Source organism: Halorientalis sp. LT38 (assembly GCF_037031225.1).
Lineage (GTDB): Archaea > Halobacteriota > Halobacteria > Halobacteriales > Haloarculaceae > Halorientalis > Halorientalis halophila.
In genome coordinates this window covers 2273770-2384527 of sequence record NZ_JAYEZN010000001.1, presented here as the reverse complement: position 1 = coordinate 2384527, position 110758 = coordinate 2273770, and the positions used below count along the sequence as shown (strand labels likewise).

Sequence of the window (110758 nt, the reverse complement as noted above, 5' to 3'; positions counted from 1 at the left end):
CCTTCCAGAACGCCGCGACCGAGGAGGACATCCGCGAGAGCGTCGAGGGAGCGATTCCCGACGGCGAGCCGATCACCGTCCTCGACGTCCAGGTGGAGTTCACCGACAGCGTGTTGCTCGGCCAGCCCGACCGGGTGATCGTCACCGTCGGCGTGCCCCGGGGCAACGGCGGCGTGGACGGGCTCACCGAGCGCATCGACGACGCCATCGATCGGGTCGCCGGCCAGGACATCGACACGCAGGTCCGCTACGTCACCATCGAGCGTGCCGGCTGACTACCGGTCGTCGTAGGGGAGATCCGGCTCGTAGCCGACCGCCTCGACCGCCGCGTCGAGGACCGCGTCGACGTTCTCGCCCTCGGTGACGCTCATGTAGTGGTCGGCTTCCACGTCCGTCGAGCGGTCGCTCTTGTTGCAGACGGTGAGTACCGGCACGTCCGCGAAGCGCGCGGCGAGCGCGTCGCGCAGTTCGAGCTGGACCTCGATGGGGTAGCCACAGTCCCCGCTCGCGTCGACCATCACGAGGACGGCGTCGGCCAGGTGTTCGAGCGCGCTGACGGCCTGGGACTCGATCTCGTTGCGATCCTCCGGTGGCCGGTCGAGCAGCCCGGGCGTGTCCACCAGCTGGTAGCGGATGTGGTCGCGCTCGATGTGGCCGACTCGGATCTCCGTCGTCGTGAACGGGTAGGAGGCGATCTCGTTGCGGGCGTTGGTCACCCGATTGACGAACGAGGACTTCCCGACGTTGGGGTAGCCGGCGACGACGATGGTCGGTTCGTCCGGGCGGATGTCCGGGAGTTTCCGGAGGATGTTACGCGCCTCGTTGACCGCCAACAGGTCGTCCTCGACTTCCTCGACCACGTCTGCGATGCGGGCGAAGGCCTGCTTGCGGAGCTTCTTGGCCCCGTCGGCGTCGACGTTGCGGAAGCGCTTCTGGTACTCGTCGCGGATCTCGGTCGTCTTCCGGCCGGCCCAGCCGATCTCCGAGAGGTGCTGGCGCAGATCGTCGACGCCGACGAGGGCGTCGATCAGCTCGCGATAAAATGGGTCGAGTTCGTCGATGTCCGGCCACGAGGTGACGACGTTCTCGAGGTTGTCCGAGACGACGTTCGAGGCGGTCTGGAGCATCGACTGCTGGGCCTCGAACCCCGATTTGGCCCGGCCCGCGCGCGCCGCCCGTGAGAACGCCTGGTCGATGAGCTCCTCCGACGTGGGCGTCGTCGGGAGGTCCTCGAGAATCATGTTGGCGTCCGTAGACGGTTCGGCCTTAAAAACGCGTCCTTTGGGGCCTGCGCGGGGTGGAGCAACGGGCACCCAGTCCGCAATCGATCGACGGCGACCGCGACAGTTCCGTTTTTGCCGTCGGCGACCGTTTCGAGAGCTATGACAGACTGGCGCGCCGTCGGTATCGGCTTCCTCGTCAGCGTCGTCGCCGGCGTGTTCGCGTTCGCCATCCCGGTGATCGGGCACATCGGCGCGGGCCTGCTGGGCGGATTCGTGGCCGGCTACCTCGCGGGCGGCGGCGTCGGGAGCGGCCTCTGGCACGGCCTGCTGGCCGGTGCGGTCGGCGGCCTCGCCGTAGCCGTGCTGTTCGGCCTCGGCGCGGGCCTGGTCGGGAGCGTCGCCGCCGGCCCGCTCGGCGGGTTCGTCGGTGCCAGCGTGTTCGTCGTCGGCGCCGTCGTCGCGCTCGTCCTGGCCATCGACAGCGCCATCGGCGGGGCCGTCGGCGGCCTGATTGGCCCGCGCGGATGACCCTCTAGCGACCTACCGCCGATCCCGCAACTCCGCCCGCAGGTCCGCCACGTCCATATCTTTCATCGAGAGCAGGACGAGCAGGTGGTAGACCAGGTCGGCAGCCTCGTGGGCCAGTTCCTCGCGGTCGTCGTCCTTGGCGGCGAGCAGCACCTCCGTCGACTCCTCGCCGAGCTTTTCGAGCACCGCGTTCTCGCCTTTCTCGTGGGTGAACAGCGACGCGGTGTAGGAGTCCTCGGGCAGCGTCTCCTTGCGGTCTTCGATCACCGCGAACAGTTCGTCGAGCACGGCGTCGGTGTCGTCCATGCCCGCCATCCGTCGCGGGAGGACTAAACTCCCGGCCTTCCCGCTCGCGGCCGGCGCGCCCCTCAGTCGAAGAAGGCCAGGTCGTGGATCCGCGCGTCGTCGGTCAGTTCGGGATGGAAGGAGGTGCCCACGACCGGCCCGTCCCGCACCGCGACCGGCCGGCCGTCCCACTCGGCCAGCACCTCGGCGTCCCCGACGGCCTCGATCAGCGGCGCGCGGATGAACACCGCGTGGAACGGCTCGTCGAGCCCAGTGACGGAAAGCGGCGCCTCGAAACTGTCCTTCTGGCGCCCGAAGGCGTTGCGCTCGACGGTCACGTCCACGAGGTTCAGCGTCTCGACGCGGTCGTCGTGGGCGTCGGTCGACGCGACGATCAGCCCGGCACAGGTCGCGAGCACCGGCTTGCCGGCCGCAACGTGCTCGCCGATCTCCGGGGCGATCCCCTCCCGGTGGAGCAACCGCGAGATGGTCGTCGATTCCCCGCCCGGCATGCAGAGCAGATCGCACTCGGGAACGATCCCCGACTCGCGAATCTCCCGGATCTCGGCGTCCTCGCCGTGGGAGCGGGCGGCGCGTTCGATGGCGGCGGCGTGCTCGCTGACGTCGCCCTGGACGGCGACGACGCCTGCGGTGACGGTCATTACCGGTCGTTAGGACGGCAGCGAAAAAACGGCTCCGTTCGCCGATCGGTCGCGCGTGCGACGGAAAATCAGCCCACGCGGCTCGCGGGTCGTTCCTCCCCCGCTCGCCAATCCGAGACTCTCCCTCCGTCGCCGGCGCAAAGTCGTTCGAAAGGCGCTTCGCGCCTTTCGTGATGACGAGAGAGCGAAGCTCTCTCGGACCACGCCGGCTGCCTGAGGGATCTCCGATCCCCCTCTGGTCGAGTCTCGCTTCAGTCGTCCGCAGCCGCCGGCTCGCCGCTCTCGGCCGCCGCGGTCGCCTCGGCGGCCTCCTCCTCGTCGTCCTCGGCGGCCGGGGGTGTCGTGTACATGATCCCGCGGCTCGCGCTGTAGCGTGTCATTACCTCCCCTGATCGAGACGCACGTAAAACGATACTCCTTAAACGTGGTTATGGTGTTTAATCATCCCGACCCATAGGTAATTACTCGGGCGCATCCAGCGCCGAAGCCCCGGGCCGGGTCGCGGCCGAGGTGCGGGCCTTCCTGGCGGCGCGCGGAATCCCGGACGGGACCGCCTGAGAGTCACCCGTTCGGAGCCAAAGCGTTAGGTGTGAGCCTCCCGACGACCAGCCCATGGACGAGCGACGGGATCCGGTGGAGGCGATGGACGACGGGTCGATGGACCTCTACGAGATCTCCGACTGGGAGGTCAGGTCGGGGCTGGACCGGTTCGCTCAACGGCTCTACAACGCAGGCGTCGTCGGGTTTCGGCTGACGGTCGTCGCCGTGGCGGTCCTCATCTTGCTCGCGCAGTTCGCGCTCGGTGGGTTCGGACTCCTCCAGGACCCGCAGGTCGGCGTGTTCGTCGCCCTCTCGGTCGTGCCGGCGTTCATCCTCGCGCTGTACCTCTGGCGGGCCGACGTGACCGCCTCGGAACCGCTCGAGACACTGGTGGTCACCTTCCTGCTCGGGCTGTTGTTCGCCAACTTCGCCGGGATCATCAACGACGCCCTCGGGGGGTACGTCACCGGCATCGGCTCCGGGTTCGGGATGGTCCCCGTCCTCGGACTCTTTGCCTTCTACTTCCTGGTCGTCGGCCCGGGCGAGGAGGCCGTGAAACTGCTCGCGGTCCGGATGCACGCCTACCGCTCCGAGCGGTTCGACGCGGTCATCGACGGCGCGGTCTACGGCGCCGTCGCCGGCCTCGGCTTCGCCACCATCGAGAACGCGCTCTACATCACCCAGTCGCTGGATTCGGTCGCCCAGGCCACGAACCTGATCCAGGCCGGCTCCGACATCGCGACCATCCGGGCGCTGGCCGGCCCCGGCCACGTCATCTACTCGGCCTTCGCCGGCTACTACCTCGGGCTGGCGAAGTTCAACCCCGACGACGCCGGCCCCATCGTCGTCAAGGGCCTGATCATCGCCGCCGTCATCCACGCGACCTACAACGTCAGCGCGGCGATCCTCGTCCCCACGGTGGCCCAGATCGTCGCCGTCGACCAGTTCCTCGTCTTCCTCGGCTTCGTGATCGCCTACGACGGCCTGTTCATCTACATCCTGCTCCGGAAGCTCTCGAAGTACAACAGCGCCTACCGGCAGGCGAGCGAGTCGAATCGGGCCGCCGCCGTGAGCTTCGACCGATCCGACCTGGAGTGAGTCACTCGAATCGCTCGGCGTAGGGCGTCTGGCTCGCCGTCAGGTCGGCGTCGGCCGTCAGGAGCCGTTCGACGTACTTCGCGATCACGTCGACCTCCAGGTGGACCGGATCGCCCACCGACTTCTCCGACAGCGTCGTGAGGTCGTACGTCGCCGGGATGATCGCGACGCCGAAGTCCTCCTCGGTGCGGTCGGCCAGCGTCAGACTGATTCCGTCCGCGGTGATCGATCCCTTCTCCACCAGATAGCGTTCCAGATCGCCCGGGATCGAGAACCGAAACTCCCAGTCACCGTCGTACTCGTCCTCACCGTCCTCGTACGACGAGGTCCCACTCGCTCCGCTCGCGGGACCGTCTCCCACCCTCTCGATCGCCGTCACCTCGGCCGTGCCGTCGACGTGGCCCTGGACGACGTGCCCGTCGAACCGGCCGTCGGCGGGCAGTGCGCGCTCGACGTTCACGCGGTCGCCCACCGTCAGTTCGCCGAGATAGGTTCTCTCCAGCGTCTCCTGTGAGAGAAAGAGCGTGAACCAGTCCGCGCCGAACTCCTCGACGGTCAGGCACGCGCCGCTGATGGCGATGCTCTGGCCGTGATGCAGGTCGTCGAGGTCGGCCGCGACGCGCAGGCGGCGCCCGCCCTCGTCGTCGGTGACCTCGGTGATCTCGCCCGTCCGCTCGACGATGCCGGTGAACATACCCCTCGTTCGACCGGCGGGCCGAAACCCGTTTTCATTCACCGTCGGCGTCCGCGAACAGCGACGATTCGCGGTAGCCCTCGACGGCCTCCCAGACCAGAAGGGCAGCCAGGAGCCCGCCGCCGACGACGCTGAAGATGGCCCGATCGGCTGGGTCGGTGATCGGGGCCGTCAGCAGCGTCAGCGCGCCGGACAGTCCGAGGCCGACCCGGAGGTGACGCCGGCGCATGGCGGGGTCGTCCGTCGTCCGCGCGAGGTACAGTTGCGGCGCGAGCAGGCTGAGGCCGGGGAACACGATCAGTGCCGTCACCACCTCGCCGTACGGGAGGGACTCGTAGAGGCCGGAGAGCCCCATCGCGATACCGACGAGGACTGCGAGGCCGACGCCGACGGCTGCGACGCGCGTGGAGCGGGAGACCATAGTCGTCATCGAACCAGCACGAGCAAAAATCCCGCGACGTCGAAGCCCGACCGCTTTTGTCCGGTGGCTCCCAAGTCCGCGCCGAGATGGGCCTGGGCATCCTCGACACGATCGGGCTGATGGGAACGGTGATCCTGGCCGTCCCGGTCGCCCTGTTCGGTCTGGACATGTTCCTCGGCGGCAACAGAGCGGTCGGCGGCGCCTTCCTCGCTATCGCCGCGCTGATGATCGTCGCCGAGGAGTACGTCACGAAACCGACGGACGTCGCGGCCGACGCTGCGAAGGACGTGGCGGGCGCGGTGGTCGAAACCGAAGACGACGAGGAGTGAGTTACTGGACGGCGACGGCGTTTTTCGCCTCGTCCAGCAGTTGCTCGACGCTCTTCTCGGAGGGTTCGTTCTCCAGCAGCACGTCGATGGGCAGCGTCGGCGCGCCGTCGACGAGGTTCTCCATGAGCACGAGGCGCTCGCGCGCACGGGACATCCCGACGTAGAAGACACGGCGCTCGTTGTCGGTCAGCGTCGGCACCGGATCGGTGTGTTTGGTGAACTCCTCGACGCCCTTCACGTCGCGACCCTCCTGTTCGACGGTCGCGGCCATCTGCTCGACGACCTTCTCGGTGAGGTCGGTGGCGACGAAGACGTGGTCGGCCTCGCGACCCTTCGCGGAGTGGATGGTGCCGAGGCGGACGGCGTCGGTGGCCATCCCCTGGTAGTCGCCGGCGAAGTAGGCGTCCACGGAGCGCTCCTGGAAGTTGGTCACCTTCCGGAGCATGTCGGCGGCCGACCGGGGGTCGGGCATGAACGGCGCGTACTCGCGGACGAAGTCCGGCTCGACCATGATCTCGGCGAGGTCGTCGGTGTCGGCGTCCTCCTGGCGCTCGTCGATGGCGTCGAACAGCTCGTCGCGCTCGCCGGTGCCGAACGCGGAATCGGCGAGCATGTCGGCCAGTCGCCGGGCCTGCAGCGCGGTGACGGGGTCGTCCTCGGCCAGCGCCTCGACGGCGCGGACGTACTGGGTCAGCCGGTCGGTCCACATCCGCTGGTCGGTGAGACACTGGAAGGGGATCCCTTCGCCGATGAACTCGTCCATGAACTGGAACATCTGGTAGCGCGCCCGGAACAGCAGCATGACGGTCTCGTCCCCTTCGGCCTCGACGGTGGCGTTGACGTTACGGACCAGGTCCAGCATCGACGGGCTGGAGACGGCCTCGACGCGACCCCCTTCCTTCCGGGGTTCGAGGTCTTTCTCCTGGCGCTTCTCGATGTGGCTGATCTCCCGGTTGACGACGTTGAGGATCTGGGAGGGCAGGCGGTAGGAGTTGGGGAGGACGTTGTCCTCGGTCACGACCTCGTCGAGCAGCAGGTCGGGGTCGGCGCCCTGCCAGGCGTAGACGACCTGGTCGTCGTCGCCCGCGATCAGGACCCGCTTCATGTGGGGTTTCCACTCCTCGTAGACGTCGTACTGCAGCGTCGTGATGTCCTGAAACTCGTCGATCACCAGGTAGTCGACGCTGGGCAACAGCGAGCGCTGCTTGACGCGTTCGAGCATGTCGGCGAAGCCGACGAGGCCGTGTTCGCCCTTGTAGCCGCGCCAGGCGCGGATGGCCTCGGGCACGTCGATCCGGTCGTCGTCGGAGGGCCAGGTCGGCGTGTACTTGTTGCCGGTCTGGCTGTTGGGGTCCTCCTCGGGCGGCAGGCGCACCTTCTCGACGTTCCACTTGAAGGGGACGTCGTACCAGTCCGAGACGTCCCGGCGGGTCCGCTGGAGCCACTGGCTGGTCGCGATGACCTTGTTGCCGATGGTCGTCGAGCGGGCGCTCCGGCGACGGGCACCCTTGTTCTCGTCCTCGTACTCGATGCCGTACTCCTCGCAGAACTCCTCCTTGTCGGACTCGCCGACCACGTCCCCACGGGAGAGGTTCAGCAGTTCGTACGCTTTCGCGTGCATCGTGCTGACGTTCCCGCGGAGCGCTCGCGGGGTCATGTCGAGGCGTTCGGCCAGCCGCTCGCGGATCTCCGCCGCCGCAGCGCGCGTGTAGGAGACGACCAGAATGTCCCTGACGTCCGCCCCCTCGTCCTGTAACTGTTCGACCCGGTCCAGCAGGGCCGTCGTCTTGCCGCTGCCCGGACCGCCGAACAGGCGGACCACTTCGGGCGTCGTGTCGGTCATTGGACCACTAATGGAGCTACTCACCCATAAGCAACGTGGCTTCGATCCGAACAGGTCCGCGGCGAATTTTCCGCCAGTGAGCCCTCAGCGGTACAGCGAGACGTACAGCATGGCGAAGCCGATGATAAACGGGATCGTCTCGGTCATCTGAAGGAAGATATTGGTGAGCGAGGAGGGGTCCCCGCCGGCACCCAGCTGGGTGATGACGTTCGTGACGGCGACGCCCATGCTGATGAAGGCGAAGCCGATGAAGGCCGACTGGAGTTTCTCCGACTGTTTCTTCCGGTAGGCCTGGAAGCTGATCAGCGTGATGCCGAGCGTCAGCGCGAACGTGACGAGACGCAGGAGGACGAGGATCCCGCGCGCGATCGCCACCGTCTCGACCATGGGGGCCACTGCTCACCCACCCAACATAAAGGTACGTCGGACGATCGCCCCCGGGCAGCCGTGCCCGAACCGATCGCCCAGGAGCCGGTAGCGACTCCCTACTCGGGGTTGAGTTCGTCCCAGAGCTGGCTGAATCGATCGGGGAGGTTCTCCTCCCGGTAGATGCGCACCCGGTACTCGCCTTCCTCCTCCAGCGAGATCACCGTACTGTCGAAGTTGGACTCGTAGATCTTGTAGTGGTTGCCGTCGTCGGCGACCAGCGTCCGATCCTTCACGAGGTCGTGTTCCTCCAGGATCTCGATGCGGCGGTAGACCGTCGGCAGCGACAGATCACACTCCTCGGCCAGTTCCTTGGCCGAGCGGGGCTCGATGCTGATGGCGGCCAGAATCTCGCGCGCGTTCTCGTCCCCGATGGTGTCGAGAACCTCCTCGATACTACGTTCCTCTGCCACTACTGGCCCTACACTCCACCGGCGTAAAAAGATATTGCGGGGAATATCACCGCTGAGAAAACCGCCCCGGCGGGCGGTTGGTCCATCCCGGCCGGGGGTTGTTTCAGCGCGTGAAAAGACCTTTATATACCCATTTTCATTCTCGGAAACCGGGGGGTAGGCATTATATATCCGTGGTAGAGAGGACTGGTTGTGGATCGAGTCCAAGTGATTACCAATGTCCGGAGATAACGTGAGCACGAGTCCGCTGGTGAATACGCTGATACAAGAACTCTCGGCCGGTGACGAACTGGAGGCCGCGTCCCCAGACGCGCCAGGCACTGGCCAGGAGGGCGACCCCGAGCAGGTGTTGTCTTCGGTCATGGAGCGACTGGCCGTCGACGAGTCGTTCGGTTTCGACGACGAGATCGTCAAGCAGAATCTGGACGAGATCCTCATCGCACTGATCGCGCTGCGGGACGGCACCCACGGCAAGGCGCTGATCGACGACCTGTCGCGGCTGTTCGACGCGCAGCTCAGTCCGGGGACGGTCTACCCCCGTCTCCACGACATCGAAGACGACGACGTGCTGTCGATGCACGAGCTGGTCCGAACCAAAGAGTACTCCGTCGCAGACGAGTCCGCGGCGCGATCGCAGATCGAAGGGGCGATGTACCACCACCTCGCGCTGGGACTCTTCCTCCACGACTCCCTCGAGGCGCTGTAGGCCCGCGACCGTTCACTCGCCCGCGCAGGACTCCTCACACCTGCCGGACACTCGTTTCCCTGCTCCGAATAGAGACGTCGCCGAAAAAGCGTCCTCGCCCAGCCGCCGATCTTCGAGACGCCGACCGTCAGTTAGTTGGTCCCCAGCCGCACACCGAACACTCCGTCGCGCCGGTGTCGTGGAGGCCGCCACACTCCGGGCACTGCTTTTTGTTGTAGCTCTGGTCCCAGCCGACCGGCTCCGTCTCGTGCCCGCGCTCCGTGAGGAACTGATCGAATAGCTCGTCGTCGCTCTGTGCTGACGCCATACGTGTTATGCTATACCACACCACTATTTAGCTCTACTGGTCACCGCGATCGATGCCGACGGACTTTACTCCGCGCCGACCGAACGCCCGCCCGATGGTCGAGGAACTCTCGCCGGCGCGACTACAGGAAAAACTCGAGGACGGCGCGGACGTCCAGGTCGTCGACACCCGGTCGGCGCGACAGTTCGCCGCCGGGCACGTCCCCGGCGCCGAGAACGTCCCCTACGGCGAGCTGGCCGGACGGATCGACCAGGTCGAGTGGGGCGAGGAGGTCGTCCTCGTCTGCCAGGAGGGGATCAGTTCGGTCCAGGCGGGCCGACTGCTGGAATCCTACGAGGGAATCGACGACGACACCACGGTCGCGAGCCTCGCGGGCGGCTACGACGCCTGGGAGTTCGACCTCGAGACGGAGTAGGTCAGTCGCCCTCGCCGTCGGCGAAGGCCTGTAGCTGGAGTTCCAGATCGTGCACCACGTCCTCGGAGACGAGCAGTTCGACCTCCATCCGTTCGCCGACGTTCTCCCGGGCCGTCTCGGTGAACCGCCGGGCCCGCTCGGGCGGCATCGCGAGTGGCAGTCGCACGTCGCCGCGCACCCCGGCGAGCTGGAGCGTCAGCAGTCCGGCCACGGCCTCCGAGGAGACGTTTCCGGCCTCGGCCGCCTCCAGCAGGGCCGTCAGCGCCTCGCGGAAGTCCTCGTCGTCCTCGATGTCCTCGAGTGCAGTCATACTCGCGAGTGGAACGAGGACGTGCAAAACCGTGGCGTTCGCGGTCGGCCGGCGACGTCAGGCCTCGTTGACGACGAAGCCGCCCGAGAAGAGAAAGGCCACGATGGCGATCAGTCCGACGAACAGGTGACCGCCGGGGAGAGGATTGACGGCCATCTCGGCGACGAGACCGACGACGAGCAGTCCGACCCCCGCGGCCCCGAGCGCCGTCGCCGGTTCCGAGGGCGGCAGATCGGCCAGTCTGTGCGGCAGAAACCGCGGCGCGTCCATCTCTCTGACGTCGACGATCACCTCGACGATCGACGCCAGGATGAGCGCGACGATCGCCGCGTTGAGCAGCAGGCCGCCGATCAGGCTGTTAGCCATGCCGCTCACCCCGGTACTCTCCGTCCTGGTCGGCCCCCGCCGTCTCGCCGTGGCACTCGTGTTCTCGCATCGTCGTTCCCCCGTCTGCTTGGTACGAGCGATTTACGCGATTATGAATGTTTGGATGCGTCTCGTTATCGCCCACCGAACCACGGCAGCGAAGGGGACCGCCGTCTGGCCGTCCGTCACCGGTCAAATCGTCAGCACGGCCCCGTTCTCCGGCGCGTCAGCCTCGAACCCGTCCGCCCGTAACTCGTCGGCGAACGCCGCGCACCTGTCGCCGTGGTTGACCAGGACAGGCGTATCCGCGTAGGCGTCGAGGAACGCCAGCAGTCCGTCACGGTCCGCGTGCGCGGAGAAGTCGTACTGTTCGACCTGCGCGGCGACGGGCATGACCCGGCCGTCGATCTCGGCGCTCCCGGTGTCGAGCAGTTCCCGGCCGGGCGTCCCCTCGACCTGGTAGCCGGTCATGGCGATCTTGTTCACCGGCCGGTCCCTGATCGCCGGGATATAGGTCATCGCCGGCCCGCCCGAGAGCATCCCGCTGGTCGTGACGATCACGGTGTTCTGGTCGGCGATGCGCTCGCGCTGGCCGTCGCGTCCGGTGACGAAGCGCGCGTGGGACTTCGCCCGCCGGAGCGCGTCGCCGTCGCGGACGAATTCGGGGTGTCGGAGGAGCATCTTCGTCACCTGGGTGCCCATCCCGTCGACGTAGCAGGGGATATCGTGGGCCGCGCAGATCATGAGCATCTCCTGGGTCCGCCCGATGGCGAAGGCCGGAACGACGACGGTCCCGCCCTCCCAGAGCGTGGTCTGGATGCTCTCGACGAACCGCTCCTCGACGCTCGCCCGGGCCTCGTGCTCGACGTCGGAGTAGGTGCTCTCGCAGATCACGGCGTCGGCGTCGGGGCGTGCGGTCGTTCCCGACACGAGTCGTTGTCCACGGATCGGCCTGCCGTGTCGATCCGTGCGGCTCGCGGGAGCGTCGCTCCCGCGGTGATCTGACGTGTGGAAGTCGCCGGTGTAGAGCATTCGCGTGTCTCTGTCGTCGACGAGGACGTGCGCGCTCCCGGGGATGTGCCCCGCGTCGAAGAAGGTGATCTCGTAGCCGGCCGCCTCGAACGGCTCGCGGTAGCCGTGGGTCTCGGAGACCTGCGTGACCCGCCGAATCTCCTCGCCGGTGAACGGACAGTCGTACGTGCCGCCGTGCAGTTTGAGCGTGTCGCGCGCCAGCGTCAGCGTCAGCTCACGCGTCGGCGGCGTCCAGTGGATCGGTGGCCGGCGGTCACCGGACAGGAGCGTCGGGATCGAGCCGACGTGGTCGAGGTGGCCGTGGGAGACGACGACGGCGTCGGGTTCCGGCGTCTCTACGGGGTACTGGGGCGGCGTGCCCGTCAGCGTCCCGAAGTCGAGCAGCAAGGAGTCGTCGACGAGGATGGCGCTCCGGCCGACCTCGCCCGCGCCGCCCAGAAACCGTACGTCCATTGACGTGCGGTATCCGGGCCCGCCCTATGGGTGCGTCGGTTACGGGCGGCTCAGAACGGGAACGACTTCGACGCCGACCGCCGGCGACGCCACGACCGGCAGACCTCGGCGGTCGCGTTCGCGGGCCCGTCCGCGTCGGTCGCCTCCGTCTCCGCCCTCGACTCGTCTTCGTCGCCGTTTCCGTCGTTGTCGGCCGCCCTGACGGTCGGAATCGTCGCGCTCCCGCCGCCCACCAGGTGGTCGGGCAGGTACGCCGTCGTCGGTACGATCTCGGGGTCGGCGTCGTCGGTCATACGCTCGACCAGTCGCTATCGATCCATAAACACCGACGAGCGTTCTCTCTCCGTGAATGGACCTATAAATAGGCTCTTTCAGCGCGTGAACAAGCGCCCCCTGGAACGGGCGTGGCGACCCCTTCCCGGCGGGCGCGATCGCCGTCCGTGCCCCCGTGGCGTTACCGGGAGCTCACCCGAACACTATGGTCCAGCCGTCGAATAGTGGACCATGGCAGAGCCATTCGTGGTCGTCGGCGGCGACGCCGCGGGACTGAGCGCCGCGAGCAAGTGCAAACGCGAGGCCCCGGAGCGCGAGGTGGTCGTCTACGAGAAGGGCGCGTGGGTCTCCTACGCCCACTGCGGGGAACCCTACTTCGTGAAGGGCGAGGTCGAGAAACTCGAGGACCTCCTCTCGCTGACCCCCGAGGACGTCGCGGAGCGCGACATCGACCTCCACCGGAACCACGAGGTCGTCGGCGTCTCGCCAGACGAGAAGACGGTCACCGTCGATGGTCCGGACGGGGAGTTCGAGCAGGACTACGGCGACCTGCTCGTCGCGACCGGCGCGCGGCCGGTGACCGGCCCGATCCAGGGCTCGGACCTCGACGGCGCGTTTCCGGTCCACGGGCTGGACGACGCGGCCGCCATCCGCGCCTTCCTGCTCGACCCCGACGAGGACGCGCTGGCAGACGTCGGTGGCGAGGCCTACGTCGACCGCGAGCGCGTCGAGCGGTTCGGCGCGATGGAACCCCCGGAGACAGCGGCCATCGTCGGCGGCGGTTACGTCGGCGTCGAGATGGCCGAGGCCCTCTCCGCCCACGGGCTGGACGTCCACGTCTTCCAGCGCGGCGAACGTCCGCTGGGCCCGTTCGGCGAGGCCGTCGGCGACGCGGTCGTCGACCACCTCCGCGAGCAGGGCGTCACCTGGCACCTGAACGAGGAGGTCGCGCGCCTGACCGGCGACGGCCGCGTCGAGCACCTGGAGTGTGTCGGCGGGAGCGCGCTCGATACCGAACTGGCCGTCGTCGGCGTCGGCGTCCGGCCGAACACCGACCTGCTCGACGGGACCGACGTCGAAATCGGCGAAGACGGGGCCGTCGTGGTCGACGAGCACGGCCAGACCAGCGTCGACGGCGTCTACGCGGCGGGCGACTGCGCAGAGGACGACCACGTCGTGACCGGCGAGTCGGCGTGGGTGCCGCTGGGGCTGACCGCCAACCGCGCGGGCCGGGCCGTCGGCACGACGGTCGCGGGCGATCCGACCCCCGTGGGGACCATCGCGGGCACGGCCGTCGTCAAGGCCTTCGACCTGGAGTGCGGTCGGGTCGGCCTGCTCGAAGACGGTGCGCGCGAGGCCGGGTTCGACCCCGTCAGCGAGACGATCACCGCCGGGTCGCGGTCGGGCTACTACCCCGGCGCGGCCGAGACGACGGTGACGCTCGTCGCCGACCGGGAGAGCGAGCGCCTGCTCGGCGGGAGCATCGTCGGCACCGACCGCGCCGCGATCCGGATCGACACGGTCGCGACGGCACTGGAGGGCGAGATGACCGTCGGTGACCTGGAGCGGACGGACCTGGCCTACGCCCCGCCCTTTAGCCCCGTCTGGGACCCGATCCTCGTCGCCGCGAAGGTGCTCGGCGGGAAACTGGAAGATTGATCCCGGCGGCGGTTCCAGCACTCCCCATGCCCGCGGTCACCGTCTACTCCCGCGAGAACTGCCACCTCTGCGAGGAGGCCAAGGCGGCCATCGAGGACGTGGCCGCCGACGTCGATTCCGAGGTGACGATCGAGGAGGTCGACGTCGACGAAGACCCCGACCTCCGCGAGGAGTACGGCGAACGCGTCCCCTACGTGTTCGTCGACGGCCAGCCGAAGTTCAAGTTCCGCGTCGACGCCGCCGAACTCCGGCGGGAACTGGAATCCTGATCGTCCGGACGCCACCGCGTACCGAACCGCCCCGTCGCCGGAGAAGCCGCGGCATTCCGCCGCCCGTTTGCCGATTAGCTGTCCAATAACTAACTCTTCGTCCGGCCTCTCTCCTGTCGAATGGACCGACGGACACTGCTCGCGCTCCTCGGGACGTCGGCCGCCGCCGGCCTCGCCGGCTGTGGCGGCCCCGAGGACCAGGCGTCGCCGACCGGATCGCCGACCGACCAGGAGGACACGCCCATGACTCAGGACGAGACTGCCACGACCGAGGAAGAACAGACGACGGAAGACGACGGGGCCGGCGAGGGCCAGATGGACGACGGTCTCGTCACCGTCACCGTCGACCAGAGCGTCGACGCGACGGTCCAGCGAATCCAGCGCGACGTCGAAAACTCGGACATGACGATCCTCGCGACGGTCGACCACGCCCAGAACGCCGCCTCCGTCGACCGGGACCTCCCGCCGACGCGGCTCGTCATGGTCGGGAACCCCGAGGTGGGGACCCCGCTGATGCAGGCGTCCCGCTCGGTCGCCATCGACCTCCCACAGAAGCTCCTGGTCTGGGACGACAACGGCCAGACGATGGTCACCTACAACGACCCGCAGTATCTCGCCCGCCGCCACGGCATCGAGGGGGAGAACGAACGGCTCAACGCGATCGGCTCCGCGCTGCGCGACCTCGCGACCGGAAGCGACCGCCAGGAGGGGACGGCGACGGGAACGCCGACTCCGACGGCGACCACGACCGACGGCAGTTGACGACCGGCCGGTGACAGGCCAACGGGCGCGGCTCACGGGCGCGCTGCGCCCGTTCGCACATTCGGAGGGCTCGCTACGCTCGCCCTCCCGTCACTCCTCCGACGCAACGGTCGCCTCTGGCAGGTCGTAACTCACGCCCGTCAGTTCCTCGGACACCTCCCAGAGCCGGGCGGCGCGTTCGGGGTCCCGGGAGCGCCGTGAGGGAGTGTCCTCGGCCGGCGGCCCGCGCATGTTCATGAACCCGCTGGGTCCGATGTATTCTCCACCCGAAATTTCGGGGGCGGTCGCGGCGTAGAGCATCGGCAGCGCGCCGTCGGCGGCGTCCTGCGCGAAGACCGCGTTGGCGACCTTCATCGCGAGCAGTCGGAGCCGCGACCCCGACTCCTCGGGGCCGCGATACTGGAGGTTGGTGGCGGCGTATCCCGGATGACAGCCGACGCTGGTGACCGAATCGATGCCGGCCGCGTCGAGGCGGCGATCCAGCTCGAAGGCAAAGAGGAGGTTCGCCAGTTTGCTCTGGGCGTAGGCGCCCCACTCGTCGTAGTCGTCCTCGCCCTGAAGATCAGAGAAGTCCATCTCGCCGCGTTCGTGGAGCCCGCTCGACTGGGTGATCACGCGGCTCTCGCCGTCGGTGTCCCGGAGGACGGAGAGCAGGTGGCCGGTCAGCGCGAAGTGGCCGAGGTGGTTGACGCCGAACTGCGTCTCGAAGCCGTCGGCCGTCTCGCTCCGGGGGATCGCCATCACGCCCGCGTTGTTACAGAGGACGTGCAGGTCGTCGTGGCTCTCCCGGAACCGCTCGGCGAACGCCGCCACGTCCTCGAGGTCGGCCAGGTCCAGTTTCGAGACCGAGAGGTCGGCGGCCGGCTGTTCGCTCCGGATCTCCTCGGCCGCGGACTCGCCGCGGTCGCGGCTCCGGCAGGCCATGACCACCTCCGCGCCGCTGGCGGCGAAGGCCTCCGTGGCCTCGAAGCCGAGGCCGCTGTTCGCGCCGGTCACGATCACCGTCTTCCCTGTGAGGTCCGGCATCTGCACGGTCGTCCACTCGGACATACCCCGACTTGGGGCGCGGGGGACAGAAAACTACTCCTCGTACGGCCAGTTCGGGTCCCGGCGCTCGCCGTCGCGCGGGTCGCGGGTCTCCGGCGCCGCTCCCGCCGTGCAGGCGCCGTGTTCCGCGAAGTTCTCGCGGGCCTCCGACAGCGAGACGTGGTTGGTGTCACCCACGTAGGCAGGATTGTGGAACTGGACGGGGTCGTCCATCCAGTCGCAGACGGGACAGACCTCGTAGGATCCCGGCTGGTCCTCCGGGAGGGACTGGTAGCCACAGCATGGGCAGAAGCCGAGTTCACGCGAAGCCGGGTTCCCGTCGGGTTCCATCGACGGTGTGGGGTTCGACCCCGTCCCACATAGTAGTGCGGTACGGTCCGGGCGCCCGACTCGGCCCCCGCTCACTCCGACTGGGCGGCCTCGACCTTCTCGGCGTGGGACTCGAGTTCCGCCGCGAGTTCGCGGGCCTCCGCCGCCGAGAGCGAGACGTGATCGGCGTGTGGCTCGACGTCAGAGAGCTGCGTGTTGTCGAGTTCGAGTTGCAGTTGCACGTGGTCGGGGTCGTTCCTGGGCGCGGTCACGTTCAGCACCGCCAGTGCCTCCTCCTCGAAACCGTGGCCCTCGACGCGGCCGTCCAGCAGGTCGAACGTCGTGTACGCGTTGACCGTGAGAATGCGATTTGCCATACCCGGGATTTGGTCGGCCGGCACTTCCGCCTTTTTCTTCGACGGGTTCGCCGTCGACGAACCGCGCTCGCTTCATCTCCCGTCGTCATCGGGACGTCCGGTCCCGTTCTCGCGGGGATGCCGGTTCCATCGAATACCGAGTGGAATATCTGCTATCGGGAGCGTGCGAACACGGGAAGCATTATCTCGTCGTCGGTACTCGATTCTCGCATGGCCGAGGAATTTGCTATCGTCGACGCCGGAGAAATCGGGACCGAACCGTTTCCGATATCCGGCGTCGAACATGCGAAACTTACGGAGCTTCTCGGTGCCGAAGACATGCGAGTCAACGCGCTCATCCTCGAGCCCGACGACGTCGTCGACTATCACACTCACGAGCGCCAGGAAGAGATTTACGTCTGCACGAAGGGTCCGGGCCAGGTGTACATCGACGGGGACCTCCACGAGGTGCCGGAGGGTGGCGTAGTACGCGTTGGGGCAGCTGTCCCGAGGCAACTGCTCAACACGACGGAGTCAGCCACCCATCGGTGGGTGATGTTCGGTGCCCCACCTGTCGGAACGGTGGAGGAATTCGGCGAATACGTCCGCTCGGACGGTGGCTACGGTTCCGAGACAGAATGAATAAACTAGGGACTGGCAGTGCGATAGAACGTTCGGATAGAGGGAACGTCGGACTACATAGATCCTCTGTACTGAGCACCAGCATCCGCGCGACCGGAGAGTGCGGTTCACCGAACCCGAACGAAGTGAGGGGTCGGTAGTTTTCCCCAAGCTATTGCAATAGTGAGGGAGCATCGCCCCCTCATAGCCTGCGAACGGGCGACTTCGCCGCCCGTGAGCAGACGGGGTTCGCCGACGGCGGACCCCCGCAGTAAGAAGTAGGTGCTAGTCGTCGGAGGGGATCGGCTGGCCGGTGCCGTCCGTCGGCGCCGGCGAGGCGTTCATGTCGTCCTCGTCGGCGTAGGGGTACCACGTCATCTTCGTGTTGTGCATGTACGGGTCGTCGTAGCTCGTCTCCTCGGCCTCGGCGAGGTCCTGCAGGGCCTCCTCGTCGCGGGCCGCGATGAACTCCCGAAAGCTCTCGCCCGCTTCGCGCTCGGCCTCGTAGGCGGCGAGCAGGTTCTCGATGTAGCCGGGGACCTCGTCGGCGGCGACGCGCATCTCGACCCAGTCGGCGAACTGCGGGTTCTCGCCGAGACCGCCGCCGAGGCCGATGTCGAAGGCCTCGACCGGTTCGCCGTCCTTCCGGGTCTTCATGCCCCGCAGGGAGACGTCGGCGATCTGGGGCTGGGCGCAGGAGGCCGTACAGCCCGAGAGGTGGATGTGGAAGTCCTGCACGCCGTCGGGGAGTTCGACGTTCTCCTTCAGCCAGCGGGCGTAGCGGACCTGGCGGTTCTTCGTCTCGGTGATCGAGAGCGAACAGAACTCCGTGCCGGTACAGGCGATCGAGCCGCGCATGAACGGGTGCGGGTCGGGCGAGTAGTCCTCGAGCAGCGGTTCCTCGAGGAACTCGTCGAGGTCGTCCTCGGGCACGTCGGTGACGATGACGTTCTGGCGCTGGGTCAGACGTACTTCGCCGGAGCCGTACTCCTCGGCGAGTTCGGCGAGTTCCAGCGTGTCGTCGGCGCCCATCCGGCCGACGAGGACGTTCAGGCCGACGTAGTAATTGCCGTCGGGCTGCTGGTGGACGCCCACGTGGTCGCCGTGAACGTCGTCGCCCCCGGCGTTGTAGGTGTATTGGTCGCGCATGTCCTCGCCCGCGGTGGGGAGCTCGAAGTCGACGAACTCCTCCTGCAGGACCGAGCGGACCTTCTCGGGGCCCCACTCGTCGACGAGGAACTTGATGCGGGCGTTGAAGCGGTCGTCGCGGTCGCCGTACTCGCGGAACAGCGCGGACATCCCGGCGGCGACGTCGCTGGCCTGCTCCGGGGGCACCCAGACGTCGATGTCGCGGGCGAGGCGGGCCTCCTTGCGGGCGAGGCCGCCGCCGACCCGGACGTTGAAGCCGAGTTCGCCGTCCTTCTCGGCGGGCTCGAAGGCGAGGTCGTTGATGTCGCCCTGGCCACAGCCCTGGTCACACCCCGTCACTGACACCTTCCACTTCCGGGGCAGGTTCGTGTAGTCGTCGTTGCCCTTGAACGTCTCGTGGAGTTCCTCCGCGACGGGCCAGGCGTCGATGTGTTCGTGTTCGTCCTTCCCGGCGACGGGACAGCCGACGATGTTGCGCCAGGAGTCGCCGCAGGCCTGCTGGGCAGAGAGCCCGTTGGATTCGAGTTTGTCGAAGATCTCCGGGATGTCCTCGAGTTTGATCCAGTGGAGCTGGATCGACTGGCGGGTCGTCCAGTCGCAGTAGGCGTCGCCGAACTCGGGGTTCTCGGCCGGGCCGGTCGCGTACTCCTTCGCGACCTCGCCGATGACCTCGAGTTGCCCGGGTTCGATCACGCCGTTGGGCGTCCCGATGCGCATCATGAAGTAGCTCTCCTGCCCCGATCGCTGGTGGTACAGTCCCCACCACTTGAACCGCTCGAACCAGGCGTCCTGCTCGTCGTCGGGGATCGACTCCCAGCCCTCCTCCGCGAACTCCATGAGATGATCACGGATGTCGTTTCCGTAGACCTCAGATTTCCAGTTCTCGACCTTGCTCGGCATATCAACTAGTCTGGCGTCCCACCCATATACCCGCATTCACCCCGACAAACCTCCCCACCTCTTGGGGCTACCGGAGTTTTTTGCCGATTATTCCGGACGCGCCAGGCGCGTCCGTTTGCGCGGTACGTGGACGCTCTCGGGGACGACGCCGTAGAACCGGCCGTCCTCGGGATCGATGACGCGGCCGACGGTGAGCCAGTCGGTGACGCCCTCGGTGCCACACTGGATGCAGCGGCCGGCGAACCGGGCGTCGACGTCCGGCGGGTCGACGCCCACTTCGACGACGCCCTCGGCCAGGAAATCCGCCATCTGACAGTCACAGAACTCGTGTCTGGCCAGCAGCCAGAGGTCGCTGACGTTGACCTCCCGGGAGTCGTTGACGCTGATCCAGGCGCCGTCGTCGAGCTGGTGGACGTCGGTGGTCATTCAGGCGGCCTTCGCGCCCGGGACACCTGAGTGGTCCGACGCGGACAAAACTCGCCGGGACGGGCGCGGAACGTGCCCCCAGAATCGCCGTGTGAGTCGGCATCACGGGCCGTAGTCAGAGAAAGGCCACACGCTTTGCCGGTATACGGGAGTAGGGGTGAGGATTACGGTTGCGAGAGGCCTTATGGTAGTAGCAGGGGTACAGGGGAGTGATGACTGACAGTGACGGTGTGACCGACGCGTGCCAGTACGCCCCCGCGGACGTCGCCCCGGAGCTATGCGAACCAATCGTGGAGCTGGATTATCGATGACCGAACACGCGACAGACACCGAGACGGACGAAGAGGAAGTGCCTACTGATCACCTCGACGACCTGGACGACGGCTGCGGCTGTGCCGAAGTCTGGGAGCACACGAGCGAGCGCCGCGAGGCCGCCGACGACTGAGATGGCCCCAGGCCGACGGGACTCTTTTACCACCCGTACTCCTATCGAGAACCGATGACTGACGGGCCCGCGGACGGACCGCCCACGGACCGAGAGTCCCCAGTGGGTCGGCCCGTCATCCGAGGTGACCCCACGCTCACCGGCGAGCACGCCGAGCGTGCGGTCGCCTTCGACCCCGAGGACCCCGAGAGCCTCGCCGAGGCCGCCGAGACCGTCCGCCAGTTCTCCCAGAACACGGCCGGCGACCCCGACAACGTCTACATGCTGCGCGGCGCGGCCGCATGCGCCGCGCTGGTCCGCGGCGAGGGCTCGTACAAGGCCGCCGCCGAACGCGCCGGCGGCGACGCCAGCGTCGCCTTCATCCGGAAGTGGTCCCGCGTCCACGACCTCCCCCGGTCGATCCGCCGGCACGTCGCCAAGGGGGAGATCGCCCCCACCGCCGCGAAACACATCGCGCGTGTGGCCGGCGAGGCCCGCCTGCTGCTCGCCTGGGCCGCCCTCGATCACGACCTGACGGTCCGGCAGATCCGGTCGGTCGCCAGCACCGTCAACGACGGTAGCACGGTCAGGGAGGCGCTGGCCGCCGAGGGCGTCACCCTCGGTCGGATGTCGATCGACCTCTCCGAGGCCGCCTACTGTGAACTGCGCCGGCAGGCGGCGCTCGAGGACAGAGAACCGGGGTCGCTCGTCGGCGAGGCCCTCGAGGCCTATCTCGACGACTGACCGCCCGAGGCAATCGTAACTGTTTACCACTGGACCGCCCCACCTTTTCGTGAGGGCCGGTAGCTCAGTCAGGCAGAGCGTCTGGCTTTTAACCAGATGGTCGGGGGTTCAACTCCCTCCCGGCCCGTGTATCCGCGGCTCGCAACTCGCGAGCCGCTGGTGAACGCTGCCGGAGGGTGTTGAATCAGACCGAGGTTCTGCGCGGAGCGCAGGTTCTCGGGCGTGGTTCAACTCCTTCCCAGCTCGTTTTTGCCGCGAACAACTCGTGAGCGGCGAAAACGGCAGGAGAGAGTTGAAGTAGACCAGTCGCGCGCAGCGAAGTTCCCGTGAGCGGAGCGAACGGGAGCACGGGAGAGCGTACTCTCTCGGAGCGAGCACGGCTGGGCGTGGTTCGACTCCACTCCCGGCCCGAAAACCCGTCACCGAAACCGAACGATACCGGGGACTTTACGGCGGCGTCCGGAGCAAGGGCGGATATGGAACGATTCGGCATCAGCGACGAACTGGAACTGCTGGGACTGCTCGTGGGCGCGTTCATGATCCTCGTCGGTATCGGCACGGTCGTCGGACTCCCCTGGCAGACAGCCGAGAGCGCGCTCGTCGGCGTCCTGCAGGTCGTCGGCGGGCTGGTGGCAGTCGCCGTCGGCGCGGCGCTCGTCTGGATCGTCCGGACGGGGCCGAATCCGGCCTGAGGACTGACGACGGCACTCTTTTTGCGAAGAACGTCACGGCGGCGAAAAACCGGCGAGGTCGATCAGTCCTTGACGGGGAGGTAGGCCGCGCCGAGCAGGACGATGGAGGTCAGGAAGCTGACGATGAAGACGCCCCAGATCCCGTTGATACGCTCTGCGAAGTACTCCTGGCGGCTGACGCCCTCCATGTAGCTCTCGATGTCCTGCGAGAGGACGAGCGTGTCGTTGTCGGGGAAGTGGGCGACGTAGTCCTGACCGTTGAGCGTGACGTTGGTGCCCTCGGAGAGGGTCTCGGTGTTCTCCTCGGGAGCGGTCCAGGTGAGTTCGGCGGCACTGGTCGTCACGTTCGAGACGGTGGCGTCGACCGCGGCGCCCTCCTCGGTCGTGTACTCGTACTGGCCGCCCTCGGCGAAGGACTGGGTCTGGGGAGCCGGGAGGTACTCGTCGAGGGGCTGGAGCGACTGGTTCTGGGTGTAGACGACGTGGGGTTCACCGTTGCGGTCGACGGGCTCGTCGTCGACGGCGTCGTCCGCGACGAGCAGCGCGCTGACGTTGAACTCCTCGCGGAGCTGGAACTCGGAGACGTCCGTCCGGTTCTCGATGAGGACGGTCCAGGACTCGTTCTGGTAGGTCGTCGTGGAGCCGTTCTCCAGTGAGGCGCTGGACTGGGCGGACTGGTTCGTCCACGCGAGTTCGCCGCTGCCCTCGGAGACCGAGACCGTGTAGGTCTGGTCGCCAACGGTGTAGAACTCGTCGGACTCGAGCTGTTCGCCCTCGACGTCGATGGCGGGCGGCTGGGGGTCGACGACGTTGATGTAGGCGAACGACCCCACCGCGATGGCGAGGAAGAGCGCGAAGTAAATCGCCGCGGCTCGTCGTTGCATAGTGTGAGGCTGGAGAGCACAGCCTTTAATCGTTACTTTTCGCCAGCGCGAACCGGCGCGGTCACGAGGAGGCCTGACGCGCGCGGTCGCCGTCGCGCTGCTCGTCGGCGTCCCGGACGGACGTGGCGAGCGTCGCCGCGAGCGTCCGGACGGCCAGTTCGTGTTCGGCCTTCGATGCGTGGGCGGCGACCGGGGAGACGATCGGCTGGGCGACCGCGTCGGCGTCGCTCACGCCGCGGGCCTCGAGCGTGCGTTCGGTCACCGCGAGCAACTGGTGGAGATAGAGGAGTTCGTCTTTCCGCATCGCTCTCTCGTACGTGCTGGAGTTCCCTAAACCGCACGACGGCAGTGCCATCACCCGACACGAAGTCGGTACGCGAGTCCGAGCAGGCGGCAACGAACTCACGTCCGGCCTCAGTCAGGTCGCGGACGCGGCAGCGCCCGGTGGCGCCGCGGCGGCACGAGGAAGTTCCCGCGGTGCTGGACGAAGACGTACTCGAGGATGCCGTTGTTGACCCGCTGGCGGATCGCCGGCTCGTCGGTCAGGTCGGCCCCGTTCATCGCGGTCCGGACGTCTTCGAAGGTCGAGATACGCCGTTGCAGCGAGGGGAAGTGGAGGCTGGCGACGTCGTCGTCGGTGGACTCGACGTGCCGGCGGAGGATGCGGACGTTGCCATCGTCGTCGCGGTTCGCGCGCGCGGCCTTCTGGGCGTGACCGACCCGGCCGTGCTCGGCGATCGACTCCCGGATGGCGTCCGGGTCGAGCACCGCGTCGATCCCGCTGTCGCCACCCAGGTTCTCACCGACGCCCTCGACGAGGTCCTCGGCCCCGTGGGTCGGACTGAACATCTCCATGACCCGCGCCTCGAAGTCCTGCTCGTCGTACCAGTCCCCGAGACGCTGGCGGAGGTTCGAGACGTGCTTGGTCGTCCCGCCCGCGAAGGGGCCGTCCCGGATCGTGACGTAGTCCTCCGTCGCCTGGTTGCCGGCAAACCCCGCCGCGAAGCCCATGAACAGCGGGGACTGTTCGGGGACCGGGAGCGAGTCGGGGATGCCGTTGATCGGTTCGCCGCCGCTCGTCTGGCGTTCGGCGGGCATCCCGGGCCCGAAAAAGCCCGTCCGCCGGTCGTCGACGGACGCGACGTCGGCGAGTTTCGCGTCGACCGCGACGCCGTTGGCCTCGCCGCGATCACCGAAGAGTGCCGCCTCGGCTTCGAGGACGACGGCCGCGCGGTCGCTGGCCACGTGCAAGAGCGCGTCCTGCGTGTCGAAGGTGGGGTTCTCGAACCCGGAGAGCCGTCGCGGTTCGGGGAGGTCGACGCTCTCGGGGAGGGACGCTTCGTACCGGTCGAAGTACGAGGGGGAGTAGGCGATCGAGTACACCAGCCCCTCGTTGCTCCGCTCGTAGGCCCGGTCCAGCGTCCCGAGCGCCGCCTCGACGGTCTCCCGGTCCGCCCCAGTCGGGGTGCCGTCGGCGTCGAGATCGAGGTACAGAAAGGTGTGGTGGCGGGGTAACTGGACGTTGCCGTGTTCGTCGCGCCGGACCCGGTCGTTCCAGGCGTGCTGGCGGTCGGGGAGGGTGTCGGGATCCGCGACGCCCCCGGGAACGGGTTCTCCCGCGCGCGGGGCGCGACCGAGGCAGGCGCTCAGGGCGCTCGCACCGCCCATCGCGACGGCGGCTTTCGCGAACTCGCGCCTGGAGAGCGACTCGTCGAGACCGGTCACAGCCGCACCTCCGCGTCGGGCATCTCCAGGAACGCCGTCTCGAACCCCTCGTGTCGGGCCAGTTGCGGCGGCGTCTCCACGGCGATTCCCAGCCGATCGCCTGCGGACACCTCCGTGACGGCGCTCCCGTAGTGATAGCCGAGTTCCGGGTCGAGCGTCGGTTCGAGCGACAGCGATTCGCCGGCCAGCGACCCCGACAGCCCCATCGCGGGGAGGACCATCCGGTTGTACGGGGTGTGCGCGAACACCGCCAGGTACCGGCCGTCGCCGTCGACGCCCGCCGGCGGCTCGTCGTGGAGCGTGACGACGAATCGTGCGTCCCCGCTCTCGGCGGTCCCTCGAACCTCGCCCGGCAGGTCGGACTCGGAACGGACGGTGGCACTGGGTGCCATCGTGTCCATCGGTTCGAGGGCAGCGCGTTCGCCCGCGCGGTCGTCGAACGTCTCGAAGGGCAGGTCGTCGCGCGCGCTCTCGCTGAACTCGAACTCGATCTCGGCGGTCGTCGGCTCGGCGAACCGACCCTGGAACTCGCCGGTCCGGCGGACCTGTTCGGTCGGGATCGAGCCGATGCTGATCGCGGCGGTGTAGGTCCCGTCGCCGTCGCCCTCGACGTTGTTCCCGTAGTGCAGCCCCATCGGCTGGGAGAGCATCGGGTAAATGTTCTCCTGTGAGACCAGCGACCCGTCCCTGGTGAGTTCGAGCGACAGCCCGGCGTTCGGGAGGACGGTCTCCGTGTCGGGGTCCCAGACGACCGCCATCAGGTGCATCGCGTGGCGGTCCTCGATCGGCTTCGCCGTCGTCTCGGTGCCCGTGACGGTCCAGAATCGGTGGGGGTAGCTGTACATCGCGGCGACCTCGTACTCGCCGGCGCTCGCCGAGCCGACCATCTCCATCCCCTCGGAGTGAGTCGGGTAGTAGACCGCGTCCGGGCGGTCTTCGACCAGGTCCGGTTCGCGCACGGAGCGCGTCTCCGTCTCCAGACAGCCACCGACGACCCCCGCACCGACGAGTCCGGCCCCCACCCGGAGGACAGCACGTCTGTTCATCGCCCGGGCGTTGGAATCCGAAACAAAAGCGCGTTCCGGTTCGCGTCACCGGCTCTCACACCGATCGGCGCGCGATCCACGCCGTAAGCCCGACGGCGACGACGGCGGCCGGAGCGCCCGCGCCTGCCCCGTCCCGGGCGGTCTTCGTCGGCCCGTCGTCGGGACCTGCCGTTCCGGTCCCCGCTGCGGTCTCCCCGCCCCCGCCGGAATCGGGCGTCGGGGTGTTCACGCCGATCGGGTCGCGCCGGTCGGGCAGCCGCTCGTACCGGCTGGCGACCGGGTTCCCGGCGACCCTGACCGGGCGGTCGGCTTCGGGGTCGAACCGGCCGTCGCCGTCGTCGGCGTGGATCGCGACCGCGAGGAGCGCCCGTTCGCCCAGTCCGGAGGCGTTCACGCTGATCCCGACGTCGGTGTGCCGGCCGGCCGGCAGCGTCCGGGCGCCCAGGGGGCGACCGAGGGTTCCGTTCTCGAGTTCGTGAACGACGAGGTGGCCCCGGTCGGCGAGCGTCGCCGCAATGACGGGCACGGTCCCGTTCTCGATCGGGCCCGCACCACGGGTGACGACCGACGCGGGTCGCGACGCGCGCGCGACAGATATCCGCTCGCCCGCGGGACCCCCGAGCCACCTGAGCTGGCGGTCCACCTCGGGGTCGAACCCGCCGTCGCCGCCGTCGCCGTCGGCGTGCAGCACGGCCCAGAGAGTCCGATTTCCACTGACGTTCGCCCAGTAGTCCGGGTCGGCCCGGACGGTGACGCCGGTGTGGCGGCCCGCGTCGAGCGGGCGGACGCCGACGACCCGGCCCGGGTCGCCGCCGTCGTCGGCACGCAGGACGAGGTACCCCTCCGTCGAGAGGACCGCCTCCTCGATCACCACGGTCCCGTTCGCCGACAGTTGTGGGTTCGCCGTGACGTGGTTGCCGTGCGCGACGGCGACGCCGGCCCCCAGCACAGCCAGCGCGAGCACCCCGACGAGCGCGGACAGGAGACGCCGCTGCATCTGGACCTCGGTTGGGTCGGCGTGATGTTAGGCGTTCGGTTGCCCGTCACACCAGCGTCTCCGGGCGGTTCGAGAGGTAGTCGAAGACAGCGCCCAGCGTGAAGCCGTAGGCGAAGTGGCTCAACAGCGTCGTCACCGCGTAGAGCGCGATGGTGATCGCGCCGCGACCGACGCCCACGTCGCCGACGAACGCCAGGACGAACCCCGTCCAGAGGACGAATCCGAAGGAGAGCCCCTTCGTCGCGAACGTCTCCCCTGGGAGATAGCCCGCAGTCGAGACGAACAACAGCGGCCAGATCACCATCCCGCCGGCCACGAAGATGAGGTAGCCGACCGTCACTGCCTGGCCGGGGAAGACCACGCCGAGCCCCGTCAGGTCCGAGAGCGTCCCGAACGCGGCCGTGTCGAACACGCCCAGCGCCGCCGCCACGAAGAGCCCGACGCTCATCGCCGCGGTGCCGACGAGTCCCCCGAGGGCGCCGATGATCCCGTCCGTGACGATCCCCGTCAGGTGATCGAAGTCCGGCTGGGCGGTCCTGCCCTGCACGTCCCGGTCGAACTCGTCCCGGTTCGTCCCCGTGTCCCTGTCGGCCATAGCACCGAACGGACGGCCCGCACGTGAAAAAGCGTTCGTACGGGTCCCATCCACGTTGCTAACGCGTCCGACCGGTGTGCCGGTTTCGTGCCCTGTTGCTCACGAGTCGTTCGCGACACAGAAGCCAAGGGCCGGATTTGAACCGGCGATGATCCGCTCTGCAGGCGGACGCGTTCGGCCGGACTCTGCCACCTTGGCGCACTCGAACCTAGTCGAGAATCGCGTTTAAGCGTAGCGGTCTCGGTCAGTAGGACCTGGGCAGCCCCAGCGTGTGTTCGGCGATGTGGTTGCGCATCATCTGCGAGGAGCCCGGCGCGACCGTCCCCAGCCGACTCCCCTTCCACATCTCGACGATCATGTAATCGCGGCTGAATCCGTTGCCGCCGTGGGTCTGGAGCGTGACGTCCGTCGCCTCGTGGCCCGCCTCCGTCGCGCGCAGTTTCGCCATGTTCGAGATCTCCGCCGTCTTCTTCATGCCCTCGGTCCCGTCGGTCTCGTCCAGCATCCAGGCCGCCTTCTGCACCAGTAACTTCGCCGCCTGGATCTTCGAGTACGAGTCCGCCAGTGGATGCTGGATCGCCTGGTGGGCCCCGATCGGCTCGTCGAACACCACCCGATCGCTGGCGTAGTCGACCGCCCGCTCGATCGCGTTGCGTCCCACACCGATGGCGCCGGCCGCCCCGACCAGCCGTTCCGGGTTCACGGTGTCGAACAGCTGGTACAGCCCCATGTCTCGCGTGCCGATGATGTCGTCCGCGCTCGCCTCGTAGCCGTCGAATGACAGCTCGAACTGCTTCTCCGGCGTCGGGATGCCCACGTCGAGTTCCCGCCGCTCGACGTTCTCGTCCTGCGGGTCGACCAAAAAGAGCGTAATCCCCTGCGTCCGCTTCGCCACCGCGTCCTTGGGCGTCGTCCGCGCCACCAGCAGCATCCGATCGGCCTCGTCGACGCCGCTGATCCACTGTTTCGACCCGTCGATCAGGAAGGTCCCATCTTCCTGCTCCGCCGCGACCGTGTCCAGGTTCGGCGCGTTGTGCCCCGCGTTCGGCTCGGTCAGCGCCATACAGAAGTTGAGGTCACCGTTCACCAGCGGCTCGAGCAGTTCCTCCTTTTGCTCCTCGGTCCCGTGTTCGGTCAGCGTCACCGCCCCGAAGACCACGTTGACCACGAACAGCATCTCCGCGCCCATGCTCCCGTGGGCGACCAGTTCCTCCACGATCGTCGTCAGCTCCGAGATCCCCATCCCCTCGCCGCCGTACTCCTCCGGCACCGTGACGCCGAGAAACCCCGCGTCCGCACAGTCCTGCCAGAACTCCGTCGGTGCCATCCCCTCCGACACCTGCCGCCAGTACGTGTCGTCGTAGTCGCTCGCCACTTCACGCGCCGTCTCGCGCATCATCCGATGCGTCTCCGACTCCGCGAACCCGTCTGTGAATGACATGCACAGTACGTGGGGCTACCACGGGATAAAGGTATGAACTATGAACGACCGGTCGGTTGCCGGTCGTTCGAAAGATACGAACCCCCGGTTACGGGGGTTCGAAATGAAACGACCCCCACACGGCGGATGCCGTGCGAGGGTCGAATATGAATGGAGGCGGCGAACCGGGTCTCCCAGAGGCTCGCGCACTCCAGTAGGCCCCGGAACGCTGGCGGGCTTAACTTCCGTGTTCGGGATGGGTACGGGTGTAACCCCGCCGCTGTGGCCGCCTTAACGCCGACTCGCGGAATCGAACCGCGACAGTGCCAGTGTCGGTGTCTCGAACTCGTCTCCGAGTTCGAGGCGTGTAAGGCTAATCTTACAACCTGTGTGGTACGTGCGATCCAGTTAGCGCCTGGACTCGTGTGGAATCGAGTCTCAATGCGGTATGATTGGTGGCTTCGATCTGTTAGTTCTCGCGGGCTAAACACCTCGTCACCTCGGTGCGTACACCCCGAGTCTATCGAACTCGTCTTCTACGAGTGATCTCAGCGGTATCTCTTTTCCAGGTGGGTTTCGAGCTTAGATGCGTTCAGCTCTTACCCCGTGTTGCGTGGCTGCCCGGCACGTGCCCTCTCGGACAACCGGTACACCAGTGGCAACCATCCGTAGTTCCTCTCGTACTATACGGACGTTCCCGTCAGATACCATGACACCCCCAATAGATAGCAGCCGACCTGTCTCACGACGGTCTAAACCCAGCTCACGACCTCCTTTAATAGGCGAACAACCTCACCCTTGCCCGCTGCTGCACGGGCAGGATGGAGGGAACCGACATCGAGGTAGCAAGCCACTCGGTCGATATGTGCTCTTGCGAGTGACGACTCTGTTATCCCTAGGGTAGCTTTTCTGTCATCAATGGCCCGCATCGGGCGGGCGCATTGGTTCGCTAGACCACGCTTTCGCGTCAGCGTCCCTCGTTGGGCAGGACACTGTCAAGCCATCTTTTGCTCTTGCGCTCTTCTCCGGGTCTCCGACCCGGATGAGATGGCCTTAGGGCGCGCTCGATATCTTTTCAAGCGCGTACCGCCCCAGTCAAACTGCCCGGCTATTGGTGTCCTCCTCCCGGAGTGAGGGTCACAGTCACTAACGGGTAGTGTTTCATGTGTGCCTGGGTGGCCCGCTAGCGCGGGTACCTCTGTAACGGCTCCTACCTACTCTGCACATTAGCGACCATGTCCCAGCAACAGCCTGCAGTAAAGCTCCATAGGGTCTTCGCTTCCCCTTGGGGGTCTCCAGACTCCGCACTGGAACGTACAGTTCACCGGGCCCAACGTTGGGACAGTGGCGCTCTCGTTAATCCATTCATGCAAGCCGCTACTGAAGCGGCAAGGTACTACGCTACCTTAAGAGGGTCATAGTTACCCCCGCCGTTGACGGGTCCTTCGTCCTCTTGTACGAGGTGTTCAGATACCCGCACTGGGCAGGATTCAGTGACCGTACGAGTCCTTGCGGATTTGCGGTCACCTATGTTGTTACTAGACAGTCGGAGCGCCCGAGTCACTGCGGCCTGCCCCTTTCCGGGGCAGGCATCCCTTATCGCGAACTTACGGGACTAACTTGCCGAATTCCCTAACGTCGGTTGTCCCCGACAGGCCTTGGCTTTCGCCGCCACGAGCACCTGTGTCGGATCTCGGTACGAACACTGTGCTCCCTTTTCACGGGCCCCAGGTTGAACCAGCTTGCGGTATCCCGCCGTTCGTCCGCTTCGTGCCATTACGGCTTCCACGGATTTGGACGGTTCCACCGGGCGAAGGCCCGGTCTGGTCGACCCCGAGGCGTCGGTTTCACTGCACAGTGGCACTGGAATATTAACCAGTTTCCCTTTTGTCCGTCGCGAGTTACGAACGGACTTAGGATCGGCTAACCCTCGGTTGACGAACAGTGCCGAGGAACCCTTGCTCGTAAGGCCGTCGGGATTCTTACCCGACTATCGCTGCTACTATGGCCAGGATTTTCGTCACTAATCGGTCCACAGGAGTTCTCACCCCTGCTTCCATCCAATTAGAGCGCCGACCTACGCGGTCGCCCGGTCAAGGGCGCGGCTAGGTCTCGGTGGTGGACTTGAGCCCCGATCATTTTGGGCGCCCCGAACCTCGGCCGGTAAGCTGTTACGCTTTTCTTAGAGGGTAGCTGCTTCTAAGCTCACCTCCCGGCTGTTTAGGGCTCGGGACAACCTTCGATCGCACTTAGTCCACACTTGGGGACCTTAACCCAGCTCTGGGTTGTCTCCCTCACGGTGCACAGGCTTACCCCGCACACCGGACTCCCCGCGTCGACAGCGTCCGTAGGTTCGGAGTTTGACAGCCGAGCCGACTCCTCTCGGAGGCGGACACGGCAATCGGTCGCTCTACCCCACGGACTACCTCGGCGGAGGTCATGCTTCGACATGTTTCGGTCGGAACCAGCTGTTTCCGGGTTCGATGGGCCTTTCACCCCTACACGTAGGTCACGGGAGGGTATTGTAGGACACCATCCCTAGCAGACTTCCACGTGCCTTTCGGCACGCTTCATCTTGCCCACGCGTAGATCACCCGGTTTCGGGTCGTACCCGTTTGACTCCCCGCGCTTGAACACGGCGGCCCTGGCGCAAAGCGCTGCGGCCATGTCGGTTTCCCTATGCCTTCCCCGATGAACGGGTTAGACTCGCCAAACAAGTACACTCCCTGGCTCGTTTTTCAAAACGTACGACGGAACACCGGCTTCCTGTGAGTCCTACGGGAGGGTCGCCCCTCGATCGTTCGTCACAGGACCTTTCGTGCCCCGTCGCTCCATCGCCAACTGATTTCAAGCCCTATTGCACCTCCCTTCTGAGGGTGCTTTGCAGCGTTCGCTCACGCTACTTTTCCACTATCGGTCTCAGGTAGTATTTAGCCTTGGCAGTCGATGCCTGCCGTATTCACGAGGGATTTCCAACCCCCGATACTCTGGAACTGACGCACACCGTACTGGTCTTCATTACGGGGTTGTCACCCTGTTTCACGCTCCGTTCCAGGAGACTTCGTGAAGACGATCCGGTGATGAGAGTCAGCCCATACACCACATTGCCCGAAGGCTTCGGTTTGGGCTACGTCGCGTTCACTCGCGGTTACTAACGACATCACATTCGTTTTCTTTTCCTGCCGGTACTGAGATGTTTCAATTCCCGGCGTTCCCCATTGCGCAAAGCAATTGCGAGAGGATTCCTATTCGGAGATCCGTGGTTCTTCCCCTCCGTGCGGGTCCCCACGGCTTATCGCAGCTTGGCACGTCCTTCATCGGCACCTGAGCCGAGCTATCCACCAGCTGGCATAGTAGCCAATCGCTGATGATGATCCGGACTGATCCGGATCTCGTTGGTGACCCGGACTAGGTCCGGGTCGTGTAGTGACTCGGAATAATTCCGAGTCGCGTCGTTAAGACTCGATAAACTGCACACGAGTCCAGTGGACGCCTGGATCGCACGTACACACAGTGTCATCTGCAACGCCCGGTGGTAGCCGGTGCGTGCATCAACCCTTCCCACCCGCGTTCACACGGGGTGGTGCATCGGTCTTCCGTACCCGAGTCGAGTGGTGTGCCCCACTTAAGGGGCACGGTTCGAGTCGGGGACGGGGTATGGACCCACTGGGATTTGAACCCAGGGCCTCCGCCTTGCAAAGGCGGCGCTCTGCCGCTGAGCTATGGGCCCGTCCCTGCGGACGAATGTTAGCCCTGGCAGTTCATAGGTGCTCGGTCGGTTCGTGGCGCGAACGTGTGATACCGAAAGGTGGGCTGAGGCGAACCTCAGTCCCGATCAGTGGAGGTGATCCAGCCGCAGATTCCCCTACGGCTACCTTGTTACGACTTAAGCCCCCTTGCGAAGCCCAGATTCGACCACCGCATGGTGGCCTCATCCGGACCTCACTCGGGTGCTTTGACGGGCGGTGTGTGCAAGGAGCAGGGACGTATTCGCCGCGCGCTGATGACACGCGACTACTACCGAATCCAGCTTCATGCGGGCGAGTTTCAGCCCGCAATCCGAACTACGACCGGGTTTCGGAGATTAGCGTCCCCTCTCGGGGTAGCTTCCCACTGTCCCGGCCATTGTAGCCCGCGTGTTGCCCAGCACATTCGGGGCATACTGACCTACCGTTGCCCGTTCCTTCCTCCGCTTTAGCAGCGGCAGTCTCCCTAGTGTACCCAGCCAACACAAGGTTGCTGCTGGCAACTAGGGATGCGGGTCTCGCTCGTTGCCTGACTTAACAGGACGCCTCACGGTACGAGCTGACGGCGGCCATGCACCTCCTCTCAGTAGCTCCGATAAGACCATCAGCCTGATCTTCACTGCTACTGTCGGTGCTGGTGAGATGTCCGGCGTTGAGTCCAATTAAACCGCAGGCTCCTCCGGTTGTAGTGCTCCCCCGCCAATTCCTTTAAGTTTCATCCTTGCAGACGTACTTCCCAGGCGGCTCGCTTCTCGGCTTCCCTACGGCACAGCGCAGGCTCGTAGCCTGCGCCACACCTAGCGAGCATCGTTTACAGCTAGGACTACCCGGGTATCTAATCCGGTTCGAGACCCTAGCTTTCGTCCCTCACCGTCGGGTCCGTTTTTCCAAGGTGCTTTCGCCATCGGTGGTCCGTCCAGGATTACGGGATTTCACTCCTACCCCGGACGTACCCCTTGGATCTCCCGGCCCCAAGCCGAACAGTTTTCGCCGGACGCCTGCCCGTTAAGCGGGCAGATTTCCCGACGAACTTGCTCGGCCGGCTACGGACGCTTTAGGCCCAATAATAGCGGCCATCACTTGTGCTGCCGGTATTACCGCGGCGGCTGGCACCGGTCTTGCCCAGCACTTGTTCCTGTACCACCTTACGGTACAGAAAAGCGAGGACTGTATGCCCTCGCACTCGGAGTCCCCCTATCGCACTGTCGTGCAGTGTAAAGGTTTCGCGCCTGCTGCGCCCCGTAGGGCCCGGAATCTTGTCTCAGATTCCGTCTCCGGGTTCTTGCTCTCACAACCCGTACCGATTATCGGCACGGTGGGCCGTTACCCCACCGTCTACCTAATCGGCCGCAGCCACATCCTATGGCGCCGGAGCGTTTCCAGCTCTCTGCACTCCAGCATGAGAGCTGTATTGGAGATTAGCCTCAGTTTCCCGAGGTTGTCTCCATCCATAGGGCAGTTTGGCCACGTGTTACTGAGCTATCTGCCACGGGTCTAAACCCGTGCGACTAGCATGGCTAAATCGGACTCCGATAGCAATGGCCTCCGGCAGGATCAACCGGAATGTCTCCTGGCCGAAGCCAGGAGGGATAGGCGGGACACACCCCGGATGGGGTGTGCTCTATCGAAGGTATAACACGTTCGACGACACACGGACCGACCGAGTGTCACCGAACTGCCAGGGCTAACATCAGATCCCATCTATACGGCGGACCGCAGGGGTGGAATCCTCATGTTTCGCGGACCTAATTGTACACCGGGTGAGCCCATAAGGGCTTCGGTGTTCGTTCGGACCGCGGCCCGGGCGATGTCGGCCCCGAGCCGGCCTCGTCTACATCAACCCAAATGCCCTGTTACACTTAAGGGCATCGGATCGGTCGTCCGGGAAATCGCATCCCGGAACGGCCGTGCGCGTTTGCCTGAATCCCCTTGATACACTTAAGGGGATCGATGCAGACTGGCGGGCAGTGGGCGTCGACCCACCGCCCCGCCTTCGTATTTCTTCAGAAGGGGGTGTTTTACTTAAGGCCGTCGAAGCGGAGGCGCTTCGGCAGTCGGTCACGTGGGAGACGCTCGCGCGCGATCGACTACCTGATTGATCTCGTATGTGTGTTCGATCTGGTAAATGGGGTGTCCGCGACGTAGAAACTGTCGCGTGGGCGGAGGCCGACCGGTCATCCCGCGCGTGGTGCGTCCGGTCTGGTCGGGTGTTTCCACGCAGCTGGAGCTAGGCGGGAGTCCGGTTTACGTTTGTGGGTACGCGCCCGTGTGCGTGTACGCGATGGTACGCCGAAAATGTCCCCCGATGCGGCGCTCTCAGATCTCTTCCAGGTGTTCGACGCCCTGTTTCTCCACGTTACCTTTGGTGATCTCGGTCGGCATCCAGTCCGGCTTGTCGTCGGGGGCTTCCTCTTCCCAGGCCCACCCTTCGTAGATGTGGACCTTGTGGGTGCCCTTCTCGCGGAGTTTGAGCTCCGTTCGATCGGCGGCCGACTCGCTGTCGGCCGGATCGAGTCGTCGGGCGGCCTTCAGTGCCGCCTGCCGTGGTGTGCCGCCGGAGAAGACGCTAGACTCGTCTCCGTTCGTTTCTCGCAGCGCGAAGTTGCGCTTGTCTTGGTCACGTGCCATGGTTTTCGCCTCTCCGTGTCAATTCAGCACATGACCCACCATAAATATACCCCCGCACCCGGCCGCCGTCTGGCGGTACATTTATATACAAATTCATAAACCGTCGAGAAGTTTAGCCCCGATTCGGGCGATATCGGGCGAATTCACGCCCCTCCGGCGCGCGGGCGCGATCGGTTCGCGGTCGATCCGGCCTGGCTGGCAGTCGCGATCGCGAGTGAACCCGGTGCAATTAGCGTACGATTCGACCGGCTCGACCGCGCGAGCGAGGAACGGGGGACGAGACGGACTCCGGCACGGTAAGCTTAAGTAATTCCTCCGGCGAACCACGACTACGATAGCGCGATGGTGCGAAAAAAGAAGCTGAGTCCGAGTGGCGCCAAGGACGAAGATGGCGAGTACCACAACGTCCACATCAACCTGCACGAGGACGAGTTGGCCGTCGCCGGCATGGAGATCGGCGACGAGGTGTTCGTTCGAGTCCGTGACAACAAGATCATCATCCAGAAGGCCGACCCGGAGGACGTCGAACACGAGTTCTGAGCGGTCCTCCGGCCCGTTCCATCGCCCGTCCATCCCCTACAAGGAGTACCCGTGATCTACGGACTAGCCAGACCCCTGTTGTTCAGACTGCCCGCGGAGACCGCCCACCGGAGCGTCCACCGACTGCTCGGACTCGCGGACGGGACCCCCATCGCACGCGCGCTGGAGAAGCGATACGCCGTCCACGACGACCGACTCGCCGTCGAGGCCTTCGGCCAGGCGTTCGCCAATCCGGTCGGCGTCGCCGCCGGGTTCGACAAGAACGCCGAAATCCCCGGCGCGCTCGCCGCCCTCGGCTTCGGGTTCGTCGAGGTCGGCGGCGTCACCGCCGTGCCCCAGGACGGCAACCCCCGACCCCGGATGTTTCGCCTCCGCGAGGACGAGGCCCTGATCAACCGCATGGGCCTCAACAACGACGGGGCCGCCGTCGTCGGGGAGCGACTCGCCGCCACGGACGCCCCGGTCCCCGTCGGGGTGAACATCGCTAAGTCCGAACACGTGGATCCGGACGACGCGCCGGCGGACTACCGCGAGACCTACGAACGGGTGGCCGAGGGGGGTGACTTCTTCGTCGTCAACGTCTCCTGCCCGAACTCCCAGGGGTTCGCCGAGCTCCAGAACCGCGATTCGATGGAAGCGATCCTGGGCGAACTGCAGGACGCGGGTGCGGCCCCGCTCCTGGTCAAACTCTCGCCGGACCTCCCGGATCCGGCCGTCGAGGACGCCCTCGATCTGGTCGACGAACTGGACCTCGACGGCGTCGTCGCCACGAACACGACCACCGACCGCCCGGCCTCCCTGCGGAGTCCGAACCGCGCGGAGACGGGCGGCCTCTCGGGCAAGCCCATCGAGCAACGGGCCACCGAGATGGTCAGGTTCGTCGCCGAGCGCACGGACGTCCCGGTCGTCGGCGTCGGTGGCGTCACCAGCGCCGAAGACGCCTACCGGAAGATTCGCGCGGGCGCGAGCGTGGTCCAGTTGTACACCGGCCTCGTCTACCGCGGGCCGTCGATCGCCCGGGAGATCAACCGGGGCCTGCTCGACCTGCTGGACCGGGACGGGTTCGACCACGTGAGCGAGGCCGTCGGCGCCGACCTCGACTGACCGGCGCCCGGACAGGGCCAGCGGGCCGACGGTTGGACTGCCCGGTCCGGGTCCCGTGTGCGTATCACCCGCTAGAACTGGGCAGGGAGTTTTACCGGTTCAGTGGGATGCTGTCACAATCAGATGGGATGGCAGATCGCGCCGCTGTCGGTCCCGCTCGCGCTCTCGGGAGCGCTCGGGCTGGCCGTCGCGGCGCTGGTCTGGCGGGAGCGACCCAAAGCCGGCTCGACCTGGCTGTCCTTCGCCGCCCTGGCCGTCACCCTCTGGGCGTTCGGGCAGGTGATCGTCGTCTCCCACACCGACCAGGCGGTGCGCCTGCTGGGAAGCGGCCTGACCGTGGCCGGGATGGTGTTCACGCCGCCGCTCTGGCTGTTTTTCTCCCTCCAGTACACCGGCCGCGGCGATCGGGCCGGGCCCCTGCTCATCGTCCTCCTCCTGCTCGAGCCGACGGTACTGAGCGCGCTCGCGCTGGTCGGCTCCGAACTCATGTTCGCCCCCGGGTCGCTCGAGGCGGGCGCAGCCGGCGCGTCGCTGTTCGTGACGTACGGACCGCTCCTGATCGCCCAGCACGCGTGGGGGTACGGGCTCCTGTTCGTCAGCGAGGCGCTGCTGGTCGCGATGTTCTTGCGGTCCCGGAACGTCTTCCGCAAGCGCACCTTCTTCCTCCTCTCGCTGATCGTCGCCCTCCACGCCTGTCAGTTCCTCAGCGTCGCCGGGCTGAGTCCGACGCCCTACCAGACGCTCACTCCCCTCGGCTTCCTGCTGTTCGGCGCGCTCTCACTGCTGGCGCTGGTGAGCTACCGGAGTTACGAGTTCCTGCCGCTCGAGCGACTCATGCGACTGGCCGGCCGCCACTCCAAGAGCCTCACCCCCATCGCCCGAGAGCGCGCCATCGAGGAGATGGCGACTGGCTTCATGGTGATCGACCACGCGGGCCGGATCGTCGACATCAACCCGATGGGCAAGCGCATCCTCGCGCGGGAGGACGACCGCGTCGTCGGCAAGCGGATCGCGTCTGTCATCCCCCCGGAGATCTTCGTCGACGGCACGCCGGGCTTCTTCGAGGCCGCGGGGGACGGATCGGCCGACGGCAGCGGCCGCCACACCGGCATCTGGGTCGAAACGCCCGCGGGCGAGCAGCGCTGTTTCGACGTGCTGGTGACGCGACTCGGCGACGACGAGGCCTCGGGCACCGTGGCGCTCATCCACGACGTCACCGAACGGGAACGCCGCAAGCGCCGGCTCCGCGAACAGAACCGGGAGCTGAAACGCCAGAACGAACAGCTCGACAACTTCGCCAGCATCGTCTCCCACGACCTCCGCAACCCGATGACGGTCGCCGACGGTCGCCTCGACCTGATCGAACGCGACACCGACAGCGAGCACGTCGCGCCCGCCAAGAACGCCCTCGACCGGATGCGCGAGATCGTCGACGACGTGTTGACGCTGGCCCGCAGCGGCCAGTCCGTCAGCGAGACCGATCCCGTCGAACTCGGCGACACGGCCAGGGAAGCCTGGGAGACCGTCGCGACGAAAGAGGGCTCGCTCACCGTCGCGATCGACCGCGTCGTCGAGGGCGATCACGGCCGCCTCCTGCAGATGTTCGAGAACTTCTTCCGCAACGCGGTGGAACACGCCGACCCACGCGTGACCGTCACCGTCGGCGAACTCGACGACGGCTTCTACGTCGCCGACGACGGCCCCGGCATCCCCCCGGAGCAGCGCGACCGGGCGCTCGAAGAGGGGTTCACGACGAGCGAGGACGGCACCGGCTTCGGCCTCACGATCATCCAGACCATCGTCGAGGCCCACGGCTGGGAGATCACCGTCACCGAAAGCGAGGCGGGCGGCGCGCGCTTCGAGATCACCGGCGAGGCCTTCCGCACCGAACAGGACGTGGCCGCGGTCGCCGACTGAACCGGTATCAGCCGAGAGAACACGGGAGAGGTTTATCCCCACCGATCAGACAGGTGAATTCGTATGCCCTGGCAGGTCACGCCGTACACCGTCCTGTTGTCGCTGTCGACGCTGCTCGGGGTCGCGGTCACGGCCGTCGTCTGGCGGGAGCGCCCGAAGCGTGGGACGACCTGGCTCTCGGCGACGGCGTTCGCGATCACGCTCTGGGCGGCCGGGCAGGTGGTCGTCGTCTCGACGACGGCAGTCGAACCGCGCCTGCTCGGCAACCGTCTCACCATGACCGGTGCCATCGCCATCCCGTCGTTGTTCCTGCTCTTTACCCTCGCCTACACGGGCCGGGCCGAGGAGACGAGCGGGTCCCTGCGGGCACTGATCGTCCTCGAACCGCTCGTCGTGATCGCCCTCGTCCTCGTCGGCCACGACCTCGTCTCCCCGGAGGTGACGCTCGCCCTGGGCCGGGGCGAAGCGTTCGGTGCCTTCGGGTACGACCTCATGACCGCCCACTACGCGTTCGGCAACGCCCTGCTGTTCGTCAACGAGTACTTCCTCTACAAGATGTTCCTGCGCTCCCGGAACGTCTTCCGCAAGCGCACCTTCTTCCTGCTCGCCCTGCTCGTCGTCTTGCACGTCTCCCATCTCGTGACCGTACTCGGGCTGAGCCCGACGCCGTACTACACGCTCACCCCGCTTGGCTTCCTGCTGTTCGGGACCCTCTCGCTCGTGGTGACGGTCAGCTACCGGACGCTCTCCTTCCTGCCGCTCCAGCGGGTCATGGCGCTGTTCGGCGGCCACTCCAAGACTCTCGCGCCGCTGGCGCGGGATCAGGCCATCGAGGAGATGGGCACCGGCTTCCTCGTCGTCGACCACCAGGGTCGGATCGTCGATACCAACCCGCTCGGCAAGCGGATGCTCGGGCGGAGCGACAGCCGCGTCGTCGGGAAGGACCTCGAGACCGTGATCCCACCGGATCTCTTCGTGGACGGGATCCCGGAGTTCATGACCGTCGCCCCCGGCGAGGTGGTCAACGGGCGGTACACGGGCCTCTGGATCGAACCCGACGACGGCGATCCTCGCTGTTTCGACGTGCTCGTGAGCGCGCTCACCGAGGACGGCGAGATGCACGGGTACGTCGCGTTGATCCACGACGTGACCGAACGCGAGCGCCGCAAGCGCGTGCTCGAACGACGCACCGACGAACTCGAACGGCAGAACGACCAGCTCGAGGACTTCGCCGGCATCGTCTCCCACGACCTCCGCAACCCGATGAACGTCATCGGCGGCCGACTCCAGATCGTCGACGCCGGCGACGACCAGGAACACCTCGACGAGGCCGAGCAGGCGCTCGCCCGGATGGAAGCGATCGTCGACGACGTGTTGACCTTCGCCCGTCTGGGCAAGACCATCGACGACACCGAACCCCTCGACCTCGCGACGCTCGCCAGGGACGCCTGGGGGAACGTCGACACGAGAGACGCCACGCTCGACGTCGAGGCCGACGTGACCGTCGAGGCGTCCCACGGTCGGCTCCTGCAGGTGTTCGAGAACCTCTTTCGCAATGCGATCGAGCACGCCGGTCCGGACGTGACCGTCACCGTCGGGACGTTCGACGGCGGCTTCTACGTCGCCGACGACGGCCCCGGCATCAGCCCGGACGACCGGGAGCGAGTCCTCGAACAGGGATTCAGTTCGAGACCCGAGGGCACGGGCTTCGGCCTCGCGATCGTCCGCACCATCGTCGAAGCCCACGGCTGGGAGATCACCGTCACAGAGAGCGATGGGGGCTCGGAAGACGACCAGCGGTCCTCTTCCGGTGGTGCAAGGTTCGAGATCACCGGCGAAATCCGCCCCGGCGAGCGGGATACCGGGCCGAACCCGAGTGACCGCTAGCCGCTCCGGCCTACCGCAGCGCCGCCAGTTCGAACTCGAACGCCGCGATCGGCAGTTCGACGTCGTGTTCGACGATGACCTCGGGGTGGATCTCGCCGACGACCCCGACGGCCTCGCCGTCGATGACGACGCTCGCGGTCCGCCCGTCGATGAACGACGGGTGGTCGGTCGCCGGCGTCTCGAGGTCCGCGTCGAAGGCCTCGACCAGCGCCGACAGCGCCGCCTTGGCGTCCTCGTAGGAAGCGCCGGCGTGACACAGCGCCGCCGCGACGGTCCGCCGTTCCGCAACCTTCGTGTTCTCGGATTCGTCCACGTGGGCCGAGAAGCCCACCTCCGCGAGGTCCTGCGGGTACGCGCGGTGCGTGTTGTTCTCCAGAACCATCATGATCGAGGGCAGCGCCCACGAGCGGACCATCGTGAAGTCCTCGCTGTAGGGCTGTTCGATCGTGACGGCCTCGCCGCCGCCGAACGCGTCCGAGCCCGGTTCGATTTCGAGCCGTTCGTAGTTCTGTTCCTCGTCGATCAGGTGGAAGTTCAGCAGGTCCTCGAACCCCTGCCCGACCAGCGCCTCGCGGACGGCGTTTTCCAGCCGCGAGCGCTCGTGGCGACCGCCGACCGTCGAGACGTCCGGATACCGGGGTTCGAGTTCGTTGAACCCGTAGGCCCGACCCACGTCGTCGATCAGGTCGACCGGGTGGAGGACGTCGACCCGGTAGGGCGGCACGTCGACCCGGTAGGCCGCCGCGCCGTCGTCTGTCTCCGTGGTCTCGGCGTCCATGCCCGCACGCTCGATCAGGTCGACCACGTCGCGCTCGCCGAGGTCGACGCCCAGCATCGTCTCGACCGCGTCGTGTTCGACGGTTTTCGCCTTCGTCGCCAGGTCCGGCCGGACGAGTTCGCTCCCGGCCGCTGGAGTCTCGGGCGCGTCGTCGGTGTACTCGACGCGTATCTCTTCGATCCGGCCGCCCCGGGCGTCCAGGGCGTAGCAGACGATCGCCAGCATCTTGTCGACCGTCCACTGGTCGGTCCCCGTCATCTCGACGAAGAGGTCACGGGAGCCCTCGTCGACCTCGGTCCGGCGGCCGTTGACAACCGGCGGGAACGAGAACAGCCCGACCTCGTCGTAGATGGCCGGCATCGATTCGTACTCTTCGACCAGGTCCGCGTACTCCTGGCCGATGTGGTGGACGTCGAGCACCTCGTTCAGGGTGAGTTCCTGGTCGCCCTCGAGGGGGACCATCGTCTCTTCGTCGCCGTCGACGCCGGTGTAGGTGACCGACTTCGCGGCGTCGTCGTCGGGGTCCAGCGTCTCCCCTTTCAGCATCGTCAGGTCGTGGACGCCGATGGCCCCCTTCACGCGCTGGCGGCCCATCGTCGCGTGGAGTTTCTCCTGGAGCTGGATCAGCGAGTCGAGCGACTCTTCGTCCATGTCCAGCCCGCGGACGATGGCACCGGTGACGTACGGGCGGTCCTCGGGCACGTCCTCGACCCGGATCGTCCACTCGGCGTCGTTGACGTTCGGCACGTAGACGCCGCGGTCGTCGCCGTACTGGTAGCGCAGCGAGCGCGCCACGCCCTCGACGGAGAGGCGATCGAGCCGGTCGGGGGCGAACTCCAGTTCGAACTCGCCGTCGTCGGTCTCGCCCTCGAACTCGAGGCCCAGGCCGAACAGATCCTCCTTCAGTTCCTCGTCGTCTTTCTCGTCGTGGCCGGTCAGGTGGCGCAGTTCGTCGGGGTCGATCTCGACGGTCGGCATCAGTAGGTCACCTCCTCCTCGCGCAGGAACTCGAGATCCACGAGCGTCCCGTGGACGTCGCGGATGTCCTCGGCGCCGGTCGCGAGCATGAACAGACGTTCGAGCGCCAGCCCCCACGCCATCACGTCGCAGTCGACGCCCAGCGGTTCCAGCATCTCCGGGCGGAAGATCCCGGAGTTGCCGATCTCGATCAACTCGCCCGTCTCGGGATGGCGGCCGAACAGCTCGAAGCTCGGCTCCGTGTAGGGGTTGTAGTGTGGCTTGAACTCGACGTCCGTGATCCCGAACTGCTCGTAGAACTCGGTGAACGTCCCCATCAGGTCACGCACCGAGAGGTCCTCGGCCATCACCCAGCCCTCGATCTGGAAGAACTCGAGCAGGTGGGTCGCGTCCAGCGTGTCGTTGCGGTAGGCCTTCTCGATGGAGAAGAAGCGCTGGGGCGGTTCCAGTTCGCCCACGGCCTCCCCCGAGAGGTGGCGAGCCGTCAGCGACGTGGTGTGCCCGCGCAGTGCCAGCGCCTTCGCGAAGTCCAGGTCCCAGGGGGAGTGATAGCCCTCCCCGTCAGGACCGACGCCCTCGCGGTGGGCGCGCTCGACCCGCTCGACCAGGTCCGCTGGCAACTCGTCGATCCGCTCGGGTTCGTCGAGGGCGAAGCGATCCCAGTGGTTCCGCGCCGGGTGGTCCTGGGGCATGAACAGGCAGTCGTTGATCCAGAAGTCCGCGTCGACGTGTGGCCCCTGCATCTCCTGAAAGCCCATCCCGACGAGCACGTCTTTCACCCGTTCGGCCATCTCCCGCAGCGCATGCTTGCGCCCGGGGACGACCCGTTCGGCGTCGGCCTCGACGTTGTACTCCGCGAAGTCGGCCTCGGCCCACTCGCCGCTGGTGAGCATCTCCGAGGTGAGCTGGCCCACCGTCTCGGCGGTCTCGACCCCCTCCATCATCGCCGTGACGCCGTCGTCGGTCAGCGTCACCGAGCGGATCACCGTCTCGGTCTGCTCGATCAGCCCGCGGTTGTCCAGATCTTTCAGGGCGGTTTCTCGCGCGTACGCGCCCGCGCCCTCGGCCAGCGCGTCGAGCGTCGTCGCCTCGTCGTCGGCCTCGGGGTCAGCGTTGGGGTCGGCCGTGATCTCGCCGCTGTCGATCTCGCCGTAGCCCTTCCGGGCGTAGTTCGACAGCGCGATGTCGACGGCGTCGCCCTCCAGCCCGGAGGCACCGATGACCTGCCCCATCTGCACGGGCCCCTCGTCGGCCCCCGCGTCGACGGCCGCCTCGTAGAGCCGCAGTTCCGGCAGGCCGTGCTCGACGTAGGTCTCTGCCTCCTCGGTCAGTTCGACGTCGCTGGTCGTGCGCTCGGTGACGGTGAGCAGGCCGGCCGCCTCGAGTTCGAAGGCCGCCCCCGTCGCCGTCTCGGGCTTGAGGCCCGCCTGGTCGGCGACCCGATCGATCGTCCGTTCGTCGTCTGCGCTCGCGGCCTCGAGGACCGCGACCTGTGCCTGTGGCAGTTTCATGCGTGGATAGTCGTTGGTACGTACCGCGCGGGTCGGTCAGTTAACGGTTCTCACTCGCGGTTCGGGTCCCGCCGCTCTCCCGTCGGTGCCCCCTCGAGCCGATTTCGTTCCCCGTGGCGTCTCCCCCCGGTGGAACTCCGCCGACTCAGGCGGCGAAGAAGAAGCCGAACCCCGCTCTCGGGACTCCCTGGCGAGCGACGCACCGGCACTGGGGTTCGGATGCCATGTGCGAGCGATGGGCAGGTGTCGGCAAAAGCGTACCGCCCTGGCACGGCGACGGAAGAATTATACCCCCGAACGTGTAGCTACAGGTACAGATGACCGACAGACGCGACGAGCGGTCGCGGGGGAGCACCGACGTCTTCGGCCTTCTCGATGGATTATCGGCGCTCGGACCGACGCCGCTCGGGGACGTGGCGATGGAACTGGGAAACGGGCTCGAACGGTTCGGGCTGGACCCGGGGATCGTCGAGGAGACGCTCGACGGCGTCGCTGTTCCGGACGCGGGCGAACTCGACGTGGAGACCGCCGTGCGCCCGGACGGGATCCTCGACGGCGTCGAGCCCGACACCGTCGTCGACGCCGACGGGGATGCCGTCGACGTGGCGATCCAGGGCAGCGGCGAGACGGCCTCCGTCCTTGTCGACGCGGGCGGCGACGTGATCGAGGTCACGACCGACGGGGGCGAGGCCGCGACGGAGGCGACCGCCGAGGTGCTCGTCGCCGCGCTTGAAGGACTCTGAAGAACCCGAGAGTCAGTCGCCGCCGGCCCGCTTGCGGTCGGAGTCGATCTCGAAGTCCAGTTCCTCGAGCTTCGCCTCCCACTCCGCGCGTTTCTCCTGGTGGTCCTCGAGGAACTCTTCCATCAGCTCGGCGGCCTGTTCCTTGCAGCCGCCACAGAGGCGCTCGCCGCCGACACACTCGTCGTAGACCTCCTTCGCGAACTCGTCGTCGTCACCGGAGAGCAGGTAGGCGTACAGTTCGTACACCGGACACTCGTCGGCCCTTCCACCCTTCTCGCGCTGTTCCTCGGCGGTCTCGCGGCCGCCCGTCGTCGCGGATTTCACCTTGTCGTAGCCCTCCTCGGGGTCGTCGAGCAGGCTGATGTGACTCGCCGGGATCGAGGATGACATCTTGCCACCGGTCAGGCCGGTCATGAACCGGTGGTAGATCGAGGACGGCGGCTGGAATCCGTATCCCCCGTTGTCGACCTCGACGTCGCGGGCCAGTTCCTCGGCCACGTCGTGATCGAGGTCGAAGGCGTCGACGTGGCCCTCGTACCGGCGCTTCTCGCCGTCGATGGCCTCGATCAGGGCGTCGAACGCCGCGTCGGTCGCGTTGCGGTCGAGGAAGCGCACCCTGGGCCGGAGCGGTTCCTTCCCCGCGTTGTCGAGTTTCTCGACGGCGGCGTCGCGGGCGTCGGTCGCGTTCGTCTCGTAGTCGGCCAGCCACGCGGCGGCCTCGCCACACCGGGGCGTGTCCGGGTCCGCCGCGAACTCCTCGCGGTGGTCGTAGGCGATCGCCACGAGTTCCCGCTCGGCGTCGGTCAGCTCGAAGCTCGCGAACGCGTCGGTCACCTTGAAGAAGCGCATCCGGGTCGACAGGTCCCGGGCGAAGCGCATGTGCGGGTCCTGGTCCGGCCCGACGGGGATCACCGTGGGTTTGGGCTCGTCGAGCTGGGGATAGAGGATGTCGGCCATCTGCGTGACGACCGACTGCATGTGCGAGACGTCCGTCTCCCCGTCGAAGCCGTAGATGGCCTGGAACTCCGAGAAGTTCGCCTCGATACCCAGTTCGAAGGCCAGATCCTGCACCTCGCGGTTGGTAGACTGGCGGTAGAGGTCGCCCTCCTTGGGGTCGAACCCCAGCGCGAGCAAACTCAGGACGTAGTTCCGGGTGTGCTCGTCGATCTCGTCCCACGAGAGCCCGCGGGCGCTGTGGGCCTCCAGATCCGCGATCAGGGCGTAGGCATCCCCGCCCTGCTGCTGGTGCCAGATGATCTCGTCGAAGACCATCTTGTGCCCGATGTGGGGGTCGCCGGTTGGCATGAACCCCGAGAGGGCGGCCCAGGGCTCGTCGTCGCGCATCGCTCGCGCGACGGGGCGGTAGTCCCGGTGGCCGAAGATGACCCCCCGGCGCATCAGGTAGTGGGGGTCGGGCACCTCGTCCAGCACGTCGTCGAACCCCTCGATGCCGAACTCCTCGAACAGTTTGCGGTAGTCGGAGACCGTCGAGGAGCCCCACGGGTCGAGGGTCACGTCGTCGGCGCCCGCAGCCCCGCCGTCCGTCACTGCACGGTCGGCATCGGCCGCTGGTCGGTCGTCCGGAGTCGGTTCGTCAGCGTCGGTGTCGGGTTCGCGTGTCATCTGTGTCGAATCAGGGGTGTCGTTTCTCGCCGGGACCGGTCGAAAAAGCGGAGTGAGCGTCGCGGCCCGCGCCCGTGGTCATCGCACGGACCGGGTCGCGAGACTGTCCGCTCCCGTCGCGTCGCGCCAGCGCCATCGCCAGGGAGCGGCCATCTTGGAAGAAGGTAACCCCCAGCAGTCGTTTAACGGTTTCCAATCCCGGCGCCCGACGCCCGAGTTTCACGGCGTCAGCCGCTCGGCCGAGAGCCACGCGATCCCGTCCGGGCCAGTGAGCGCGAACACCATCCGCTTGCGGACGCCGCCGGCCAGTCGCACGTCCAGCGCGAGGTCCCGCGGCGCGAATCCGTGCGCCTCGGGCACCACTCGCACCAGCAACTCGGAGTGACTCAGTTCGGAGACGGACTCCACGTCCGCGTAGGTCCGGAAGTCCGCACCGAACTTGTAGCCGGTCTTGGGAACCACCCCGGCCTCCCGGAGCGCGGCGTAAACCCGGAGCCGGCGGTCGAAGCGGTCGCCCTCGACGCGCTGGCCGCGCTCGACGACCGCCGTCTCGTCGTCCCCGTCGGTACCCAGCGCGAGTGCCCCCTGGCGAACGAGGTGGGCGGCCTCCACGAGGGAGAGCTGTAGCGTCTCGACCGACTCGCCGTCCCGGTCCAGCGGCTGGCCGTAGAACCCCCGCTCGTAGAGTTCTTCGGGGGGCTCCCAGACCAGCACCCGGTCCTCCAGGAGGGAGCCGGGCACGTCGGCCGGCGGGTCGTAGTCGGTCGACCCCTCGATCTCGGGGCGGTCGGTCTCGAGATAGGTGATCTCGCTCTCCTCGTCGACGACCGCCAGCACCACGTCGCCCAGATCGGCGGCCGGCACCGTCGCGCGCTCGCTGACGATCCGTATCCGGTAGGCGACCTCGTCGTCCCAGGGGCCCTTGCCGCGGGGGTAGACCACCAGGTCCGCGCCGCTCTCGTCGTCGACCCAGTCGGCGCTCGTCGGCGAGAGGTAAAAGCCCCGATCCCGCAGATCCTTGTACACCAGGAAGTGCAGGTCCGGACAGGCGGCCGAGACCAGGAAGTCGCGGAAGCCCATGCCGTCGACCGCGTCCAGGTCGCCGCGATAGAGCAGGTGTGCGGCCTCGACGGGCGAAAGCAGCAGGTCCTGGCCGTCGGGGTGGCCGTAGCCGCGGGCGTCGTGGAACTGCTCGCGTGCCTGTCGACCGGCCCGGACCACGCCACCGGACAGCGTCGCGTCCATGCCATCGTCTCGCCCGCGCGTGGACAAAGCCCCCACGGTCTGGCCGGACGGTGGACAGGGGGTCCACCGAGGAGGTGATTGGCCGACTCACGCCTGATTCTCCAGTGCGAGACACCCCGTATCCAGACACCGGGGACCGTTCCCGGTATCGAACAGCGGCAGCCCGCAGTCGCACTCGCCCGCGACCGTTCCCGTGGGAATCCCCCACCCGGTGTCGCAGTCGGGGTAGTTCTCACAGCCGGCGAGCAGGCCTCCTCGCCTGAGCACGCGCAGGTCACCGTCACAGTCCGGACAGTCCCACTCGCGGTCGAAGGCTTCCTTTACCCGCTCGTCCAGCGACTCGCAGTCGCGGTCGAGACAGACCTCGAACGCGCGCCCGCGCTCGACGCGCATCCGCGGGCGCCCGCACTCGCAGTTCCCCGCGTCCGTCAGCAGAGTCGCGTCGCGCGGCAGGCCGTAGACGTCCCGACAGCCGAGACAGGTCACCGTCCCCTCGTCCCGCACGAGTCGGCCGTCGCAGATCGGGCAGTCCCCGATCGGCGTGCCAGCGGCGGAGGTCGGATAACTCGAACTGCCGTACTCCTCGTGGACCTCGACGCGGAGGTGCTCGTCGCCGTCGGTCGCGGTGAGCACGCCGTCGACGACCCGAACCGTCTCGGCGCGGGTGAGCCACTCGACCGGGCGGTAGCCCTCGGCGTCGTGGACCAGGACGGTGTTGTCGGGTTTGCAGACGACGACGACGTCGCCCCGTTTCCGGGTCGCAGGGTCGGCGTCGGTCGTGGTCGTACACTGGCCGGCCAGCACGCGCGTTCCCTCGTGCATGGCCGGGGCTGGTCCCGGTTCGGTACATAAATCTCCGGGCGAAAGTCCGAGTGGGAGAGAGTGCGTGGAACGGGGTCGGGGTGGGAACGGATCGGCACGGGAGCGAGCCGATCCGGGGTGATGGGGTGGGGAACTGTGTCGGGTCGCGGGGACGGGCAGCGGGCGGCGCCGTGTGGGGACGGGGTCGAGTGGAGACGGGGCGGGGACGCAGGGCAGGGGAGCCCACTGTCCACGACGTCAGTCTCGGTTGTAATCCCGGCCCAGGACCGCGCCGGCGAGGTTCGCGCCCACGAGGGCGGCGAACAGCGGGAGGGACTCGCCGGCCAGTCCAGAGACCATCATGGGGAACAACACGAGCGGGAGCACGATCGCGCTCCAGAAGCCCACGGCCTGCAGCGGGGCCAGGAACCGTCGGCGGGGCTGATCGAAGCGGCCGATCCAGTCGGGGCGAGCGTCGTGGGTGGAGGGTTGCGTGGACATCGTGGGTCTCCCTGCACTCACCCCTTGGACGGATTGCTCCATATAGGTGGAAGATGGTTCCCGAGAATTCATCTCGTTTTTGCGAATTCAGCGCACCCCAACCACATTTTACCGGGCGTCGCGTCGTTTTACGATCGTCCTAGAATCGTTTAGAAGTTTCAAAAACCGATCTGGCCCCGTTTCCCGCTCACTCGACGTCGACCGTCCGCGAGTCGGTAACGGGCGGGAGCGGCAGGTCGGGAAAGTGGACCTCGACGGCGTAGGTCAGCGCGGCGGCGTCGCCGCCGAAGACCCCCACCGGGAGCGTCGCGGTCCCGAGGTAGGAGTCGGTCGTCGTCATCTCGTGGTCGTTCACCGTGACGCGGACGCCCGCGCGGGCGCCGTCCCCGTCGTTCGTCACGGTGACCTCGCACATCTCGTTGGCGCCGCTCGCGACGGCGTCGGGGAACGCACCCCAGTCGAAGCGGACGTCGGGCATCGAACGCGCGCTCTCGTGAACCTGTTCGGCGACGCCTTCTGCGAGGCCCGCATCGACCAGCCCGGAGACGCCCGCGGCTCGAACGTCGGCCGGGGTCCGGAGTCCCTCGGACGCAAGCCGGGAGGCCCGGCCGGAGCCGACGCCGTCGAGGGCGGTCAGCCCGACGGCGTCCTCGCTGACGCCGTGTTCGATCCGGGCCTCGGCGCGCGCGGCGAGGTTGGCCGCGGCCGCCGTCCCGAGGTGATCGAGGAACGATCGAAGGGCGGCCAGAAGGCGCAGCGCGTTCTGGCGGATCACCCACGCGTCGCTCCGGAGTTCGGTCGGCGTCGCGCCGTCCATGCTGGAGTCGAGGATGGCCAGCACCTTCCGCGGGCCGGGATCGAGGTCGCGGGCGCGGTCGCCGAGCACCGCCCGGACGGCGTCGCGTTCGTCCTTGCGGGCGCTCGCGCTGTCGAACTCGGCGGCCGTCGCGACCGCCCGGAGCACGTCGTCGGTGGTCAGCGTGGTCGCCGTCCCGTCCTCGCCGCCGTCGGCCCTGGCCGCCAGATCGGCGAACTCCTTGGCCGTGTCCAGCCGGAGGTAGAACTTCGAGGCCAGCCGTCCCAGTCTGGTGGGCGAGAGCCGCAACTCCTCGTCCATCTCGACGAAGCCCCGGTCGACCAGGCTCTCTAGCGTGTCGCTAACGCGGTCGCGCATCTGGCCGTCGGACTCGTACCGGTCCGGTGCCGAACGGGCCCGGACGGCGTAGAACGTCGTCTCGATCCACTCCATCACGTCCTCCAGGTCCCGCACTGTGCCGAGGACGATCTCGGCGTTGAGGTGGGCGTCGAGGTCGGCGGCGAGGCGGGACTCGATGTCCTTGCCGTCGCGGAGCAACTGGCGGTACTTGTCGGCGTCCGCGCCGTCGCAGACGACCCAGGCGTACCCCCGGTCGTCGTAGCCGGGCCGGCCCGCCCGCCCGAGCATCTGCAGGACGTCGAGCGGGCTCATGTCCACCTCCCCTTCGAGCGGGTCGTGGAGCTTCGTGTCCCGGATGACGACGCAGCGCGCGGGGAGGTTGACCCCCCACGCCAGCGTCGAGGTCGAGAACAGCAGTTCGAGGGTCCCCTCCTTGAACCACTCCTCGACGAGGTTCTTGTCGCCCTTCGAGAGGCCGGCGTGGTGGAAGCCCACCCCGTCGAGCACGGACTTGCGGAGCGTCTGGTTGTTCAGCTGTTCGGCGTCCTGGTGGAAGTCGTAGTCGCCGCGTGCGCCCATCGGCACGTCCCGCTCGGCGATCTCGTCGCGAGCCTTCTTGGCCGCCTGGACGGTGTCCTGCCGGGAGGAGACGAACACGAGCGCCTGCCCGTCCTCGCGGAGGTGCGGTTCGACCAGATCGAGTGCGCGATAGAGCCGGCGGTACTTGTCGGCGAAGGCGTTCTCGCCGTGGGTGTAGGTCTTGACGCCGGCCTCGAGGGGTACCGGGCGGTACTCCTCGCCGAAGGCGAAGGTGGTCGCGTCGGGGGCGTCGAGCCACTCGGCCACGTCGTCGACGTTCGGCATGGTCGCCGAGAGCGCGACGATTCGCGGGTCACAGAGCCGGCGGAGCCGGGAGACGGTGACTTCCAGCACCGAGCCTCTCCGATCGGAGTCGAGCAGGTGGACCTCGTCGATGATGCAGCAGTCCACGTCGGTGACGAACCCGTACCGGGGAGAGTCGTGTTTCCGCGTGGCCGAGTCGGCCTTCTCGGGGGTCATCACGAGGATGTCGGCCCGCTCGGCCCGGCGGGGGTTGAGGTCGCGCTCGCCGGTGACGACGTACACCGAGTAGCCCATGTCCTCGAAGCGTTCCCACTCGCTCTCCTTCTCGTTGGTCAGCGCCCGGAGCGGGGCCAGGAAGAGGGCGGTGCCGCCCGCCTCCAGCACCCGACAGATGGCGACCTCGGCGAGGGCGGTCTTGCCGCTGGCGGTCGGCGCGCTGACGACCACGTTGTCGTCGCCCTCGAGGATCGCCGGCACGGCGGCCGACTGCATCCGGTTGAACGACTCGAACGGGAAGGCGTCGGCGTACGCAGGGAGGATCTCGTCGACGGCCACCTGCGGCTCGTGATCTGCGCTGCCTGCCACTACCGGATCCGGGAGTGCCGGCAGTATAGGCGTTTCCGTCGCGGAGCGAAAGTGGTCTCGGGCCCCGAGAACCCAACGTCTTTTGCGCGACCGCGCCAACTACCCGGCAATGAGTCGCGCCCGCAAGCCCGACTGGCTCAAGACCCGCCCGCCGTCGGGCGAGCGATTCGCGGACATCAAGGGCATCCTGCGCGAGCACGACCTCAACACCGTCTGCGAGGAGGCCAACTGCCCCAACCTCGGAGAGTGCTGGAGCGGCAGAGACGGTCCCGGAACGGCGACGTTCATGCTCATGGGCGAGCGCTGCTCGCGGGGCTGTAACTTCTGCGACGTCGAGACCGGCGGGATGGACCCCCTCGACCCCGAGGAGCCCCAGCAGGTCGCCGACGCCGTGGCGGAGATCGGCCTCGACTACGTCGTCCTGACGAGCGTCGACCGCGACGACCTGCCCGACCAGGGCGCGGGCCACTTCGCCGAGACGATCCGGGCGATCAAGGAGCGCCACCCCGGCATTCTGGTCGAGTGTCTGATCCCCGACTTCCGGGGTGACCCCGAACTCGTCCAGAAAATCGTCGACGCCGAACCGGACGTGATCGCGCACAATATCGAGACGGTGGATCGGCTCCAGTGGCCGGTCCGGGATCGGAGAGCCGGCTACGAGCAGTCCCTCTCGGTGCTCCGACAGGTCGATCGGGAGTCGGAGCTCTACACCAAGACCAGCCTGATGCTCGGCGTCGGCGAGTACGACCACGAGATCTACCAGACGCTGCGAGACCTCAAAACGGTGGGCGTCGACGTGGTGACGCTGGGGCAGTACCTCCAGCCCTCGCGCTCGCATCTGGAGGTCTCCGAGTACGTCCACCCCGACGCCTTCGACACCTGGCGTCGCGTGGCCGAAGAGGAGTTAGGATTCCTCTACTGTGCCTCCGGCCCGATGGTCCGCTCCTCGTATCGGGCCGGCGAACTGTTCGTCGAGGCCGTGCAGGACGGTACGGACCCGGCAGTGGCTCGCGAACAGGCGCGGGCGGGCGAGTAGTCAGTTTTCGTCGTCTGGAACCAGCACAAGCGCCGGGCCGTCGGTCGTCTCGGGACGGCTATCTGCAAGGCGGACCGGGACGGTTCCCAGTTCTCGGACCTCTGCCAGCGAACGGCCCTCGACGTTATCGAGGAGAACCACGACACCGAACTGACGGTGCTCGCCGCCAGCGAGTCGCACGTCGTCGACGGGGTGAACCCAGCCGTCGGTCTCGGCGACTGGGGCGAAGGCCCGTCGCTCGACGGGGCGAGTTCCGTTCTCACCGTAGAGACAGGCGTCGTACGAAGGGAGGGTCGCGGTCCGCGTGAAACGGAACTCGTTATGGACTCTGAGGCTCCCGACCCGGACCATCGGGCGGTCCTCGGCTTCGTCAGTGCGCGCGTACGTCCTGTTCTCTGCGGTCGAGAGGTTCACCGTCTCGTCGGTGTCGAGCGACTCGGTCGGTCGTGGTCCCGACAGGTCGTAGGCCATCGCGCCGCCAGCGACCAGCGACAGCCCGACGGCCATCGACAGCGCGAGACGACCACCGACCGGTGCGCCGCCGCGCGACCAGCCACGGACGACGACGAGCGCGGGGAGCGCGACCACGGCCGCGAGGGCGAGGCCGAAGAATCCCAGAACGGGGTAGGTGAGCATCGGCACCAGGAGCAGGAAGACGGTCCCACCGGCGGTCGAGAGCGCCGTGTCGACGCCCCGCACCGGGACGGCAACGCCGGCGAGGACGAACGCGACGGCCGCGGCCGACAGCGCCACCCTCGGAAGCAGCGCTGAGAGCCAGTCGGGGACGGCGACGACCAGCCACCCCCCGATGACGGCACCGATGGCCGTCGCGCCAAGGGAGGGCAGGGTAACCCGGTCCAGGGCCGACCCATACCCGACGCTATCGACCTCGTCCGGATCCGGGCCGCCGTTCAGTGGCGCGGCGAACGCTCCCGGCCCGGAAGTACTCGCAACGACGACGAGAACCCCCACGAAGTACATGGCCCACTGTATCGGCACGACCAGTATCTCGAACATCCCGAATCGGATCAGTGGTGCCAGCGATCCGGGGAATACCCCGAGGCGGGCCGCGAGCAGCAGCGCCGTCGTGGCGACGGAATACTGGAAGAGTAACCGAAATGAATCGTCTCGCTCGACCAAGTGACTCGCTGACACGTCTCCGAGAGAAGTCATTCAGACTATAAACCTTCCGGGAGCGCGCGGTCGCCGCGACGACGGCCCTCTCCAGCAGGTCCGGTCCGACGACGCTCGACGGAAACGCTCCCGACGACAATTGTCACCTGCCCGATCCGGACGCCCACCTTCGCAGTCGTCGGCCGTCTCCGTGCTTCGGGTTCGTTTCGAATTGCTTGCAGTAAAATTATTATCCGCTGTCCCCATGCTATCCTAAGGGAAATCATGGTATCCGGGATCAGACGAGCGTTGCTCGTGGGGGGATTGATCGCGCTCCTCGCGGTGACGGGGACGCTCGCGGCCGCGACGACGGCAGCCGCACAGTCAGAGGACACCGAGGAATTCGACTTCGAACTCGACGGCAACGAGAGCGGAGGCGAATTCCAGTTCAGTGGAGACAGCAACGGCCCGGTCTTCGATTTCAGCGGGATCCGGGACTCGCCGGGCTTTAGCTTCGGCGATTCGGATGACGCGCCGGACTTCTCCGGCATCGGGAGCGGGAGCGGCGACGCCCCCGACTTCACCGGCATCGGCAACGGCGACGGGCCGGACTTCGGCGGCATCGGTGGCGACGGCGACGGACCGGATTTCGGTGGCATCGGATCGGGTGCCGGTGAGGGCCCCGACTTCTCCGGCATCGGTGACGGTGAAGCACCCGACTTCGGCGGTATCGGTGACGGCGGCGACGGTGACGACGGCGGCGACGGTGACGACGGGAACGACACCGACCCGGCCGGACCCGCGGACTTCCAGGTCTCGAACCTGCAGGCACCGGGCACGGCGACGGTCGGTGATACGATCACCGTCTCGGCGACCGTCGAGAACGTCGGCGAGTCCGAAGGCACGCAGACGGTCTCCTTCGGCGTCGACACGGACGGCGACGGCACACTCGAGGAGCTCGCGAGCCAGGACGAGAGCCTGGCCAGCGCTGGGAGCACCACGGTGACCTTCGACGTCGACACGAGTTCGCTATCGGCCGGTACCTACACGCACGGCGTCTCAACGGCCAACGACTCAGCGACCGCGCAGATCACGCTGGAGTCCCAGCAGCCCGATCAGCCGGCGAACTTCCAGGTCTCGAACATCGACACGAACTCGCCGGTGACGGAAGGCGAGACGCTGACTCTCGACGCGACGGTCCAGAACACCGGCGACCTGGAGGGCACGCAGACGGTCACGCTGTCGGTGCTCGACGAGAGCGACAGTTCCGACGTGACCCTGGCCGGCGGCGCGAGCCAGGAAGTCACGCTGTCGGTGCCCACCCAGACCGGTGACGCCGGCTCTTCCTCGGCGACGGTCCAGACGGAGAACGACTCCCTGAGCGCGAGCGTGCAGGTCAACAGCGCCGACTCGGCGCCGAACTTCCAGCTGTCGAACCTGCAGGCGCCCGAATCCGTCCAGGCCGGTGAGACGATCGAGGGGTCGATCGACATCGAGAACACCGGCGGCAGGGAGGGGACCCAGACCGGCGGGTTCGGGGTGGACGTCGACGGCGACGGCACCATCGAGACGCTGGAGGAGCGCACGGTCACGCTCGGTCCCGGCGAGCGAACGACGGAGAACCTGACGCTCCCGCTAGCGGAGTCGCTGCCCGGCGGGACGATCACGTTCGGCGTGTACACCGACAACGACACCGTCACCCAGGAGGTCTCGGTCGTGTCGGCGGACGGCTCGACGGACGACTCGCTGCCCGAGTACAAGTCGTTCACGGCCTACGTCGAGGAGGGGTACCTCGAAGTCGGCCACAACGACAGCCGCGGCGACGTCCCGGACTGTCCGAACGGGAACCCGGCGAACGAGTCACTGGGCTGTGCGCAGTTCACCGCGAACTTCGACCAGGTCTCCGGCGAGTACACGGTCACGCCCGAGAACTTCCGATTCCCGGAGATCCCCTTCAGTTCCCAGACGCTCGGCGACGTGCCGACGAATATCTCGGCGACGGAGACGGTCACCGGGTCGCTCGACACCGCGACCGGATCCAGTACGTTCGAGGCAGCCACCTTCGCGACCCTCGGGCTCGGCCAGGGCGAGGACTGCGGGATGCCCGTGGTCGTGAACGGCACGACCGGTGACAGCGGCAGCCTGGCCGGCACCAACGGGAGTACCAGGTCGGTCATCACGACCGGGACGACCAACGCGACGCTGGTCGACAACGAGTTCAGCGTTCCGAGTGCGCGGGGTTGTGGGGTCCTCGACTCCACCGTCGACGGCGACGTCGGACTGCCCGCCGGCGCCGGGGTGAACGAGATGGTGCTGGAGCTCCACATCGAGTTCGATAGCGAACCGGTGGAGTGACCCGAGGCCGACACTAGCCTGTAACGCGTTTTCGATTCTCCTCGGCTCGAACCAGCACCAGCGCCGCCCCGTCGGTGGTTTCCGGACAGCGACCGGCCCGGACGAGGGAATTCCACGCGCATTCAGTTCTTCCGGCATCTGAGCGCCGAATTTCGTATTTTGGGCGGATCGGTCTGCGGTCGCGTCCAGTCCACCGGGCAAGATTAGATGGTAACGAAAGCTATTTGCCAAAAACCTATTACCGAGGGACGCGACGTGTGTGGTATGTGTTGTCGGAGGGCGATATGAGCACCCTGCAGCGTGACCCGGGCGAACGGGTCGAGATCCTCGACGAGACGGGCCAGGTCAGGGAGGGCGCGACGGTTCCCGAGATCGACGACGACGTCCTCGTCGAGATGTACCGAGAGATCAGGTTAGCCCGCCACTTCGACCGGCGGGCGGTGTCGCTCCAGCGGCAGGGCCGCATGGGCACCTATCCGCCACTCTCCGGCCAGGAGGCCTCGCAGGTCGGGAGCGCCCACGCACTGGCCGACGAGGACTGGCTCTTTCCGAGCTACCGGGAGGCCGGCGCGGCGCTCGTGCGTGGGGTTCCGCTAAAACAGGTCCTCCTGTTCTGGATGGGCCACGAGGCCGGGAACGCGATCCCGGAGGACGTGGCGATGTTCACGATGGCGGTCCCCATCGCGACCCAGATCCCCCACGCGACGGGGGCGGCCTGGGCCTCGAAACTCAAGGGCGAGCACAAAGCTTTCCTCTGTTACTTCGGGGACGGCGCGACCAGCGAGGGCGACTTCCACGAGGGGCTCAACTTCGCCGGCGTGTTCGACACGCCCACGGTCTTCTTCTGCAACAACAACCAGTGGGCCATCTCGGTGCCCCGGGAGCGCCAGACCGCGAGCGCGACGCTAGCCCAGAAGGCCCACGCCTACGGCTTCGAGGGCGTCCAGGTGGACGGCATGGACCCCCTCGCCGTCTACCAGGTGACCCGTGAAGCCGTCGAGAAGGCCAGAGACCCGCCGGAGGAGGAGTTGCGGCCGACAATGATCGAGGCGGTCCAGTACCGCTTCGGCGCGCACACGACGGCCGACGACCCCTCGGTGTACCGCGACGACGCGGAGGTCGAGGAGTGGAAGCGCAAGGACCCGATCCCGCGACTGGAGAACTTCCTCGTCGAGCGAGGGTTGCTCGACGACGAGCGGATCGACGCCATCGAGCGCGAGAACGAGGACCGCGTGGCCGAGGCCATCGAGGCCGCCGAATCCGTCACGCGACCGGAACCGACGGAGTTGTTCGCACACGTCTACGCGGACATGCCCAAACGCTTACAGCAGCAGCTGGAGTACTTCGAGCGCATCAGAGAGACCCACGGCGACGACGCCCTCCTCGAATAACATGAGCCAGGCAACCGACACCGAGACCGAGGCACAGGAGTTGACGCTCGTACAGGCCGTCCGCGACGGGCTGTACGGCGAGATGCAACGCGACGAGGACGTGCTCGTGATGGGCGAGGACGTCGGCGAGAACGGCGGCGTCTTCCGGGCCACACAGGGCCTCATCGACGAGTTCGGCGGTGACCGGGTGATCGACACGCCCCTGGCGGAGTCGGGCATCGTCGGCACTGCCGTCGGCATGGCCGCCTACGGCCTCCGCCCCGTGCCCGAGATCCAGTTCATGGGGTTCATCTACCCCGCCTTCGACCAGATCGTCTCCCACGCCGCCCGGATGCGCACCCGCAGCCGCGGCCGCTTCACCTGCCCGCTCGTGATCCGGGCGCCCTACGGCGGCGGCATCCGCGCACCCGAACACCACTCCGAGTCCAAGGAGGCCTTCTTCGTCCACGAACCCGGCCTCAAGGTGGTGATCCCCTCGACCCCCTACGACACCAAGGGGCTGCTGGCCTCGGCTATCCGCGACCCCGACCCCGTGATCTTCCTCGAACCGAAGCTCATCTACCGCGCGTTCCGCGAGGAGGTGCCCGACGAGCCTTACACCGTCCCACTCGGCGAGGCCGCCGTCCGCCGCGAGGGCGAAGACGTCTCCGTGTTCACCTGGGGCGCGATGACCCGCCCGACGATGGAGGCCGCCGAGAACCTCGCCGAGGAGGGTATCGACTGCGAGGTGGTCGACCTCCGGACGCTCTCGCCGATGGACGAGGAGGCCATCCTCGAGTCCTTCCGGAAGACCGGCCGCGCCGTCGTCGTCCACGAGGCCCCGAAGACGGGGGGCCTCGCCGGCGAGATCATCGCCACCATCCAGGAGGACGTCCTCCTCTACCAGGAGGCCCCGATCAACCGCGTGACGGGCTTCGACACGCCCTACCCGCTCTACGCGCTGGAGGACTACTACCTGCCCGAGGCCGCCCGCATCGAGGACGGCATCCGGGAGACTGCGGAGTTCTGACATGCCCGTCGAGTTCAAACTCCCAGACGTGGGCGAGGGCGTCGCCGAGGGCGAGATCGTCCAGTGGCTGGTCGAACCGGGCGACCCCGTCTCCGAGGACCAGCCCGTCGCGGAGGTCGAGACCGACAAGGCCGTCGTCGAGGTCCCCTCCCCGGTGAACGGGACGGTCAAAGAGCTGCGAGCCGAGGCCGGCGAGGTCGTCCCCGTCGGAGAGGTAATCATCGTCTTCGAGGTTCCCGACGAGCGAAGCGAGTCGGGAGCAAGTCGGACGGAGTCCGACTCTGTGGAAGGCGAGGACTCGGAGGCGGCGACGGACGCCACGGCCGACGCCACAGCCTCGGAGGCCGCCGAAACGGGCGCCGAAGCAGGCCCCAGCGCGAACGGAGCGACGGGCGGCCGGGTGTTCGCCGCACCCAGCGCTCGCCGCCTGGCCCGCGAACTCGGCGTGGATCTCGCCGCCGTCGACGGGTCCGGACCGGGTGGCCGGGTCACCACGATGGACGTTCACGCCGCGGCCGAACCCGACGAGCAGGCCAGCGAGGCCGAGACGGAACCGGCCGCGGCCGAGGCGAACGAGGGCGAACCCGCCGCGGAGCCGAGCGAGATCGACGACGACGACGACCGCGAAGCCGCCATCGCCGAGGCCGAGGAACCCCTGGGCGGCGCGCAGCCGACCGTGGCCGAGGGGACGCAACCGACCACGGAAGGCGCGGCCTCGCCGGAATCACCTGCGCGCGACCGGACGCTGGCGACCCCGGCGACCCGGGGCGTCGCGAAGGAACTCGACGTGGACATCGACGCCGTGCCCGCGACCGAGGAGCGAGAGGGCGAGGCCCTGGTGACCACCGAGGCGGTCCGGGAGTACGCCGAGCGCCAGCGGGCCGCACAGCAAGCCGACGCGACGGCCGTCGCGGGCGGCGGCGAGAACGGCAGCGACGCCGCCTCGCCCACCGCCGTCCAGGCCGACGAACGCATCCCCTACCGCGGCGTCCGCCGGACCATCGGCCAGCAGATGGAGCGCTCGAAGTTCACCGCGCCCCACGTCACCCACCACGACCGGGTGGACGTGACCCGGCTGGTCGAGGCCCGCGAGGACCTCGCCGACCGCGCCGCCGAGCGGGGGATCAAGCTCACCTACCTCCCCTTCGTCGTGAAGGCCGTCGTCGCCGCCCTCCGGGAGTACCCCATCCTGAACTCACAGCTCGACGAGGAAAACGAGGAGATCGTCACCCGCGGCGAGTACAACGTCGGCGTCGCCACCGCCACCGACGCGGGGCTGATGGTGCCAGTCGTGAAGGGCGCCGGCGAGAAGTCCCTCCTCGACATCGCCGGCGAGGCGAACGAACTCGTCGGGAAAGCCCGTGACCGCTCGATCAGCAGGGAGGAGATGCAGGGCGGGACCTTCACGATCACGAACTTCGGGGCCATCGGCGGGGAGTACGCCACGCCGATCATCAACTACCCGGAGACCGCAATTCTCGGCCTCGGAGCCGTGCAGAAGCGGCCGTGGGTGGTAACTGGAGAGGATGGGACCGACGAGGTCGTCCCGCGCCACGTCATGACGCTCTCGCTGTCGATCGACCACCGGGTCATCGACGGCGCGGAGGCTGCCCGGTTCACGAACACCCTCAAGGAGTACCTGCGCGACCCGACGCTACTCTTGCTAGAGTAGCGCCGCGCTACTCGTCGATCTCCACGTCCGCGCCCGGCGCGTTGCGCTGGACGCTCTCCAGGCCGTTTATCGCCCCGCGCTTGCGGGCGTAGCCCTCGCCGCTGTCGGCGACGATGTTGCCGTTGCGGTGGCGGAGCCGCCAGCGCCACTCGTCGGCCTTGTCCCGGTACACCTCGAAATCGGCCTGCGAGTCGATCCCTGCGACCGCGCCCGGCGCGTTCGTCGGGCCCGCGGGCGTGTCGGCGGCGTCCGTCGTGGGCGGGCCGTCGGTCCCTGCCGTCTGGGCCACGTCGGCCTCGCGCTCGTCGGCCGGGTCCCACGTCAGTTCCACTTCCAGTTCGCGTTCGTCCTCGCCCGTCTCGGTCGTCACCCGGTCGACCTCGAACTCGACGGTCATCTCGGTCGGAACGCCGAGGTCGACGTCTTCGCCCGCCAGGGCGTCGAAGCCGATCCCGGATTCGAGGTCGTCGGCGAGCGAGCGGAGCAGGGCCGCGGTCTCCGCGGCATCGCGGCGGTCGGTCCGCGAGAACAGTTGGTCTTCCACAGGCGAAATTTCGGGCCGGCGGCGGATAAACCCAACCCGCAACCTCAAACCCCAGGGGTGCGTTGCCGGGGGTATGGTTGTCGGCGACATCGCGACTGGCACCGACGTACTGGTAATCGGCGCGGGCCCAGGAGGCTACGTGGCGGCGATCCGCGCCGCCCAGCTCGACCTGGACGTCACCCTCGTCGAGAAAGACGCCTACGGGGGCACCTGTCTCAATCACGGCTGTATTCCCTCGAAGGCACTCATCTCCGCGACGGACGTGGCCAACGACGCCCGCGAGGCCGAGCACATGGGCGTCCACGCCGACCCGGCGATCGACATGGCCGGGATGAGCGCGTGGAAGGACGAGGTGGTCGATCAGCTCACGACCGGCGTCGAGCGCCTCTGCAAGGGCAACGGCGTCAACATGATCGAGGGCACTGCGGAGTTCGCCGACGAGAACACGGCGCGGATCGCCCACGGCGGCGAAGGCCAGGGCTCCGAGTCCGTCGAGTTCGAACACGCCGTCGTGGCGACGGGGAGCCGACCCGTCGAACTTCCGTCGCTGCCCTTCGACGGCGAGCGGATCCTCTCCTCGCGCGGGGCGCTCGCGCTCCAATCTGTGCCGGACAGCCTGCTCGTGGTCGGCGCCGGCTACATCGGCATGGAACTGGCGACGGTCTACGCGAAGGCCGGCAGTGACGTGACGGTGGTCGAGGCGCTCGATCAGGCCCTCCCCGGCTACGAGGCGGACGTGACCCGCGTCGTCACGCAACGCGCCCAGGAACTCGGCATCGACTTCCACTTCGGCGAGGCCGCCGCGGACTGGACCGAACGCGACGAGGGGCTGACCGTCGTCACCGAGGGCGAGGACGGCTCGGTCTCGGAGTACGACGCGACGAAGGCGCTGGTCGCCGTGGGTCGAGAACCGGTGACCGACACCGTCGGCCTGGACGCGGCGGGCGTCGAGACCGACGACGACGGGTTCGTGCCCACCGACGACCGGGCGCGGACGAACGTCGAGCACGTCTTCGCCGTCGGCGACGTGGCCGGCGAGCCGATGCTCGCCCACGAAGGCATGAAAGCCGGCGAGGTCGCAGCGGAGGTCATCGCCGGCGAACCGGCGGCGCTCGACCAGCAGGCGATCCCCGCGGCGGTGTTCACCGACCCGGAGATCGGGACGGTCGGGATGACCGAACGCGAGGCCGAGGAGGCGGGCTTCGACCCCGTCGTCGGGGAACTGCCCCTGCGAGCGTCCGGGCGCGCGCTCACACACGACGATGCGGAGGGGTTCGTCCGGATCGTCGCGGACGGCACGGAGGGGTTCGTCCTCGGCGCCCAGATCGTCAGTCCGGAGGCCTCGGAGTTGATCGCGGAGGTCAGCCTGGCCGTCGAGATGGGCGCGACGCTCGAGGATCTGGCCGCGACGGTCCACACCCACCCCACCCTGTCGGAGGCCGTGATGGAGGCGGCCGCGAACGCGATGGGGCAGGCGATCCACACGCTCAACCGCTGAGTGAGGGCAGGCCGTCGGGCGAATCAGAAGAACTATACTCGCGATTTCGAAACTGGCGGGCGACGGAGCCGGCCAGGAATGGGCGACGAGAACGACGGCGTCGACGACGAGTTCGCAGCGACCATCTGTTCGGGGTCCACCTACGAGCGGGTGCGCCTCCGCCGACGGACGTACGTCTCCCAGTCGACGATCACCAAACTCGGCTGGCAGAGCCTGTTGCTCGGCGGGCTGGCGCTGCTCCTCCCGATCTACCTGTCCTTTCCCGCGACGGCGACCCCGTTCATCGGGTCGCCGGATCCCGCTGTCGCCTCCCCGAAGGTGCTCGTGCTTGGCCTGGCCGGCGCCACGGTCGTGTCGATCACGGCCGTCACGCTCGTCGGGGCGACGCTCTATCGCGTCCGCAACTACCCGCTGGACCCGGCGCAGGCCCGCACCGTGGTCGACGTGGAGGAAGTCGCCTCCGCCCTGGCGTTCGGGACCGGCGGTCTGACCATCGGGCTCACGCTCGGCTACTTCCTGCTGGGCCTGAGCGGCGGCCCGGCGATCGAGCGCTACGTCAGCGCGATGGACGGCGGGAACCCATTCGCGGCCTCGGGGCTCGGCCTCTCGGTCGCCGAGTTCGCCGTCGGCGCGCTCCTCGCCGCCGTCTGCCTGCTTGCGATCCGTCGGTACCTCGCCGGTCGCGTGGCCGAACTGGTCGACGAGTGACCGACCGGCGACGACACCGCGGTACTTTTCACCGCCAGGGGCGAACAGCGCGCCGATGAAGGCACTCACGCTCGGTCCGGCGGGGACCTACTCACACCGGGCCGCCACGTCCGTCGCCGACGAGGTGGCCTTCACCGAGTCGGTGACCGCCATCGTCGAGGCCGTCGCCGGCGGGGAGTACGACCGCGGCGTCGTCCCCGTCGAGAACAGCATCGAGGGCAGCGTCACCGAGTCGCTGGACGCCTTCGCCGAGTACGACGTGGCGGTCGTCAAGGAACTCATCACCCCCATCCGTCACGCCCTGCTCGCCCAGGGGGAGAGTTTCGACCTGGTGGCCAGCCACGCCCAGGCGCTGGCCCAGTGCCGCAACTACCTCGACGCGGAGTATCCCGACGCCGCGGTCGAGGCCGTCGCCTCCACCGCTCGCGGGGTCGAACGCGCCCGCGACGACCCGAGCGTGGCCGCCATCGGCCACCCCGAGAACGCGACCAACGGCACGGAGCTACAGGTGCTCGCCGAGGACATCCAGGACCAGTCCTCCAACGCGACGCGGTTTCTGGTGGTCGCCCCCGCGGCCGAGCGGACCGAGGGCGGCGGGAAGACCTCGCTGATCGTCTACCCCAACGTGGACTACCCCGGCCTCCTGCTCGAACTGCTCGAACCCTTCGCCGACCGGGACATCAACATGACGCGCGTCGAGTCCCGACCGAGCGGCGAGCGACTGGGCGACTACGTCTTCCACATCGACATCGCCGCCGGCCTCTACGAGGACCGGACGCAGGACGCGCTGACGGAGATCGAGGCGATCGCCGAAGACGGGTGGGTGCGGCGGCTCGGGTCGTACGATACCGAGCACGTGGTGGAATAGCGAGGACGAGCGAAGCGAGTCCTCGGAAATACGAACGGCGACCGGAGGGAGCCGTGAGTAGCGAGGCCGACCGAAGGGAGGCCTCGGTAAAAGCGAGCGAAGCGAGACCGACGGTCTCGCAGGCAACCGGGCGGCGTAGCCGCCCGGTGACGGGGAACGAAGTGACCCGCGAGCAGCGAGACACGACCGACGGGAGAACCTCACCGCTCGCGCCCACTGTCTGGAGGACAGCGTTTTCAGACGGGACCGCGACCATCGAGCCATGCTCGAAGCAGGCGACGCGGCACCGGCGATCGAGGCGCAGAACCAGGACGGCGAGACGGTCGCGCCGTCGTTTTCGGACCCGACGGTGGTCTACTTCTATCCCCGTGACGGGACGCCGGGGTGTCAGCTGGAGGCGCGGCAGTTCCAGGAGGAACTGGCCGACTTCCGCGACCTCGGGGCAACCGTGTATGGCGTCTCGACCGACGACGTCGACTCCCATCGCGAGTTCGCCGACGAGGAGGGGCTCGACTTCGACCTGCTGGCCGACCCCGACGGCGAGGTCGCGGCGGCGTTCGGACTGGACACCGAGGGCGGGTACGTGAACCGGATTACCTTCGTACTTGCCGACGGCGAGGTTCGTGCGGTCGTGGACGCGGACGACGTGAACCCGGACGGGCACGCCGCGGCGGTTCGCGAGCGGGTCGCGGACAGCTAGCGTTATCGCTCGTGAAAACCCAGGGGAAACGTTCAGGTCGGGAGTCGGGGAACTCCTACGGAGAGATGTCAGAGCAACGGCGGCGCGGCGAGGCGGCCGGGATCTACGCCGAGTTCGACGACGCCGAGATGCGATGGATCAAGGCGCTTCTGGACATGCCCATCCCGATCGTCGTCACGGACGCCGACGGGGAGATTCTGCTTTTCAACCCCGCGATGCAGGAGCTGACCGCACTCGCACCCGAGCGGATCCCGGAGATGGAGGGCTACGAGGTGTTCCGCACCGAGGAGACCCACGGGACGAAGACGACGACGGCCGAGCGGACGATGGCCGAGGAGACCCAGATCAGGGGCGTCGAGGCCGAACTCCTGAACCACGACGACGAGACCCGGCAGATCCTCATCACGAGCACGCCGATGTACGACGCCGACGGGAGCCTCGCCGGGTCGGTGACGGGACTGCAGGACGTCACGGAGTTACGGGAGAAAGAGCGCCGCCTGCAGGAGAGCCAGGAGCAGATCGCCGACCGGCTGTCGGGCGTGATCGAGCGCCTGGAGACGGTCGCCGACGAGTTGACGACCAACGCGGGCGACATCGAGGAGCGGGCGGTCACCCAGGACGAGCGCCTCGACGAGGTCAGCGCGGAGATGGAGTCGCTCAGCGCCAACATGGAGGAGATCGCCGCGACCACGGACGAGGTGGCCGAGACGGCGGCGAGCGCCCGCGAAGCTGCCCAGCGGGGACAGGACGCCGGGGCGGACGCCGCAGCGGCGGCCGACGAGATCGTCGCGACCAGTGAGGCGCTCGAGGAGACCGTCGACCGGCTTGCCGACCGGATGGACGACATCGAGGCGGTCGCCGAGATCATCGCCGACATCGCCGAGCAGACGAACATTTTGGCGCTGAACGCGAACATCGAGGCGGCGCGGGCCGGCGAGTCCGGCGCGGGCTTCGCCGTCGTCGCCGACGAGGTGAAGGAACTCGCCGACCAGACCCGGGAGTACACCGACGAGATCGGCGCGGAGATCGACGCCATCACCGGCGAGACCGACCGGACCGTCACGGAGGTCGAGCGGGCACACGAGCGCGCCGTCGAGGCCAGCGATCGCGTCGACGAGACGCTCGACGCCCTGGAGGAGATCGCCGATCACGTCACGGACGCCGCGGAGGGGGCCAACGAGATCGCGGCGGCCAACGACGACCAGGCGGCACACGTCGAGCAGGTGACCGCGTCGGTCGAGCAGAGCGCCCAGGCGGCCGCGGCGATGCACGAGAGCGTCTCGAAGACAGCGGAGCTGACCGAGCGCCAGGACGAGATCGTCGAAGAGGTGCGCGAGGCGGTCCAGGATCTCTCGGCGGACCTCGGCGACAGACAGTTTTAGGGGGACGCCGTAGTTCCCGGTGGGGTGCCACCGATGGATCGACAGAACCCATTCGACGAGATCGAGAGCCTGTTCGACCGGATCAGCAGCGAGTTCTCGGAGTTCGAACCGGCGACGGGACTGGGCGGTACGATCGCCGTGGACGTGGCCGACACCGGGGACGCCTTCGAGGTGACCGCGGACGTGCCGGGCTACACCAGCGACGACATCGACGTGACGCTGCCGGACCCGCGGACGGTTCGCATCGCCGCCAGCCAGGAGACGACGAGGGAGACGGGCGACGAGGAGCGGCGATACGTCCGCCAGGAGCGGACCAGTCGGTCGACGAGCCGGACGGTCCCGCTGCCCGACCGGGTCGAGACAGACGCCGCCGAAGCCAGCTACGACAACGGCGTGTTGACGGTCACGCTCCCGAAGCGCGAGGGCGGGGAGGGAACGGACATCCCCGTCAACTAGCCCAAAGGACTTGCGCCCGGCCGTCGAACCGCCGGGTATGCTCGAATCGGGCGATCCGGCACCGGACGTACGGGCCCCAAACCAGCGCGGCGAGACGGTCTCGCCGGCCTTCGACGAGCCGACGGTGGTCTACTTCTACCCCCGCGACGGGACGCCGGGCTGTACGACCGAGACGGAGCAGTTCGCGCGCGAGCGCGAGAGCTACGACGCGGCGGGCGTGACGGTGTACGGCGTCTCGACCGACGACGTCGACTCCCACCGGGAGTTCGCCGCGGAGACGGGCATCGAGTTCGACCTGCTGGCCGACCCCGACGGCGAGGTCGCGGCGGCGTTCGGCCTGGAAATCGACGGGCCCGGCGAGCCGGCCCCCCGGACGACGTTCGTCCTGGTCGACGGCGTCGTCGAACGCGTCCACGAGGGCGTGGCGCCGGACGGGCACGCACGGGACCTGCTGCAGGAACTGCTCGACGACGGCGTGGTCACGCTGGAGTGAGGGGGCGACCCCGTACGGCGGGCGGGCGGCAGACGGCCGTCTTCTGCGCTGATAGTTTTTTTAACACTGGACAACGAACGAATAGTTCATGGGTGACGAGTGTTCGTCCGTCGACGTTTTCAGGCACGGCGTCGGCGGCCGAGAGAGGGGACGGAGGGCAAAGACGAGGCGTCGGATCGGGCGGTACCAACTGGCCGACGACGGGACGGTCGTGGCGGCCGACGACGGGCTGGTAGCGCTCACCGGGGCCGACCGGTCGGCGGTCGTCGGCGAGCACGTGGAGGCGTTGCTGCACGTCGGGGGCGAGGACGGGTACCTGCGCGCGCTGGAGCGAGTCAGACAGCGGGGCGACCTCGGTGAAGGGACGCTCGACGTGACGGTCGACACCGCCGACGGAACCGCGCTGCCCTGTCGGGTCAGGGTCTCCGCGCTCCGGGGCGAGCAAGGGACGTGGGCGAGTCTGGGCGAACTCTACCGCCGTCCGGACGAGGGGGGCGGAGACGAGTCGCCGACCGTCGAGCCCGAGACCGCGCCCCCGGCGGCCGGTCCCGCGTCGCTGGACGCCACCATCCGACGCCTCAGTCGCGAACTCGGGACCCTCACGGGACGCGAACGCTTCGCGGCTACGGTCTGTGACAGGCTGGCCACGCTGCCGCGGTACGGCGCCGTGTGGTACGGGCGGCCGCGCGAGTGCGACGCGGTGCTCGAACCCGAGGGGTCCGCGGGGCTGGACCCGGTCGAGGAGGGGTCCCGCTCGCTGCGGACCGACGGGGACGGCATCGTCGGGCGCGCCGTCGACACCGGGGAGATCCAGGTGTCCGGTCCCGGAAACCCGGTCGGAGACGGGGCGTTCCCGGCGGCGGCGGCCGTCGCGGCGGTGCCGCTCGTCCACCGGGAGACGACGTACGGCCTGCTCGTGATGACGGCCCAGGACCCTGAGGGGTTCGGCCCGGTCGAGCGGGACGCACTCGCCGACCTCGGCGCCATCCTGGGGCACGCGACCTGCTGTCTTCGGGCGCGGCGGGCGCTGATGGCCGGTCAGGTGACGGAGGTGACGCTGCTGGTCCGCGAGGAAGGACTGTTCCTGGCGGCGCTGTCCGAGCGGCTGGACTGCCGGGTCACCGTCGAGGGACTCACGTTCGCGACCGACGACGCGCCGCTGCACTACGTGACCGTCCACTGCGGCGCGCCGGATCGGCTCCGGGCCTTCGCGGCCGAGCGGGCTGACCTCCGGCGGTTCGAGGTCGTCAGCGAGCACGACGACGCCTGCGTGATCGCGGTGGCGCCCACGTCGCCGACGCTCCACCGGACGGCCGCGGCGCACGGCGCTGTCGTCCGCGACCTCGTGTTCGAGTCGGGGGACGCGACCGTGACGGTGGAACTGCCCGACGCCGGCGACACGCGAGCGCTGCTGTGGGCGCTCCGGTCGCAGTTCGGGTACGTGACCCTCGCCGCCCAGCGGGATCGCCCCCGATCGATCGAGACCAGACGGCAGTTCCGTGCGGCGCTTCTGGACCGGCTGTCGGACCGCCAGCGGACGGCGCTCGAACTCGCGCACCACGCCGGGTACTTCGAGTGGCCGCGGGAGCGCACGGGCGAGGACATCGCGGCGTCGATGGACGTCTCCGCGCCGACCTTCCACAAACACCTGCGCCACGCCCAGCGGAAACTCGCGGACGCGGTCCTCGCGACCGAGGAGGGGTGCTAATTCTTTAGCCACCGCACTGATGGGTGACGGACGGAATTATACACACGATGCGCGACCACGGGTCCTCGGGAGAGAGAGACGAAGAGTCGCACGCCTCGCGGTCGATGCACGCGGACGCCCGGAACGACCTGTTCAGAGCCCTCGCACACCCTCGCCGGCGTCGGATCCTCGCCTTCCTCCGTGAGGAGGGGCGCGCGGTCCCGGTCGAACAGATCGCCGACGGCATCGCGACGGACGAGGCGCCCCCGGAACGGATCGTCTCGGGGCCGGACGTCGAGGCCGCGCTGTATCACGTCCACCTGCCGAAACTGATCGAGGCGGGACTCCTCGAGTGGATCGACCCCGACCGGCGCGCCGCCGTCCACCTGACGCCCCGGGGCCGGGACCTGCCCACGGCGCTCCCGTGGTACCCCGGCGACCGCTCCGACACCGGGGAGTGAGACGGCGCCGAGCGGTCGGATAGGGAGTCCTTTTAGGCTGCCCGGCTGAACCGTCACACATGGATTACGAGCCACAACGACTGGAGGCGGAGTGGCGCGACCGCTGGGCCGACGCGGGGCGGTACGAGGCCGACCCCGAGGGCGAGGCCGAGCCGACCTTCATCACCGTCCCCTACCCGTACCCGAGCGGCGGGATGCACATCGGGCACTGCCGCACCTACACCGTCCCCGACGTGTACGCCCGCTACCGCCGGCTCCAGGGCGACGACGTCCTCTTTCCCATCGCCTGGCACGTCACCGGCACGCCCATCATCGGCGCCGTCGAGCGCCTGAAGAAAGGCGAGGAAGACCAGCTTTCGGTACTTCGGGACACCTACAACGTCCCCGAGGACACGCTCGAGGACCTAGAGACGCCGATGGGCTTCGCCCGCTACTTCATCGAGAACCACTACAAGTCGGGGATGAAGCAACTCGGGCTCTCGATCGACTGGCGCCGGGAGTTCACCACCAACGACGAGCGCTACTCGAAGTTCATCACCTGGCAGTACGAACGCCTCAAGGAGCGGGGGCTGCTGGAGAAGGGGCTCCACCCCGTGAAGTACTGCACCGACGAGGAGAACCCCGTCACCACCCACGACCTCCTGGAGGGCGAGAACGCCGAGTTCCAGGAGTACACCCTCGTGAAGTTCGAGCGCGAGGACACGGTCTTTCCGATGGCCACCCTCCGACCCGAGACCGTCCGGGGCGTCACGAACGCCTACGCCCACCCCGACGGGGAGTACGTGCGAGCCACGGTCGATAGTGAGGAGTGGATCGTCTCCAGCGAGGCCGTCGAGAAACTGCGACTGCAGGAACGCGACATCGAGATCCACGAGGAACTGTCGGGCGCGGATCTGATCGGCCAGTCGGTGACGAATCCGATCACCGGCGACGAGGTCCTGATCCTGCCCGCGACCTTCGTCGACACCGACAACGCCACCGGCGTCGTCATGTCCGTGCCGGCCCACTCGCCGGACGACTACGTGGCCCTCCTAGAGGCCAAGGAAGACGACGAACGCATGCGCGAGTACGGGATCGATCCCGCCGAGGTGGCCGACATCGAGCCGATCCCGATCCTGGACATCGAGGAGTACGGCGAGATCCCGGCGAAGACGGCCGTCGAGGCGGCCGGCATCGAGTCGTCCGAGGACCCCGCCCTGGAGGACGCGACGGCCGACCTCTACCAGGCCGAGTTCCACCAGGGGATCATGCACGACGACTACGGCGAGTTCGCCGGCATGACCGTCGAGAACGTCCGCGAGGAGTTCCGCGCCCACTACCAGGAGACGGGGGCGTTCGACGAGATGTACGAGTTCACCGAGGAGGTCGTCTGTCGCTGTGGCGGCGACGTGGAGGTCGCCAAACAGGACACCTGGTTCCTGCGCTACAACGACGCCGAGTGGAAGCAGAAGGCCCGCCAGGTCCTCGACGGGCTCGAGACGATCCCCGAGAACACCCGTGACCAGTACGACCACACTATCGGCTGGCTCAACGAGTGGCCCTGCATCCGCAACTACGGGCTGGGCACCCGCCTCCCGTGGGACGAGGACTTCGTCATCGAGCCCCTGTCGGACTCGACGATCTACATGGCCTACTACACGATCGCCCACCGGCTGGACGACGTCCCGGCCGAAGACCTCGACCCCGACTTCTTCGACGCGCTGTTCTACGGCGAGGCGGCCGTCGACGACCCCGACGAGCGCGCGCTCGAACTGCGCGAGGAGTGGCAGCACTGGTACCCCGTCGACTGGCGCTGTTCGGGCAACGACCTGATCAACAACCACCTCACCTTCTTCCAGTTCCACCACGGCGAGCTATTCGCCGAGGACGAGTGGCCCCAGGGGATCACGATCATGGGCATGGGCCTGCTGGAGGGCGAGGCGATGTCCTCATCGAAGGGCCACGTCGTCTTGCCGTCGAAGGCCATCGACGAGTACGGCGCCGACACCGTGCGCTTTTTCCTGCTGAACTCCGCGGAGCCGTGGCAGGACTACGACTGGCGCGACGACCTCGTCGGGAGCACGCGCGACCAGCTCGAGCGGTTCTGGGCTCGCGCCCAGGAGGTCATCGACTACGACGTCGAGGAGATGGTCGAGATCACCCTCGAAGTCGAGGGCGAGGAGACCACCGACGTCGCGGTCGACGAGGGCGCCCCCCCGGATCTGGAACCCGTCGACCGCTGGCTGCTCTCGAAGCTCCAGGGGACGATCCGCGAGGCGACGGCGGCCATGGACGGCTTCGAGACGCGGACGGCGAGCCAGGCGGTCTTCTACAGTTTCGAGGAGGACCTGAAGTGGTACCGCCGGCGGGCCGACCTCGACCGCGAGGGCGCGAAGTGGACGCTGCGCGAGGTGCTGCGGACCCGGCTGCGCCTGCTCGCCCCCTTCGTCCCCTTCATGGCGAACGAACTGCACGAGCAGTTGACCGGCGAACCCGCCGAGGACGCCGAGTGGCCCGAACCCGATCCAGGACTCGAGGACGACGCGGTCGAACTCCGCGAGCGGCTGGTCGAGGGCCTGACCGACGACGTCCACGACATCGTCGACGTGACCGGCACGGATCCGGAGACGATTCGGGTGTACGCCGCCGCGGACTGGAAGCGCTCCGTGTTCGAGACGGTCCGGGAGCGCGCGGAACGGAGTTCCGCGGACGGAGCGAGCGGCGACAGCCGCGAGCAGGGACTCGACGTCGGCGCGGTGATGGGACAGGTCATGGAGGACCCCGACCTCCGGGAGAAAGGCGACGCGGTCAACGATCTGGTGCAGGACCTGGTCGAGGTCGTCCGCGAGCGGGACGACGAGGAACTGGCGGCGATGGCCGACGTCGACGAGCGGGCGGTGTACGAGTCGGCCGCGGCCTTCCTGGAGCGGGAGTTCGACGCCGACGTCGCGGTGTACGGCGAGGACGAGGACGACGTCGTCGACCCCGACGGGAAAGCGGACAGGGCCGTCCCCTTCCGCCCGGCCGTCCACATCGAGTGAGACGCGGGCGACGGGCGCCCGTGCCGGCGGCCGATCCCCTCCGCCCGCGACCTCAAACCTCTGTGATCGAGTCGTAGGCCGCCCAGCAGTCACAGTCCAGATCCTCGAGCGACGTCACCTCGTCGGGCAGGTCGGACAGCGGCATCCACCCGTCGCTCCGGTCCGGACAGTCGTCGGCGTGGACGGTGAAGTCCTCGCCCGACATGTAGGGCATGGGCGTTTCTACCGCATTCCTGCGTGAAAACGGTATCGCCGGGTTCGGTGAAATGAACCGGCAGGGGCGACGGTCGCGGTCGCCGACGGCGTAGGGTGGCCTTACTTCGCTGGCGGGGACTCGGGGCGTGCGAACGGTCACGCCGTTTTATCGGTCGGTTCGTGGAGCGGTCGGTATGAGCGAGTCCGAGACCGAGGAGGCGACAGTGCCGACCCAGGGCCGCACGGTGACGGCGCCCTACGGGAGCGGCCCGAACGCCGAGATGGACGTCATCGGCTGGATGATCATGCTGGGCATGCTCGTCGTCGTCGTGCCGCTCCTGCCGCTCGTCCTCCTGTACTGGCTCGTCACGCGTGCGGTCGACTTCGTCACCGAACAGACCGGTCCGGAGTCACCCTAGCGCCCGGTCCCGACCAGTTCCATCGCCGTGCCCACGTCGTGCTTGCTTGCGTACTCGTAGACGACGTGCGCGCTGGCGACGTCCTGGATGGCCAGTCCCGTCGAGTCGAAGACGGTGATCCCGTCGGCGTCGGTCCGGCCCGTCTCCTCGCCGATCACGACGTCGCCCAGTTCCGCGTGGATGTCCGCGTCGGTCAGCGTCCCGGCGGCGTAGGGGACGTTGATCTCGCCCGAGTGGGTGCACTGGGCGTGGTCGTCGATGACGAGTTTCGCGTCCAGCAAGATCTCGTCTTCGAGTTCGTGTTTGCCCTCGGCGTCGGCCCCCATGGCGTTGACGTGCGTGTGCTCGCCGACGGCCTCGCGGGGAACGATCGGCTCCCGGACCGGTGTCGTCGTCGAGACCACGTCACAGCCGGCGGCCTCGGCGATCGTCCCCTCCCGAACCTCGTACGCATCCCCGAAGGCCTCGCAGAAGGCGGCGATGGCGTCGGGGTCGCGGTCGGCGACGACGACGGTCTCGATGTCGCGGACGGTGGCGATGGCCTCGAGCTGGGCGTGGGCCTGGGCGCCGACACCGATGAGCCCCAGCGAATCGGCGTCCTGGACCGCGAGGTGATCGGTGGCGACGGCGGCGGCCGCGCCGGTCCGCTCGCGGGTGAGCGTCGTCCCGTCCATGATCGCCAGCGGGAGGGCCGTCTCGGGGTCGGAGTAGATCATCGTCCCCATCACGGTCGGCAGGTCGTGCGCGTCGGGGTTGTTCGGGTGGGAGTTGACCCACTTGACGCCGGCGCCGTCCCACTCGCCGGTCTCCATGTAGGCGGGCATCGATCGGAAGTCGCCGTCGTACTGGGGGAGGTCGATGTAGGACTTGGCGGGCATCTGGGCGTCGCCGCGGGCGTAGGCGGCGAAGGCGGCCTCGACGGCCTCGACGACCGCCCCACTCCGCGCACACTCCGCGACGGCATCGGGATCCAGAAGGAGCGTCTCCATACCACGTCTGGTCGCGGAGGGGACTTAAGCCTCAGGCGTCGTCGGCCCGTCCCGCATCGGACCCGTCACCGCCCTCGCCCACCGCTTCGCCGCCGTCCCTGGCCACGGACTCGTCGGTCCCGTCGACCTGCCCGACGTCCTCGCCGGGCTCGTCCTCGTCGTCCCGGAGCCGGCGGCTCACGTAGTAGAGGAGGCCGAGCACTACGAACAGGACCATTCCCGACAGCGCCAGGGCGGCGGGCCCGGTTATGTCGGACAGGTCGAAGACGCCGGACTCCTCGGACTCGGTCGTCAGCGGCACCGGCTCGGGCGAGGGCGTCGGGGTCGTCGTGCTGGGTCCGGACGGACCGCCCGACGGCTCTCCCGGACCCGCGGGCCCCGGGCCGACGCCGGGACCCGCTCCCGGACCGGCTCCCGGACTGGATTCCGTGGTCGCGGTGACGTTGACGACCGCGCTCTCGTTGGTCACGGTGACGGTGCCGGCAGTCACGGATTCGACGCGGATCCCGTAGGACCCCTCGGCGCCGAACCGCTGCTGGAAGTGGATGGATTCCCGGCTGTCCGCGGGCACGGTGACCGCTCGCGAGCGCAGCACCCGGCCGTCGACCGACAGGTCGGCGACGTAGTCGCCCTGCCTGGCGCCGTCGTTGCGCAGGGTCGCGGAGACGTTGACCGCGCCGCCCACTGACACGCTCGTCCGGTTCAGCGACGCCCGGGAGACGGCGATCGACGGCCGATCGACGGCGACGACCAGCTGCGTCGAGTTCGAGGACCGGACGGTGTAGGCGTGCCGGTCGCCGTCTTCGCCCTCGTAGACCGAATCCGCGAACGAGAGCGTCCCGTTCTCGACGCGGTAGAGCCGCAGGTCCTCGCGGTCCGCGACGTCGGCGTCGACGGTGATCCCGGACTCCATCCACGCGACGCCGTCGGCCGGGCTGTCCTGGCTCACGGCGACGGTCCCGAGGGGCTCGGCACCGGTCTCGCTGTGGAACGCATCGGCCGACAGGCCGAGGTCGTCGGGCAGTCCGGATGCCGCCGAGAGATCGAACTCGACGTCGGCGTCCCGATCGGACTCGAGGGCGACCGAGTCGATCGCGAGGTCGCCGGTCCCGGTAAGCGGGTCGTAGCCGGTGTTGTCCGCGTCGATCGTGAACGCTTCGCCGTCCTCGATCCCGACGACGGTCGCGTTCAACAGCCCGTCGTCCACGTCGTCGACCCGGACGTAGGGGTACGGATCGGAGGGACCCGGGGTCGAGTCGGCGGTCTCGGTTTCCGTCGCCGTCTCGGTGGGCGTCGCCGTCGACGTATCGTCGGCGACGTTGAAGGTGACTTCCTGCAGCGACTCGACCGAGTCGCTCCCGCGCGTGTCGATCTCGAACCCGACGGCGAGAGTCTCACCGGCGGCCAGCGTGACCGCGTTGCCCGAGCCCTCGAGGGAGGGGCGACCGCTCGTGCTCCGGTAGAAGGTCACGTCGTCGACGGCGTCCTCGGTCCAGACGGAGATCGAGGACGAGCGGTCGTTCGTGAGGAGCACCACGTCGTCGACGCGGGTGAGCGCCTCGTCGTTGATCGCCGCGGAGAGGTTCTCGTTGCCCGCCGTCACGTCGATGGCGACCTGGTCGGCGCCGGCCGAGACGACGTACTGACCGTTGTTCGGGTGGGGTTCGATGGTGACGTTTTCGGCGACGTCGTCCGTCGCGAACAGGCCCCCGCCGACCCCGAGGAGAACGACGAAACCCGCGATGAGTACGGTCACCCCGAGAACGGTCTTCGGTTTCATTGATTGCAGAGGTCCTCGATGGCGGGCAGGGGTCATACCCCCGTAGTATCCGTATGCACGTGGTCCTACGAGGGGATGAGCGAGAGCGACGAGAATGGGCTTTCCGAGCTATAGGCCTCGATCGAAGCCGTGTCGATGAGATTTTCCGCCGTCGCCTCGTCGGAGGCAATCTGGAGGATCACGTCGACCGAATCTCCAGGATCCATCTGTAGGTATCCGGCGTTGTCGATGGTTGTGGTCGAGCCGCCACTGTGGACGGACGTGATCACGGCCGTCGGCGACCCGCTTGACCATGCGCGCTCGATAAACGCGTACTGGGAGCTGGTATCCGTGCTGTTGATCACGTCACCTTCAGTTCCGCTGCTCGTCGAATCGTTCGCTACGAACTGAGCGTCGTTTCCGGACCCATTGACGCCACTGTGGGACATCCGGACGTAGAGAATGTCTGGCCCCTGGTTCGTGAGTGTGAAGGCGGGATCTATCGTCGTCGTCGCGACATCGTTGTTCGTGGTGCCGTGGTTGACACCGGTCCCGCCGCCACCGGAGTCGTCACCCATCTTGATTTGGAGTGCACCCGAGCTGTCGTCGACGAACGACGATGATCCCGCTGACAGCCCGACAAATGCGTTCGCGTCGCCTTCCACGTCGATGTCGATCGTCCGCGTCGCCTCGACGCTCGTCAACGCGCCGGTACCGATTGCCGCACCGCCGGCGGCACAGAGACCGCCGAGACCGAGTATCGTTCGCCGCCTGTTCAGTTTCATTTCTACCAACCATAGTGACAGTATCCGTGAAAAGAGTCTCGGCGCAATTCTCAGAATGTATATCGCTAGTCTGGTGGATATGGGTATCTGAAATCACCAGCCACAACCCGATTATCCCGTGTTTTCGGGCTCCGGCACCGCCTTTGGAGGGGACTGCGAGTCGTCGCGAGTGACCCCGGTGAACAGGATCCGGGTCCCGTTTTCGTAGGAGAAATCGATCGAGACGTCCCAGCCGTGGCCTTCTGCCATCGTTTTCACGATCGATAACCCGAGGCCGGAGCCGTCCTCGCTCGTCGTGTGGCCGAACTCGAACACCTGGTCGCGTTCCTCGGGCGGGATCCCGGGGCCGTCGTCTTCGACGGCGAAGCTGTCCTCGTCGAGCGTCACGCGGAGGGCGACGTCGGGGCCGACGTGGTCGATCGCGTTCCGGAAGAGGTTCTCGAAGATCGTCTGGAGGCGCGAGCGGTTGGCGACGATCTCGCCGTCGGCGTCGAGCGACAGCGTCGCGTCCTTCGAGTCGACGACGTCCCAGGCGTCGGCGGCGACGGCCGAGAGCGCCACCGGCGCCTGTTCCTCGACGGTCTGGCCCTCCCGGGCCAGCGTCAGGAGGTCCTCGATGATCGTCTCCATCCGGTCGGTCGCGTTGTCGATCGTCGCGAGTCGGTCGGCGACGGCGTCGGCGTCGACCTGTGCGTACCCCTCCGCCGGCGCCTGCTCCCTGCCGTCGTCGAGTTCGAGCGAGACGATCTCCTGGTTGCCCGAGATGACGCTCAGCGGGTTGCGGAGGTCGTGTGACACGGTGCTGGCGAACTGATCGAGCTGTTCGTTCTGCCGGCGGAGTTCCGCCTGCTGGCGTTTCATCGTCGTGACGTCCGTCGTGACGACGTTCCAGCCGACGGTGGTCTCTCCGTTGTCGATCCGCGTGATGGCCGCGCGCACGTACGTGGTGCCCGACGGGTCGTACCGTTCGACCACGGTTTCGACCCCGTCCGAGAGGGTGAGGTCCTCCGCCAGCGACGGAAACGCCTCGGCGAAGGGCGTGCCGACGAGGTCGGTCCCGGTCGGCGTGAACGTCTCGACGAAGCGCTCGTTGTAGTCGACGACCCGGTGGTCGTGATCGAGGACGAGCACGCCGTCGGTGACGTTCGCCAGGATCGTCTTGCGGGCGATGGGGTTGACGGTGAAGAGGTTCGAGAACACCGTCGTCGCCGCGACGATCATGAAGGCACCGTAGCCCAGCGCGGTGTAGTTGACCGAGAACAGCCCCAGCGACAGGACGTACTCGGCGTTGAAGAAGAGGGGGATGGCGGTCCCCATCGACAGGATCGCGATCGGCAGGGACCCCTTCCGGGTCGTCAGGACCGCCTCGAACAGGCGGAGCAGGCCGATCAGGAACAGTACGGCGGCGACGGCCGCGAAGCCGACGTAGAGCGGACTCGCGACGGCGACGTAGTGGGGGTAGGGCGCGACGACCGGCCGGACCGTCGTCCAGATCGTACCCTCCGGCACGTACACCACCGCGAGCGTGGCGGCGAAGACGACGACCCCGCCCAGCTCCGTGACGAGACGGGAGGTCCGACCCGTCTTCCCGACGTAGTCGGTGGCGAACTTGAACCACAGGAGCGGGATCAAGAGCGTCAGCGCGAAGTCGATCCGTGCGACGACGAGCTGGGGCCCCAGGTCCGGGAGCCACACCTTCGCGACGTAGTTGAACGACCAGAGACCGACCAGCGCGAGGAGGAGGCTAAAGGCCCGGACGCCGCGCGCGTCGTAGACGAGGACGGTCCGCACCGCGAGCACCAGACAGGTCAGCCCCACGAGGATGGAGCCCGCGATGGCGACCGACTGCAGCGTCTCGAACGCGACCATTCGGCTACCCCTGATCCACCGGACGGCAAAAGCGTTCGGCCGCGAGTATCGTCCCTGATTCTGCCCCCGCTCAGCGGGACGTCCGCCCCCGGGACCGCAGCCTGAGCGGGCGGGACCCGAGCAACCCGGTCGCGAGCGCGGCGACGAGTGCGAGCAGCGTCGCGTCGACCGCGGCCAGCGCGAGCAGGGGATGGACCTCGTGGAGCGCCACGATGGCGGCGGGCGGTAAGACCGGGAGGTAGCGATGCTCGACGAAGGACCGTTCGACGCGCGGTTCGGAACCGGGCCCGGACAGCGTCGCTACCACGCGCCGCTCCGCGCCGGGGGCGATCGTCCCGTGGGACGGCTCGATCGTGACCCCGTCGGTGGTCGGCTCGAACGCGACGACCGTCGGCAGCGGCGTGTCGTTGGGGACCCGGTACTCGACGGGGCGGGACTCCCCCGGCGGGACCGAGACCGTCCCCGAGATCGTCCGGTCCGTGGTGGTGACGGTCACCGTGTGCGAGTCGCCGCCGAGGACCATCGCCCCGGTCGCCGGCACCACGAGCATCCCACACAGGAGCAGCGTCACGACCAGCGGGCTGTAGACCCCCTCCCGACGCCGGGATCGGGATCGGGACCGCTCGACGGCGCGCTCACCGCCGAGCCCGGCCGCCCCCACCAGGAGGGCGCCGATCCCCACGAGCAGGTAGCCGACGCCGGAGGTCCCCAGCAGCGCCCGGGTTCCGAGCGCGGCCGCCAGGCGGCGCTGGCCCCAGTCGAGCCCGCCAGTGAGCCCACTGAAGACCAGTCCGACCTTCGGCAGGACGAGGACCTGGCCGTTCACCTGCAGCGCCGTCGCGAGGATCCGTTCGCGCGGCACCGGCGGTTCACCGCCGTCCTGGTCGGTGAAGGGGTTGTCGTCGCCCCGCGTCACGTATCCGCGCTCGGTCCGGTCGACGATCCGGTGGGTCACGAGCCCCCCGCCGTGAAGTTCCTGGGCGCGGAACACGACCACGTCCCCGACCTCGGGCTCGCCGGAGAGGGCCGTCGGGACGGCGACGAACCCGTCGCCCGCTTCGAGCGTCGGCTCCATGCTCCCGGTCTCGACGTAACTGAGAAGCAGCGGCTGGCCGAGCACCGTCCCGAGGACGAGCGCCGCCAGTGCGAGCACGCCCGCGACCTTGAGAAGCAGCGTCAGGCGAGCCATACACGATCACCGTTCCGTGGCCCCTGCGCCGCCCGCGGCCCGTTCACACCCCTCATGAGAATTCCGGCGGCTTAATTCTTCGAACCGACACGGGAGCGGTAACCCGCCACCCGACTCGACCGGTCGGTTACCAGAACTGATAGCTATGCGGAACGATTTATGCCCGCCGGACGCCTGCTCGGGAGTACACGAGGCCATCGATGCACAGACGGCGACTGTTGAGCGGGCTGGGAACGCTCTGTCTGGGGAGCGGCATCCTCGTCGTGGGGACAGACGCCCTGACGAGTTCCGAGGCGGAACGGACCAGCGACGTGGACGTGGTCGGCGACAGCGACGCCTTCCTGCAGGCGAACGTCGAGTCGGCGCAACCGCTGGTCGTCGGCGACGGGAGCGGGTCCAGCGATGTACAGGATCTGGCGACGGTGACGAATCAGTTCCCAACGTCGGCCGACATCACCTTCGTCGACCAGGACACCAGCGACAGCATCGTGTTCTACGACGGCGGCGAGGTCAGTTCACCCTACACGTTCAGCAGCGTCGCCGCCGATAGCTCGGTGAGCATCGACGTGGACCTGAACGGCTCCAGCAAAGATACGTTCAACTTCACGATTCGCGGCGAAACGGGCGATACGACGGTGACGCTGGACGAGAGCTTCGACACGGGCGGCATCGACGGGCTGCTCGGGTACTATCCCTTCGAGGATAGCAGTGACAAGGATCCGGGCACCATGTTCGACGAGAGTGGGAACGACAACGACGGGACGCTCAACGACGGGCCGGATCACAAAACCGGACAAGTCGGGCAGTCGCGCGAGTTCATAAACGACGACTACGGTCAATCCTTGGCCCTCGATGGGACCTTCAAGAACAGTTCGTTCACCGTCTCGATTTGGACCAAACCCGGAGACGAAAACGACGATCAACTCCTGTTCGGCCTTTTCACATCACAAACCGCCGAGGAGAACTTCTCGATGGAGACCGATGGCGGAGACCAAACCATCAAAGTGACCTACGACTACGCCAGCGGGACGTACCTGCACTCCACGTCCTCGGTGAACGAAGACACCTTCCACCACGCCGCCGTGACCTACGACCACGACACTGCAGAGACGACCATATACTACAACGGGAACTCGGAGGCCACCGACACCGTGGGCACGTTCACTGGCGACAGTCCGGACATCACGATCGGGAACTGGGATTGGGACGGCAGTAATTACGATTATTTCAACGCGAACGTATACCTCGACGAGTTCCGCGTCTACAACCGGGCACTATCTGAGAGCGAGATTCAGAAAATATACGACGCGACCAAATAAGAGAGCGGCGCCATTCCTCGACGGGAACGCGGACGAGCGAGCGGGCGCTCGTCCACCCGATTCACCCGATGCAGGGACGGCAGTTATCACACTACCGCCGAAACCACGACCAGACTCCCATGCACCTCCCGCTGTTCGAGAGCACCGTCGCGATCGACGAGTCGGCGGTCGTCGAGTCGCCCGAAGAAATCCGGACCCAGGTTCGCGAGTACGAGCGCGGCGACCGCCGCGCATTCGACCTCACCGTCGAGTTCCCGGACGGCCTCGCCGGCGCAGTCCATCGGGCCATGACGGAGATTCCATACGGCGAGACGCGGACCTACGGCGACCTCGCACAGGAACTCGACACCAGTCCGGTCGCGGTGGGGCAGGCCTGTGGCTCGAACCCGGTGCCGGTGATCGTCCCTTGCCACCGAGTAATTGGGAGCGACGGTGGCCTCAGGGGCTACTCGGCGGCCGACGGCGTGGCGACCAAGCGCCGACTCCTCGATCTCGAAGCGAGCGAGAGTGGTGGGTCGGTCCAGTCGGAACTCCCGAGCGAGAGCAGAAACTAATCAATCCAGGGTAATCGATCGAAGAAGAATAGAAAGCTCGGTTGGCGGACGATGCGGGTGCGGTGCGGCGGGCAGCAGGCCAGTATACCGCACGCGAACGGCGCGAAGCGCCGTGAGCGCGCGGATCGCGGTGTCCGACGAACGGGAGGACGCCGCGGTTTTTGGCCGAGCTTTTTGCCGCGGAGTCGCGCGAAGCGCGACGGAGCGTGCAAAAAGTGGGGTCTGCCTCGCGGGTCACTTCGTTCCCCGCTCGGCTGTTCGGAGAGACTCGCTACGCTCGCCTCTCCTACATCATGCCGCCCATACCGCCGCCCATGCCGCCCATGCCGCCGGGCGCGCCGCCGGGGCCGCCGGCAGGTGGTCCTTCGTCACCGTCGTCGTCGCTCTGGCCACCCTTGAGGTCGCCGGCCGCGATGACGTCGTCGATGCGCAGGATCATCACGGCGGCCTCGGTGGCCGACTCGACGGCCTGGGTCTTGACGCGGAGCGGCTCGACGACGCCGTCAGCTTCCATGTCGACGACGTCGCCGGTGTAGGCGTCCAGCCCGACGGTGGTGTTCCCGTCGGCGTGCTGGCTGCGCAGGTCGACCAGCGAGTCGATGGGGTCGAGCCCGGCGTTCTCGGCGAGCGTGCGCGGGACGACGTCGATGGCGTCGGCGAACGCCTCGACGGCGAGCTGTTCGCGGCCACCCACGGAGTCGGCGTAGTCACGGAGACCGAGCGCGAGCTGGGTCTCGGGTGCGCCGCCACCGGGGAGGACCTTGCCGTCCTCGAGAGTGACGCGCACGACGCCCAGCGAGTCCTCGATGGCGCGTTCGACCTCGTCGACGACGTGGTCGGTGCCACCGCGGAGGATCATCGTGACCGCGCGGGCGTCCTCGACGTCCTCGACGAAGATGCGCTGGTCGCCGCCGATGTCCTTCTCCGCGACGGAGCCGGCGAAGCCGAGGTCGTCCTCGGTGATGTCGTCGATGTTGGAGACGACGCGAGCGCCCGTCGAGCGGGCGAGGGCCTTGATGTCGGACTTCTTGGCGCGGCGGACGGCGAGAATGCCCTCCTGGGCCAGGTAGTGCTGGGCCATGTCGTCGATGCCCTTCTGGCAGAAGACGACGTCGGCGCCGGCTGCTTTGAGCTTGTCGACCATCTCCTTGAGCTGTTTTTCCTCCTGGTCGAGGAACTGCTGGAGCTGGTCGGGGTCGGTGACGTTGACCTCGGTGTCGAGTTCGGTCTCGGGGACCTCGATCGCGGTGTCGAGGAGGGCCACGTCGGCGTCCTCGACGGCGTAGGGCATGTTGTCGTGGACGCGCTCCTTGTCGACGATGACGCCCTCGACGAGTTCGGACTCGTCGATGGAGCCGCCGACGACCTTCTCGATCTTGACGTTGTCAGTGTCGATGCCCTCCTCGTCTGCGACGGCGCGGACGGCGTCGACGACGAGCGCGGAGAGGGTGTCCTTGGCGTTCTCGGCGCCCTTGCCGGTCATGGCGGTGGCGGCGATCTGCTCGAGGATGTCGGTGTCGTCCTCGGCGACGTCGATGGCCATGTCCTCGAGGATCTCCTTCGCCTTCTCGGCGGCCTGGCGGTACCCCTGGGCCAGGATGGTGGCGTGGATGTCCTGGTCGAGGAGGTCCTCGGCCTTCGCGAGGAGTTCGCCGGAGATGACGACGGCGGTCGTGGTGCCGTCGCCGACCTCGTCCTCCTGGGTCTGGGCGACCTCGACGATCATGTTGGCCGCGGGGTGCTCGATGTCCATCTCGTCGAGGATGGTGACGCCGTCGTTCGTGACGACGACGCTGCCCGTGTCGCCCACGAGCATCTTGTCCATCCCCTTCGGACCGAGCGTCGTGCGGACCGACTCCGCGACGGCCTTCCCGGCCGAGATGTTCATCGACTGTGCGTCCTTCCCCGATGTCCGCTGGCTGTCCTCGGAGAGTACGATGAGGGGCTGGTTACCCATCTGCTGAGCCATAGTCAAGCAAAGAATTGTATTGCCATTCTATATAACTGTTGTGGTACCCGCATCCCAAACCGCCAAACAGAGGGGGCACCGCCGACGTGTCACCGCGTGTCACGGTCCGGTTTAAACACCCCGACGGCGATCGGAAGGGGCGCGGCCGGAGGCGAGGACCGCCGTGCAGGGACGAGCGCAGGCCGGGACCCTGACACGACACCGGGATTTACGGTATGGGTTCACATACGTTCGCGCGATGGAGATCCGTCTACGTCTGGACGACGAGCTGGTGGCCGAACTGGACGAGGAGGCCCGGCTCCAGGGGTTCGACGACCGCGGCGCGTACCTCCGCTGGATCGTCGCCAACCGACCGATGTCCGACCTCGCGACGACGCAGGCCCCGGCGGTCGCCAGCCGCGTCTCGGAACTCGAAGAGCGGGTGAAGCTGCTCGAACGCCAGCTCGACCTAGAGGAGCCGACCGATCCGGACGCCGACCTGGGCGAGACCACCACCGACGCACCGTCCGCGTCCGAGGGCGGGTCGGGGGACCTGGGCGGCTCCGGCGACGGCACCGGGGCCGACCTCGGCGCCGAGTCGGGCAGCGAATCGGCGACGCTCGACGCGGACGTCGAACCCGAGACGGAACCGATGGATCTCGAAGCGGGGAGCGAACCCGTCGACGAAGAGGCGGAGGACGCCGCGGCGGACGACGACATCGCAGAGGCGATCGGCGACGTGTCGCTGGAAGACGAAGAAGAGGACGAGAGCGGATAGACGCTGGCTGCCCGGGTTAGCCCGTGAACTGGTGGTACTCCATGCCCTCGCGTTTCATCTCGTTGTGGCGGCGCTCGAGGAACGAGTAGACCGAGCCGTGGGGCGCGCCGTCGAGGATCATCTCCGCGGCTTCGCGGACGGTGTCGACCTGTTCGGGCTGGCCGATGATCGACAGCGTCGAGCCGTAGATGACGACCGCCGCGCCGGACAGCTCTTCCATCAGTTCGCGCGTGCGCCCGTCCTCGCCGATGAGCCGGCCCTTGTTCCGGCGCATGTCCTTCTTGTTCCGGGAGGCGGCCTTCAGGTCGACCACCTCGAGCATCATCAGGTCGTCGGCGAGCAGTTCCAGGGCGTCCTCGGGGGCGAACCCGCGGCCGATGGCCTTGACGATGTCCGGGCCGTTGAGCCCGACGATGGGGTCGCCGACCTTCTCGATGCGAACCGACCCGCTCTCTGAATCGATGTCGAGGCGGACCTCCGAGCGCTCTTCGATCTCGCGCATCGTCTCGCCGCCCTCGCCGATGAGCACGCCGATGCGGTCCTGCGGAATCTTCACGTGCTGCATAATATACGCGGGGATACGGTACCGCCATGTTTGAAGCCTTCGCACGGCTCGCCGCCCGTCCCGTCGGGCCGCGATCGCCGGGCCGGACCCGCTGTGGCGGCGCCACGGGTCCCGAATTCGTGTTTTTTCACCTAGACTGGTGATTATGGCGGCTGCCGTGGACAGTCGGCCCGCTATGGAAAGCGGTGATTCGGCATGACCGACGTGGGCTTTGCACTCTCGAGCGAGCTCTACGGCCCCGGCGAACTGGTCGACCAGGCGGCCCGTGCAGAGGCGGCCGGCTTCGACTTCGTGGCCCTCTCCGACCACTACCACCCCTGGATCCCGGACCAGGGGGAGAGCCCCTTCGCCTGGACGACCCTCGGCGGCGTCGCCGAGGCGACCGACGAGATCGAGGTCGGCACGGGCGTCACCTGCCCGATCCAGCGCTACCACCCGGCCCTTCTCGCGCAGGCGACCGCGACGGCCGCGGAAATGCTCGACGGGCGCTTCTTCTTCGGCGTCGGCACGGGCGAGCGGCTCAACGAACACGTCGTCGGCGACTACTGGCCGCCGGCCGCCGTCCGCCTGGAGATGCTCGACGAGGCCGTCCGGGTGATCCGCGCGCTCTGGCGCGGCGACGAGATCACCCACCACGGCGACCACTACACCGTCGAGAACGCCAAACTGTTCACCCTCCCCGAGGAGCCCCCGCCGGTCTACGCCTCGGCCTACGGGCCGAAAGCCGCCACCCTGGCCGCCGAGATCGGCGACGGCTTCTACACCGTCGGCCCACAGGAGGAACCGCTCCAGCGGTACCGCGACGAAGGCGGCGAGGGGCCCGCCTACGCCCAGCTAACCGTCTCCTACGCCGACAGTGAGGACGAGGCCGTCGAGCAGGCCCACGAGCGCTGGCCCAACACAGCGCTCCCGGGCGATCTCTCGACGGAACTCGGGACGCCGGTCCACTTCCGACAGGCCAGCCAGCAGGTCTCGAAGGCAGACATCGCCGAGGGGAGCACCGTCACCGACCCGGACCCGTCGACTCACGTCGAGCAAATCGAATCGTTCGCCGAGGCGGGGTTCGACCACGTCGTCGTCCACCAGGTCGGCGCCGACGTCGAGGGCGTTCTCCAGACCTACGAGGACGAGGTCTTGTCCGAAATCGACTAGCTCACTCGTCGCCGCCGGTGACGAATTCGAGCAAGTCGTCGTCGTCGACCTCGAGGCCCTGCCGGCGGAAGAACGCGGCGACGTTGTGGCAGTCCCGTTCGAGAAAGTCGCGGCTGTTGGGGTGGTGGACGGTGACCGCCTGCCCCAGGTCGATGACGACGAGTTCCTCGCCGTGGAGGATGATGTTGTACTCGGAGAGGTCGCCGTGGACGAGGCCGGCGTCGTGGAGTCGGCGCATGTACTCGCGGACGACCTCGAAGGCCGTCTCGGGGTTCTCGACGTGGACCTCCGCGAGTCGCTTGGCCCGGCCCTCGTCGATCCCGAGCAGTTCCATCACGAGGACGTTGCGCTCGACGGCGATCGGTTCGGGGACCCGGACGCCGGCCGCCTGTGCGCGCTTGAGGTTGGCGTACTCCTTTCGGACCCAGGCTTTGACCACGTCACTCTTGTTCGAGCCGATGCCCTCGAAGCGGGGGTCGCCGTCGAGGTAGCCCCGCATGTCCCGGAAATCGGAGGCGTTGATCCGGTAGACCTTGACCGCGACTTCGTCGTCCCCGCCCAGCGCCGAGTAGACGTTCGCTTCCTTGCCGGTCGAGATGGGGCCGCCGAAGGCGTCGATGTGACCGTCCTGAACGAGTTTGTAGAGGGCGCCGAAGGTGGCGTCGTCGAAGACGGAGGCCTCGACCTTGAACTGGTCTGCGTCCTTGATCCGCTCGCGAAAGTCGCTGAACTCCCGGTCGCGCTTGCGGGCGATCCGGTCGGCTTCGGTGTCGCTGACGTCGATCTCCTCCCACTCGTCGCCCGGTGAGTCGACGTCCTCGGCGTCGACGAGGTCGAACTCGGCCGTCACGACTGCCTCCGGCGTCGCCGTCCCGTGGGCCCGTCGCGGCTGCGCGCCCGGCGTTGTGACACGGACACTACTCGATGTGGCCCTCCTGGCGGAGCTGGTCGGCCTCCTGTTTCTCGTAGCGCCACGAGATGTCGCCCTTCTCGTCCTGCCAGTCCCACGGCTCGACGAGGACCACGTCGTCCTCCCGGATCCAGATGCGTTTCTGCATCTTGCCGGGGATGCGGGCGGTCCGTTCGACGCCGTCCATGCATCTGACGCGCACCCGGTTCGCACCGAGCATCTCCACGACTACCGCGAAGACCTCGTCCTCCTCTGGCATCCTGAGGTCCGTACGCCCCTCGTTGTCGCTCATAGACGCCAGTTGGGCGGGCAGACGGTTTAAGTTTTTCAAGAATCGGACGGGGTCGAGCGCCCGGATTCGGGGCGACCGCCCGCCGAACCGACACGCTACCACACCGCAAGAAAAACGCCCGTATATAACCAGTTAACCCTGAAAAGAACGGGGTATGAAAAGGCCTACCAATGTTTTATTACGGAGTCTCTATAGAAGGGTGGTGTATGAAAGCAGCAGTCTTTCAGGGGGTCGAAGAGCCGCTCGAGATCCAGGACGTGGCGGAACCGACAGCTGACGAGGACCAGGTGGTCGTGGAGACGGAGGCCTGTGGGATCTGCCGGAGCGACTGGCACGCCTGGAAGGGCGACTGGGGCCACATCGGCGTCGTCCCGACGGAGGGGCTGATCTTCGGGCACGAACCCGCCGGCCGCGTCGTCGAGGTGGGGGAAAACGTCGAACGCTTCCGCGAGGGCGACATGGTGACCGTCCCGTTCAACCTCTCCGACGGCACCTGTCAGCACTGCCGTGACGGCCGCGGGAACATCTGCGACCGGATGGTCCCCCTCGGCTTCCTGCAGATGGCCCCCGGGGCCTTCGCCGAGCGTTTCCCCGTCCGCGAGGCCGACCACAACGTCGTGAAACTGCCCGACGACGTCGACCCGGTCTCCGTGGCCGGCCTCGGCTGTCGGTTCGCGACCGCGTTCCACGGCCTCGTCAGCCGCGTCGACGTCACGCCCGGCGACTGGGTCGCCATCCACGGCTGCGGTGGGGTCGGCCTCTCCGCGGTCCACATCGCCGACGCGCTCGGCGCCAACGTCATCGCGGTCGACATCAAGGACGAACAGCTCTGGGCCGCCGAGGGCCTCGGCGCCGACGAGATCATCAACGCCTCGGAAGTGCAGGACACCGCCCAGGCGGTCAAGGCACACGTCGACGGGACCGGCGGCGTCGACGTGGCCGTCGACGCGCTGGGCGTCGCCGAGACCTGCAAGGCCGCCGTCAACTCCCTCGGGAAGGCCGGCCAGCACCTCCAGATCGGGCTGACAACCGGCGAGAACAACGGGAACGTCGAGTTGCCCGTCGACAACATGGTCATGGACGAACGCGAGTTCTACGGCTCGTTCGGCATGCCCCCGAACGAGTACGACCAGATCTTCCGCATGATGGCCCGCGACAAGATCGACCCCGGCCAGATCGTCACCGAGACCGTCTCCCTCGAGGAGGTCCCGGAGGTCATCGGCAACATGGGCAACTACGAGACCGTCGGCATCCCCGTCTGCAACGAGTTCTGAGCGGTTCGTTCGTTTTCTCGCCGTCGAAAGAGGGCCGCGACCCTCTCAGTTCCCAGTCTCGAAGTCCAGCGACTGGTCAGCGCCGCTGGTCGGGAAGGAGAGCCCGTCCGTCGAGTCCGATCCCTCGAACTCGAAGCCGAACCCGGAGGTCTCGGTCCCGAAGTCGAAGGTCATGGCGCCCGAGTCGCCGCCCGTCGCGAAGTCCAGCCCGGTGTCCGACCCCCCGCCGGTGTCGAAGTTCAGCGCGCCATCCGACCCTTCGCCGGTGTCGAAGTTCAGCCCCGAGTCGCCCGAGTCGTCTCCCGTGTCGAAGTTCAGCCCCGAGTCGCCCGAGTCGTCTCCCGTGTCGAAGTTCAGCCCCGAGTCGCCCGAGTCGTCTCCCGTGTCGAAGTTCAGCCCCGAGTCGCCCGAGCCGTCGCCCGTGTCGAAGTCCGGGCTGACGTCCTCGGCCCCGCCCGTGTCGAAGCCGAGGGCGGACTCCTCACCCGTGTCGAAGTTCGGGTCGGTCCCGTCGTCCGTGTCGGTGCCGTCGGACCCGTCGTCGGTGCCGGTGGACCCGTCGGTGGTATTCTCGTCACCGGTGTCACCGTCGGTGCCGTTCAGCGACGGATCGACGCTGACGAGGGTCGACGCGGTCGCGTCCTCGCTCCGGACCGTCGCGGTGTAGCTCCCCTCGTCGTCCGCGCTGGTCGTCCAGAGGAGCGTGACCGACTGGGTCTCGCCCCCCGGCACCGAGAGGTACGTGTCGTCGACGGCCTCGCCGGCCACGTCGAGGGTCACGGTCCGCCCGACCGACTCGCTGTCGACGTTGGTCACCGACGCGTCGACCGCGAGCGTGTCGCCGGGCGCCACCGGACCGGAGGTCCCGTCGATGGCGATGGTGAGCGGCGACTGGGACTCGTTCACCGCGGTGAGCGTCGGGTCGAAGGCCACGGTCACGCCCGACTGGACGATCACCGGATGGGTCGTCTCCCGGTAGCCGTCGGCGTCGGCGACGACCGTATACTCGCCGGCGGCCAGTGTGAGGTCGAACGTCCCGTCCGCGCCGGTGGTGGTCGACGCGGTGCCGTTCAGCGTGCCCACCGTCGCGTTCGCGATCGGCGTCCCCGCCTGGTCCGTCACGGTGCCGGTGATCCCGCCGTCGGCCCGTTCGAGCGTGAGGTTCCGGGTCAGCGTCTCGCCCGGCGAGAGCGAGACGTTCGTCACCGAGAGGGCGTACTCGACGCTCCCGGCGCCGAGGACGTACTCGCCCGCCTCGACCGCGAGCTCGTAGCTCCCGTCGGCGGCCGGCTGCGTCCGGGCCACGTACTCGTCGGGGAACCCGGCGGTGTCCTCGAACCCGCCCGGTTCACGCAGATCGACGGACACCGAACTGATCGGCTCCCCGTCGACGTCCGTCACGGTCCCGCGGACCGTCGCGGTGACAGTGACGCTGACGTCGACGACGGTCGTCTCGCCTGCGGTCACGTTCACCGACCGCGTCGCGACCTGCTCGCCGTCGACGGACACGGCGAGCGCGTACGACCCTTCGGCCAGTTCCACCGCGTAGCCGCCCGTCGCGTTCGTCGTGGTGGCCGTCTCCCCGACGGTCACCGTGGCGTTCGCGACCGGCGAACCGTCGCCGTCGGTCACCGTCCCCGCGACGGTGCCCCCTGTGGTGTTCGTCTCGTTCGTCTGTACCCCCCCGATCGCCGCGCGATCACCGTCGACGGTCGGGCCACCGACCGCCCCCGCGGTCCCCGCGGCCCCCACGGCCACGATTCCGAGCGCGACGACGGCAACGACCGTCATCGTCCATCTCTCCCCCATAGCGCATTAATTTCGTTTAGATATAGATAAAAATTTTCTGTATGGTTTGGTGATGTATTGCCGATCGCCCTGCCGTCGTGCAGTTCCCGCGCCGGTTGCGGCTGTCGGCGGGTCCGGGACGAGTCACCGCGTTTAAGCTACCCGAGTGGCGAGAGGGATCTATGCGTGGTAAGATCGGGACGGCCGGGGTCGCAGGACTGGTGCTCCTGCTCGGCGGCATCGGGGTCGTGGCGACGCAGAGCCTCTACGTCGCCAGCGGCATCGCGTTCGTGGTGGCCGGGCTCTTGCTCGTGGCGTACGGGTTCGTGACGTCGGTACTCGGCGCCCTGGGGATGGGCATCGAGGACGTCACCTGACTCAGCTCTCGGGCCGATCGGCCCGGTGTTCGCTGATCAACCGGTCGACCATCTGCTCGTTGTTCTGTTTCTCCCGTTCCTCCGCGCGGCGCTCCCAGTCGTCGATCACGGCCTCGATCTCGCTCTCGCGGGCCACTGCCAGTTCGTCGACCTCCTGGACCCGGACGTCGTCGGCCGGTCCGACCGGCACGTCGTGCTCGAAGAGCAGGTCGTCGGCCACCTCCGAGAGCCGACCGCCGTCCCGGACGACCACCCGCGGGTTCACGTCCGCCAGGCGCTGGGCCGTCGACCGGCCGGCACCGCTCCCGTCCCGCAGGTAGATCACGTCCCCCTCGGCGAGCCCGTAGGCCTCGTCTGCGTGCTCGATGGCGCCCGTGGTGAACTCCTCGATCACCTTCACCGGGACGAGATCCGTGTCCTCGCTCGCCACGTCCGCGAAGTTCGAGTGGTCGAGCTTCCACAGCGACTTGAGCCGGTCGAGTTTCCCCTCGAGTTCCTCGAGGCGATCGTCCCGGTCTTCGATTTCGCGCTCCAGGCGCTCGTTCTCCCGCTCGAGCCTGGTGATCTCCCGGCGCTCCCGGGCCTCGCGGCGCTCCTCCCGACGGGCCTCGGATAGCTCTTCCTCGTACTCCTCGATCCGGTCGTCCTTGCGCGCGATGGTCTCTTTCAGGTCCTCGTTGTGTGACTCAAGCCGGTCGACCCGCGCCTCCAGGCGCTTGATCTTCTTCTCCTCGGCGGTGAGTTCCCGGGCGATGTGTTCGGTCGACTCCGACGCTTCCTCCGGGTCGCGTTCGAGTTCCCTGAGGACGGCCTCGACGGACTCCTCGCCGGCGACGACCCGGGCCAGCACGTCCCCGAGGTCGTGACGCGGCGGCACCTTCTCCGCGATGCGCTCGAACTGGTCCTCGTGCGCGTCGAAGGCGGAGAGGGCGGCGGCCAGCGCGTCGCGCTGGTGGTCGTCGTCGTACCCTGCCTCCCGGGTCCGGTGTTTCTTCTCGTCGACCGGCAGGTCGCGGGTCGGGATCCAGGCGGCGGCCTCGAAGCTCCGCCGGATCTTCTCGACGGTCTCGGGCATCGGCTCGACGTCCGCCGCGACGACGATGGGGCGGCCGCGCTCGATGATCCACTCGATCACGTCGGCGGTGTCCGCCGTCCGGGTGCTGAACACGTCCAGTACCTTCCCGTGGACGTCGACGACCGCGGCCGCGGTGGTGGTGCCGGGGTCGATCCCGACGATGACGTGGTCCCGGCGCTTGGCCAGCGGCCGGAACTCGATGCCGTCGCGGCGCTCGCGTTCGATCTCGACGCGCACGTCGCCCGACCGGTGGGCCGACACCGGCACGTCGGTCGGCCGGCCCTCGACCTCGAAGATGGCGTTCGAGAACCCGCCGTACTTCTCGGTCACGTCCCGCTCGTAGTCGAGGCCGGCCTCGTCCAGTTCCGACTCGACTTCGCGTGCGCGCGTCTTGACCGATCCGTGGATCCGCCTGGTGTAGCGGTCCTCGGACCAGCCGCCCTTGCCCGTCGAGCGCCCGCGAGCCACCTTCACGCGGGTGGTGTTCGTGAAGGCCGAGACCTCCTGGCCGACGTTCATCGCCGCCAGCCGGGCGGCGGCCTCGGCTTCCTTCATGGGCTTTTTGGCGTAGGGGACGTCGTGCCGGCCGGCGACCCGGGAGAGCGGTTCCGGCCGCTCGGCGCCGGTCACCTGGACGAGTTTCGTCTCGTCGGGGAGTTCGCCGAGGAAGTGGATCAGGGCGTCCTTGTCCGCGGCCAGTTCGTACATGTTGTCCGTGGCGAGGATGGCGGGTTCCCGGTCTTCGATCAGCCGACGGAGCTTCCGCCGGGAGACCACGTCACGGCTGACGGACTCTCCGTCGAAGGCAACGAGTGCGTAGGACGGCGCGTCCCCTCTCACGTCCCCGCTCTGGACGTCGACCCCGAAGACGACTGCGTCGAGCGCTCGCGTGCGGGCGTTCACGACTACCACACCGTAGGGTCCTGCGAGATATAAATTTCGTGCCGGGTCGTGGTCCCCGGTCGGGGGACGGCCCCGAGTTTCGACGGGCTACAGTTCGGCCGCGATCCCGTCGGCGAGGGCGTCCAGTCGCTCGCGCTCGGGGTGAGAGCGCTCGAAGGACAGCGCCACGTCGTCCCCCTCGGTCCGCGGAATGACGTGCAGGTGGACGTGAAACACTTCCTGACCCGCGACCGCACCGTCGGCGAGGAAGAGGTTGATCCCGTCGGTCGGGAGGTCCGACGCACGGAGCGCCGCCGCGATCTCCTGGCTCACCCTGAAGAGTTCGCCACCCGTGTCGGGATCGAGACCGGCCAGGCCGGCCGAGTGGGCCTTCGGAATCACCAGCGCGTGGCCCTCGGTGACGGGCGCGATGTCCATGAACGCGAGCGTGTCCTCGGTCTCGCGGACGACGCTCGCCGGCGCGTCGCCGTCGACGATGGCGCAGAAGGGGCAGTCGTCGGCCATACCGGCGAGTCGGGGGCCGACGAGAAAAAGTTCAGTCCTCGTCCGGGCCGTCGGCGTCGGGGAACGGCACGTCGAGTTCGTCGCCGTCGTCGGGGAGGAACGCATCCCCCTCGAACACCTCGCGGGCCTCGTCTTCCAGTCGACCCTCCTGGCCGGCGTAGCGAGTCGAGACGTGCGTCAGCGCCAGTCGCTTCGCCCCCGCGCGGTTCGCGATCTCGGCGGCCTGTTTCGCCGTCGAGTGCCCGGTCTGGCCGGCCCGCTCGCGGCGGTCCTCGGCGAAGGTCGCGTCGTGGATCAGCAGGTCGGCCTCTTCGGCAGCCTCGACGACGCTCTGGGTGGGGCTGGTGTCGCCGGTGTAGACCAGGCGCCGTCCGGGACGGGGCGGGCCGACGACCGCCTCGGGTTCGACCACCGTGCCGTCGTCGAGTTCCACCGACTCGCCGCTGTGGAGTTTGCTGTACTCCGGGCCGGGCTCGATCCCGAGTTCCTCCTCTGCCTTCTCGCGGTCGAACCGGCCCTTGCGGTCGTCCTCGACGAGGGCGTACCCGACCGACGTGGCGCGGTGGTCGGTCGCGATCGCCCGGACCTCGAAGTCCTCGCCGTCGAGGGCGACGTCGCCGGGCGTGACCTCGTGGATCCGGACCGGGAAGGAGGGCTCGTTCCCGGTGACGGTGATCAGATCGCGGATCCGGCGGCGCGTGCCGCCCGGCGTGTGGATGGCGACGGGCTCCTCGCGGTCGTTGAAGTCCCAGGTCTGGAGGAGGCCGGGGATGCCGAGGACGTGGTCGCCGTGGAGGTGGGAGACGAAAACGTGGGAGACGGCGAAGCCGGTGGAAAAGCGCATCATCTGCCGCTGGGTCCCCTCGCCGGCGTCGAAGAGGAAGCGCTCGCCTTCCCGTCGGACCATCACCGCGCTCGGATTGCGCGCGGTCGTCGGAACGGCCCCGCTGGTCCCGAGGAAGGTCACGTGCATACGACGAATGTCGGCCGGCGGGGGTAAACCCGCTTCGAAACGTCCCACTGGCTGCGGACTTCCTGCGAGTTGCGAACGTTTCGCGGCCCACAACGCTGGATTTTCGGCCGGAAAGGCGGTCTTATTCGGTTCCACGCATTCGTCCGCGGATAAATCGCGTCCTAGACACGTTACAGTCACCGTACGTTCATAATTCGACAGTGAAACGAGTTGAAGTAACTGACCGGTTTATCCGCCCAAACTCCCTGGGGTTCGGACGCGGATCATGGATACACGACAGTACGCGATCTTGCTCGTCGGCGTCGTCGCGCTCTCTCTCGGGACGGCGGCGGCCCTCCCCGCGGGAGCGCTCGACGCGCAGGCACAGGAAACGGCGACCGTATCGTTCACAGACCAGTCCGTCGACGGTGACACCGTCACCGTCGACTCGGCCACCCTCCCCGACGGCGGCTTCGTGGTGATCCACGAGTCCGACGACGGCGAGGCCGGTGACGTCGTCGGCGTCTCCGAGTACCTCGAACCCGGAGAGTCCGAGGACATCGAGGTCGAACTCGACACCGACGTCGAGGACGAAGAGGAGTACATCGCGATGGCCCATCAGGACACCGACGGCGACGAGGCGTTCACGTTCGTCGAGTCCGACGGGGAAGAGGACGTCCCCTACACGACCGAGGAACCCGTGACGGACAGCGCCACCGTCACCGCCGAGGACGCTGACGAGGCCGAGGACGAGGACGAAGAAGACGAACCCGGCCCGCCGGCTGACGCCGGGCCGCCTGAGGACGCCGGACCGCCCGACGAGGCCAACGTAACCGACGACGAGAACGCGACCGAGGGCGACGGCCTGCTGATCACCGACCTCGAGGCACCGACCAACGCGACCGTCGGCGAGACGCTGAACGTCACCGCGACGGTCGAGAACCAGGGTGAGGAGGCGACGACCCAGCGCGTCGAGTTCCGCGTCGACGGCCAGCTCGTCGACAACCGGAACGTGAGCGTCGACGCCGGCGAGGAAGCGACGGTCAACTTCGCGGTCCAGAGTGGGCAGTACAACCTCAGCGCCGGCGACTACCGCCACAGCGTGTTCACGGCGGACGACTGGGCACTGGGCGAGATCACCCTCCAGGAGTCCTTCGCGCTGACCGACCTGGAGGCCCCGGAGAACGCCACCGTCGGTGACACCGTGACCGTCAACGCGACGGTCCAGAACCCGAACGACGCGGCGGCGACCCAGACGGTTTACTTCCGGTTCGCCGGTCCGATCGTCGACAGCGAGTCTGTCACGCTCGACGCCGGTGAGTCCGAGACCGTCTCGCTCGAGGTGAACTCCTCGGGCGTCGCGCCGGGCAACTACACCCACGGCGTCTTTACGGCGACCGCTGGCGCCTTCGCGGACATCTACCTCGCGCCGGCACCGCCCGAGGCGACGATCGTCTTCGAGAACCAGACCGCTGAGAACGACACGGTCACCATCGAGTCGGTGAGCGTCGAGGCTGGCGGCTTCGTCGCCATCCACGACGCGTCGCTGCTCGACGGGAACGTGGTCGGGAGCGTCGTCGGCGTCTCCGATTACCTCGAGCCCGGTGAGTACGAGGACGTGGAGGTGGAGCTATTCGACGTGCTCGGAGCCGACCTCGAGAACGAGACGCTCGAGGAGAACCAGACGCTGATCGCGATGCCCCACCTCGACACCAACGAGAACGAGAGCTACGACTTCGTCGCGACCGGCGGCGAGGCCGACGGCCCCTACGTCGACGCTGACGGGGACGTCGTTCTCGACGTAGCCAACGTGACCGTCGAAGACGCAGACGCGGAGAACGAAACCGAGGCACCGGAAACCGAAGAGCCGGAGACCGAAACCGAGGAGCCGGTGACGGAAACCGAGACGCCCGCCACCGAGACCGAGACCGAGACAGAGACAGAGACAGAGACCGAGGAGAACGTGACTGAGGAGCCGACCACCGAGGAGCCGGTGACGGAAACCGAGACGCCCGCCACCGAGACCGAGACAGAGACCGAGGAGAACGTGACCGAGGAGAACGTGACCGAGGAGCCGACCACCGAGGAGAACGTTACTGAAGAACCGGTCCCTGTTGCACCGCCGGACGAGGAGACGGTAACCGAGGAGACGCCAACCGAGGAAAACGAGACAGAAGATAACCTGACCGAAGAACCGGTCACCGAGGAGAACGAGACGGAAACGCCGGCCGAAGAGGACGAGGACGCGCCGATGGCGACGGTCAGCCTGCAGGATCAGGCGACCAACGGGACGACCGTCACCGTCGAGAGCGTGAACATGTCCGAGGGCGGGTTCGTGACGCTGCACAACGACTCGCTCGCGGACGGTGACGCGCTCGGCAGCGTCGTCGGGGTCTCCGAGTACCTCGAGCCCGGCGAGTCCGAGGACGTGACGATCACGCTCTTCGACGTCCCGGGCGTGGAGTACGAGACCGATCGGCTCGAGGAGGGCCAGACGCTGATCGCGATGCCCCACCTCGACACTGACGAGAACGAGAGCTACGACTTCGTCGCGACGAACGGCTCCGAGGACGGCCCCTACGTCGACGCTGACGGAGACGCCGTCACCGACGACGGCCGCATCGTCGTCGAGAGCGTCGCCTGAGGGCCCGAGCGCCCGAATCCGACCCGACTCGTCGCTTTTTTCGCCGCCCGTCCGCTCGTGCAACGGTCGAAACGCCGCCTTACCCGGCGAGTAAGGCCGGGTTCCAGTTGTCGAGGGACGTGAACGCCCCTGCAACGGTGGCCGGCGTTTAATCGCGTCTCCGTGGAGCGGGCTGACGAACATGAGACAGCGCGTACTCGCAGCGACGGTCGCGATCGTCGTCTTGGGCCTCGGCGTTGGCGGGGCGATGGCGGTCAACGCCGGTGCGAGCGGGCCGAGACAGTCCCAGATCGCACAGCAGACCCAGCCGGACGAGCCGAGCGTGACCTTCGACGACCAGGAGAGCGACGGCCAGACGGTCACGGTCGACAACGTGAGCCTCCCCGACGGCGGGTACGTCGTGATCCACGACGATAGCCTCGTCGAGGGCGAGATCACCGGCAGCGTGATCGGCGTCTCCGAGTACCTCGAACCCGGCACGTACGAGGACGTCGAGGTCGATCTGTACGAGGTGCCGGGCCAGGAGTTCGACCGGTCCGAGCTCCAGGACGACGAGTTCCTGATCGCGATGGCCCACGAGGACTCGAACGGCAACGAGAGCTTCGACTTCGTCAGTAGCGACGGCGAGACCGACCCGCCCTACCTCACCGACCCCGGCTGGCCGGTCATGGACGGCGCGCTCGTGAGCGTCGACGACGGCGATGGGAACGGAGACGACGATGACAGGGACGACGAAGACGACGGCGATGGCGATGGCGATGGCGACGTCGTGATCGTCGACGAGGATGACGACGACGATGACGACGATGACGATGACGAGACCACGACGACGACCACGACCAACAACACCACGACGACCACGACCACGACTACGACGACCGATACCACGACGACCGACACCACGACGACCGCCCCGGACACCCCGATCGAAGACGGGGAATCGCCCGACGACGAGAGTCCTGACACCCCCGATACGGAGGACGATATCATCGACGGAGACGGCGCGGACGACGATACCCCCGAAGACGAGGACGACGAGGCGGACGGCGAGGACGGGGATGACGAGAACGGCGACGGTGCCGAGGACGAGAACGGCGATGCGGAAGACGGCGAAGACGACGAAGAGAACGGTGACGAGGCGGCCGACGACGGTGACGAGGAAGCGGACGGGAACGGCGACGAGGAGAACGGAGAGGAAGACGAGAACGGTGACGACAACGGCGAGGACGGAGACGGTGATGATGGCGACGACGACGAGGGCGGCAACGGTGACGACGAGGGCAACGGTGACGGCGATGGCGAGAACGGCGAGGCCTGATCGCGGGCCGTCGAGGTGACCGGCGACCGACCGATTCTTACCGTCGGTCCCCCTATCCGACCCCGATGGACGCCCCGCTGTGGACAGAGGCGCACGCGCCGGACATCGACGACCTGCCGCAGTCCGGGGTCCGGGAGTCGCTGGGGCGGGCGGTCGACGAACCGCTCAACCTCATCGTCCACGGGCCCAAGGGCAGCGGGAAGACCGCGGCGGTCAGGGCGCTCGCCCGCGAGACACACGCCGACCCCGACAACGACTTCGTCGTCATCAACGTCGACGACTTCTTCGGGATGACCAAGAAGGAACTGAGCGAGGACCCCCGCTTTGCCTCCTTCATCACGCCCAAGCGCCGGCGCAACTCCTCGAAGGCCGACCTCATCAATCACGTACTCAAGGAGTCGGCCAGCTACTCGCCGGTCTCGGGGGAGTACAAGACGGTCCTGCTCGACAACGCCGAGTCGATCCGGGAGGACTTCCAGCAGGCGCTGCGCCGGGTGATGGAGCAGTACTACGAGACGACGCAGTTCGTCATCGCCACCCGCCAGCCCTCGGCGCTGATCCCGCCGATCCGCTCGCGGTGTTTCCCCGTCCCCGTCCGGGCCCCGACCCACGACGAGACCGTCGCCGTGCTCCGGTCGGTCGTCGAGGCTGAGGAGGTCGACTTCGACGACGACGGCCTGGAGTACGTCGCCGGGTACGCCGACGGCGACCTCCGGTCGGCGCTTCTGGGTGCCCAGACCACCGCCGAGACCGAGGGCGAGGTCACGATGGAGACCGCCTACGAGGCGCTGGGCGAGGTGGGCACGGACGACCGGATCGAGGAGATGCTGGACGACGCCGAGGCCGGCGCGTTCACGGACGCCCGGAAGACCCTCGACGACCTGCTCGTCGAGGAGGGGTACAGCGGCGAGGAAGTGCTGGCGGACGTGCTCCGGGTGGCCCGCTCGCGCTACGACGCCGACCGGCTGGCGCGACTCCACCGCCTCGCCGGCGACATCGATCTCGACCTGACGGAGGGGACCAACGACCGGCTCCACGTCTCGCACCTGCTGACGAAACTCGCCGAGTGACTCAGTTCGCGGGCTCGACGCCGGTGAACTCGAACCGGGCGCCGCCGCTCTCGCTCTCCGTGACCGCCAGCGTCCAGCCGTGGGCGCTCGCGATCTCCCGCACGATGGCGAGGCCGAACCCGGTCCCGTCGTCGGCCGTGGAGTAGCCCATCTCGGCGACGGCCTCGCGCTCGTCGGCGGGGATCCCGGGGCCGTCGTCCTCGACGTAGAAGCCGTCCGGCAGCGCGCCGACGGTGACGGTCACGCCCTCGCCCCCGTGTTCGACCGAATTGCGGAAGAGGTTCTCGAGGAGGGCGACGAGCCGGTCTAGGTCCGCGCGGAGCGTCCGGTCTTCCTCGAGCCGCCGGGTCGCCGCGGCCCACCGGACGCTCTCCCAGGCCAGGTTCGCGGCCTCGCTGAGCCGGATCGGCTCGGGCTCGGGCGCCGACTGGCCCTCCCGGGCGATAGTCAGTACGTCGTCGATCAACCGGTCCATGCGGTGGAGGCTCCGCTCGGCCGCCGCCAGGTGTTCGTCGGCCGGCCCGGAGACCTGGCGGGCGGCCTCGACGCGGGCCATGGCGACCTGCAGCGGGTTGCGCAGGTCGTGGGAGACCAGGCTCGCGAACCGGTCGAGGCGCTCGTTCTGTGCGGCCAGTTCCCGCTCGCTGGCCTTGGACTCGGTCACGTCGTCGAGGATGCCGACGTAGCGGCGGACGACGCCGTCCTCGTCGCGGACGGGATAGGCGTCGGTCTCGACCCAGCGGACGGTCCCGTCGGGCCGCAGGAGGCGGTGTTCGAGGCCGTAGCTGTCGGCGTCGTCCGCGGGGTCGTGGACCCGTTGCATCCACTCGCGGACGGTCTCGCGGTCGTCGGGGTGGACCGCCTCGAGGAACGGTGACGGGTCGTCGCCGGCAGCGAGCCCCTCGCGGCCCGACAGCTCCTCGTAGCCCGGGCTGAGATACACCACCTCGTCGGTGGTCGGGTCGGTCATCCAGATGACCTCGTGGACGCTGTCGACGATCTGGGAGAACCGGCGCTCGCTCTCCAGCAACTGCTCCTCCATCTCCCGGCGCTCGGTGACGTCCCGGAGGACCGAGAGGTGCTTGCCGGGGAGAATGTCGCTCGAGGCGCTGAACTCGACGGTGCGTTCCTCGCCGTCGGCCCGGACGAGGGGGAACTCCCCGCGGACGCGATCGCTCTCGAGGAACTCCCGCCAGGCGTCCTCGAAGCCGTACCAGTCGGGCGCGAACGCAGCGATCGAGCGACCGACCAGCTCCTCGCGCTCCAGGCCGAACATCTCGCAGGCCGCCGGGTTGGCGTCGAGGTACCGTCCCTCGTCGTCGGCGATCAGCAGCGCGTCGTGGGCGTTCTCGAAGACGGCCCGGAACCAGGCGTGGTTCTCCCCGAGTTCGCCGCCCGCAGTCATGCCGCGACCGATCCCGGCTGACGGGAGCGCCGCGGCGTGACGGGTCGAGCGTGCGAGCGACGGGCCATCGAACGATCTGTCATACCGTCGGGAAGGAGTGCCACGGGTTTGTAGTTTCGTACCCCTTTCGGGCCTCGAAACCCGGTCGACAGGGGCGTTCACAGCGATCCCGCCGACCGGCAGCGGGGACGGCTCCGCCCGACCGTCAGCCTCGCTCGCGAGTCAGGACCAGCACGTGCCGGGTCAGCGAGCGGTGCACCCGTCGCTCGAACCGGTCCGTGACCCGCCAGCCGGCCTCGCGAGCCTCGTCGGCCCAGGACCGGTCCGCGACGACGACGGCCCGGGGTGCGACGCGGCGGGCCTCCGCGAGCGCCCCGGCGACGAGGGCGGCGAGGGGGCGATTGGCGATCTTCGACTGGCGGCCGTAGGGCGCGTCGAAGACGACGCCGTCGACCGCGTCGTCGGGGAGCGCGAGCGCCGTCGCGTCGCCCCGCATCACGTGCCAGTCGCCCGGTTCCGGGAATCCGGGCGGGGAGCGGTCGGGCACGAGGAAGTGCGCCAGGTTCTCGGCCGCCCCGCGGACCATCTTCCGCTGGGCGTCGACGCCGAGCACGTCCGCGCCGAGGAGACCGGCCTCGATCAGCCCGCCACCCGTCCCGCACATGGGGTCGAGAATAGTCGCCTCCGGGCCCGCACCGGCGAGATTCGCTAACGCTCGTGCGAGCAGCGGGTCCATGCTGCCGGGCTGGAAGAAGGGGCGATCGGTCGGGCGCCGGTCGCCGAAGTCCCGGACGCTCTCGACGGCGAGCCAGCCCAGGGCACAGACACCCTCGGAAAACATCGCCCGGAGCTCGTGATCCGGATCGTCGAGGTCGACCGCGAATCCGCGGTCCACGAGGGCTGCGCCGAGTTCGCGTTCGACCCGCTGGGTGTCGACGCCGGCCAGGCCCCGGACGTCCCGGGCGCGGACGGCGACCGTTCCCGTTCGCTCCGTCGAGGCGGCCGCGAGCAGCGCGCTGGCGCTCTCGACGTCGGGGTCCGTCCGGCCGAGGTACTCGCTGGCGCGGTGGGTGTAGGCCAGCCCGCGGACGCGCTCGTCGACGCCCCGAGCGGTCGCGAGACCGGGCGCGATCCGATCCACGCCGGTCGCGACGCTCGCGGCTTCCCGGGCCGCGAAGGCGTCGTCCTCGCCGGCCAGTTCCAGCAGGTACACGCCCGCAGGTGGCCGCCTGTGGCGTATACGCCTTCCGGTCGGACGCGACCGGGCGGCGACCCCGCACCGGGACCGGGAGACTGGTAAGTCCGGAGACCTATCATCCGCAGGTACCAAGCTTTATAAACCTTAAATACGTGTTTTAAGGCGAGACATGGTTGACCCCAAGGAAACAATCAACATCGAGAACGTCGTCGCCTCGACCGGCATCGGCCAGGAGCTCGACCTCCAGAGCGTGGCTATGGACCTCGAGGGGGCGGATTACGACCCCGAGCAGTTCCCCGGCCTCGTCTACCGGACCCAGGAGCCCAAGTCGGCCGCGCTGATCTTCCGGTCGGGGAAGATCGTCTGTACCGGTGCCAAGAGCACGGACGACGTCCACGAGAGCCTCCGGATCGTCTTCGACAAGCTCCGGGACCTCAACATCCAGGTCGACGACGACCCCGAGATCGTCGTCCAGAACATCGTCACCTCCGCGGACCTGGGTCGGAACCTCAACCTCAACGCCATCGCCATCGGCCTCGGGCTGGAGAACATCGAGTACGAGCCCGAGCAGTTCCCCGGCCTCGTCTACCGACTCGACGACCCCGACGTCGTCGCGCTGCTGTTCGGCTCCGGCAAACTCGTCATCACGGGCGGCAAGCAGCCCGAGGACGCCGAGGAAGCAGTGGACCGGATCGTCTCCCGACTCGAGGAACTGGGTCTGCTGGACGGCTAGAGCGCAGGCTACATACACACCGGTTTCTAATCGCAGGTATGCTCCCGCTCCAGGTGGATCCGACGGGTGGCGGGCCGCTGGCCATCGTCGTCACCTTCCTGCTGGCCACCGCGTTCTACGCCGTCACCCTCCACCTCGCGGCGACGTTCTTCATCGGCGACGTGCCCAGCCAGCGGGCCGCCTACGTCGCGCCGGCGCCCGCGCTGGCCTCCCTGTTGCTCCAGCAGTGGGGGCTTCAGGGGTTCGGTCCACTGTCCCCGAGTCTGGCGGCCGGCATCGCGGTGGTCGCGATCCTGGCAGCCGACGCCATCGCCATCAGCTACGTCTACCGGCTCAAATGGTCTTCGGCGCTGCCGCTCACCCTGTTGCACTTCGGCTTCGCGGCGATCCTGGGCGTGGCCCTCAGCAATATCTTCGGGTTTCTCTAGTCGACCCGGATCTCCACGAGCCCCTCGCTGCGGACGGTAACGCGGGTTTCTTTGTGCGTGAACGAGACGGCGACCGAGTCGGTGCCGGGGCGGCCGACCAGCAGGTTCAGGGCGTCGACGTCGACCGAAGTCGCGAGCGGTTCGACGTCGATCGGGTCGCAACCGCGTGTCTCGGCGATCGCCTCGGCGACGGCGACCGTCGGACTCGTCGACTCCGACCAGCGGTACACGTCCACGGCGTCATCATCGTCTGTCATTGTATGGGTCCCAGCAGCCCGCCGGTGACGCGGGTGCCGGCGGGCAGTGTCCGTCGGTACGTTTCGAAGCCTAAAGAGCGTACTGTGCCGGGCAATCGGTCACTCGACCAGGCGCTCGATCTCGGTGACCAGCACGTCGCTGGCCCCCTCGGCCTTGAGGGCCGTGATCGTCTCGAAGACCTCGCGCTCGTCGACGACGGCGTGGACCGCGACCGCGTCCTCGCCCGCGACGTCCATCACCGTCGGGCCGCCGAGTCCCGGAATGACGTCTTTCACGGCCTCGACCTTCCCCTCCGGCACGTTCAGCATGAGGTAGCGCTTCCCCTCGGCAGTCTTGACAGAGCCCAGGGCCGTCCGCACCTGTTCGACTTTCGGGTCGTCCACGACGTCCTCGCGGGCGAACAGCCGGACGGAGCTCTCGAGCACGTCGTCGATCACTTCGAGCCTGTTCATCCGGAGGGTCGTCCCCGTGCTCGTGATGTCGACGATGGCGTCGGCGATGTCGACGTGTGGCGTGAGTTCGGTCGCGCCGGAGACCTCCGCGATCTCGACGTCGATCCCCAGGTCGTCGAAGTACGCCCGGGTGACCGTCGGGAACTCGGTGGCGACGGTCCCGCCCTCGAGATCGGTGACCGACGTGATCGGGCCGTCCTCGGGGGCCGCGAGGACGAGGCGACAGGCGCCGAACTCCAGGTCCAGCAGATCGACGAGGTCGCCGGTGTCTGCCTCCCGGACCTGGTCGAGACCGGTGATCCCGAGGTCGGCGGCCCCGTCGCTGACGTACTCGGGGATGTCGGCCGCCCGGGCGTAGAGGATCGTCACGTCCGGGTCGACGGTGTCGGCGTACAGTTTCCGGTCCGCGCCGTCGACGACGTGGAGCCCGGCCCGTTCGAGCAGGTCGACCGACGGATCGTGTAGACGCCCCTTGTTGGGCACGGCGATTCGCATACCGACACTTCCGGACCCGCGGGCAATTGCTTTTCCCTCCCGACCGCGCCCGCCCGGCAGGACCGTTATCAGCCGCGATACTTCAGGAGAAACGAACTTGTAGCGAGATATGCGACGGATCCCCATGGCAAACGCACTGGACCGGCTCTTCCTCGCGCTCCCGGCCCCCGTCCGCGAGCGGCTCTGGGGCAAATTCGGGTTCGCGCTGGGGACTGTGGCGGTGCTGTCGCTTCTGCTGACGGGTGGACTCGTCCGGCTGTTCGACGCGCCCCTCGTCCCCATGCTGGCCCAATGGGCGATCCTGCTCGGCCTCTCGACGGGGATGAGCGTCTACGTCGGCGCGGACTTCATCGGGCAGATGCAACGCGTCGAGCGCAAGGCGACGGGCATCGGCCGCGGCGAGTTCGACACGCGGGTGACCACCCCCCGTCGCGACGAAGTCGGGGAGGTGTTCGACGCGCTCGCGACGATGCGCGACGACCTGCAGTCTCGCATCGAGGAGGCCGAAGCCGCGGAGGAGACCGCACGGAAAGAGCGCGAGAAGGCCGAACGGCTGAGCGAGGAGGCAGCGCGGCTGAACGACCACCTCGAACGGAAAGCCGGCGAGTTCGGCGAGACCATGGCGGCCTGCGCCGACGGCGACCTGACCCGGCGGCTCGACCCGGACGGCGAGAGCGAGGCGCTGGACCGCATCGCCGCCGAGTTCAACGAGATGATGGACGAGATCGAGGGGACGATCCTCGATCTGCGGGCGTTCACCGACGACGTGGCGGCCGCAAGCGACGACGCGACGGCCGGGACCGTCGCCGCCCGCGAGGCCGGCGCCGAGGTCCGGGACCAGATCGAAGCCATCGCCGACGACGCGAGCGAGCAGGACCGGATGCTCCGGTCGACCACCGACGAGATGAACGAACTGTCGGCGACCGTCGAGGAGATCGCGGCGACCGCCGACGAGGTCGCGGGCGTCTCGGAGCGGGCCGCGGCGGCCGGCGAGCGCGCCCGCGACGCCGCGGAGGAGGCCGTCGGCGAGATGGACCGCATCACCGCGAAGACCGCCGAGACGGTCACCGAGGTCGAGGGCCTCGACGAGGAGATGACCGAGATCGAGGCGGTGGTCGAGATCATCGAGGACATCGCGGAACAGACCTCGGTCCTGGCGCTGAACGCCTCGATCGAGGCCGCCCGCGCCGGGGCGGCCGGCGAGGGCTTCGCCGTCGTCGCCGACGAGGTCAAGGATCTGGCCGAGGAGACGCGGTCCGCGACGACGGAGATCGCCGGCCGCGTCGACCGGATCCAGGACCGGACGGCGACGGTCGTCGACGACATGCACGAGACCAGCGACCGCGTCGAGGACGGGATGGAGACCATCGCCACCGAACTGGAGTCGCTCGAACGGGTGGCGGAACTGGTCGACGAGGCCGATCAGGGGGTCCAGGAGATCGACGCGACCACCGACGAGCAGGCCGCTCGCACCCAGGAGATCGTCGCGACCGTCGAGGAGGTGGCGGAGATCAGCCGCACCACACGCGAAGGGTCCGAGGCCGCCACCGAGGCCGTCGAGGGCCAGCAGGAGACGCTCGCCGAGGCGACCGACACCGTCGAGGGCGTCGCCGAGCGGACCGCCGAACTGCGGGACCTGGCCGACTACTTCGACGTCGGGGGCGGGAGCGAGCGCGCGACGGTCGCGGCGGACGGGGGTGAGCGACCCGACGACGAGACCGCCTGACGTCGCACGGAGACCCCGGCCCTTAAGCCGGCCGCCCGCCCACGGGCGGACATGACGACACTGCGAATCGCGGACGGACGGGTGCTCCGACCCGACCACGCCGTGGAGCGGGCGGACGTCCTCGTCGACCAGGCGGCCGGCGAGATCCGCGAGGTGGGCGGGGACGTCGCGGCGGGCGACGAGGTCCTCGACGCCGACGGCGGCCTCGTGATCCCGGGCCTGGTCAACGCCCACACCCACGTCGCGATGACGCTCCTGCGGGGGTACGCGGACGACAAACCGCTCGACGCCTGGCTGCAGGAGGACATCTGGCCGGTCGAGGCCGAACTCACCCCCGAGGACGTCCGGGCGGGGGCGCGGCTGGGCATCCTGGAGATGCTCAAGTCCGGGACGACGGCCTTCGCGGACATGTACTTCCACGTCCCCGAGATCGCCGCCGCCGTCGAGGAGTCGGGGATCAGGGCCGTCCTCGGCCACACCGCGATCACCGTCGGGAAGGACGAGGAGACGGCCCGCGCGGACTGTCGGGAGAGTCTGGACGTGGCCCGTGAGCTCCAGGGGGCGGCCGACGGCCGGATCTCGACGACCTTCCAGCCCCACTCGCTGACGACCGTCGGCGAAAAGTACCTCCGGGAGTTCGTTCCCGAAGCCCGCGAGGCCGGCCTGGCGCTCACCTTCCACGCCAACGAGACGACGGGCGAGGTCGAGCCGCTGGTCGAGGAACACGGCGAGCGCCCGCTCGGATACGCCGACGACGCGGGCCTGCTAGGTGAGTCGGACTTCCTGGCCCACGGCGTCCACACGGACGCGACCGAGCACGAACTGCTGGCCGAGCGCGGGACGGCGGTGATCCACTGCCCGGCCTCGAACATGAAACTCGCGAGCGGGATGGCCCCCGTCCAGGCCATGCGCGACGCCGGCGTGACCGTCGGCCTCGGGACCGACGGCGCGGCCTCGAACAACGACCTCTCGCTGTTCGACGAGATGCGCGACGCCGCGATGCTGGGGAAACTCGCCGCCGGAGACGCCAGCGCGGTCGACGCCGACGCGGTGGTCGAGATGGCGACGCGAGGCGGCGCGGACGCGCTGGGGATCGACGCCGGCCGGATCGAGGCCGGCGCGGCCGCCGACCTCGCGGTGGTGGATCTGGACGCGCCACATCTGACGCCGGCCCACGACCTCGTGAGCCACCTCGCCTACGCGGTCACCGGATCGGACGTGCGCCACACGGTCTGTGAGGGACAGGTCCTCGTGCGTGACCGCGAGGTGACCACCCTGGACGAAGAACGGGTCCTCGCCGACGCCCGCGAGCACGCGGCGGCGCTGATCGACCGCGCGGAATCGTGATCGGCGCCCGGGAATTAAACTCCGAGATTCGTTTTTGAACGTTCTAACGGAATCTGCACTCGCCTCGTCGACCCGGTGAACCACCTGAACGAGAGTCCGGGTTTATGCCTCGGAGGCGATTTGACACGGGTGTGATGCAACTGAAACGCAACCTGTTCGCAATCGCGATGGTCGTGGCGCTGGTCGGTGCGGCCCTGGGGCCGGTGGTGGCCGCCGGCTCGCCGGCCGCCGTGGCCGGCGACGCGGCGCTCGCACAGGACGAGACCGACACGAACGAGACAGACACCAACGAGACGGAGACGAACGAGACCGAACTCGACGGTAACGAGACGGACACGAACGAGACGTCGACGAACGAAACCGAGACGAACGAGACGGACGGCAACGAGACGCAGTCGCCGTTCGGGGCGCTCGTGTCCTCGTTCGTGAACGAGACGAAGATGGAGCGCAACGACGCGAACGCGACCGAGAACGGGACGCAGGATCCCTTCGGACTGCTGGTCGCCGCGTTCGTGACGGAGAACAACCCGGGTAACGCGCCCGACCACGCGGGGCCGCCCGAGCACGCCGGTCCCGGCGGTGACAAGAACGCGTCCGAGCGCCGCGGCCCGCCCGAGGACCGCGGTCCCGACCGTGACGACGGCGACGACGCCGGGAGCGCCGGCGGCAACGGCGGCAACGGCGGCGGCCCGCCCGCGAACCCCGGTAACGGCGGCGGCCCGCCCCGATAACCGACCGACCTGACGCGAGCAGCGACTCGTTTTCCGACCCCGGCTTCGGCAGCGTTTTGAGGCTGCTGGCTAACTGTCGCACAATGACTGCGCCGATCAGCGAGCGGCTCGACGACCTCGAGACCGCGCGAACGGAGGGTCGTCGGAAGATGGACTGGGCGCGCGAACACATGCCGATTCTCGCCTCGCTCCGCGAGGAGTTCGCCGAGAGCCAGCCCTTCGCGGGCGAGGTGATCGGGATGGCGATGCACGTCGAGGCCAAGACGGCCGTGCTGGCCGAGCTGCTCGCCGACGGCGGCGCCGAGGTCGCCATCACCGGCTGCAACCCGCTCTCGACTCACGACGACGTGTCCGCGGCCCTGGACGCCCACGAGAACGTCACCTCCTACGCCGAGCGCGGCGTCGACGACGACGCCTACTACGCCGCCATGGAGGCCGTCATCGAGCACGAGCCCTCGATTACCGTGGACGACGGGATGGACCTCATCGCCGCCATCCACGAGGACTACCCCGAACTCATCGACACCATCGTCGGCGGCTGCGAGGAGACGACGACGGGCGTCCACCGCCTCCGCGCGATGGACGAGGACGGCGCCCTAGAGTACCCCGTCTTCGCCGTCAACGACACGCCGATGAAGCGGCTGTTCGACAACGTCCACGGCACCGGCGAGTCCGCCCTCGCATCCATCGCCATGACGACGAACCTCTCCTACGCCGGCAAGACCGTCGTCGTCGGCGGCTACGGCGACTGCGGCCGCGGCGTCGCCAAGAAGGCAAGCGGCCAGAACGCCCGCGTGATCGTCACCGAGGTCGACGCCCGCCGCGCCCTCGAAGCCCACATGGAGGGCTACGAGGTCATGCCCATGCAGGAAGCCGCGACGGAGGGCGACGTGTTCATCACGACGACGGGCAACCGCGACGTGATCACCCGCGAGGACTTCCAGAACATGCAGGACGGCGTCCTGCTGGCCAACGCCGGCCACTTCGACGTCGAGATCGATCTCGTGGCCCTCGAGGAGATGGCCGCGGAAGTCACCCAGCCCCGCGACGGCATCGAGGCCTACGTCATGCCCGACGGGCGCGAACTGAACGTCCTCGCCGAGGGCCGCCTCGTCAACCTCGCGACGCCCGTCGCGCTGGGCCACCCCGTCGAGGTCATGGACCAGTCCTTCGGCGTCCAGGCCGTCTGCGTCCGCGAACTGGTCGAGAGCGCGGAACGGAGTTCCGCGGAAGAATCGAGCGGCGACGAGCCGCGAGAAAGCGAGGAGTACGCGCCCGGCGTCCACGACGTGCCCGACGACCTCGACCGCGAGGTCGCGGAGATCAAACTCGCCGCCGAGGGCGTCGCCTTCGACGACCTGAGCGAGGCCCAGGCCGAGTACATGGGCTCCTGGCAGCACGGGACGTGACCAGTTAGACCGACTACCTTTTCCTCGCGGGAGCGGGACTCGGAGACATGACCGACGCCGGAGAACCGGCCACCGAGTGGGATCCAGCGAACTACGACGACGACCACGCCTACGTCCACGAGTACGGCACGAGTCTGGTCGATCTGCTCGAACCCCAACCGGGGGAGCGCGTCCTCGACATCGGTTGCGGCACCGGCCACCTGACCGCCGAGATCGACGAGGTCGTCGGTGCAGAGGGGGAGGCGGTCGGCATCGACCGCTCGGCCGAGATGGTCGACGCGGCCCGCGAGTCCTACCCCGAGATCGAGTTCCGACGCGCGGACGCCCGCTCCTTCGAGGCGCAGGGGTTCGACGCGGTCTTCTCGAACGCCGCGCTCCACTGGATTCCCGACGGGGAGCAGGACGCGGTGCTGGCGCGGGTCCGCGACGCTCTCCGCCCGGGCGGGCGCTTCGTCGCCGAGATGGGCGGGACCGGGAACGTCGAGCGGATCAGGTCGGCGACGCGCGACGCGCTCGAGGCGCGCGGCTACGACGTCACCGACCCGTGGTACTTCCCGAGCGTCGGCGAGTACGCATCGCGACTGAAGGAGGCGGGGTTCGAGGTCCGGCGGGCGGTCCTGTTCGACCGGCCGACCGAACTCGACGGGGCGAGCGGGCTGGCGGACTGGCTCGCGATGTTCGGGGACAGCGTGTTCGCCGCGGTCCCGGACGAGGAACGCGAGGCCGTCGTCGAGACTGTGGAGGACCGCCTCCGTCCGGACCTGTTCGACGGGGAGGACTGGACGGCCGACTACCGGCGACTTCGGTTCGTCGCGGTTCGCGACTGACTCACAGCGAGAGCAGCGTGAGCGCGTTGAGCGTGACCGTGAGCAACGAGATCACGGCGAATCCGGCCAGCACCAGTTCGGCCTCGCGGTCCGGCAGGACGTACCAGGCGATCACGAGCGCGACAAGGGCGGCGAATTTCAGCAGGCCGATGCCGGCGTCGCCGTAGGTGGTCAGGAACGCGCGAGCGACGCGGTTGCCCTCCTCCAGTCCCGCCGCGAGTCCGACCATCGTCGTCACCACGTCGAAGACGGCCGCGACGACGATCACCGTCCAGAGGACGGTGTGGGACTCCGGCAGGTCGCGCTCGATCCGGTCCGGCACCTGCCAGCCGTCGCTCCCGCCAGCGGATCCCGAGTCCGGTGCCATTCGCACGGACGGACGCGGAACGGCCCCTTAACCGTCGGTTTAGTGTCGGCGGGTGAGCCGACCGCGTGCGGTCGCGGCGGTCGGTTCCGGCGCGCCGCTACACGGTCACGAAGATCGCCCCGACAACGACCAGCAGCGCGCCGACGACCACACCCCGGGTCACCCGCTCGACGTCGCGGAGGAGGACGGCGGCGAAGACGGTGGTGAACAGCGGCGCCGTCGCGGCCAGCGAGTCGACGACGGCGACCCGGCCGGCATCCATCGAGAGCGCCGTGAAGAAGGAGAGCAGCGCCACGGCGGTGAGGACCCCACTCCCCGTGAAGTACTGGTAGGACGCCAGTGGCGCGTCGAGGGGATCTGTGCCCCGCGTCGCCAGCGCGTAGGCAGCCAGCGCGACGAGGGCGGCGGTCTCGTTGACCGCGACGGCCTGCAGGGGCGTCGCCGCGGTGTCCCCGAACCCGTACCGGCGGAGGACGTTCCCGGCCCCGAACACGGCCGCTGCGCTCACGGGAAAGAGCACGTCCCGGGGTCGCCACCCCGACACGTCGCCGCCCTTCGAGTAGGTCAGGACGATCAGGCCGCCGACGAGGACGACGATGCCGATCCCAGTAAGGGGGCCAAGCGGCTCGCCGAGGAAGCCCAGCGCGAGGAGGGTGGTGAACAGCGGGCGGGTGCTGATGCCGGCGCTGTTGATGCTCGCGCCGACCCGCTCGACGCCCGCGAAGACGAGGATCCGGCCCATGGCCGTGCCGAACAGCCCCGCGACGGCGAAGACGGCGACGAGTTCCGGCGTCAGCCCGGCGAAGGGATCGGGCCAGGAGGTCACGAGCAGCGCCAGCCAGTACAGCACGGTGTCGACGACGACCACGACGATGGCGGCCTGGGTCGCGCCCCCGCCGGCGTCCATCCCGCGCTTGTCGAAGATGGGGCCGAAGCCCCAGATCACGGCGGGCAACAGCGCCAGCGCGTACACGCCGAACGGCGTCCCGGTCACGAATGCACCTCGCTCGACACGACGGGGGGTCCGCACGGGCGGCCCAAGTGGCTTCCGTTCAGTTCCGCCCCGGTCCCGTCGGCCTTTTACCCCCACCCGGCCAACCGGCGGGCATGTCCTCCAACCGGAAAGGCGACAGGAGGGAGCGGGAACTCGTCAACGCGCTCGACGAGGCCGGCTTCGCGGTGATGCGCGCGCCGGCCAGCGGGAGCGCGACCGAGCGCGAGCTCCCGGACGTCCTGGCCGGTGACGGCGAGGCCTTCTACGCCGTCGAGGCCAAGTCCTCGTCGGGCGACCCCATCTATCTCGACGGCGAGGAGATCGAGGCGCTGCTCTACTTCTCGAAGAACTTCGGCGCGAAACCCCGCGTCGGCGTCCGGTTCGACCGCGAGGACTGGTACTTCTTCCACCCCGGCGACCTCTACACGACCG

General features: G+C 68.0%; 107 protein-coding genes, 3 tRNA genes and 3 rRNA genes (2 of these 113 running past the window's edge). 52 read left to right on the top strand and 61 right to left on the bottom strand.

The annotated features are described in order from the left end of the window. A protein-coding gene (locus tag U5918_RS12265; protein ID WP_336001641.1) for a TIGR00341 family protein crosses the window boundary here: on the top strand, positions 1-275 show its end. 1015 nt of this gene lie to the left of the window's left edge; the window shows 275 of its 1290 coding nt (coding positions 1016-1290); its start codon lies off the left edge, out of view; its stop codon occupies positions 273-275. Here U5918_RS12265 and U5918_RS12260 read toward each other — a convergent pair whose 3' ends face one another. After that, the gene (locus U5918_RS12260) at positions 276-1241 is read right to left on the bottom strand and encodes an NOG1 family protein (RefSeq protein ID WP_336001640.1); all 966 of its coding nucleotides are present in this window, start codon (positions 1239-1241) and stop codon (positions 276-278) included. Positions 1242-1382: 141 nt separating this feature from the next. On the opposite strand from U5918_RS12260, the gene U5918_RS12255 reads away from it, so the two are divergent. Continuing rightward, on the top strand, positions 1383-1751 hold the full coding sequence (locus U5918_RS12255) for a DUF5518 domain-containing protein (protein ID WP_336001639.1): 369 nt from the start codon (positions 1383-1385) through the stop codon (positions 1749-1751). A gap of 12 nt (positions 1752-1763) precedes the next feature. Here the strand turns inward: U5918_RS12255 and hisE are convergent, their stop codons facing one another. From hisE to U5918_RS12240, 3 genes are all read right to left on the bottom strand, one after another. Next, a complete protein-coding gene (gene hisE / locus U5918_RS12250; RefSeq protein ID WP_336001638.1) occupies positions 1764-2057 on the bottom strand; it encodes a phosphoribosyl-ATP diphosphatase in 294 nt (97 codons plus the stop codon). Positions 2058-2119: 62 nt separating this feature from the next. Further along, positions 2120-2698, bottom strand: a complete 579-nt coding sequence (pdxT, locus tag U5918_RS12245; protein ID WP_336001637.1) for a pyridoxal 5'-phosphate synthase glutaminase subunit PdxT — start codon at positions 2696-2698, stop codon at positions 2120-2122. 251 nt (positions 2699-2949) lie between these two features. Further along, complete coding sequence (locus tag U5918_RS12240; protein ID WP_336001636.1) at positions 2950-3078, bottom strand: hypothetical protein; 129 nt, start codon at positions 3076-3078, stop codon at positions 2950-2952. A gap of 232 nt (positions 3079-3310) precedes the next feature. Between U5918_RS12240 and U5918_RS12235 the strand changes: the two genes are divergently transcribed. Further along, positions 3311-4336 carry a PrsW family intramembrane metalloprotease gene (locus U5918_RS12235; protein WP_336001635.1) on the top strand — a complete coding sequence of 342 codons (1026 nt, stop codon included), beginning with the start codon at positions 3311-3313 and terminating at the stop codon, positions 4334-4336. Position 4337: 1 nt separating this feature from the next. Here U5918_RS12235 and ribE read toward each other — a convergent pair whose 3' ends face one another. Both ribE and U5918_RS12225 read right to left on the bottom strand, forming a co-directional pair. After that, positions 4338-5030, bottom strand: a complete 693-nt coding sequence (gene ribE, locus U5918_RS12230) for a riboflavin synthase (RefSeq protein ID WP_336001634.1) — start codon at positions 5028-5030, stop codon at positions 4338-4340. Between the two features lie 34 nt (positions 5031-5064). Next, positions 5065-5451 carry a hypothetical protein gene (locus tag U5918_RS12225; protein WP_336001633.1) on the bottom strand — a complete coding sequence of 129 codons (387 nt, stop codon included), beginning with the start codon at positions 5449-5451 and terminating at the stop codon, positions 5065-5067. Between the two features lie 86 nt (positions 5452-5537). On the opposite strand from U5918_RS12225, the gene U5918_RS12220 reads away from it, so the two are divergent. Then, complete coding sequence (locus U5918_RS12220; protein WP_336001632.1) at positions 5538-5780, top strand: DUF7533 family protein; 243 nt, start codon at positions 5538-5540, stop codon at positions 5778-5780. A 1-nt stretch (position 5781) separates the two neighbouring features. Here the strand turns inward: U5918_RS12220 and U5918_RS12215 are convergent, their stop codons facing one another. The 3 genes from U5918_RS12215 to U5918_RS12205 form a co-directional block, all read right to left on the bottom strand. Further along, a complete protein-coding gene (locus tag U5918_RS12215; RefSeq protein WP_336001631.1) occupies positions 5782-7623 on the bottom strand; it encodes an ATP-dependent helicase in 1842 nt (613 codons plus the stop codon). Between the two features lie 84 nt (positions 7624-7707). Beyond that, positions 7708-8010, bottom strand: a complete 303-nt coding sequence (locus U5918_RS12210) for a DUF7521 family protein (protein ID WP_336001630.1) — start codon at positions 8008-8010, stop codon at positions 7708-7710. A 98-nt stretch (positions 8011-8108) separates the two neighbouring features. Then, on the bottom strand, positions 8109-8462 hold the full coding sequence (locus U5918_RS12205) for an ArsR/SmtB family transcription factor (RefSeq protein ID WP_077206645.1): 354 nt from the start codon (positions 8460-8462) through the stop codon (positions 8109-8111). A 232-nt stretch (positions 8463-8694) separates the two neighbouring features. On the opposite strand from U5918_RS12205, the gene U5918_RS12200 reads away from it, so the two are divergent. Beyond that, on the top strand, positions 8695-9168 hold the full coding sequence (locus U5918_RS12200) for a PadR family transcriptional regulator (RefSeq protein ID WP_336001629.1): 474 nt from the start codon (positions 8695-8697) through the stop codon (positions 9166-9168). A 127-nt stretch (positions 9169-9295) separates the two neighbouring features. On the opposite strand, the gene U5918_RS12195 is transcribed toward U5918_RS12200, so the two are convergent. After that, positions 9296-9475, bottom strand: a complete 180-nt coding sequence (locus tag U5918_RS12195; protein WP_336001628.1) for an HVO_0416 family zinc finger protein — start codon at positions 9473-9475, stop codon at positions 9296-9298. Between the two features lie 94 nt (positions 9476-9569). Between U5918_RS12195 and U5918_RS12190 the strand changes: the two genes are divergently transcribed. Beyond that, on the top strand, positions 9570-9890 hold the full coding sequence (locus tag U5918_RS12190; protein WP_336001627.1) for a rhodanese-like domain-containing protein: 321 nt from the start codon (positions 9570-9572) through the stop codon (positions 9888-9890). A 1-nt stretch (position 9891) separates the two neighbouring features. On the opposite strand, the gene U5918_RS12185 is transcribed toward U5918_RS12190, so the two are convergent. From U5918_RS12185 to U5918_RS12170, 4 genes are all read right to left on the bottom strand, one after another. Then, entirely contained in the window at positions 9892-10200 is a 309-nt protein-coding gene (locus tag U5918_RS12185; protein WP_336001626.1) for a hypothetical protein, read from the bottom strand. Between the two features lie 57 nt (positions 10201-10257). Next, entirely contained in the window at positions 10258-10566 is a 309-nt protein-coding gene (locus U5918_RS12180) for a hypothetical protein (RefSeq protein ID WP_336001625.1), read from the bottom strand. Positions 10567-10758: 192 nt separating this feature from the next. After that, on the bottom strand, positions 10759-12051 hold the full coding sequence (locus U5918_RS12175) for an MBL fold metallo-hydrolase (protein WP_336001624.1): 1293 nt from the start codon (positions 12049-12051) through the stop codon (positions 10759-10761). Positions 12052-12101: 50 nt separating this feature from the next. Further along, positions 12102-12344: a hypothetical protein gene (locus U5918_RS12170; protein ID WP_336001623.1), complete on the bottom strand. Its 243-nt coding sequence runs from the start codon at positions 12342-12344 to the stop codon at positions 12102-12104. 211 nt (positions 12345-12555) lie between these two features. Here U5918_RS12170 and U5918_RS12165 point away from each other — a divergent pair, with 211 nt between their 5' ends. The 3 genes from U5918_RS12165 to U5918_RS12155 all read left to right on the top strand — a co-directional run bounded on the left by U5918_RS12165 (position 12556) and on the right by U5918_RS12155 (position 15014). Then, positions 12556-13983 (top strand): FAD-dependent oxidoreductase, encoded by a 1428-nt coding sequence (locus tag U5918_RS12165; RefSeq protein WP_336001622.1) that lies wholly within the window; start codon positions 12556-12558, stop codon positions 13981-13983. A 26-nt stretch (positions 13984-14009) separates the two neighbouring features. Beyond that, on the top strand, positions 14010-14252 hold the full coding sequence (locus tag U5918_RS12160) for a glutaredoxin family protein (RefSeq protein WP_336001621.1): 243 nt from the start codon (positions 14010-14012) through the stop codon (positions 14250-14252). A gap of 120 nt (positions 14253-14372) precedes the next feature. Then, positions 14373-15014: a DUF302 domain-containing protein gene (locus tag U5918_RS12155; protein WP_336001620.1), complete on the top strand. Its 642-nt coding sequence runs from the start codon at positions 14373-14375 to the stop codon at positions 15012-15014. Between the two features lie 90 nt (positions 15015-15104). On the opposite strand, the gene U5918_RS12150 is transcribed toward U5918_RS12155, so the two are convergent. The 3 genes from U5918_RS12150 to U5918_RS12140 form a co-directional block, all read right to left on the bottom strand. Beyond that, positions 15105-16064 (bottom strand): oxidoreductase, encoded by a 960-nt coding sequence (locus U5918_RS12150; protein ID WP_336001619.1) that lies wholly within the window; start codon positions 16062-16064, stop codon positions 15105-15107. 30 nt (positions 16065-16094) lie between these two features. Further along, entirely contained in the window at positions 16095-16391 is a 297-nt protein-coding gene (locus U5918_RS12145) for a CPCC family cysteine-rich protein (RefSeq protein WP_336001618.1), read from the bottom strand. A gap of 71 nt (positions 16392-16462) precedes the next feature. Then, entirely contained in the window at positions 16463-16747 is a 285-nt protein-coding gene (locus U5918_RS12140) for a DUF6360 family protein (protein ID WP_336001617.1), read from the bottom strand. Between the two features lie 210 nt (positions 16748-16957). Between U5918_RS12140 and U5918_RS12135 the strand changes: the two genes are divergently transcribed. Further along, complete coding sequence (locus tag U5918_RS12135; RefSeq protein WP_336001616.1) at positions 16958-17368, top strand: cupin domain-containing protein; 411 nt, start codon at positions 16958-16960, stop codon at positions 17366-17368. A 264-nt stretch (positions 17369-17632) separates the two neighbouring features. Here the strand turns inward: U5918_RS12135 and U5918_RS12130 are convergent, their stop codons facing one another. Further along, positions 17633-19396 carry a nitrite/sulfite reductase gene (locus U5918_RS12130; RefSeq protein WP_336001615.1) on the bottom strand — a complete coding sequence of 588 codons (1764 nt, stop codon included), beginning with the start codon at positions 19394-19396 and terminating at the stop codon, positions 17633-17635. An 87-nt stretch (positions 19397-19483) separates the two neighbouring features. After that, positions 19484-19822: a DUF8134 family protein gene (locus U5918_RS12125; protein WP_336001614.1), complete on the bottom strand. Its 339-nt coding sequence runs from the start codon at positions 19820-19822 to the stop codon at positions 19484-19486. Positions 19823-20129: 307 nt separating this feature from the next. Between U5918_RS12125 and U5918_RS12120 the strand changes: the two genes are divergently transcribed. From U5918_RS12120 to U5918_RS12105, 4 genes are all read left to right on the top strand, one after another. Beyond that, on the top strand, positions 20130-20267 hold the full coding sequence (locus tag U5918_RS12120) for a hypothetical protein (protein ID WP_336001613.1): 138 nt from the start codon (positions 20130-20132) through the stop codon (positions 20265-20267). A gap of 54 nt (positions 20268-20321) precedes the next feature. Next, positions 20322-20990, top strand: a complete 669-nt coding sequence (locus U5918_RS12115) for a DUF7119 family protein (RefSeq protein WP_336001612.1) — start codon at positions 20322-20324, stop codon at positions 20988-20990. Positions 20991-21043: 53 nt separating this feature from the next. Continuing rightward, positions 21044-21117: transfer RNA gene (locus U5918_RS12110), tRNA-Lys, on the top strand. Positions 21118-21466: 349 nt separating this feature from the next. Then, positions 21467-21682, top strand: a complete 216-nt coding sequence (locus tag U5918_RS12105) for a DUF8123 family protein (RefSeq protein ID WP_336001611.1) — start codon at positions 21467-21469, stop codon at positions 21680-21682. A 62-nt stretch (positions 21683-21744) separates the two neighbouring features. On the opposite strand, the gene U5918_RS12100 is transcribed toward U5918_RS12105, so the two are convergent. The 13 genes from U5918_RS12100 to U5918_RS12040 form a co-directional block, all read right to left on the bottom strand. Next, a complete protein-coding gene (locus U5918_RS12100) occupies positions 21745-22566 on the bottom strand; it encodes a hypothetical protein (protein WP_336001610.1) in 822 nt (273 codons plus the stop codon). Between the two features lie 61 nt (positions 22567-22627). Beyond that, on the bottom strand, positions 22628-22870 hold the full coding sequence (locus tag U5918_RS12095; protein WP_336001609.1) for a UPF0058 family protein: 243 nt from the start codon (positions 22868-22870) through the stop codon (positions 22628-22630). Positions 22871-22980: 110 nt separating this feature from the next. Then, the gene (locus U5918_RS12090) at positions 22981-24234 is read right to left on the bottom strand and encodes a DUF7405 family protein (protein ID WP_336003329.1); all 1254 of its coding nucleotides are present in this window, start codon (positions 24232-24234) and stop codon (positions 22981-22983) included. A 53-nt stretch (positions 24235-24287) separates the two neighbouring features. After that, positions 24288-25337: a DUF7350 domain-containing protein gene (locus U5918_RS12085; protein ID WP_336001608.1), complete on the bottom strand. Its 1050-nt coding sequence runs from the start codon at positions 25335-25337 to the stop codon at positions 24288-24290. 55 nt (positions 25338-25392) lie between these two features. Further along, the gene (locus U5918_RS12080) at positions 25393-26334 is read right to left on the bottom strand and encodes a DUF7282 domain-containing protein (RefSeq protein WP_336001607.1); all 942 of its coding nucleotides are present in this window, start codon (positions 26332-26334) and stop codon (positions 25393-25395) included. A gap of 46 nt (positions 26335-26380) precedes the next feature. Continuing rightward, positions 26381-26929 (bottom strand): DUF6789 family protein, encoded by a 549-nt coding sequence (locus tag U5918_RS12075; protein ID WP_336001606.1) that lies wholly within the window; start codon positions 26927-26929, stop codon positions 26381-26383. A 122-nt stretch (positions 26930-27051) separates the two neighbouring features. Beyond that, positions 27052-27127, bottom strand: a tRNA-Cys gene (locus U5918_RS12070). A 46-nt stretch (positions 27128-27173) separates the two neighbouring features. Next, a complete protein-coding gene (locus U5918_RS12065; protein WP_336001605.1) occupies positions 27174-28370 on the bottom strand; it encodes an acyl-CoA dehydrogenase family protein in 1197 nt (398 codons plus the stop codon). Positions 28371-28521: 151 nt separating this feature from the next. Beyond that, a 5S ribosomal RNA gene (rrf, locus tag U5918_RS12060) occupies positions 28522-28643 on the bottom strand. A 156-nt stretch (positions 28644-28799) separates the two neighbouring features. Beyond that, positions 28800-31715 (bottom strand): 23S ribosomal RNA (locus U5918_RS12055). Between the two features lie 292 nt (positions 31716-32007). After that, positions 32008-32079 (bottom strand) — tRNA-Ala (locus tag U5918_RS12050). Positions 32080-32188: 109 nt separating this feature from the next. Then, positions 32189-33660, bottom strand: a 16S ribosomal RNA gene (locus U5918_RS12045). The 16S, 23S and 5S rRNA genes sit together here with 1 tRNA gene alongside, the layout of an rRNA operon. 751 nt (positions 33661-34411) lie before the next feature. Next, positions 34412-34723 carry a non-histone chromosomal MC1 family protein gene (locus U5918_RS12040; RefSeq protein ID WP_336001604.1) on the bottom strand — a complete coding sequence of 104 codons (312 nt, stop codon included), beginning with the start codon at positions 34721-34723 and terminating at the stop codon, positions 34412-34414. A gap of 342 nt (positions 34724-35065) precedes the next feature. Here U5918_RS12040 and U5918_RS12035 point away from each other — a divergent pair, with 342 nt between their 5' ends. The 4 genes from U5918_RS12035 to U5918_RS12020 all read left to right on the top strand — a co-directional run bounded on the left by U5918_RS12035 (position 35066) and on the right by U5918_RS12020 (position 40171). Continuing rightward, positions 35066-35263, top strand: a complete 198-nt coding sequence (locus U5918_RS12035; protein ID WP_049995293.1) for a hypothetical protein — start codon at positions 35066-35068, stop codon at positions 35261-35263. A gap of 51 nt (positions 35264-35314) precedes the next feature. Further along, positions 35315-36367: a quinone-dependent dihydroorotate dehydrogenase gene (locus U5918_RS12030; RefSeq protein ID WP_336001603.1), complete on the top strand. Its 1053-nt coding sequence runs from the start codon at positions 35315-35317 to the stop codon at positions 36365-36367. A 123-nt stretch (positions 36368-36490) separates the two neighbouring features. Then, a complete protein-coding gene (locus tag U5918_RS12025) occupies positions 36491-38284 on the top strand; it encodes a histidine kinase N-terminal 7TM domain-containing protein (protein ID WP_336001602.1) in 1794 nt (597 codons plus the stop codon). Positions 38285-38347: 63 nt separating this feature from the next. Next, positions 38348-40171 (top strand): histidine kinase N-terminal 7TM domain-containing protein, encoded by a 1824-nt coding sequence (locus U5918_RS12020; RefSeq protein ID WP_336001601.1) that lies wholly within the window; start codon positions 38348-38350, stop codon positions 40169-40171. Between the two features lie 10 nt (positions 40172-40181). On the opposite strand, the gene pheT is transcribed toward U5918_RS12020, so the two are convergent. Further along, positions 40182-41927, bottom strand: a complete 1746-nt coding sequence (pheT, locus tag U5918_RS12015; protein ID WP_336001600.1) for a phenylalanine--tRNA ligase subunit beta — start codon at positions 41925-41927, stop codon at positions 40182-40184. Then, the gene (gene pheS, locus U5918_RS12010; RefSeq protein ID WP_336001599.1) at positions 41927-43438 is read right to left on the bottom strand and encodes a phenylalanine--tRNA ligase subunit alpha; all 1512 of its coding nucleotides are present in this window, start codon (positions 43436-43438) and stop codon (positions 41927-41929) included. Before pheS ends, pheT begins: the two co-directional genes overlap by 1 nt. Positions 43439-43755: 317 nt before the next feature. Here pheS and U5918_RS12005 point away from each other — a divergent pair, with 317 nt between their 5' ends. Beyond that, on the top strand, positions 43756-44181 hold the full coding sequence (locus tag U5918_RS12005) for a hypothetical protein (RefSeq protein WP_336001598.1): 426 nt from the start codon (positions 43756-43758) through the stop codon (positions 44179-44181). Positions 44182-44193: 12 nt separating this feature from the next. Here the strand turns inward: U5918_RS12005 and U5918_RS12000 are convergent, their stop codons facing one another. From U5918_RS12000 to U5918_RS11980, 5 genes are all read right to left on the bottom strand, one after another. Further along, the gene (locus U5918_RS12000; protein WP_336001597.1) at positions 44194-45804 is read right to left on the bottom strand and encodes a tryptophan--tRNA ligase; all 1611 of its coding nucleotides are present in this window, start codon (positions 45802-45804) and stop codon (positions 44194-44196) included. A gap of 219 nt (positions 45805-46023) precedes the next feature. Next, positions 46024-47049 carry a tRNA-intron lyase gene (gene endA, locus U5918_RS11995; protein ID WP_336001596.1) on the bottom strand — a complete coding sequence of 342 codons (1026 nt, stop codon included), beginning with the start codon at positions 47047-47049 and terminating at the stop codon, positions 46024-46026. Positions 47050-47136: 87 nt separating this feature from the next. After that, the gene (locus U5918_RS11990) at positions 47137-47871 is read right to left on the bottom strand and encodes a DUF91 domain-containing protein (protein ID WP_336001595.1); all 735 of its coding nucleotides are present in this window, start codon (positions 47869-47871) and stop codon (positions 47137-47139) included. Positions 47872-48108: 237 nt separating this feature from the next. Next, positions 48109-48351: a DUF8028 family protein gene (locus U5918_RS11985; protein ID WP_336001594.1), complete on the bottom strand. Its 243-nt coding sequence runs from the start codon at positions 48349-48351 to the stop codon at positions 48109-48111. A gap of 187 nt (positions 48352-48538) precedes the next feature. After that, the gene (locus U5918_RS11980) at positions 48539-50905 is read right to left on the bottom strand and encodes a DEAD/DEAH box helicase (RefSeq protein WP_336003328.1); all 2367 of its coding nucleotides are present in this window, start codon (positions 50903-50905) and stop codon (positions 48539-48541) included. A 112-nt stretch (positions 50906-51017) separates the two neighbouring features. Between U5918_RS11980 and lipA the strand changes: the two genes are divergently transcribed. After that, positions 51018-51971: a lipoyl synthase gene (gene lipA, locus U5918_RS11975; RefSeq protein WP_336001593.1), complete on the top strand. Its 954-nt coding sequence runs from the start codon at positions 51018-51020 to the stop codon at positions 51969-51971. Here the strand turns inward: lipA and U5918_RS11970 are convergent, their stop codons facing one another. After that, positions 51972-53126: a hypothetical protein gene (locus U5918_RS11970; protein ID WP_336001592.1), complete on the bottom strand. Its 1155-nt coding sequence runs from the start codon at positions 53124-53126 to the stop codon at positions 51972-51974. A 243-nt stretch (positions 53127-53369) separates the two neighbouring features. Between U5918_RS11970 and U5918_RS11965 the strand changes: the two genes are divergently transcribed. From U5918_RS11965 to U5918_RS11950, 4 genes are all read left to right on the top strand, one after another. Further along, the gene (locus U5918_RS11965) at positions 53370-55439 is read left to right on the top strand and encodes a CARDB domain-containing protein (RefSeq protein WP_336001591.1); all 2070 of its coding nucleotides are present in this window, start codon (positions 53370-53372) and stop codon (positions 55437-55439) included. Positions 55440-55723: 284 nt separating this feature from the next. After that, positions 55724-56830, top strand: coding sequence for a pyruvate dehydrogenase (acetyl-transferring) E1 component subunit alpha (pdhA, locus tag U5918_RS11960; protein WP_336001590.1), 1107 nt, complete (start codon positions 55724-55726; stop codon positions 56828-56830). Between the two features lies 1 nt (position 56831). Further along, a complete protein-coding gene (locus U5918_RS11955) occupies positions 56832-57839 on the top strand; it encodes an alpha-ketoacid dehydrogenase subunit beta (protein ID WP_336001589.1) in 1008 nt (335 codons plus the stop codon). A 1-nt stretch (position 57840) separates the two neighbouring features. Continuing rightward, the gene (locus U5918_RS11950) at positions 57841-59511 is read left to right on the top strand and encodes a dihydrolipoamide acetyltransferase family protein (protein ID WP_336001588.1); all 1671 of its coding nucleotides are present in this window, start codon (positions 57841-57843) and stop codon (positions 59509-59511) included. A 7-nt stretch (positions 59512-59518) separates the two neighbouring features. Here the strand turns inward: U5918_RS11950 and U5918_RS11945 are convergent, their stop codons facing one another. Continuing rightward, positions 59519-60055 carry an HVO_2922 family protein gene (locus U5918_RS11945; protein ID WP_336001587.1) on the bottom strand — a complete coding sequence of 179 codons (537 nt, stop codon included), beginning with the start codon at positions 60053-60055 and terminating at the stop codon, positions 59519-59521. Positions 60056-60128: 73 nt separating this feature from the next. Here U5918_RS11945 and lpdA point away from each other — a divergent pair, with 73 nt between their 5' ends. The 10 genes from lpdA (at position 60129) to leuS (ending at position 71328) form a co-directional block, all read left to right on the top strand. Next, positions 60129-61553 (top strand): dihydrolipoyl dehydrogenase, encoded by a 1425-nt coding sequence (lpdA, locus tag U5918_RS11940; protein WP_336001586.1) that lies wholly within the window; start codon positions 60129-60131, stop codon positions 61551-61553. A 78-nt stretch (positions 61554-61631) separates the two neighbouring features. Next, positions 61632-62261, top strand: a complete 630-nt coding sequence (locus U5918_RS11935) for a hypothetical protein (RefSeq protein ID WP_336001585.1) — start codon at positions 61632-61634, stop codon at positions 62259-62261. Positions 62262-62316: 55 nt separating this feature from the next. After that, on the top strand, positions 62317-63129 hold the full coding sequence (gene pheA, locus U5918_RS11930) for a prephenate dehydratase (protein WP_336001584.1): 813 nt from the start codon (positions 62317-62319) through the stop codon (positions 63127-63129). 262 nt (positions 63130-63391) lie between these two features. Beyond that, positions 63392-63829, top strand: coding sequence for a peroxiredoxin (locus U5918_RS11925; RefSeq protein WP_336001583.1), 438 nt, complete (start codon positions 63392-63394; stop codon positions 63827-63829). A gap of 65 nt (positions 63830-63894) precedes the next feature. Then, positions 63895-65211, top strand: a complete 1317-nt coding sequence (locus U5918_RS11920; protein WP_336001582.1) for a methyl-accepting chemotaxis protein — start codon at positions 63895-63897, stop codon at positions 65209-65211. Positions 65212-65244: 33 nt separating this feature from the next. After that, on the top strand, positions 65245-65667 hold the full coding sequence (locus U5918_RS11915; RefSeq protein ID WP_336001581.1) for an Hsp20/alpha crystallin family protein: 423 nt from the start codon (positions 65245-65247) through the stop codon (positions 65665-65667). 37 nt (positions 65668-65704) lie between these two features. Next, a complete protein-coding gene (locus U5918_RS11910; RefSeq protein WP_336001580.1) occupies positions 65705-66160 on the top strand; it encodes a peroxiredoxin in 456 nt (151 codons plus the stop codon). 88 nt (positions 66161-66248) lie between these two features. Beyond that, positions 66249-67868 (top strand): bacterio-opsin activator domain-containing protein, encoded by a 1620-nt coding sequence (locus tag U5918_RS11905; RefSeq protein WP_336001579.1) that lies wholly within the window; start codon positions 66249-66251, stop codon positions 67866-67868. A 47-nt stretch (positions 67869-67915) separates the two neighbouring features. After that, complete coding sequence (locus tag U5918_RS11900) at positions 67916-68308, top strand: ArsR/SmtB family transcription factor (protein WP_336001578.1); 393 nt, start codon at positions 67916-67918, stop codon at positions 68306-68308. Positions 68309-68367: 59 nt separating this feature from the next. Further along, positions 68368-71328 carry a leucine--tRNA ligase gene (leuS, locus tag U5918_RS11895; protein ID WP_336001577.1) on the top strand — a complete coding sequence of 987 codons (2961 nt, stop codon included), beginning with the start codon at positions 68368-68370 and terminating at the stop codon, positions 71326-71328. Between the two features lie 52 nt (positions 71329-71380). On the opposite strand, the gene U5918_RS11890 is transcribed toward leuS, so the two are convergent. Further along, positions 71381-71542, bottom strand: coding sequence for a hypothetical protein (locus U5918_RS11890; protein ID WP_336001576.1), 162 nt, complete (start codon positions 71540-71542; stop codon positions 71381-71383). A gap of 175 nt (positions 71543-71717) precedes the next feature. Here U5918_RS11890 and U5918_RS11885 point away from each other — a divergent pair, with 175 nt between their 5' ends. Next, a complete protein-coding gene (locus U5918_RS11885; protein WP_336001575.1) occupies positions 71718-71942 on the top strand; it encodes a DUF7535 family protein in 225 nt (74 codons plus the stop codon). Here U5918_RS11885 and U5918_RS11880 read toward each other — a convergent pair. The 5 genes from U5918_RS11880 to U5918_RS11860 all read right to left on the bottom strand — a co-directional run bounded on the left by U5918_RS11880 (position 71939) and on the right by U5918_RS11860 (position 78533). Continuing rightward, entirely contained in the window at positions 71939-72931 is a 993-nt protein-coding gene (locus U5918_RS11880) for an ornithine cyclodeaminase family protein (RefSeq protein ID WP_336001574.1), read from the bottom strand. The two genes, U5918_RS11885 and U5918_RS11880, sit on opposite strands and share 4 nt — an antisense overlap. A gap of 31 nt (positions 72932-72962) precedes the next feature. Continuing rightward, a complete protein-coding gene (locus U5918_RS11875) occupies positions 72963-74711 on the bottom strand; it encodes a hypothetical protein (RefSeq protein ID WP_336001573.1) in 1749 nt (582 codons plus the stop codon). Positions 74712-74776: 65 nt separating this feature from the next. Then, positions 74777-75475, bottom strand: a complete 699-nt coding sequence (locus tag U5918_RS11870; RefSeq protein WP_336001572.1) for a hypothetical protein — start codon at positions 75473-75475, stop codon at positions 74777-74779. A 111-nt stretch (positions 75476-75586) separates the two neighbouring features. After that, positions 75587-77344 carry a sensor histidine kinase gene (locus U5918_RS11865; RefSeq protein WP_336001571.1) on the bottom strand — a complete coding sequence of 586 codons (1758 nt, stop codon included), beginning with the start codon at positions 77342-77344 and terminating at the stop codon, positions 75587-75589. Positions 77345-77414: 70 nt separating this feature from the next. Then, positions 77415-78533 (bottom strand): signal peptidase I, encoded by a 1119-nt coding sequence (locus U5918_RS11860; protein WP_336001570.1) that lies wholly within the window; start codon positions 78531-78533, stop codon positions 77415-77417. Between the two features lie 200 nt (positions 78534-78733). On the opposite strand from U5918_RS11860, the gene U5918_RS11855 reads away from it, so the two are divergent. Together U5918_RS11855 and U5918_RS11850 are read left to right on the top strand one after the other, a co-directional pair. Beyond that, positions 78734-79852: a LamG domain-containing protein gene (locus tag U5918_RS11855; RefSeq protein WP_336001569.1), complete on the top strand. Its 1119-nt coding sequence runs from the start codon at positions 78734-78736 to the stop codon at positions 79850-79852. 119 nt (positions 79853-79971) lie between these two features. Then, positions 79972-80406, top strand: coding sequence for a methylated-DNA--[protein]-cysteine S-methyltransferase (locus U5918_RS11850; protein ID WP_336001568.1), 435 nt, complete (start codon positions 79972-79974; stop codon positions 80404-80406). A 286-nt stretch (positions 80407-80692) separates the two neighbouring features. Here U5918_RS11850 and thsA read toward each other — a convergent pair whose 3' ends face one another. Continuing rightward, positions 80693-82363, bottom strand: a complete 1671-nt coding sequence (thsA, locus tag U5918_RS11845; RefSeq protein WP_336003326.1) for a thermosome subunit alpha — start codon at positions 82361-82363, stop codon at positions 80693-80695. 250 nt (positions 82364-82613) lie between these two features. Between thsA and U5918_RS11840 the strand changes: the two genes are divergently transcribed. After that, positions 82614-83132 (top strand): hypothetical protein, encoded by a 519-nt coding sequence (locus tag U5918_RS11840; RefSeq protein ID WP_336001567.1) that lies wholly within the window; start codon positions 82614-82616, stop codon positions 83130-83132. Between the two features lie 16 nt (positions 83133-83148). Here U5918_RS11840 and U5918_RS11835 read toward each other — a convergent pair whose 3' ends face one another. Beyond that, the gene (locus U5918_RS11835) at positions 83149-83697 is read right to left on the bottom strand and encodes a KH domain-containing protein (RefSeq protein WP_336001566.1); all 549 of its coding nucleotides are present in this window, start codon (positions 83695-83697) and stop codon (positions 83149-83151) included. 195 nt (positions 83698-83892) lie between these two features. Here U5918_RS11835 and U5918_RS11830 point away from each other — a divergent pair, with 195 nt between their 5' ends. Next, positions 83893-84849 carry a TIGR03557 family F420-dependent LLM class oxidoreductase gene (locus U5918_RS11830; protein WP_336001565.1) on the top strand — a complete coding sequence of 319 codons (957 nt, stop codon included), beginning with the start codon at positions 83893-83895 and terminating at the stop codon, positions 84847-84849. A gap of 1 nt (position 84850) precedes the next feature. On the opposite strand, the gene rio1 is transcribed toward U5918_RS11830, so the two are convergent. Then, entirely contained in the window at positions 84851-85699 is an 849-nt protein-coding gene (gene rio1 / locus U5918_RS11825) for a serine/threonine-protein kinase Rio1 (RefSeq protein WP_336001564.1), read from the bottom strand. Between the two features lie 67 nt (positions 85700-85766). Next, positions 85767-86051 (bottom strand): translation initiation factor eIF-1A, encoded by a 285-nt coding sequence (eif1A, locus tag U5918_RS11820; protein WP_336001563.1) that lies wholly within the window; start codon positions 86049-86051, stop codon positions 85767-85769. Between the two features lie 206 nt (positions 86052-86257). Here eif1A and U5918_RS11815 point away from each other — a divergent pair, with 206 nt between their 5' ends. Further along, on the top strand, positions 86258-87325 hold the full coding sequence (locus U5918_RS11815) for a zinc-dependent alcohol dehydrogenase family protein (RefSeq protein WP_336001562.1): 1068 nt from the start codon (positions 86258-86260) through the stop codon (positions 87323-87325). A gap of 45 nt (positions 87326-87370) precedes the next feature. Here the strand turns inward: U5918_RS11815 and U5918_RS11810 are convergent, their stop codons facing one another. Next, positions 87371-89134, bottom strand: coding sequence for a carboxypeptidase-like regulatory domain-containing protein (locus U5918_RS11810; RefSeq protein ID WP_336001561.1), 1764 nt, complete (start codon positions 89132-89134; stop codon positions 87371-87373). A 161-nt stretch (positions 89135-89295) separates the two neighbouring features. Here U5918_RS11810 and U5918_RS11805 point away from each other — a divergent pair, with 161 nt between their 5' ends. Next, the gene (locus U5918_RS11805; protein WP_336001560.1) at positions 89296-89490 is read left to right on the top strand and encodes a DUF7470 family protein; all 195 of its coding nucleotides are present in this window, start codon (positions 89296-89298) and stop codon (positions 89488-89490) included. A 1-nt stretch (position 89491) separates the two neighbouring features. On the opposite strand, the gene U5918_RS11800 is transcribed toward U5918_RS11805, so the two are convergent. From U5918_RS11800 to rnz, 3 genes are all read right to left on the bottom strand, one after another. Then, entirely contained in the window at positions 89492-91468 is a 1977-nt protein-coding gene (locus tag U5918_RS11800) for a DUF460 domain-containing protein (protein WP_336001559.1), read from the bottom strand. An 87-nt stretch (positions 91469-91555) separates the two neighbouring features. Then, complete coding sequence (locus U5918_RS11795) at positions 91556-91972, bottom strand: HIT family protein (protein ID WP_336001558.1); 417 nt, start codon at positions 91970-91972, stop codon at positions 91556-91558. A gap of 31 nt (positions 91973-92003) precedes the next feature. Next, positions 92004-92945 carry a ribonuclease Z gene (gene rnz, locus U5918_RS11790; protein WP_336001557.1) on the bottom strand — a complete coding sequence of 314 codons (942 nt, stop codon included), beginning with the start codon at positions 92943-92945 and terminating at the stop codon, positions 92004-92006. Between the two features lie 265 nt (positions 92946-93210). Here rnz and U5918_RS11785 point away from each other — a divergent pair, with 265 nt between their 5' ends. The 3 genes from U5918_RS11785 (at position 93211) to U5918_RS11775 (ending at position 97956) form a co-directional block, all read left to right on the top strand. After that, positions 93211-95568 (top strand): DUF7282 domain-containing protein, encoded by a 2358-nt coding sequence (locus tag U5918_RS11785; RefSeq protein WP_336001556.1) that lies wholly within the window; start codon positions 93211-93213, stop codon positions 95566-95568. A gap of 181 nt (positions 95569-95749) precedes the next feature. Continuing rightward, a complete protein-coding gene (locus U5918_RS11780; protein ID WP_336001555.1) occupies positions 95750-96886 on the top strand; it encodes a DUF7282 domain-containing protein in 1137 nt (378 codons plus the stop codon). Positions 96887-96951: 65 nt separating this feature from the next. Next, positions 96952-97956, top strand: coding sequence for an AAA family ATPase (locus U5918_RS11775; protein ID WP_336001554.1), 1005 nt, complete (start codon positions 96952-96954; stop codon positions 97954-97956). 1 nt (position 97957) lies between these two features. On the opposite strand, the gene U5918_RS11770 is transcribed toward U5918_RS11775, so the two are convergent. Both U5918_RS11770 and U5918_RS11765 read right to left on the bottom strand, forming a co-directional pair. Beyond that, a complete protein-coding gene (locus tag U5918_RS11770) occupies positions 97958-99361 on the bottom strand; it encodes a PAS domain S-box protein (protein WP_336001553.1) in 1404 nt (467 codons plus the stop codon). A gap of 205 nt (positions 99362-99566) precedes the next feature. Beyond that, complete coding sequence (locus U5918_RS11765; protein ID WP_336001552.1) at positions 99567-100574, bottom strand: THUMP domain-containing protein; 1008 nt, start codon at positions 100572-100574, stop codon at positions 99567-99569. A 154-nt stretch (positions 100575-100728) separates the two neighbouring features. On the opposite strand from U5918_RS11765, the gene U5918_RS11760 reads away from it, so the two are divergent. Together U5918_RS11760 and U5918_RS11755 are read left to right on the top strand one after the other, a co-directional pair. Further along, positions 100729-101292, top strand: coding sequence for a TATA-box-binding protein (locus U5918_RS11760; protein ID WP_077206509.1), 564 nt, complete (start codon positions 100729-100731; stop codon positions 101290-101292). A gap of 38 nt (positions 101293-101330) precedes the next feature. Beyond that, the gene (locus tag U5918_RS11755) at positions 101331-101720 is read left to right on the top strand and encodes a DUF7473 family protein (RefSeq protein WP_336001551.1); all 390 of its coding nucleotides are present in this window, start codon (positions 101331-101333) and stop codon (positions 101718-101720) included. Here U5918_RS11755 and U5918_RS11750 read toward each other — a convergent pair. Both U5918_RS11750 and hisG read right to left on the bottom strand, forming a co-directional pair. Beyond that, the gene (locus tag U5918_RS11750) at positions 101717-101977 is read right to left on the bottom strand and encodes a HalOD1 output domain-containing protein (RefSeq protein WP_336001550.1); all 261 of its coding nucleotides are present in this window, start codon (positions 101975-101977) and stop codon (positions 101717-101719) included. The two genes, U5918_RS11755 and U5918_RS11750, sit on opposite strands and share 4 nt — an antisense overlap. A 99-nt stretch (positions 101978-102076) precedes the next feature. Continuing rightward, complete coding sequence (gene hisG / locus U5918_RS11745; RefSeq protein ID WP_336001549.1) at positions 102077-102925, bottom strand: ATP phosphoribosyltransferase; 849 nt, start codon at positions 102923-102925, stop codon at positions 102077-102079. A 124-nt stretch (positions 102926-103049) separates the two neighbouring features. Here hisG and U5918_RS11740 point away from each other — a divergent pair, with 124 nt between their 5' ends. The 5 genes from U5918_RS11740 to U5918_RS11720 all read left to right on the top strand — a co-directional run bounded on the left by U5918_RS11740 (position 103050) and on the right by U5918_RS11720 (position 108965). Then, the gene (locus U5918_RS11740) at positions 103050-104651 is read left to right on the top strand and encodes a methyl-accepting chemotaxis protein (RefSeq protein WP_336001548.1); all 1602 of its coding nucleotides are present in this window, start codon (positions 103050-103052) and stop codon (positions 104649-104651) included. A 51-nt stretch (positions 104652-104702) separates the two neighbouring features. After that, on the top strand, positions 104703-105998 hold the full coding sequence (locus U5918_RS11735; protein ID WP_336001547.1) for an amidohydrolase: 1296 nt from the start codon (positions 104703-104705) through the stop codon (positions 105996-105998). Positions 105999-106132: 134 nt separating this feature from the next. Next, a complete protein-coding gene (locus tag U5918_RS11730; RefSeq protein WP_336001546.1) occupies positions 106133-106729 on the top strand; it encodes a hypothetical protein in 597 nt (198 codons plus the stop codon). An 83-nt stretch (positions 106730-106812) separates the two neighbouring features. Further along, positions 106813-108138 carry an adenosylhomocysteinase gene (locus U5918_RS11725; protein ID WP_336001545.1) on the top strand — a complete coding sequence of 442 codons (1326 nt, stop codon included), beginning with the start codon at positions 106813-106815 and terminating at the stop codon, positions 108136-108138. A gap of 47 nt (positions 108139-108185) precedes the next feature. Further along, positions 108186-108965 carry a methyltransferase domain-containing protein gene (locus tag U5918_RS11720; protein WP_336001544.1) on the top strand — a complete coding sequence of 260 codons (780 nt, stop codon included), beginning with the start codon at positions 108186-108188 and terminating at the stop codon, positions 108963-108965. 1 nt (position 108966) lies between these two features. Here the strand turns inward: U5918_RS11720 and U5918_RS11715 are convergent, their stop codons facing one another. Next, on the bottom strand, positions 108967-109332 hold the full coding sequence (locus U5918_RS11715; RefSeq protein ID WP_336001543.1) for a DUF5658 family protein: 366 nt from the start codon (positions 109330-109332) through the stop codon (positions 108967-108969). Between the two features lie 97 nt (positions 109333-109429). Then, entirely contained in the window at positions 109430-110326 is an 897-nt protein-coding gene (locus tag U5918_RS11710; RefSeq protein WP_336001542.1) for an EamA family transporter, read from the bottom strand. A 113-nt stretch (positions 110327-110439) separates the two neighbouring features. Here U5918_RS11710 and hjc point away from each other — a divergent pair, with 113 nt between their 5' ends. After that, a protein-coding gene (hjc, locus tag U5918_RS11705; RefSeq protein ID WP_336001541.1) for a Holliday junction resolvase Hjc crosses the window boundary here: on the top strand, positions 110440-110758 show its 5' portion. The gene runs 221 nt beyond the window's last position; only the first 319 of its 540 coding nucleotides appear in the window; it begins with the start codon at positions 110440-110442; its stop codon lies beyond the right edge, outside the window.

What these genes read in the sequence shown, in the direction of transcription:
- U5918_RS12065 (WP_336001605.1), bottom strand. Translation starts at nt 28,370, where the DNA reads ATGTCATTCACAGACGGGTTCGCGGAGTCGGAGACGCATCGGATGATG.
- U5918_RS11875 (WP_336001573.1), bottom strand. Translation starts at nt 74,711, where the DNA reads ATGAAACCGAAGACCGTTCTCGGGGTGACCGTACTCATCGCGGGTTTC.
- U5918_RS12220 (WP_336001632.1), top strand. Translation starts at nt 5,538, where the DNA reads ATGGGCCTGGGCATCCTCGACACGATCGGGCTGATGGGAACGGTGATC.
- U5918_RS11835 (WP_336001566.1), bottom strand. Translation starts at nt 83,697, where the DNA reads ATGCAGCACGTGAAGATTCCGCAGGACCGCATCGGCGTGCTCATCGGC.
- rnz (WP_336001557.1), bottom strand. Translation starts at nt 92,945, where the DNA reads ATGCACGTGACCTTCCTCGGGACCAGCGGGGCCGTTCCGACGACCGCG.
- U5918_RS12035 (WP_049995293.1), top strand. Translation starts at nt 35,066, where the DNA reads ATGGTGCGAAAAAAGAAGCTGAGTCCGAGTGGCGCCAAGGACGAAGAT.
- U5918_RS11850 (WP_336001568.1), top strand. Translation starts at nt 79,972, where the DNA reads ATGCACCTCCCGCTGTTCGAGAGCACCGTCGCGATCGACGAGTCGGCG.
- U5918_RS11935 (WP_336001585.1), top strand. Translation starts at nt 61,632, where the DNA reads ATGGGCGACGAGAACGACGGCGTCGACGACGAGTTCGCAGCGACCATC.
- U5918_RS11740 (WP_336001548.1), top strand. Translation starts at nt 103,050, where the DNA reads ATGGCAAACGCACTGGACCGGCTCTTCCTCGCGCTCCCGGCCCCCGTC.
- U5918_RS11755 (WP_336001551.1), top strand. Translation starts at nt 101,331, where the DNA reads ATGCTCCCGCTCCAGGTGGATCCGACGGGTGGCGGGCCGCTGGCCATC.
- U5918_RS11815 (WP_336001562.1), top strand. Translation starts at nt 86,258, where the DNA reads ATGAAAGCAGCAGTCTTTCAGGGGGTCGAAGAGCCGCTCGAGATCCAG.
- U5918_RS12085 (WP_336001608.1), bottom strand. Translation starts at nt 25,337, where the DNA reads ATGAACAGACGTGCTGTCCTCCGGGTGGGGGCCGGACTCGTCGGTGCG.
- U5918_RS12165 (WP_336001622.1), top strand. Translation starts at nt 12,556, where the DNA reads ATGGCAGAGCCATTCGTGGTCGTCGGCGGCGACGCCGCGGGACTGAGC.
- leuS (WP_336001577.1), top strand. Translation starts at nt 68,368, where the DNA reads ATGGATTACGAGCCACAACGACTGGAGGCGGAGTGGCGCGACCGCTGG.
- U5918_RS12125 (WP_336001614.1), bottom strand. Translation starts at nt 19,822, where the DNA reads ATGACCACCGACGTCCACCAGCTCGACGACGGCGCCTGGATCAGCGTC.
- U5918_RS12095 (WP_336001609.1), bottom strand. Translation starts at nt 22,870, where the DNA reads ATGCGGAAAGACGAACTCCTCTATCTCCACCAGTTGCTCGCGGTGACC.
- U5918_RS11715 (WP_336001543.1), bottom strand. Translation starts at nt 109,332, where the DNA reads ATGGCACCGGACTCGGGATCCGCTGGCGGGAGCGACGGCTGGCAGGTG.
- ribE (WP_336001634.1), bottom strand. Translation starts at nt 5,030, where the DNA reads ATGTTCACCGGCATCGTCGAGCGGACGGGCGAGATCACCGAGGTCACC.
- U5918_RS12135 (WP_336001616.1), top strand. Translation starts at nt 16,958, where the DNA reads ATGGCCGAGGAATTTGCTATCGTCGACGCCGGAGAAATCGGGACCGAA.
- U5918_RS12145 (WP_336001618.1), bottom strand. Translation starts at nt 16,391, where the DNA reads ATGGAACCCGACGGGAACCCGGCTTCGCGTGAACTCGGCTTCTGCCCA.
- U5918_RS12020 (WP_336001601.1), top strand. Translation starts at nt 38,348, where the DNA reads ATGCCCTGGCAGGTCACGCCGTACACCGTCCTGTTGTCGCTGTCGACG.
- lpdA (WP_336001586.1), top strand. Translation starts at nt 60,129, where the DNA reads ATGGTTGTCGGCGACATCGCGACTGGCACCGACGTACTGGTAATCGGC.
- U5918_RS11910 (WP_336001580.1), top strand. Translation starts at nt 65,705, where the DNA reads ATGCTCGAATCGGGCGATCCGGCACCGGACGTACGGGCCCCAAACCAG.
- U5918_RS11840 (WP_336001567.1), top strand. Translation starts at nt 82,614, where the DNA reads ATGGAGATCCGTCTACGTCTGGACGACGAGCTGGTGGCCGAACTGGAC.
- U5918_RS12155 (WP_336001620.1), top strand. Translation starts at nt 14,373, where the DNA reads ATGGACCGACGGACACTGCTCGCGCTCCTCGGGACGTCGGCCGCCGCC.
- U5918_RS12005 (WP_336001598.1), top strand. Translation starts at nt 43,756, where the DNA reads ATGACCGACAGACGCGACGAGCGGTCGCGGGGGAGCACCGACGTCTTC.
- U5918_RS12105 (WP_336001611.1), top strand. Translation starts at nt 21,467, where the DNA reads ATGGAACGATTCGGCATCAGCGACGAACTGGAACTGCTGGGACTGCTC.
- U5918_RS11990 (WP_336001595.1), bottom strand. Translation starts at nt 47,871, where the DNA reads ATGCACGAGGGAACGCGCGTGCTGGCCGGCCAGTGTACGACCACGACC.
- U5918_RS11955 (WP_336001589.1), top strand. Translation starts at nt 56,832, where the DNA reads ATGAGCCAGGCAACCGACACCGAGACCGAGGCACAGGAGTTGACGCTC.
- U5918_RS12255 (WP_336001639.1), top strand. Translation starts at nt 1,383, where the DNA reads ATGACAGACTGGCGCGCCGTCGGTATCGGCTTCCTCGTCAGCGTCGTC.
- U5918_RS11770 (WP_336001553.1), bottom strand. Translation starts at nt 99,361, where the DNA reads ATGACTGCGGGCGGCGAACTCGGGGAGAACCACGCCTGGTTCCGGGCC.
- U5918_RS12195 (WP_336001628.1), bottom strand. Translation starts at nt 9,475, where the DNA reads ATGGCGTCAGCACAGAGCGACGACGAGCTATTCGATCAGTTCCTCACG.
- U5918_RS11920 (WP_336001582.1), top strand. Translation starts at nt 63,895, where the DNA reads ATGTCAGAGCAACGGCGGCGCGGCGAGGCGGCCGGGATCTACGCCGAG.
- pdxT (WP_336001637.1), bottom strand. Translation starts at nt 2,698, where the DNA reads ATGACCGTCACCGCAGGCGTCGTCGCCGTCCAGGGCGACGTCAGCGAG.
- eif1A (WP_336001563.1), bottom strand. Translation starts at nt 86,051, where the DNA reads ATGAGCGACAACGAGGGGCGTACGGACCTCAGGATGCCAGAGGAGGAC.
- U5918_RS12000 (WP_336001597.1), bottom strand. Translation starts at nt 45,804, where the DNA reads ATGACACGCGAACCCGACACCGACGCTGACGAACCGACTCCGGACGAC.
- endA (WP_336001596.1), bottom strand. Translation starts at nt 47,049, where the DNA reads ATGGACGCGACGCTGTCCGGTGGCGTGGTCCGGGCCGGTCGACAGGCA.
- U5918_RS12150 (WP_336001619.1), bottom strand. Translation starts at nt 16,064, where the DNA reads ATGTCCGAGTGGACGACCGTGCAGATGCCGGACCTCACAGGGAAGACG.
- pheT (WP_336001600.1), bottom strand. Translation starts at nt 41,927, where the DNA reads ATGCCGACCGTCGAGATCGACCCCGACGAACTGCGCCACCTGACCGGC.
- U5918_RS11730 (WP_336001546.1), top strand. Translation starts at nt 106,133, where the DNA reads ATGCAACTGAAACGCAACCTGTTCGCAATCGCGATGGTCGTGGCGCTG.
- U5918_RS12025 (WP_336001602.1), top strand. Translation starts at nt 36,491, where the DNA reads ATGGGATGGCAGATCGCGCCGCTGTCGGTCCCGCTCGCGCTCTCGGGA.
- U5918_RS11885 (WP_336001575.1), top strand. Translation starts at nt 71,718, where the DNA reads ATGAGCGAGTCCGAGACCGAGGAGGCGACAGTGCCGACCCAGGGCCGC.
- U5918_RS12120 (WP_336001613.1), top strand. Translation starts at nt 20,130, where the DNA reads ATGACCGAACACGCGACAGACACCGAGACGGACGAAGAGGAAGTGCCT.
- U5918_RS12160 (WP_336001621.1), top strand. Translation starts at nt 14,010, where the DNA reads ATGCCCGCGGTCACCGTCTACTCCCGCGAGAACTGCCACCTCTGCGAG.
- U5918_RS12175 (WP_336001624.1), bottom strand. Translation starts at nt 12,051, where the DNA reads ATGGACGTACGGTTTCTGGGCGGCGCGGGCGAGGTCGGCCGGAGCGCC.
- U5918_RS11720 (WP_336001544.1), top strand. Translation starts at nt 108,186, where the DNA reads ATGACCGACGCCGGAGAACCGGCCACCGAGTGGGATCCAGCGAACTAC.
- U5918_RS12170 (WP_336001623.1), bottom strand. Translation starts at nt 12,344, where the DNA reads ATGACCGACGACGCCGACCCCGAGATCGTACCGACGACGGCGTACCTG.
- U5918_RS11760 (WP_077206509.1), top strand. Translation starts at nt 100,729, where the DNA reads ATGGTTGACCCCAAGGAAACAATCAACATCGAGAACGTCGTCGCCTCG.
- U5918_RS11905 (WP_336001579.1), top strand. Translation starts at nt 66,249, where the DNA reads ATGGGTGACGAGTGTTCGTCCGTCGACGTTTTCAGGCACGGCGTCGGC.
- hisE (WP_336001638.1), bottom strand. Translation starts at nt 2,057, where the DNA reads ATGGACGACACCGACGCCGTGCTCGACGAACTGTTCGCGGTGATCGAA.
- U5918_RS12215 (WP_336001631.1), bottom strand. Translation starts at nt 7,623, where the DNA reads ATGACCGACACGACGCCCGAAGTGGTCCGCCTGTTCGGCGGTCCGGGC.
- U5918_RS12040 (WP_336001604.1), bottom strand. Translation starts at nt 34,723, where the DNA reads ATGGCACGTGACCAAGACAAGCGCAACTTCGCGCTGCGAGAAACGAAC.
- U5918_RS11965 (WP_336001591.1), top strand. Translation starts at nt 53,370, where the DNA reads ATGGTATCCGGGATCAGACGAGCGTTGCTCGTGGGGGGATTGATCGCG.
- U5918_RS11880 (WP_336001574.1), bottom strand. Translation starts at nt 72,931, where the DNA reads ATGGAGACGCTCCTTCTGGATCCCGATGCCGTCGCGGAGTGTGCGCGG.
- U5918_RS12225 (WP_336001633.1), bottom strand. Translation starts at nt 5,451, where the DNA reads ATGGTCTCCCGCTCCACGCGCGTCGCAGCCGTCGGCGTCGGCCTCGCA.
- U5918_RS11865 (WP_336001571.1), bottom strand. Translation starts at nt 77,344, where the DNA reads ATGGTCGCGTTCGAGACGCTGCAGTCGGTCGCCATCGCGGGCTCCATC.
- U5918_RS12210 (WP_336001630.1), bottom strand. Translation starts at nt 8,010, where the DNA reads ATGGTCGAGACGGTGGCGATCGCGCGCGGGATCCTCGTCCTCCTGCGT.
- U5918_RS11860 (WP_336001570.1), bottom strand. Translation starts at nt 78,533, where the DNA reads ATGGCTCGCCTGACGCTGCTTCTCAAGGTCGCGGGCGTGCTCGCACTG.
- U5918_RS12115 (WP_336001612.1), top strand. Translation starts at nt 20,322, where the DNA reads ATGACTGACGGGCCCGCGGACGGACCGCCCACGGACCGAGAGTCCCCA.
- U5918_RS11750 (WP_336001550.1), bottom strand. Translation starts at nt 101,977, where the DNA reads ATGACAGACGATGATGACGCCGTGGACGTGTACCGCTGGTCGGAGTCG.
- pdhA (WP_336001590.1), top strand. Translation starts at nt 55,724, where the DNA reads ATGAGCACCCTGCAGCGTGACCCGGGCGAACGGGTCGAGATCCTCGAC.
- U5918_RS12260 (WP_336001640.1), bottom strand. Translation starts at nt 1,241, where the DNA reads ATGATTCTCGAGGACCTCCCGACGACGCCCACGTCGGAGGAGCTCATC.
- U5918_RS12100 (WP_336001610.1), bottom strand. Translation starts at nt 22,566, where the DNA reads ATGCAACGACGAGCCGCGGCGATTTACTTCGCGCTCTTCCTCGCCATC.
- thsA (WP_336003326.1), bottom strand. Translation starts at nt 82,363, where the DNA reads ATGGGTAACCAGCCCCTCATCGTACTCTCCGAGGACAGCCAGCGGACA.
- U5918_RS11735 (WP_336001547.1), top strand. Translation starts at nt 104,703, where the DNA reads ATGACGACACTGCGAATCGCGGACGGACGGGTGCTCCGACCCGACCAC.
- U5918_RS11805 (WP_336001560.1), top strand. Translation starts at nt 89,296, where the DNA reads ATGCGTGGTAAGATCGGGACGGCCGGGGTCGCAGGACTGGTGCTCCTG.
- U5918_RS11925 (WP_336001583.1), top strand. Translation starts at nt 63,392, where the DNA reads ATGCTCGAAGCAGGCGACGCGGCACCGGCGATCGAGGCGCAGAACCAG.
- U5918_RS11890 (WP_336001576.1), bottom strand. Translation starts at nt 71,542, where the DNA reads ATGCCCTACATGTCGGGCGAGGACTTCACCGTCCACGCCGACGACTGT.
- U5918_RS12075 (WP_336001606.1), bottom strand. Translation starts at nt 26,929, where the DNA reads ATGGCCGACAGGGACACGGGGACGAACCGGGACGAGTTCGACCGGGAC.
- U5918_RS12240 (WP_336001636.1), bottom strand. Translation starts at nt 3,078, where the DNA reads ATGACACGCTACAGCGCGAGCCGCGGGATCATGTACACGACACCCCCG.
- U5918_RS12235 (WP_336001635.1), top strand. Translation starts at nt 3,311, where the DNA reads ATGGACGAGCGACGGGATCCGGTGGAGGCGATGGACGACGGGTCGATG.
- pheA (WP_336001584.1), top strand. Translation starts at nt 62,317, where the DNA reads ATGAAGGCACTCACGCTCGGTCCGGCGGGGACCTACTCACACCGGGCC.
- U5918_RS12090 (WP_336003329.1), bottom strand. Translation starts at nt 24,234, where the DNA reads ATGGGCGGTGCGAGCGCCCTGAGCGCCTGCCTCGGTCGCGCCCCGCGC.
- U5918_RS11855 (WP_336001569.1), top strand. Translation starts at nt 78,734, where the DNA reads ATGCACAGACGGCGACTGTTGAGCGGGCTGGGAACGCTCTGTCTGGGG.
- hisG (WP_336001549.1), bottom strand. Translation starts at nt 102,925, where the DNA reads ATGCGAATCGCCGTGCCCAACAAGGGGCGTCTACACGATCCGTCGGTC.
- U5918_RS12180 (WP_336001625.1), bottom strand. Translation starts at nt 10,566, where the DNA reads ATGGCTAACAGCCTGATCGGCGGCCTGCTGCTCAACGCGGCGATCGTC.
- U5918_RS12080 (WP_336001607.1), bottom strand. Translation starts at nt 26,334, where the DNA reads ATGCAGCGGCGTCTCCTGTCCGCGCTCGTCGGGGTGCTCGCGCTGGCT.
- pheS (WP_336001599.1), bottom strand. Translation starts at nt 43,438, where the DNA reads ATGAAACTGCCACAGGCACAGGTCGCGGTCCTCGAGGCCGCGAGCGCA.
- U5918_RS11950 (WP_336001588.1), top strand. Translation starts at nt 57,841, where the DNA reads ATGCCCGTCGAGTTCAAACTCCCAGACGTGGGCGAGGGCGTCGCCGAG.
- U5918_RS11870 (WP_336001572.1), bottom strand. Translation starts at nt 75,475, where the DNA reads ATGAAACTGAACAGGCGGCGAACGATACTCGGTCTCGGCGGTCTCTGT.
- U5918_RS11915 (WP_336001581.1), top strand. Translation starts at nt 65,245, where the DNA reads ATGGATCGACAGAACCCATTCGACGAGATCGAGAGCCTGTTCGACCGG.
- U5918_RS12140 (WP_336001617.1), bottom strand. Translation starts at nt 16,747, where the DNA reads ATGGCAAATCGCATTCTCACGGTCAACGCGTACACGACGTTCGACCTG.
- U5918_RS11725 (WP_336001545.1), top strand. Translation starts at nt 106,813, where the DNA reads ATGACTGCGCCGATCAGCGAGCGGCTCGACGACCTCGAGACCGCGCGA.
- U5918_RS11785 (WP_336001556.1), top strand. Translation starts at nt 93,211, where the DNA reads ATGGATACACGACAGTACGCGATCTTGCTCGTCGGCGTCGTCGCGCTC.
- U5918_RS11900 (WP_336001578.1), top strand. Translation starts at nt 67,916, where the DNA reads ATGCGCGACCACGGGTCCTCGGGAGAGAGAGACGAAGAGTCGCACGCC.
- U5918_RS12190 (WP_336001627.1), top strand. Translation starts at nt 9,570, where the DNA reads ATGGTCGAGGAACTCTCGCCGGCGCGACTACAGGAAAAACTCGAGGAC.
- U5918_RS11795 (WP_336001558.1), bottom strand. Translation starts at nt 91,972, where the DNA reads ATGGCCGACGACTGCCCCTTCTGCGCCATCGTCGACGGCGACGCGCCG.
- U5918_RS12185 (WP_336001626.1), bottom strand. Translation starts at nt 10,200, where the DNA reads ATGACTGCACTCGAGGACATCGAGGACGACGAGGACTTCCGCGAGGCG.
- U5918_RS11810 (WP_336001561.1), bottom strand. Translation starts at nt 89,134, where the DNA reads ATGGGGGAGAGATGGACGATGACGGTCGTTGCCGTCGTCGCGCTCGGA.
- U5918_RS11830 (WP_336001565.1), top strand. Translation starts at nt 83,893, where the DNA reads ATGACCGACGTGGGCTTTGCACTCTCGAGCGAGCTCTACGGCCCCGGC.
- U5918_RS12130 (WP_336001615.1), bottom strand. Translation starts at nt 19,396, where the DNA reads ATGCCGAGCAAGGTCGAGAACTGGAAATCTGAGGTCTACGGAAACGAC.
- U5918_RS11780 (WP_336001555.1), top strand. Translation starts at nt 95,750, where the DNA reads ATGAGACAGCGCGTACTCGCAGCGACGGTCGCGATCGTCGTCTTGGGC.
- U5918_RS11985 (WP_336001594.1), bottom strand. Translation starts at nt 48,351, where the DNA reads ATGTCCACGCAACCCTCCACCCACGACGCTCGCCCCGACTGGATCGGC.
- U5918_RS11775 (WP_336001554.1), top strand. Translation starts at nt 96,952, where the DNA reads ATGGACGCCCCGCTGTGGACAGAGGCGCACGCGCCGGACATCGACGAC.